The sequence below is a fragment of the Roseovarius sp. PS-C2 genome (assembly GCF_018862045.1).
GTDB lineage: Bacteria > Pseudomonadota > Alphaproteobacteria > Rhodobacterales > Rhodobacteraceae > Roseovarius.
Genome location: NZ_JAHKSQ010000004.1, coordinates 167,534 through 279,102, shown reverse-complemented (window position 1 = coordinate 279,102; position 111,569 = coordinate 167,534). Strand labels below are relative to the sequence as shown.

At 63.9% G+C, this 111,569-nt stretch carries 108 protein-coding genes, 1 tRNA gene and 1 other RNA gene (2 of these 110 running past the window's edge); 53 read left to right on the top strand and 57 right to left on the bottom strand.

Features of this window, described 5'->3' with window-relative positions:
• The 3 genes from KPG71_RS09600 to KPG71_RS09590 form a co-directional block, all read left to right on the top strand.
• Positions 1-260 carry the 3' end of a DctP family TRAP transporter solute-binding subunit gene (locus KPG71_RS09600; protein WP_216337862.1) on the top strand. The gene continues 742 nt to the left of window position 1, outside the view, so 260 of the gene's 1,002 nt are visible here — the last part of the coding sequence; the start codon falls outside the window, past its left edge; it ends in the stop codon at positions 258-260.
• Positions 261-347: 87 nt separating this feature from the next.
• A complete protein-coding gene (locus KPG71_RS09595) occupies positions 348-1,013 on the top strand; it encodes a TRAP transporter small permease (RefSeq protein ID WP_216337861.1) in 666 nt (221 codons plus the stop codon).
• A complete protein-coding gene (locus KPG71_RS09590) occupies positions 1,013-2,389 on the top strand; it encodes a TRAP transporter large permease (RefSeq protein ID WP_216337860.1) in 1,377 nt (458 codons plus the stop codon). The genes KPG71_RS09595 and KPG71_RS09590 overlap by 1 nt, the downstream gene beginning before the upstream one ends.
• A 327-nt stretch (positions 2,390-2,716) precedes the next feature.
• Here KPG71_RS09590 and KPG71_RS09585 read toward each other — a convergent pair whose 3' ends face one another.
• The 3 genes from KPG71_RS09585 to KPG71_RS09575 all read right to left on the bottom strand — a co-directional run bounded on the left by KPG71_RS09585 (position 2,717) and on the right by KPG71_RS09575 (position 5,660).
• Positions 2,717-4,123 carry a carnitine 3-dehydrogenase gene (locus KPG71_RS09585; protein ID WP_216337859.1) on the bottom strand — a complete coding sequence of 469 codons (1,407 nt, stop codon included), beginning with the start codon at positions 4,121-4,123 and terminating at the stop codon, positions 2,717-2,719.
• A gap of 13 nt (positions 4,124-4,136) precedes the next feature.
• A complete protein-coding gene (locus KPG71_RS09580) occupies positions 4,137-4,649 on the bottom strand; it encodes a lipocalin family protein (protein WP_216337858.1) in 513 nt (170 codons plus the stop codon).
• A 96-nt stretch (positions 4,650-4,745) separates the two neighbouring features.
• Complete coding sequence (locus tag KPG71_RS09575; RefSeq protein WP_216337857.1) at positions 4,746-5,660, bottom strand: 3-keto-5-aminohexanoate cleavage protein; 915 nt, start codon at positions 5,658-5,660, stop codon at positions 4,746-4,748.
• An 81-nt stretch (positions 5,661-5,741) separates the two neighbouring features.
• Between KPG71_RS09575 and KPG71_RS09570 the strand changes: the two genes are divergently transcribed.
• The 5 genes from KPG71_RS09570 (at position 5,742) to modC (ending at position 9,750) form a co-directional block, all read left to right on the top strand.
• Positions 5,742-6,692, top strand: coding sequence for a GlxA family transcriptional regulator (locus KPG71_RS09570; protein WP_216337856.1), 951 nt, complete (start codon positions 5,742-5,744; stop codon positions 6,690-6,692).
• Between the two features lie 43 nt (positions 6,693-6,735).
• Positions 6,736-7,107 (top strand): winged helix-turn-helix domain-containing protein, encoded by a 372-nt coding sequence (locus tag KPG71_RS09565; protein WP_216337855.1) that lies wholly within the window; start codon positions 6,736-6,738, stop codon positions 7,105-7,107.
• Positions 7,108-7,174: 67 nt separating this feature from the next.
• Complete coding sequence (gene modA / locus KPG71_RS09560; protein ID WP_216337854.1) at positions 7,175-7,954, top strand: molybdate ABC transporter substrate-binding protein; 780 nt, start codon at positions 7,175-7,177, stop codon at positions 7,952-7,954.
• A gap of 9 nt (positions 7,955-7,963) precedes the next feature.
• Positions 7,964-8,656, top strand: a complete 693-nt coding sequence (modB, locus tag KPG71_RS09555; protein ID WP_216337853.1) for a molybdate ABC transporter permease subunit — start codon at positions 7,964-7,966, stop codon at positions 8,654-8,656.
• Positions 8,653-9,750, top strand: coding sequence for a molybdenum ABC transporter ATP-binding protein (gene modC, locus KPG71_RS09550; RefSeq protein WP_216337989.1), 1,098 nt, complete (start codon positions 8,653-8,655; stop codon positions 9,748-9,750). Before modB ends, modC begins: the two co-directional genes overlap by 4 nt.
• A gap of 13 nt (positions 9,751-9,763) precedes the next feature.
• Here the strand turns inward: modC and KPG71_RS09545 are convergent, their stop codons facing one another.
• The 4 genes from KPG71_RS09545 to KPG71_RS09530 all read right to left on the bottom strand — a co-directional run bounded on the left by KPG71_RS09545 (position 9,764) and on the right by KPG71_RS09530 (position 12,238).
• Positions 9,764-10,306 (bottom strand): cytochrome c, encoded by a 543-nt coding sequence (locus tag KPG71_RS09545; RefSeq protein ID WP_216337852.1) that lies wholly within the window; start codon positions 10,304-10,306, stop codon positions 9,764-9,766.
• Between the two features lie 332 nt (positions 10,307-10,638).
• On the bottom strand, positions 10,639-11,436 hold the full coding sequence (locus tag KPG71_RS09540) for a hypothetical protein (protein WP_216337851.1): 798 nt from the start codon (positions 11,434-11,436) through the stop codon (positions 10,639-10,641).
• A gap of 103 nt (positions 11,437-11,539) precedes the next feature.
• Positions 11,540-11,616: transfer RNA gene (locus KPG71_RS09535), tRNA-Met, on the bottom strand.
• Positions 11,617-11,698: 82 nt separating this feature from the next.
• Positions 11,699-12,238 (bottom strand): glutathione peroxidase, encoded by a 540-nt coding sequence (locus KPG71_RS09530; RefSeq protein ID WP_216337988.1) that lies wholly within the window; start codon positions 12,236-12,238, stop codon positions 11,699-11,701.
• A gap of 113 nt (positions 12,239-12,351) precedes the next feature.
• On the opposite strand from KPG71_RS09530, the gene KPG71_RS09525 reads away from it, so the two are divergent.
• The gene (locus tag KPG71_RS09525) at positions 12,352-13,782 is read left to right on the top strand and encodes an FAD-binding oxidoreductase (protein ID WP_216337850.1); all 1,431 of its coding nucleotides are present in this window, start codon (positions 12,352-12,354) and stop codon (positions 13,780-13,782) included.
• 30 nt (positions 13,783-13,812) lie between these two features.
• On the opposite strand, the gene hemC is transcribed toward KPG71_RS09525, so the two are convergent.
• Positions 13,813-14,760, bottom strand: a complete 948-nt coding sequence (gene hemC / locus KPG71_RS09520) for a hydroxymethylbilane synthase (RefSeq protein WP_216337849.1) — start codon at positions 14,758-14,760, stop codon at positions 13,813-13,815.
• A gap of 95 nt (positions 14,761-14,855) precedes the next feature.
• Here hemC and hemE point away from each other — a divergent pair, with 95 nt between their 5' ends.
• Positions 14,856-15,890 (top strand): uroporphyrinogen decarboxylase, encoded by a 1,035-nt coding sequence (gene hemE, locus KPG71_RS09515; protein WP_216337848.1) that lies wholly within the window; start codon positions 14,856-14,858, stop codon positions 15,888-15,890.
• 132 nt (positions 15,891-16,022) lie between these two features.
• Positions 16,023-16,295, top strand: coding sequence for a type II toxin-antitoxin system Phd/YefM family antitoxin (locus tag KPG71_RS09510; protein ID WP_216337847.1), 273 nt, complete (start codon positions 16,023-16,025; stop codon positions 16,293-16,295).
• Between the two features lie 266 nt (positions 16,296-16,561).
• Here KPG71_RS09510 and KPG71_RS09505 read toward each other — a convergent pair whose 3' ends face one another.
• Positions 16,562-17,770 (bottom strand): glycerophosphodiester phosphodiesterase family protein, encoded by a 1,209-nt coding sequence (locus KPG71_RS09505; protein WP_216337987.1) that lies wholly within the window; start codon positions 17,768-17,770, stop codon positions 16,562-16,564.
• Between the two features lie 185 nt (positions 17,771-17,955).
• Between KPG71_RS09505 and dddP the strand changes: the two genes are divergently transcribed.
• A complete protein-coding gene (gene dddP, locus KPG71_RS09500; protein WP_216337986.1) occupies positions 17,956-19,299 on the top strand; it encodes a dimethylsulfonioproprionate lyase DddP in 1,344 nt (447 codons plus the stop codon).
• A 21-nt stretch (positions 19,300-19,320) separates the two neighbouring features.
• Here the strand turns inward: dddP and KPG71_RS09495 are convergent, their stop codons facing one another.
• Positions 19,321-19,527, bottom strand: a complete 207-nt coding sequence (locus KPG71_RS09495) for a hypothetical protein (protein ID WP_216337846.1) — start codon at positions 19,525-19,527, stop codon at positions 19,321-19,323.
• Positions 19,528-19,638: 111 nt separating this feature from the next.
• Complete coding sequence (locus KPG71_RS09490; protein WP_216337845.1) at positions 19,639-20,385, bottom strand: GGDEF domain-containing protein; 747 nt, start codon at positions 20,383-20,385, stop codon at positions 19,639-19,641.
• Between the two features lie 206 nt (positions 20,386-20,591).
• On the opposite strand from KPG71_RS09490, the gene KPG71_RS09485 reads away from it, so the two are divergent.
• Positions 20,592-21,803 (top strand): bifunctional alpha/beta hydrolase/OsmC family protein, encoded by a 1,212-nt coding sequence (locus KPG71_RS09485; RefSeq protein WP_216337844.1) that lies wholly within the window; start codon positions 20,592-20,594, stop codon positions 21,801-21,803.
• Positions 21,804-22,047: 244 nt separating this feature from the next.
• Here the strand turns inward: KPG71_RS09485 and ccoS are convergent, their stop codons facing one another.
• The 5 genes from ccoS to KPG71_RS09460 form a co-directional block, all read right to left on the bottom strand.
• Positions 22,048-22,206 carry a cbb3-type cytochrome oxidase assembly protein CcoS gene (gene ccoS, locus KPG71_RS09480; protein WP_073034589.1) on the bottom strand — a complete coding sequence of 53 codons (159 nt, stop codon included), beginning with the start codon at positions 22,204-22,206 and terminating at the stop codon, positions 22,048-22,050.
• Positions 22,207-22,210: 4 nt separating this feature from the next.
• Positions 22,211-24,400 carry a heavy metal translocating P-type ATPase gene (locus tag KPG71_RS09475; RefSeq protein ID WP_216337843.1) on the bottom strand — a complete coding sequence of 730 codons (2,190 nt, stop codon included), beginning with the start codon at positions 24,398-24,400 and terminating at the stop codon, positions 22,211-22,213.
• Positions 24,401-24,405: 5 nt separating this feature from the next.
• Positions 24,406-24,861 carry a FixH family protein gene (locus tag KPG71_RS09470; protein ID WP_216337842.1) on the bottom strand — a complete coding sequence of 152 codons (456 nt, stop codon included), beginning with the start codon at positions 24,859-24,861 and terminating at the stop codon, positions 24,406-24,408.
• On the bottom strand, positions 24,861-26,294 hold the full coding sequence (gene ccoG, locus KPG71_RS09465) for a cytochrome c oxidase accessory protein CcoG (protein ID WP_216337841.1): 1,434 nt from the start codon (positions 26,292-26,294) through the stop codon (positions 24,861-24,863). Before ccoG ends, KPG71_RS09470 begins: the two co-directional genes overlap by 1 nt.
• Before the next feature lie 99 nt (positions 26,295-26,393).
• Positions 26,394-27,281 (bottom strand): LysR family transcriptional regulator, encoded by an 888-nt coding sequence (locus tag KPG71_RS09460; RefSeq protein ID WP_216337985.1) that lies wholly within the window; start codon positions 27,279-27,281, stop codon positions 26,394-26,396.
• Positions 27,282-27,408: 127 nt separating this feature from the next.
• Between KPG71_RS09460 and KPG71_RS19765 the strand changes: the two genes are divergently transcribed.
• Complete coding sequence (locus KPG71_RS19765) at positions 27,409-27,537, top strand: hypothetical protein (protein WP_301182894.1); 129 nt, start codon at positions 27,409-27,411, stop codon at positions 27,535-27,537.
• 170 nt (positions 27,538-27,707) lie between these two features.
• Here the strand turns inward: KPG71_RS19765 and ccoP are convergent, their stop codons facing one another.
• From ccoP to ccoN, 4 genes are read right to left on the bottom strand one after another with little or no spacing between them, the layout of a single operon-like run.
• Positions 27,708-28,577, bottom strand: a complete 870-nt coding sequence (gene ccoP, locus KPG71_RS09455; protein ID WP_216337840.1) for a cytochrome-c oxidase, cbb3-type subunit III — start codon at positions 28,575-28,577, stop codon at positions 27,708-27,710.
• Between the two features lie 5 nt (positions 28,578-28,582).
• On the bottom strand, positions 28,583-28,777 hold the full coding sequence (locus KPG71_RS09450; RefSeq protein ID WP_073034582.1) for a CcoQ/FixQ family Cbb3-type cytochrome c oxidase assembly chaperone: 195 nt from the start codon (positions 28,775-28,777) through the stop codon (positions 28,583-28,585).
• A 12-nt stretch (positions 28,778-28,789) separates the two neighbouring features.
• Complete coding sequence (ccoO, locus tag KPG71_RS09445; RefSeq protein WP_216337839.1) at positions 28,790-29,518, bottom strand: cytochrome-c oxidase, cbb3-type subunit II; 729 nt, start codon at positions 29,516-29,518, stop codon at positions 28,790-28,792.
• Between the two features lie 15 nt (positions 29,519-29,533).
• Positions 29,534-31,138 (bottom strand): cytochrome-c oxidase, cbb3-type subunit I, encoded by a 1,605-nt coding sequence (gene ccoN / locus KPG71_RS09440; RefSeq protein WP_216337838.1) that lies wholly within the window; start codon positions 31,136-31,138, stop codon positions 29,534-29,536.
• Between the two features lie 202 nt (positions 31,139-31,340).
• Here ccoN and KPG71_RS09435 point away from each other — a divergent pair, with 202 nt between their 5' ends.
• Complete coding sequence (locus KPG71_RS09435; RefSeq protein ID WP_216337837.1) at positions 31,341-32,180, top strand: universal stress protein; 840 nt, start codon at positions 31,341-31,343, stop codon at positions 32,178-32,180.
• A 107-nt stretch (positions 32,181-32,287) separates the two neighbouring features.
• Here KPG71_RS09435 and fnrL read toward each other — a convergent pair whose 3' ends face one another.
• Complete coding sequence (fnrL, locus tag KPG71_RS09430; protein ID WP_216337836.1) at positions 32,288-33,034, bottom strand: transcriptional regulator FnrL; 747 nt, start codon at positions 33,032-33,034, stop codon at positions 32,288-32,290.
• Positions 33,035-33,107: 73 nt separating this feature from the next.
• On the opposite strand from fnrL, the gene hemN reads away from it, so the two are divergent.
• The 3 genes from hemN to KPG71_RS09415 are packed head-to-tail and all read left to right on the top strand — an operon-like array spanning position 33,108 to position 36,106.
• Positions 33,108-34,463 (top strand): oxygen-independent coproporphyrinogen III oxidase, encoded by a 1,356-nt coding sequence (hemN, locus tag KPG71_RS09425; protein WP_216337835.1) that lies wholly within the window; start codon positions 33,108-33,110, stop codon positions 34,461-34,463.
• A gap of 11 nt (positions 34,464-34,474) precedes the next feature.
• Positions 34,475-35,392 (top strand): endonuclease/exonuclease/phosphatase family protein, encoded by a 918-nt coding sequence (locus tag KPG71_RS09420; protein WP_216337834.1) that lies wholly within the window; start codon positions 34,475-34,477, stop codon positions 35,390-35,392.
• A gap of 36 nt (positions 35,393-35,428) precedes the next feature.
• Positions 35,429-36,106: a DUF6639 family protein gene (locus KPG71_RS09415; RefSeq protein WP_216337833.1), complete on the top strand. Its 678-nt coding sequence runs from the start codon at positions 35,429-35,431 to the stop codon at positions 36,104-36,106.
• Positions 36,107-36,116: 10 nt separating this feature from the next.
• On the opposite strand, the gene KPG71_RS09410 is transcribed toward KPG71_RS09415, so the two are convergent.
• The 5 genes from KPG71_RS09410 to KPG71_RS09390 all read right to left on the bottom strand — a co-directional run bounded on the left by KPG71_RS09410 (position 36,117) and on the right by KPG71_RS09390 (position 43,237).
• Positions 36,117-37,706: an ABC transporter ATP-binding protein gene (locus tag KPG71_RS09410; protein ID WP_216337832.1), complete on the bottom strand. Its 1,590-nt coding sequence runs from the start codon at positions 37,704-37,706 to the stop codon at positions 36,117-36,119.
• Complete coding sequence (locus tag KPG71_RS09405; RefSeq protein ID WP_216337831.1) at positions 37,703-38,809, bottom strand: ABC transporter permease; 1,107 nt, start codon at positions 38,807-38,809, stop codon at positions 37,703-37,705. Before KPG71_RS09405 ends, KPG71_RS09410 begins: the two co-directional genes overlap by 4 nt.
• Before the next feature lie 114 nt (positions 38,810-38,923).
• Positions 38,924-40,015 carry a microcin C ABC transporter permease YejB gene (locus KPG71_RS09400; RefSeq protein ID WP_216337830.1) on the bottom strand — a complete coding sequence of 364 codons (1,092 nt, stop codon included), beginning with the start codon at positions 40,013-40,015 and terminating at the stop codon, positions 38,924-38,926.
• A 7-nt stretch (positions 40,016-40,022) separates the two neighbouring features.
• Positions 40,023-41,969, bottom strand: a complete 1,947-nt coding sequence (locus KPG71_RS09395) for an extracellular solute-binding protein (RefSeq protein ID WP_216337829.1) — start codon at positions 41,967-41,969, stop codon at positions 40,023-40,025.
• Positions 41,970-42,151: 182 nt separating this feature from the next.
• On the bottom strand, positions 42,152-43,237 hold the full coding sequence (locus KPG71_RS09390; RefSeq protein ID WP_216337828.1) for a cytochrome c family protein: 1,086 nt from the start codon (positions 43,235-43,237) through the stop codon (positions 42,152-42,154).
• 120 nt (positions 43,238-43,357) lie between these two features.
• On the opposite strand from KPG71_RS09390, the gene KPG71_RS09385 reads away from it, so the two are divergent.
• Complete coding sequence (locus KPG71_RS09385; protein WP_216337827.1) at positions 43,358-44,191, top strand: prephenate dehydratase; 834 nt, start codon at positions 43,358-43,360, stop codon at positions 44,189-44,191.
• A 21-nt stretch (positions 44,192-44,212) separates the two neighbouring features.
• Here KPG71_RS09385 and KPG71_RS09380 read toward each other — a convergent pair whose 3' ends face one another.
• Positions 44,213-44,686 (bottom strand): SRPBCC family protein, encoded by a 474-nt coding sequence (locus tag KPG71_RS09380; protein ID WP_216337826.1) that lies wholly within the window; start codon positions 44,684-44,686, stop codon positions 44,213-44,215.
• Between the two features lie 36 nt (positions 44,687-44,722).
• The gene (gene nudC / locus KPG71_RS09375; RefSeq protein WP_216337825.1) at positions 44,723-45,691 is read right to left on the bottom strand and encodes an NAD(+) diphosphatase; all 969 of its coding nucleotides are present in this window, start codon (positions 45,689-45,691) and stop codon (positions 44,723-44,725) included.
• Positions 45,692-45,868: 177 nt separating this feature from the next.
• On the opposite strand from nudC, the gene KPG71_RS09370 reads away from it, so the two are divergent.
• Together KPG71_RS09370 and ffs are read left to right on the top strand one after the other, a co-directional pair.
• Entirely contained in the window at positions 45,869-47,827 is a 1,959-nt protein-coding gene (locus KPG71_RS09370) for a bifunctional 2',3'-cyclic-nucleotide 2'-phosphodiesterase/3'-nucleotidase (protein ID WP_216337824.1), read from the top strand.
• 48 nt (positions 47,828-47,875) lie between these two features.
• An RNA gene (gene ffs, locus KPG71_RS09365) (signal recognition particle sRNA small type) lies at positions 47,876-47,974 on the top strand.
• Positions 47,975-48,466: 492 nt separating this feature from the next.
• Here ffs and KPG71_RS09360 read toward each other — a convergent pair.
• Positions 48,467-48,949, bottom strand: coding sequence for a protein-tyrosine phosphatase family protein (locus KPG71_RS09360; protein WP_216337823.1), 483 nt, complete (start codon positions 48,947-48,949; stop codon positions 48,467-48,469).
• 12 nt (positions 48,950-48,961) lie between these two features.
• Positions 48,962-49,795, bottom strand: coding sequence for a neutral zinc metallopeptidase (locus KPG71_RS09355; RefSeq protein WP_216337822.1), 834 nt, complete (start codon positions 49,793-49,795; stop codon positions 48,962-48,964).
• Between the two features lie 125 nt (positions 49,796-49,920).
• Here KPG71_RS09355 and KPG71_RS09350 point away from each other — a divergent pair, with 125 nt between their 5' ends.
• From KPG71_RS09350 to recR, 3 genes are all read left to right on the top strand, one after another.
• Positions 49,921-51,702, top strand: coding sequence for a DNA polymerase III subunit gamma/tau (locus tag KPG71_RS09350; protein WP_216337821.1), 1,782 nt, complete (start codon positions 49,921-49,923; stop codon positions 51,700-51,702).
• 103 nt (positions 51,703-51,805) lie between these two features.
• Positions 51,806-52,150, top strand: coding sequence for a YbaB/EbfC family nucleoid-associated protein (locus tag KPG71_RS09345; protein WP_216337820.1), 345 nt, complete (start codon positions 51,806-51,808; stop codon positions 52,148-52,150).
• 44 nt (positions 52,151-52,194) lie between these two features.
• A complete protein-coding gene (recR, locus tag KPG71_RS09340; RefSeq protein ID WP_216337819.1) occupies positions 52,195-52,788 on the top strand; it encodes a recombination mediator RecR in 594 nt (197 codons plus the stop codon).
• 84 nt (positions 52,789-52,872) lie between these two features.
• On the opposite strand, the gene KPG71_RS09335 is transcribed toward recR, so the two are convergent.
• The gene (locus KPG71_RS09335; protein ID WP_216337818.1) at positions 52,873-53,619 is read right to left on the bottom strand and encodes a DUF1013 domain-containing protein; all 747 of its coding nucleotides are present in this window, start codon (positions 53,617-53,619) and stop codon (positions 52,873-52,875) included.
• Positions 53,620-53,752: 133 nt separating this feature from the next.
• Between KPG71_RS09335 and KPG71_RS09330 the strand changes: the two genes are divergently transcribed.
• Positions 53,753-54,382: a ribonuclease T2 gene (locus KPG71_RS09330; protein WP_216337817.1), complete on the top strand. Its 630-nt coding sequence runs from the start codon at positions 53,753-53,755 to the stop codon at positions 54,380-54,382.
• 54 nt (positions 54,383-54,436) lie between these two features.
• On the opposite strand, the gene KPG71_RS09325 is transcribed toward KPG71_RS09330, so the two are convergent.
• Genes KPG71_RS09325 through KPG71_RS09310 form a run of 4 tightly spaced genes read right to left on the bottom strand, consistent with a single transcriptional unit; the run spans position 54,437 to position 57,800 of the window.
• Positions 54,437-55,003: a hypothetical protein gene (locus KPG71_RS09325; RefSeq protein WP_216337816.1), complete on the bottom strand. Its 567-nt coding sequence runs from the start codon at positions 55,001-55,003 to the stop codon at positions 54,437-54,439.
• On the bottom strand, positions 54,985-56,109 hold the full coding sequence (locus KPG71_RS09320; RefSeq protein ID WP_216337815.1) for an exo-alpha-sialidase: 1,125 nt from the start codon (positions 56,107-56,109) through the stop codon (positions 54,985-54,987). Before KPG71_RS09320 ends, KPG71_RS09325 begins: the two co-directional genes overlap by 19 nt.
• Before the next feature lie 4 nt (positions 56,110-56,113).
• Positions 56,114-57,097: an NAD(P)H-quinone oxidoreductase gene (locus tag KPG71_RS09315; protein ID WP_216337814.1), complete on the bottom strand. Its 984-nt coding sequence runs from the start codon at positions 57,095-57,097 to the stop codon at positions 56,114-56,116.
• A 10-nt stretch (positions 57,098-57,107) separates the two neighbouring features.
• Entirely contained in the window at positions 57,108-57,800 is a 693-nt protein-coding gene (locus KPG71_RS09310; RefSeq protein WP_216337813.1) for a COQ9 family protein, read from the bottom strand.
• Positions 57,801-57,910: 110 nt separating this feature from the next.
• On the opposite strand from KPG71_RS09310, the gene rpsU reads away from it, so the two are divergent.
• Together rpsU and KPG71_RS09300 are read left to right on the top strand one after the other, a co-directional pair.
• A complete protein-coding gene (gene rpsU, locus KPG71_RS09305; protein WP_007818122.1) occupies positions 57,911-58,117 on the top strand; it encodes a 30S ribosomal protein S21 in 207 nt (68 codons plus the stop codon).
• A gap of 269 nt (positions 58,118-58,386) precedes the next feature.
• The gene (locus KPG71_RS09300; RefSeq protein ID WP_216337812.1) at positions 58,387-59,073 is read left to right on the top strand and encodes a hypothetical protein; all 687 of its coding nucleotides are present in this window, start codon (positions 58,387-58,389) and stop codon (positions 59,071-59,073) included.
• Positions 59,074-59,096: 23 nt separating this feature from the next.
• On the opposite strand, the gene KPG71_RS09295 is transcribed toward KPG71_RS09300, so the two are convergent.
• Positions 59,097-60,131 carry a succinylglutamate desuccinylase/aspartoacylase family protein gene (locus tag KPG71_RS09295; RefSeq protein WP_073034546.1) on the bottom strand — a complete coding sequence of 345 codons (1,035 nt, stop codon included), beginning with the start codon at positions 60,129-60,131 and terminating at the stop codon, positions 59,097-59,099.
• A 111-nt stretch (positions 60,132-60,242) separates the two neighbouring features.
• On the opposite strand from KPG71_RS09295, the gene KPG71_RS09290 reads away from it, so the two are divergent.
• The 5 genes from KPG71_RS09290 (at position 60,243) to KPG71_RS09270 (ending at position 66,611) form a co-directional block, all read left to right on the top strand.
• Positions 60,243-61,106, top strand: coding sequence for a glycosyltransferase family 2 protein (locus KPG71_RS09290; RefSeq protein ID WP_216337811.1), 864 nt, complete (start codon positions 60,243-60,245; stop codon positions 61,104-61,106).
• Positions 61,103-62,278, top strand: coding sequence for a rhamnan synthesis F family protein (locus KPG71_RS09285; protein ID WP_216337810.1), 1,176 nt, complete (start codon positions 61,103-61,105; stop codon positions 62,276-62,278). Before KPG71_RS09290 ends, KPG71_RS09285 begins: the two co-directional genes overlap by 4 nt.
• 229 nt (positions 62,279-62,507) lie before the next feature.
• Positions 62,508-63,173, top strand: a complete 666-nt coding sequence (locus KPG71_RS09280; RefSeq protein ID WP_216337809.1) for a sulfotransferase family 2 domain-containing protein — start codon at positions 62,508-62,510, stop codon at positions 63,171-63,173.
• A 202-nt stretch (positions 63,174-63,375) separates the two neighbouring features.
• Positions 63,376-65,565 (top strand): DegT/DnrJ/EryC1/StrS family aminotransferase, encoded by a 2,190-nt coding sequence (locus KPG71_RS09275; protein WP_216337808.1) that lies wholly within the window; start codon positions 63,376-63,378, stop codon positions 65,563-65,565.
• A complete protein-coding gene (locus KPG71_RS09270) occupies positions 65,565-66,611 on the top strand; it encodes a sulfotransferase (protein ID WP_216337807.1) in 1,047 nt (348 codons plus the stop codon). The genes KPG71_RS09275 and KPG71_RS09270 overlap by 1 nt, the downstream gene beginning before the upstream one ends.
• Before the next feature lie 168 nt (positions 66,612-66,779).
• Here the strand turns inward: KPG71_RS09270 and KPG71_RS09265 are convergent, their stop codons facing one another.
• The gene (locus KPG71_RS09265; protein ID WP_216337806.1) at positions 66,780-67,622 is read right to left on the bottom strand and encodes a sulfotransferase; all 843 of its coding nucleotides are present in this window, start codon (positions 67,620-67,622) and stop codon (positions 66,780-66,782) included.
• A complete protein-coding gene (locus tag KPG71_RS09260) occupies positions 67,619-68,602 on the bottom strand; it encodes a hypothetical protein (RefSeq protein ID WP_216337805.1) in 984 nt (327 codons plus the stop codon). Before KPG71_RS09260 ends, KPG71_RS09265 begins: the two co-directional genes overlap by 4 nt.
• 466 nt (positions 68,603-69,068) lie before the next feature.
• Here KPG71_RS09260 and KPG71_RS09255 point away from each other — a divergent pair, with 466 nt between their 5' ends.
• The gene (locus tag KPG71_RS09255; protein WP_216337804.1) at positions 69,069-69,776 is read left to right on the top strand and encodes a WbqC family protein; all 708 of its coding nucleotides are present in this window, start codon (positions 69,069-69,071) and stop codon (positions 69,774-69,776) included.
• Positions 69,777-69,791: 15 nt separating this feature from the next.
• Here the strand turns inward: KPG71_RS09255 and KPG71_RS09250 are convergent, their stop codons facing one another.
• From KPG71_RS09250 to KPG71_RS09240, 3 genes are all read right to left on the bottom strand, one after another.
• Positions 69,792-71,777, bottom strand: coding sequence for an acyltransferase family protein (locus KPG71_RS09250; RefSeq protein WP_216337803.1), 1,986 nt, complete (start codon positions 71,775-71,777; stop codon positions 69,792-69,794).
• Positions 71,778-71,887: 110 nt separating this feature from the next.
• The gene (locus KPG71_RS09245) at positions 71,888-72,607 is read right to left on the bottom strand and encodes a sulfotransferase (protein ID WP_216337802.1); all 720 of its coding nucleotides are present in this window, start codon (positions 72,605-72,607) and stop codon (positions 71,888-71,890) included.
• A 208-nt stretch (positions 72,608-72,815) separates the two neighbouring features.
• Positions 72,816-73,469, bottom strand: a complete 654-nt coding sequence (locus KPG71_RS09240) for a peroxiredoxin (protein WP_216337801.1) — start codon at positions 73,467-73,469, stop codon at positions 72,816-72,818.
• Between the two features lie 130 nt (positions 73,470-73,599).
• On the opposite strand from KPG71_RS09240, the gene KPG71_RS09235 reads away from it, so the two are divergent.
• The 3 genes from KPG71_RS09235 to KPG71_RS09225 are packed head-to-tail and all read left to right on the top strand — an operon-like array spanning position 73,600 to position 76,885.
• A complete protein-coding gene (locus KPG71_RS09235) occupies positions 73,600-75,042 on the top strand; it encodes an aldehyde dehydrogenase family protein (protein ID WP_216337800.1) in 1,443 nt (480 codons plus the stop codon).
• Between the two features lie 4 nt (positions 75,043-75,046).
• Complete coding sequence (locus KPG71_RS09230) at positions 75,047-75,793, top strand: glycosyl transferase family 25 (protein WP_216337799.1); 747 nt, start codon at positions 75,047-75,049, stop codon at positions 75,791-75,793.
• Positions 75,794-75,838: 45 nt separating this feature from the next.
• Positions 75,839-76,885: a serine/threonine protein kinase gene (locus tag KPG71_RS09225; protein WP_216337798.1), complete on the top strand. Its 1,047-nt coding sequence runs from the start codon at positions 75,839-75,841 to the stop codon at positions 76,883-76,885.
• A 9-nt stretch (positions 76,886-76,894) separates the two neighbouring features.
• On the opposite strand, the gene KPG71_RS09220 is transcribed toward KPG71_RS09225, so the two are convergent.
• Positions 76,895-77,905 carry a GlxA family transcriptional regulator gene (locus tag KPG71_RS09220; protein WP_216337797.1) on the bottom strand — a complete coding sequence of 337 codons (1,011 nt, stop codon included), beginning with the start codon at positions 77,903-77,905 and terminating at the stop codon, positions 76,895-76,897.
• A gap of 133 nt (positions 77,906-78,038) precedes the next feature.
• Here KPG71_RS09220 and KPG71_RS09215 point away from each other — a divergent pair, with 133 nt between their 5' ends.
• Positions 78,039-80,039, top strand: coding sequence for an FAD-dependent oxidoreductase (locus KPG71_RS09215; RefSeq protein ID WP_216337796.1), 2,001 nt, complete (start codon positions 78,039-78,041; stop codon positions 80,037-80,039).
• 62 nt (positions 80,040-80,101) lie between these two features.
• On the opposite strand, the gene KPG71_RS09210 is transcribed toward KPG71_RS09215, so the two are convergent.
• Positions 80,102-80,749 (bottom strand): RluA family pseudouridine synthase, encoded by a 648-nt coding sequence (locus tag KPG71_RS09210; RefSeq protein WP_216337795.1) that lies wholly within the window; start codon positions 80,747-80,749, stop codon positions 80,102-80,104.
• A gap of 79 nt (positions 80,750-80,828) precedes the next feature.
• Here KPG71_RS09210 and KPG71_RS09205 point away from each other — a divergent pair, with 79 nt between their 5' ends.
• Positions 80,829-81,284, top strand: a complete 456-nt coding sequence (locus tag KPG71_RS09205; RefSeq protein ID WP_216337794.1) for a GAF domain-containing protein — start codon at positions 80,829-80,831, stop codon at positions 81,282-81,284.
• A gap of 11 nt (positions 81,285-81,295) precedes the next feature.
• Here KPG71_RS09205 and KPG71_RS09200 read toward each other — a convergent pair whose 3' ends face one another.
• Positions 81,296-81,571, bottom strand: coding sequence for a DUF1294 domain-containing protein (locus KPG71_RS09200; protein WP_216337793.1), 276 nt, complete (start codon positions 81,569-81,571; stop codon positions 81,296-81,298).
• Between the two features lie 142 nt (positions 81,572-81,713).
• Between KPG71_RS09200 and KPG71_RS09195 the strand changes: the two genes are divergently transcribed.
• The 6 genes from KPG71_RS09195 to KPG71_RS09170 all read left to right on the top strand — a co-directional run bounded on the left by KPG71_RS09195 (position 81,714) and on the right by KPG71_RS09170 (position 89,233).
• Positions 81,714-82,283, top strand: coding sequence for a helix-turn-helix domain-containing protein (locus KPG71_RS09195; protein ID WP_216337792.1), 570 nt, complete (start codon positions 81,714-81,716; stop codon positions 82,281-82,283).
• Between the two features lie 8 nt (positions 82,284-82,291).
• Positions 82,292-82,915: a LysE family translocator gene (locus KPG71_RS09190; RefSeq protein ID WP_216337791.1), complete on the top strand. Its 624-nt coding sequence runs from the start codon at positions 82,292-82,294 to the stop codon at positions 82,913-82,915.
• Positions 82,916-82,918: 3 nt separating this feature from the next.
• On the top strand, positions 82,919-83,293 hold the full coding sequence (locus KPG71_RS09185; RefSeq protein WP_216337790.1) for a GFA family protein: 375 nt from the start codon (positions 82,919-82,921) through the stop codon (positions 83,291-83,293).
• Between the two features lie 18 nt (positions 83,294-83,311).
• On the top strand, positions 83,312-85,774 hold the full coding sequence (locus tag KPG71_RS09180; protein ID WP_216337789.1) for an FAD-dependent oxidoreductase: 2,463 nt from the start codon (positions 83,312-83,314) through the stop codon (positions 85,772-85,774).
• Entirely contained in the window at positions 85,771-86,670 is a 900-nt protein-coding gene (locus KPG71_RS09175; RefSeq protein WP_216337788.1) for a homocysteine S-methyltransferase family protein, read from the top strand. The genes KPG71_RS09180 and KPG71_RS09175 overlap by 4 nt, the downstream gene beginning before the upstream one ends.
• A 115-nt stretch (positions 86,671-86,785) precedes the next feature.
• Positions 86,786-89,233: an FAD-dependent oxidoreductase gene (locus tag KPG71_RS09170; RefSeq protein ID WP_216337787.1), complete on the top strand. Its 2,448-nt coding sequence runs from the start codon at positions 86,786-86,788 to the stop codon at positions 89,231-89,233.
• 51 nt (positions 89,234-89,284) lie between these two features.
• Here KPG71_RS09170 and KPG71_RS09165 read toward each other — a convergent pair whose 3' ends face one another.
• Positions 89,285-90,457: an acetyl-CoA C-acyltransferase gene (locus KPG71_RS09165; RefSeq protein ID WP_216337786.1), complete on the bottom strand. Its 1,173-nt coding sequence runs from the start codon at positions 90,455-90,457 to the stop codon at positions 89,285-89,287.
• A gap of 93 nt (positions 90,458-90,550) precedes the next feature.
• Here KPG71_RS09165 and KPG71_RS09160 point away from each other — a divergent pair, with 93 nt between their 5' ends.
• The 3 genes from KPG71_RS09160 (at position 90,551) to KPG71_RS09150 (ending at position 93,168) form a co-directional block, all read left to right on the top strand.
• The gene (locus tag KPG71_RS09160; protein WP_216337785.1) at positions 90,551-90,889 is read left to right on the top strand and encodes an STAS domain-containing protein; all 339 of its coding nucleotides are present in this window, start codon (positions 90,551-90,553) and stop codon (positions 90,887-90,889) included.
• Complete coding sequence (locus KPG71_RS09155) at positions 90,855-91,385, top strand: ATP-binding protein (RefSeq protein WP_216337784.1); 531 nt, start codon at positions 90,855-90,857, stop codon at positions 91,383-91,385. The genes KPG71_RS09160 and KPG71_RS09155 overlap by 35 nt, the downstream gene beginning before the upstream one ends.
• 205 nt (positions 91,386-91,590) lie before the next feature.
• Positions 91,591-93,168 carry a gamma-glutamyltransferase family protein gene (locus tag KPG71_RS09150; protein ID WP_216337783.1) on the top strand — a complete coding sequence of 526 codons (1,578 nt, stop codon included), beginning with the start codon at positions 91,591-91,593 and terminating at the stop codon, positions 93,166-93,168.
• Positions 93,169-93,199: 31 nt separating this feature from the next.
• On the opposite strand, the gene hspQ is transcribed toward KPG71_RS09150, so the two are convergent.
• Positions 93,200-93,526 (bottom strand): heat shock protein HspQ, encoded by a 327-nt coding sequence (gene hspQ / locus KPG71_RS09145; RefSeq protein WP_073034666.1) that lies wholly within the window; start codon positions 93,524-93,526, stop codon positions 93,200-93,202.
• A 218-nt stretch (positions 93,527-93,744) separates the two neighbouring features.
• On the opposite strand from hspQ, the gene KPG71_RS09140 reads away from it, so the two are divergent.
• On the top strand, positions 93,745-94,350 hold the full coding sequence (locus KPG71_RS09140; protein WP_216337782.1) for a lytic transglycosylase: 606 nt from the start codon (positions 93,745-93,747) through the stop codon (positions 94,348-94,350).
• A 61-nt stretch (positions 94,351-94,411) separates the two neighbouring features.
• Here KPG71_RS09140 and KPG71_RS09135 read toward each other — a convergent pair whose 3' ends face one another.
• The 4 genes from KPG71_RS09135 to KPG71_RS09120 all read right to left on the bottom strand — a co-directional run bounded on the left by KPG71_RS09135 (position 94,412) and on the right by KPG71_RS09120 (position 101,042).
• Positions 94,412-95,023 carry an outer membrane lipoprotein carrier protein LolA gene (locus KPG71_RS09135; protein ID WP_216337781.1) on the bottom strand — a complete coding sequence of 204 codons (612 nt, stop codon included), beginning with the start codon at positions 95,021-95,023 and terminating at the stop codon, positions 94,412-94,414.
• 190 nt (positions 95,024-95,213) lie between these two features.
• A complete protein-coding gene (locus KPG71_RS09130; RefSeq protein ID WP_216337780.1) occupies positions 95,214-98,111 on the bottom strand; it encodes a DNA translocase FtsK in 2,898 nt (965 codons plus the stop codon).
• A gap of 19 nt (positions 98,112-98,130) precedes the next feature.
• The gene (locus tag KPG71_RS09125; RefSeq protein WP_216337984.1) at positions 98,131-99,309 is read right to left on the bottom strand and encodes an aminotransferase class I/II-fold pyridoxal phosphate-dependent enzyme; all 1,179 of its coding nucleotides are present in this window, start codon (positions 99,307-99,309) and stop codon (positions 98,131-98,133) included.
• Positions 99,310-99,707: 398 nt separating this feature from the next.
• A complete protein-coding gene (locus KPG71_RS09120; RefSeq protein WP_216337779.1) occupies positions 99,708-101,042 on the bottom strand; it encodes an amidase in 1,335 nt (444 codons plus the stop codon).
• A 56-nt stretch (positions 101,043-101,098) separates the two neighbouring features.
• Here KPG71_RS09120 and KPG71_RS09115 point away from each other — a divergent pair, with 56 nt between their 5' ends.
• Positions 101,099-102,349: a UbiH/UbiF/VisC/COQ6 family ubiquinone biosynthesis hydroxylase gene (locus KPG71_RS09115; RefSeq protein ID WP_216337778.1), complete on the top strand. Its 1,251-nt coding sequence runs from the start codon at positions 101,099-101,101 to the stop codon at positions 102,347-102,349.
• A 143-nt stretch (positions 102,350-102,492) separates the two neighbouring features.
• Here KPG71_RS09115 and rsmD read toward each other — a convergent pair whose 3' ends face one another.
• Positions 102,493-103,050 carry a 16S rRNA (guanine(966)-N(2))-methyltransferase RsmD gene (rsmD, locus tag KPG71_RS09110; RefSeq protein ID WP_216337777.1) on the bottom strand — a complete coding sequence of 186 codons (558 nt, stop codon included), beginning with the start codon at positions 103,048-103,050 and terminating at the stop codon, positions 102,493-102,495.
• A complete protein-coding gene (locus KPG71_RS09105; RefSeq protein WP_216337776.1) occupies positions 103,047-104,258 on the bottom strand; it encodes an NAD(P)/FAD-dependent oxidoreductase in 1,212 nt (403 codons plus the stop codon). Before KPG71_RS09105 ends, rsmD begins: the two co-directional genes overlap by 4 nt.
• 90 nt (positions 104,259-104,348) lie before the next feature.
• On the opposite strand from KPG71_RS09105, the gene KPG71_RS09100 reads away from it, so the two are divergent.
• Positions 104,349-104,837, top strand: coding sequence for a peroxiredoxin (locus KPG71_RS09100; protein ID WP_216337775.1), 489 nt, complete (start codon positions 104,349-104,351; stop codon positions 104,835-104,837).
• Positions 104,838-104,980: 143 nt separating this feature from the next.
• Here KPG71_RS09100 and KPG71_RS09095 read toward each other — a convergent pair whose 3' ends face one another.
• Genes KPG71_RS09095 through KPG71_RS09080 form a run of 4 tightly spaced genes read right to left on the bottom strand, consistent with a single transcriptional unit; the run spans position 104,981 to position 107,743 of the window.
• Positions 104,981-105,283, bottom strand: a complete 303-nt coding sequence (locus KPG71_RS09095) for a 4a-hydroxytetrahydrobiopterin dehydratase (protein ID WP_216337774.1) — start codon at positions 105,281-105,283, stop codon at positions 104,981-104,983.
• Positions 105,280-106,467, bottom strand: coding sequence for a GNAT family N-acetyltransferase (locus tag KPG71_RS09090; protein WP_216337773.1), 1,188 nt, complete (start codon positions 106,465-106,467; stop codon positions 105,280-105,282). Before KPG71_RS09090 ends, KPG71_RS09095 begins: the two co-directional genes overlap by 4 nt.
• Positions 106,468-106,517: 50 nt before the next feature.
• Positions 106,518-107,285, bottom strand: a complete 768-nt coding sequence (locus tag KPG71_RS09085) for a glycerophosphodiester phosphodiesterase family protein (RefSeq protein WP_216337772.1) — start codon at positions 107,283-107,285, stop codon at positions 106,518-106,520.
• Positions 107,282-107,743 carry a RidA family protein gene (locus KPG71_RS09080; protein WP_216337771.1) on the bottom strand — a complete coding sequence of 154 codons (462 nt, stop codon included), beginning with the start codon at positions 107,741-107,743 and terminating at the stop codon, positions 107,282-107,284. The genes KPG71_RS09085 and KPG71_RS09080 overlap by 4 nt, the downstream gene beginning before the upstream one ends.
• Positions 107,744-108,097: 354 nt before the next feature.
• Between KPG71_RS09080 and KPG71_RS09075 the strand changes: the two genes are divergently transcribed.
• Together KPG71_RS09075 and KPG71_RS09070 are read left to right on the top strand one after the other, a co-directional pair.
• Positions 108,098-108,841 carry a VacJ family lipoprotein gene (locus tag KPG71_RS09075; RefSeq protein ID WP_216337770.1) on the top strand — a complete coding sequence of 248 codons (744 nt, stop codon included), beginning with the start codon at positions 108,098-108,100 and terminating at the stop codon, positions 108,839-108,841.
• Entirely contained in the window at positions 108,831-109,433 is a 603-nt protein-coding gene (locus tag KPG71_RS09070; RefSeq protein WP_216337769.1) for a phospholipid-binding protein MlaC, read from the top strand. Before KPG71_RS09075 ends, KPG71_RS09070 begins: the two co-directional genes overlap by 11 nt.
• Before the next feature lie 301 nt (positions 109,434-109,734).
• Here the strand turns inward: KPG71_RS09070 and KPG71_RS09065 are convergent, their stop codons facing one another.
• Positions 109,735-110,766, bottom strand: a complete 1,032-nt coding sequence (locus KPG71_RS09065; RefSeq protein WP_216337768.1) for a permease — start codon at positions 110,764-110,766, stop codon at positions 109,735-109,737.
• Positions 110,767-110,861: 95 nt separating this feature from the next.
• Between KPG71_RS09065 and KPG71_RS09060 the strand changes: the two genes are divergently transcribed.
• Positions 110,862-111,569, top strand: partial view of a LysR family transcriptional regulator gene (locus tag KPG71_RS09060; protein WP_216337767.1) — the 5' portion only. Its footprint extends 135 nt past the window's final position; the window shows 708 of its 843 coding nt (coding positions 1-708); the start codon lies at positions 110,862-110,864; its stop codon lies beyond the right edge, outside the window.

Genomic DNA, 111,569 nt, shown 5'->3' with positions numbered 1-111,569 from the left:
TGGAAGGGCTGGACGCCGAGGTGCGCGAGCAGTTCCTGACCATCCTCGGTGAAGTGACCGAGGCGCGCAACAGCGAGTCGGCCAAGGTGAACCAGGAGGCCAAGCAGGCGGTCATCGACGCCGGTGGCGAAGTGCGCCAGCTGACCGACGAACAGCGCACCATGTGGGTCGATGCGATGAAACCCGTCTGGGACCAGTTCAAGGACGACGTGGGCCAGGAAAACATCGACGCCGCCCAGGCCATCAACGCCAGCATGTAAGACCGGGCTGCGCGCAGTCGCAGCCACCGGGGCGGGCCATAACCGCATGGCCCGCCCTTTTTGCAACCACAGCCGGGAGGGGGAACAATGCAGATCGGGCACAGCCTGACGGACAGGATCGAGGAGACGGTGATCGCCGTGCTGCTTGGCCTGATGACGATGGTGACCTTCGCCAATGTCGTCGCCCGTTACCTGTTCAATTCAAACATTCTCTGGGCGCTCGAGGTCACCGTGTTCATGTTCGGCTGGCTGGTTCTGCTGGGCGCCTCCTATGCGGTGAAGAAACACGCCCATCTGGGGGTGGATGCGATCCTCAACATGGTGTCCGCGCCGATGCGGCGCAGTCTGGCGCTGATTTCGGTGGCGTGCTGCCTGGTGTTTTCGCTGCTGCTGCTCAAGGGCGCCTGGGATTACTGGTCGGTCTTTGCCGAACTGCCGCCCACCACGGGCCGCTGGTTCCCCACCGGGTTCGACTGGGAGGCGCGCGGACAGGGCTGGTACGAGGTGCAGGACATCCCGATGATCGCGCCGTTCCGGTTCCTGGAAGAACTGATCAATTACGGCGAAAGCTACGAGAAGATTCCCAAGGCCATTCCCTATGTGGTCCTGCCCGTGTCGATGCTGCTGCTGGTGATCCGCTTCGTGCAGGCGGCGGTGGGCATCCTGAAGGGCGACGTGGACCGTCTGGTCGCCAGTCACGAGGTCGAGGACGAACTGGACAACGTCCGCGCCCAACAGGGGGAGCATGACTGATGGAAGTGGTTCTTTTGTTCTTCATGGTGGTCGGGCTGCTGTTGATCGGCGTGCCCATCGCCGTTTCGCTGGGGCTGAGCTCCACCCTGTTCCTGCTGTGGTTCTCGGAAAGCTCGATGGCGTCCATCGCGCAGACGCTGTTCGAAGCCTTCGAGGGGCATTTCACCCTGCTGGCGATCCCGTTCTTCATCCTCGCCTCGTCCTTCATGACGACGGGCGGCGTGGCGCAGCGGATCATCCGGTTTTCCATAGCCTGCGTGGGGCACCTGCATGGCGGGCTGGCCATTGCCGGGGTCTTCGCCTGCATGCTGTTCGCCGCGCTGTCGGGCTCGAGCCCGGCCACGGTGGTGGCCATCGGGACGATCGTGATCGCGGGTATGCGCCAGGTGGGCTATACCCGTGACTTCGCCGCCGGCGTCATCGCCAATGCCGGGACACTGGGCATCCTGATCCCGCCGTCGATCGTGATGGTGGTCTATGCCGCCGCGGTCGAGGTATCGGTGGGCCGGATGTTCCTGGCCGGTGTGATTCCGGGGCTGATGGCGGGCTTCATGCTGATGACCGCGATCTATATCATGGCGCGGCTGCGCAACATGCCCAAGGGCGAGTGGCAGGGCTGGGGCGAGATCTTCGCCTCGGGGCGAGATGCGGCCTGGGGGCTGTTCCTGATCGTCATCATCCTGGGCGGCATCTATGGCGGCATCTTCACCCCGACCGAAGCGGCGGCGGTGGCGGCGGTCTATGCCTTCTTCATCGCCAGCTTCGTCTACAAGGACATGGGGCCGCTGGCGACCGAGGGCGAAGGGCGCAACCTGTCGCTGCTGCGTAAACCGCAGGCGCTGATCACCGCATTCTTCCACGCCGACACGCGCCACACGCTGTTCGAGGCGGGCAAGCTGACGGTGACGCTGCTGTTCGTGATCGCCAACGCGCTGATCCTGAAACACGTCCTGACCGACGAACAGATCCCGCAACAGATCGCCAGCGCCATGCTGAGCGCCGGGTTCGGGCCGGTGATGTTCCTGATCGTGGTCAACGTGATCCTGCTGATCGGCGGGCAGTTCATGGAGCCCTCGGGGCTTCTGGTGATCGTGGCACCGCTGGTGTTCCCGATCGCCATCGAACTGGGGATCGACCCGATCCACCTAGGCATCATCATGGTGGTGAACATGGAAATCGGCATGATCACCCCGCCTGTGGGCCTGAACCTGTTCGTGACCTCGGGCGTGGCGGGCATGCCGATGATGGGTGTGGTGCGCGCCGCCCTGCCCTTCCTCGCGGTGCTGTTCGTGTTCCTGATCATGGTGACCTACATCCCCGCGATCTCGACCTTCCTGCCCAACACCTTCATGGGGCCGGAAATCATAACGAAGTGACCCGCTCACGGACCTTCGGGACGAGGCCCCGGCGATTGCCGCTGGGGCCTCGTCTTTGCCTGGATATCCGGCTCTTGCAGACCGCTCCGGCTGTCCGGGGCTGATATGTCGGATGCCTCCGGCGGGGATATTTGGGGCAAGAAGAAAGCCCGCTAACCGCTTTTTAACCAACGCCCCGTAACGTGGTGGATGCGGTACAGGCGGGGACGCCGATGACCGTGCAAGGAGAAAGGTTCGACCTTTTTCGGAAGGGGGGAGGAATAGCCCCCCTTTTCTTCTTGCTGAAAATATCCCCGCCGGAGGCATGGAATCTTTTTGGGTGGACGGTCAGCCGCTGGCGTGAAGGGCGGCAAGGGAAGCGACGCGGTCGGCCACGGAGGGGTCCGGCGCGCAGCTGCGGCGGGTTTGCAGGCTGACATGGATCATCAGCTGGTCGCAACTGGCCAGAACCTCACCATCGCTGGCGCGGATCAGTTCGTGGGCGCAGCGCAGTTTCTTGCCCTGCCCCTCGGTGATGCGGGTCTGTACGCGCACCCGTTCCCCGGAATGGGTTTCGGCCAGGTATTTCGTCGTGGTCTCGACGGTGAAATAGCTGAGGCCCGAGGCGATGTAATCCTCGCCCGCACCGACATGCGCCAGGACCGCGTCGGCGGCGTCGGAGAATATCTGGCCGTAGCGGCCTTCGTTCATGTGGCCGTTCAGGTCGGTCCAGTCCACCGGGATCACGCGATCCTGGCTGATCAGCGGAGCGCTGTCGGACAGGGGCGCGCGCAGGGCCTGTTGGTGAGCATTGATCAGGCGGCCCGTGGCGTTGTCTTGCTGGCGCAGGGCGCGCATCATGGCGATGAGGTTGCCGTCACGTTTGCGTTCGAGCTGGCGGATCGACAGGTGGCCGGATTGCGCATCGGACTGCGCGGCGATCTTGTCGATCAGCGTATCGGACAGGTCGGGCACGTCGGTCAGTTTCGACCAGGGCCAGTGCAGGGTCGGGCCGAACTGGGCGATGAAATGGCGCATGCCGTCCTCGCCCCCGGCAATGCGGTAGGTTTCGAACAGCCCCATCTGCCCCCAGCGCAAGCCGAAGGCGTAGCGGATGGCGTTGTCGATTTCCTCGGTGGTGGCGATGTCGTCATTGACCAGCCAGAGAGCCTCGCGCCAGACGGATTCGAGCAGGCGGTCGGCGATATGGGCCTCGATTTCCTTGCGCACGAGCAGCGGGCACATCCCAAGCGAGGTGAGCATGGCCTTGCAGGTATCCACCGCCTCCGGGTCGGTGGCCGGTGAGGGCACGAGTTCGACCAGCGGCAGAAGGTAGACCGGGTTGAACGGGTGTGTGACCATGATGCGCGCGGGGTCTGCCGCGCCCTGTTGCAGTTCGGAGGGCATGAAGCCCGAAGTGGACGAGCCGATCAGTGCCGCCGGGTTGGCGGCCTGAACCTCGGCAAAGACCCGGTGTTTGAGGTCGAGCCGTTCGCTGACGCTTTCCTGCACCCAGTCGGCATCGTTCACCGCTTCGGCGATGGTCGCGTGAAAGGTCAGCGCGCCTTCGTCCGGCAGGGCGCAATCGTAGAGCATGGGCAGGGCGCGGCGGGCGTTATCCAGAACCTCGCCGATCTTGCGCCCGGCCTGCGGGTCGGGGTCGAACACCTGCACGTTCCAGCCGTTGAGCAGGAAGCGCGCCGCCCATCCGCCGCCGATGACGCCGCCGCCGATGATCGCTGCCGTTCTGGTCATTGTCCGTCTCCTGTCAGCGCGGGATGAGGGCGCCGGTCTGGTATCCGTTGAAGTCGAGTATCTCGCGGGCGGCGGTGATCCTGTCGTCACCGCCCGAGGTAGCGCGGTCCAGCACCCAGCCGAAGCGCCCGTCGGGCGTGCCGATGGCGGCGGTGCGGTAATCGGCATCGACCCAGACCACCCAGATCTGCCACTCGGCCCCGTCCGCGGCGCGCAGCGCCCAGCGGTTGGGCCCCAGCGGTCTGGCGGGGTAGGTGCTGCGCCGGGGTTCGCATGCGCCGGACTCGTTGCAGATGCGGCGGGTCAGGGCGAAGGCCTCTTGCCCGCCGGGGCGGTAGGTGACGGCGCTCAGGGAGGCATCACCGGGGGTTGCGGCGCGCACCCGCCATTCCCCGGCCAGACGCGCGGCATCGTGGCGGGTGGTGACCGAAAGCGGCTGATCGGTGTTGCGGTAGGACGGCGTGGGCGTCGTGGCGCAGGCCATCAGCAGGGTCAGCGCGGCAAGGGCGATGGCGGGGCGGATCATGGGGGAGCCTTCCTTTCAGGGTGTCACGCCAGACTGCGCGATGGCCCGGCCATGAGCAACGTCCAATCGGGCGAAGGCGGGTCGGGGCATCCGCACTCAGCCCCTGGGGGCCTGTTTGGTCAGGTTCAGTTTCTTACGCACCTCTTGCGGTCCGATGACCCGCGCGCCGAGGTTTTCGACGATCGCCGCCGCGCGTTCGACCAGTTGCCAGTTTTCGGCCAGAACGCCGCGATCCAGCATCAGGTTGTCTTCGAGCCCCACGCGCACATGCCCGCCCGCCAGCACCGAGGCCGCGACATAGGGCATCTGGTTGCGCCCCAGCGAAAAGGCCGAGAACGTCCAGTCGGGCGGCACGTTGTTGACCATCGCCATGAAGGTGTTCAGGTCGTCCGGCGCGCCCCAGGGCACGCCCATGCACAGTTGCACCAGCGCGTCGGGGGCGAGGATGCCGTCGGCCACCAGTTGCCTTGCATACCACAGGTGGCCGGTGTCGAAGGCCTCGATCTCGGGTTTGACGCCGAGGTCGGTCATCATGCGGCCCATCGCCTGCAACATGCCCGGCGTGTTGGTCATGACGTAATCGGATTCGGCGAAATTCATGGTGCCGCAATCGAGCGTGCAGATTTCCGGCAGGCATTCGGCGATATGGGCGACGCGTTCGGTGGCACCGGCCATGTCGGTGCCTGCGGGGTCGAGCGGCAGGGGCTGTTCCACCCCGCCGAATGTGATGTCGCCGCCCATGCCCGCCGTCAGGTTCAGCACCACGTCGGTATCTGAGGCGCGGATCAGGTCGGTGAGTTCTCGAAACAGGCGCGGATCGCGCGAGGGGGCGCCGGTATCGGGGTCGCGCACATGGCAATGCACGATGGCCGCCCCGGCCCTCGCGGCGGCGATGGCGCTGTCGGCGATCTGGCGCGGCGAGCGGGGGACGTGCGGGCTGCGGTCCTGCGTTGCGCCCGAGCCGGTGACGGCGCAGGTGATGAAAACCTCTCGGGTCATGGCTAGCGGCATCGGGGCCTCCCTGAAACGGTGTGTCCGGGGAAGCGTATCGCGATGGCGGGACTGCGCATTTTGCCGTAAAAGACAAATATCATGCAGAAATGGACCAAACCCGCGCAATCCCCGGTGCGTATCGCCCTGTTGGTGTTCGATGCGTTTTCCAACCTGTGCCTTGCCAATTGCCTTGAGCCTCTGCGCGCGGCCAACACCCTGGTGCGGCGGGAGGCGTTCGACTGGCAGATCGTGACGATGGAGGGTGCGCCTGCCCTGTCGTCGAGCGGGTTGCAGGTGCTGCCCGATGCGGCGCTGGCACAGATTGGGCGGGTAGACTACCTGTTCGTGCTGGCGGGCTACGATCATCGCCGCCATGACACCCCCGCCACGCGCCGCGCCTTGCGGGCGGCGGTGGCCGGGGCGGGCACGGTCGTGGGGCTGGATGCGGGGCCTTGGTTGCTGGCCTCGGCGGGGCTGTTGGCGGGGCGGCGGGCGACGCTGCACTGGGATCTTCTGGATGCGTTCACCGAGCGGTTTCTGGAGGTGGAGGCCGAACGCGCCCGTGTCATCCGCGACGGCCCGTGGTGGAGCTGCGCCGGGGCGATGTCGGCGATGGACATGACGATGGGGCTGATCGCGGATCATCTGGGCCTGTCGGTGCGGCTGGATGCCGAGGCGCTGTTCATTCAGGGCGATCCACCGCTGGACGCCGGGCGCGAGCGGCAGGCGGTCAGCGATCCGCTGGTGCAGCGGGCGCTGGCCCTGATGCGCGAGCATGTCGAAGCCCCCCTGCCCCTTGCCGCGCTGGCGCGGGCGCTGTCGTGCCAGCCGCGCACGCTGGACCGGCGGTTTCGCGCCCGGCTGGGTGCGCCGCCCGGCATGGTTTATCGCCATTTGCGGCTGGCGGCGGCGCGGCGGATGCTGGAGACGACCGGGCTGAGCGTGGCCGAGATCGCCCTGCGAAGCGGTTATGACAGCCCTGCCGCGCTGAGCCGTGCGGTACGGCAGGTATACGGGATAACGCCTTCGGACCTGCGGGGCGGCGGGTAGCCGTGGCTTGTCCTGTCCGGTGTTTCAGCGCAAGATCACGCGCATGACCGATCAGCCTTCTGCCCCCCGTTTCCGCCTGCGCCTGCATTTCGCCCCCGGCGGGATGCTGGGGCCCGGCAAGGCCGAATTGCTGGAACGGATCGCGCGGACCGGATCGATCGCCGCCGCCGGGCGCGAGATGGGCATGAGCTACAAGCGCGCGTGGCAGTTGGTGGAAACGATGAACGCCATGTTCCGCGAACCGCTGGTCGAAAGCACGCGGGGCGGCGCCAGGGGCGGCGGTGCGGAGGTGACCGAGACCGGACAGGCCGTTCTGGCCGAGTTTCGCGGGCTGGAGGATGCCGCCCGGAAGGCCGGGGCCGATCACATTGCAAGGTTGCAGGCGATGCTGCGCGATATTCCCGATGGGAAATAGCGCTTGCCTTATGATCCTCCAGACCGTTATTCCCGATGAGATATAACGAAACTGCGGAGAGAATCGCATGGGTCTGTTCACATCGGCGCGCCGCCTTGCGGGTTGGACGCTGGCCTTTTCGATCTGCACCCCGGTCACTGTTCTGGCCGAGGAAATCACGGTTTTCGCCGCCGCCAGCATGACCAACGCCATGGCCGAAATCGAAGAACGGTTCGAATCCGAGACCGGCCATGACATGTCGGTGTCGCTGGCCGGGTCCTCGGCGCTGGCGCGTCAGATTCAGCAGGGCGCCCCGGCGGATGTGTTCGTTTCGGCCAATCCCGGCTGGATGGATGCGCTTGAAGAGGACGGGTTGCTGGAGCCGGGCACGCGGTTCGACCTGCTGGCCAATTCCATCGTCCTGATCGCGCATGGCACGGATGCCGGCAAGGTCGAGATCGGCCCCGAGATGGACCTGCCCGCCCTTCTGGCGGGCGGCAAGTTGGCGATGGCGCTGGTCGATGCGGTACCGGCGGGGATTTACGGCAAGGCCGCGCTGGAACATCTGGGCCTGTGGCAGGGCATCGCGCCGCAAGTGGTGCAGGCCGACAATGTGCGCGCCGCGCTGGCGCTGGTGTCCCTGGGCGAAGCGCCCTACGGGATTGTCTATGCCACCGATGCCGTGGCCGATGACAAGGTGACCGTTGTCGCGACCTTTCCCAAGGACAGCCACCCGCCCATCGTCTATCCCGCAGCCGATATCGCGGGCCGCGATACCGGGGTCGAGGCGGAATTTCTGGACTACCTGCGCGGACCGGTTGCGCGCGCGGCCTTCGAGCGGCAGGGTTTTGTCGTCGTGACGGAATAAACGGAAACGATGGGCTGGCTGGGACCACAGGAATGGGAGGCTGTGGCGCTGTCGCTGCGCGTGTCGTTCTGGGCGACGCTGGCCGCGCTGCCGGTTGGAATTCTCGTGGCGCATGCGCTGGCGCGGTGGTCCTTTCCGGGCAAGCAGGTGTTGAACGGGCTCGTGCACCTGCCGCTGATCCTGCCGCCGGTGGTGACGGGCTACCTGCTGTTGCTGACCTTCGGCACCAAGGGGCCGGTGGGCGGGCTGTTGCAGGACTTCGGCATCGTCCTGGCCTTTCGCTGGACGGGGGCGGCGCTGGCGGCGGGGGTCATGGGCTTTCCGCTGATGGTGCGGGCGATCCGCCTGTCGATCGAGGCGGTGGACCCCAAGCTGGAACAGGCCGCCGCCACATTGGGCGCATCGCGCGCCTGGGTGTTCACGACCGTCACGCTGCCGCTGATCCTGCCGGGGATCATCGCGGGCAGTATTCTGGGCTTTGCCAAGGCCATGGGCGAATTCGGCGCGACGATCACCTTCGTGTCGAACATCCCCGGCGAAACGCGCACCGTTCCCTCGGCCATCTATGCCTTCTTGCAGGTGCCGGGCGGCGAGGGATCGGCCATGCGGCTGGTCATCGTGTCGGTGGTGGTGGCGATGGCGGCCTTGCTGATCTCCGAGTGGCTGGCGCGCCGCGCCGCGAACCGGGTGGCGGGCACATGACGCTGTCGGTGCGGATCAAACACGATCTGGGGCGGTTCGCACTCGATGTCGCGTTCGAGGCGCCGCCGGGGCTGACCGTGCTGTATGGGCGCTCGGGCTCGGGCAAGACGACGGTGATCAACGCGGTGGCCGGGCTGCTGACACCCGACGAGGGGCGGATCGCCGTGGACGGGCAAACCCTGCTGGACCGCGCGCAGGGCGTGAACCTGCCGCCGCATCGCCGGGGGCTTGGCTACGTGTTTCAGGAGGGGCGGCTGTTTCCGCATCTGAGCGTGCGGCAGAACCTGAAATACGGGCGGTGGTTTCGCAAGACGGGCCGCAGCAGTTTCGATCAGGTGGTCGATATGCTGGGCATCGGGGCGTTGCTGGAGCGCCGTCCCGGCGCGCTGTCGGGGGGCGAAAAGCAGCGCGTCGCCATTGGCCGGGCGCTGTTGAGCGATCCGTCGATCATTCTGGCGGACGAGCCGCTGGCGGCGCTGGACGAGGACCGCAAGGCCGAGATTCTGCCCTATTTCGAGCGGCTGCGCGACGAGGTGTCGGTGCCAATCCTTTATGTCAGCCATTCCGCCGCCGAGGTGGCCCGGCTGGCCACCACCGTCGTGGCCCTGCAGGACGGGCGCGTGGCCGGTCAGGGCCCCGCCGCCGAGGTTCTGGGCGATCCGATGCTGACCCCGCTTGGCGCGCGGGCCGCAGGTGCGGTGCTGGCCGCTACGGTGGCGGCGCATCACGAGGACGGGCTGTCGGAGCTGGATGCGGGGGGCGTGCCGCTGTTTTTGCCGCGCGTGCCCCATGCCATCGGCCAGCCGATCCGCATCCGCATCGCGGCGCAGGAGGTGGTGCTGTCCCGCAAGAGGCCCGAGGGCCTGTCGGCGCTGAACATCCTGCCCGGAACCATCGAACAGATCCGCCCCGGCGCGGGGCCGGGGGCCATCGTCTCGCTGGCCACACCGGCGGGCCGGGTTCTGGCGCGGGTGACGCAACGCTCGGCCAGGGCGATGGGGCTGGAGCCGGGCGTGACCTGCCACGCCATCGTCAAAACCGTCGCCATCGCCCCCGAAGACGTGGGCGGCACGGAGTTTTCGCGGCACCCGTAGGGGCCAACCCCGATCACTCCTCCTCGCGGAAATCCGCGTGACAGGCGTTGCATGTCGCCGCGACGTGCCACGCCGCGAACACCGCGCCGCTTTGGTTCATCATGCCGCCCCTGCCCATCAGACCGCCCTCTCGCATCATGCCGGGGCCCATTTCAGCCTGTTCCCAATCTTTCGGCAGCCTGCCTTGCGAGGACCTGCCGGCCTGCACCGCAAGTTCACCAGACCAGCGTTCGAGCATCCATGCATAATGTTCGAAAGTCTCGAAATCCTGCCAAATCCCGGCTTTGGCCTCGCTCGGCGGTCCATCCGAGCCGCGCGGGAACAGATCGGTCATATGCCTGCCCGCCCCAGCGCGTATTTCCTGCGCAGCGCTTTGGACGGAACGGGCGTCATAGGACAGTTCCCCGTGCATCATTGCGAACACGCGTTCGATCAACTCCTCGAAACGCTCCATTTGTTCCATGCGTTGTTTGACGACACCTGTCGCGCTTTCATGTGCGGCCGCAAGCGGCGCAAGGGCGACGGAAAACAGCGCAATCATTACCCGGACCTTCATGACGGTCTCCTTTCACTTCAGGTTTGCGCTATAGGAACAGTATATCATAAATCGCCCTGAAATGTAGTTGGGGCTGCCGCTTTCCGATGTGTCAGGAAAAGGACACCGATTGCGCCCGAAGGCTCGGGAGAATTGGCAATGCGTATGTGTCTTGACCAAAGCACATCGGCTTGACCGTTGAGAGTCATACGCAAATAAGGGATTGTTGGTAGCGGAGGAGACGGGGCCCCGGCGAACGAATGGGACACCGAACAATGGCCGGTTATGCGTGGCGCGCGCTTGGAACACACCGAATAGGAAGACGGTCGGGACCGCTCAGATTTCCGGATTGACTAGCTATTTACATCGCTTTCGCAGTTTGACGCGTGGTTTTCGAGCAGGTCGATAAACTCCTCGGCGTTTTCAGGCGGAAGATAAAATGAGAACGAATAATCGTCTAAAGGTTGATTGATTTCCACGCCGGAGCAGAATGTCGTGGTTTCCATGGATTTCGAATAATACTCAGGCTCAATCTCTTCTCGATATCTTTTGCTCAATGAACGCAGACGGGCGTCTACATCGGCAGGGTATCTTGCATATTCCTCTTCGAAGATTCGTGAACTGGTGTCGTTCGCTCTCTTCAGAAATTTTCCGTATAGCCATTTATATGAATAGCTCAGGCTTACTTCTGAAAGCGCGGTATACCCTTCGCCTACCTTCCTGACGCGGACGTCCTCGCTCCCGGAGTTTAGCATTCTGACATCGAGGATTTCTTCCCTCATTTCAAAACTGGCACCGCGTGAGCAAGCATCCAGCTTGTCCACTGTCAGGTGCAGGACGCAGCCTTCGAACGACGCAATCGTTTTGGATGCAAGGAGACCATCTGGGGAGAAATTGTCTCTTGTCAGGAGGTCCGCCAATCGTTTGGCGGACTCCGCCTTTGCTGGCCCACATGCCAAACACAACGAAGTTAGCGCCGCAGCGGCAGTCGAAAGTTTCATTGTCAGTTTTACTCCAGCACAAAGGAATACAGATAACAGGTTCTCCCAAAATGTCGTATCCGGTTCAAATAGTGCATTCTTGTGACTATCCCTTGGCATTAATCCGTCAGCACCTCCAACGTCGCGGCAAGCTGAGCGTCCAAGATTCAAACTTGGTGTGCCAAAGCTACTGCAAATCCGTCGCAAAGGTAGCGGCGCGCCACATCCAAAGACACTAAAGCCCTTGTTTTTCTTTTTCGCTGTTTGGGATTGTTGGTAGCGGAGGAGGGACTTGAACCCCCGACACGCGGATTATGATTCCGCTGCTCTAACCAACTGAGCTACTCCGCCAGAACGAGGCGCTAGGTATGACAGGCCGCGCCTTGCGTCAAGGCGAAAAAACCGGTTTTTCGGCGGGATGGCTCCTGTCGGGTCAGCTATCGGGCAAAAGGGCTTCGATTGCGCGGGTGAGTTGGGCCGATTGCGGGCGCACGACGGAGCCATAGGTTTTCACCACCGCGCCGTCGGGGCCGATCAGGATCTTGTTGAAGTTCCATCCCGGCGTGAACCCTTCGGTCCGGGCGACCCATTTGTAGAAGGGATGCGCGTCATCGCCGCGCACATGGGTGATGGTGGTCATCGGCAGGTCGAGATCGAAATTCACCTCGCAGAAGTCGGCGACCTCCTGATCCGTGGACAGTTCCTGCTTGAAGTCCTGCGACGGCACGGCCAGCACCACCAACCCGCGCTCGCGATACCGGTCATAGAGCGCCTGCAACCCGTCATATTGCGGGGTGTAGCCACAGCGCGAGGCGGTGTTCACCACCAGAACCGGCCTGCCCTGCCAATCCTCAAAGGACAACGTGCCGCCGTCGATCGAGTCAAAGCTCCACACCCCCGGCGCGGCCATGACCGGAGAGGCCAGGACACCGGCCAGCGCACAGATCGCGGCAGCAAGGTGAAGGCGGAACATGCGGATCATGAGGGCGTCCTTTCCCATAGGGGTGTCATACAAAGTTAGACCGCCCCATTGCATTGTCCAGTGACATCTTGCGTCCTCCGGGTGGCTGGCGCATCTTGGCGGGCATGACCGATACACATTCCGACGACACCCTGAATCTGCTGGCCGATATTGTCGGTTCGGCGCATGTGGCCACCGGCGCGGAGGCCGCCCGCTGGAGCGAGGACTGGACCAGACAGGCGCACTGGACCCCGCTGGCGGTTGTCCGCCCGGCGACGACCGAAGAGGTTTCAGAGGTGGTCAGGCTGGCCAACCGGCTGGGCACGCCCATCGTGCCGGTTTCGGGCAATACCGGGCTGGTCGAGGGGACGCGCGCGGATGGGGCGATCATGGTGTCGCTGGATCGGATGTCGGCCATCCGCGAGGTGCGCCCCGAGGCCCGCATCGCCATTGTCGAGGCGGGCGCGATCCTGTCGCGCATCCACGAGGCCGCCGAGGAACATGACCTGATTTTCCCGCTGTTCTTCGGTGCGCGCGGGTCGGCCATGATCGGCGGTGCGCTGTCGACGAATGCGGGCGGGTCGAACGTGCTGCGCTATGGCAGCACCCGGCATCTGTGCCTCGGGATCGAGGCGGTTCTGCCCACGGGCGAGATCGTCGACCTGATGAGCGAGTTGCACAAGGACAATTCGGGCTATGACCTGCGCGACCTGCTGATCGGGGCCGAGGGCACGCTTGGCATCATCACCGCCGCCGTTCTGAAGCTGTACCCCAAACCGCGGGCCTATGCCACGGCGATGGTCGCGGTGCCGTCGCTGGATCGGGCGTTGGTGCTTTTGAACCGGCTGCAACAGGAAACCGGCGGTGCGGTGGAGGCGTTCGAATTCATGCCCGGCGTGTTCATGGACGCCTATCTGGACCGCTTCCCCGAGGCCCGCGCGCCCTTCGATGACCGCCATGACATCAACATCCTTGTCGAGGTCGGCGCGCTTGCGCCGCGCGATGCGCAACCGGGGCCGGATGGCACGGTGCCTGTCGCCGCGCATCTGGAAGAGGTGCTGGGGCAGTTGTTCGAGGACGGAGCGATTCTGGATGCCGTCGTGGCCCAAAGCGACACGCAACGGCAGGAAATGTGGGCGCGGCGCGAAGCCTCGGCCGAAGTGGCGCGGCTGCGCGCGAACGTGATCGACAACGATATCTGCGTGCCCGTGGACAAGATGCAGGTTTTCCTAGACCGCATCATCGCCCGCGCCAGGGATCTGGACCCCGGCCTGATACCGCTCTGCGTGGCCCATCTGGGCGACGGGAACCTGCATTTCGCGGGCTGGCCCGAATCCCAGGACCCGGAGGTGCACAAGGCGGTCAAGCAGGCGGTGGACGATACCGCCATGGACCTTGGCGGCAGTTTCTCGGCAGAGCACGGCGTGGGCCTGTCGAAGAAACCGGCGATGCAGCGGCACAAGAACCCGGCGGCGATGCAGGCGATGCGCGCGATCAAGCGGGCGCTTGATCCGAACGGGATCATGAACCCCGGCAAGGTGTTGCCGGACGCTTGATCCAATCGGCCTGACAGTTCGCTGCGCGGATCACTCGCGCCAGTCGAAGAACCCTTCGCCGGCCTGCTCCAGCAGCTTCACCGCCATGGCGCGGCCCAGCTCGGCGCCGTCTTCGACCGGGGCGATCTGATCGTCGCTGATCGCCTCGCTGCCATCGGGGCGCAGCACCTCGCCGCGCAGGCGCAGCGTGCCACCATCGAGCTCGGCCAGACCGGCAATCGGCGTTTCGCAAGAGCCATCCAGCGCCGCAAGAAAGGCGCGTTCGGCGGCCAGCCGTTGCCCCGTGGGCGTGTCGTGAATGGCTGCCAGCATGTCCGCAGCACGGGTATCATCCACACGCCGTTCGATCCCGATGGCGCCCTGCGCGACGGCGGGCAGCATTTCCTCGGGGGCGATGGCGGCGGTGGCCACGTCCGAGCGGCCCAGACGGTTCAGCCCGGCCATCGCAAGGAAGGTGCAGGCGGCGACGCCATCGTCGAGCTTCTTCAGGCGGGTCTGCACATTGCCGCGGAATTCGACCACCTGCAGATGCGGATAGGCTACCAGCACCTGCGCCTTGCGCCGCAGGGACGAGGTGCCGACCTTCGCCCCCTCGGGCAGGTCCGACAACCCGCCCACATGGGGCGAAACGAACGCATCGCGCACATCCTCGCGCGGCAGGTAGGTGTCCAGCACCAGCCCCTCGGGCTGCAGGACCGGCATGTCCTTCATCGAGTGGATCGCGATGTCGATATCCCCCCGGAGCATCGCATCCTCGATCTCGCGGGTGAACAGACCCTTGCCGCCGATCTCTTTCAGCGGGCGGTCGATGATCCGGTCGCCGGTGGTCTTGATCACCACGATCTCGAACGCCTCTGGCGGCAGGTCGAAGGCGGCGGACAGCCTGTCGCGGGTCTCATGAGCCTGCGCCAGCGCCAGCGGCGAGCCGCGCGTGCCCAGCTTCATCGGGGTGTCGGGGGTTGGCAAATCGCGTGTCATGGCGCTGGTCTAGCCCCCCTGCCCGCGACTGACAAGCGCAGGGTGCTTGACATTGTGTCGCCGGGGGGTGACCACCGTGCCAAACGGAGGATGACATGGCCGCGCAAAAGACGATCCTGAGGGCCCTTGCGGGCGAAACCCTTGAGACCCCGCCGATCTGGATGATGCGGCAGGCCGGGCGCTATCTGCCGGAATACCGCGCCACCCGCGCCGAGGCGGGCGATTTCCTTTCCTTGTGCTATAACAGTGACTTGGCCACCGAAGTCACCCTGCAACCGATCCGCCGATACGGGTTCGACGCGGCGATCCTGTTTGCCGATATCCTGCTGGTGCCGCAGGCCCTGGGGGCCGATCTGTGGTTCGTCACCGGCGAGGGGCCGCGCCTGTCGACGATCACCGGGCAGGCCGGGTTCGACGCGCTGAAACCGGCCAGCGAGATCCACGAAACGCTGAACCCGATTTACCAGACCGTGCGCAATCTGTCGCAGGCCCTGCCAGCCGAAACCACGCTGATCGGATTCGCCGGGGCACCCTGGACGGTGGCCACCTACATGATCGCCGGGCGCGGCACCCCGGATCAGGGGCCCGCGCATGCGCTCAAGACTGAAAACAAGGCGCTTTTCGAGGCGCTGCTGGAGCGGCTGACCGAAGCGACCGTCGAGTACCTCTCGGCCCAGATCGAAGCCGGGGCGGAATGCGTCAAGCTGTTCGACAGCTGGGCGGGATCGCTGAAAGGTGAAGATTTCGACAAGTACGCGACCGCCCCCGCGAAACGCATCATTTCCGAGCTCAAGGCGCGTCATCCCGGCATTCCGGTCATCGCCTTTCCTCGGGAAGCGGGCGATAAATACATAGGATTCCACGAAAAAACCGGGGCGGATTGCGTCGCGCTGGATGATTCGGTGACGCCGGAATGGGGGGCCGAACATGTGCAGCCCTCGGGTTGCGTGCAGGGGAACCTGGCGTCGAAACACATGGTGAGCGGCGGCGAGGCACTGGTGCGCGAAACCCGCCGGATCGTCGATGCCTTCCGCAATGGGCCGCATATCTTCAACCTCGGCCACGGGATCACACCGGACGCGGACCCCGACAACGTGCAACTGATGATCGACACGGTGCGCGGCGGCTGAGTTTCGTACGAAACGTACAAAGCGTAGGCGGGTTTTGTACGAAAATCGGGGCCTGCGGGGAATTTTGCATCCATGATGGACGCAAAGGCGCCATCGCGCGCCCTGCTTGTCCTGAGTTAACCCTTGCATCACATGCTGGCCCTGTTTCCCGAACACGAGGCCCGCATGCCCATCGAACTCCCTGTCAGCCGGTTCCGCACCGGTTTCAGCACCTGCCTGACCCACCACCTTGTCACGGGTGAGCGCATCGTCCTCACCCGCCATGGGCACGAGGTGGCCGCATTGGTCAGCCTGAAGGATTTGCGCGCACTGGAAACCGTGGAGCGCGCCCGCGAAGACTTTCTCGAACAGCGCCATGCCGAGCGGATGCGCGAGTTCCGGATGTTGAAGGAGGGGTTGCTGTGATCGGGGCCGCGCGCACGGTCCGGCCCCGATGAGAGGGGGCTTTGCCCCCCGGCCTGCGGCCTCCCCCCAGGATATTTCCGGCAAGAAGAAATGACGGTTTGAACGTTTTTCCGGTCAAACTGGCTGCGCGGGACGGGCGGGCGCGGGGGTCTCATTCCTCTTCTTCTTGCTCAAAATATCCCGGGGGGTTGGGGGCAGAGCCCCCAATACAAACGCAAAGCGCGCGCCCAGAGGGCGCGCACCGTTTTCGGAAAACCCGTCGAGGGTCAGTCGAGGCCGACGCAGTTGGCGTAATAGGTCACGGTTGCGGGCCAGTCGCTGAACACGCCGGCGACGCCGGCCTCTTCGTGCAGGGCGCGCAGGATGTTGAAGTAATCCGCGTCGCTGTCGGTGACTTCGGCGACCGACTGGAAATACCAGCCCCCGCCCGAGGTCAGCGGGCCGGAGCGTTCCAGCGTCCAAGCGATCAGGGTCAGCCCGGCCTCGCGCGCGGCTTTGGCATAGGCGGAGGCGGCGTAATCGCCGTCTTTCGGTGTCACCAGCATGTTCAGCGACGGTGCGAGGTAATTCACGCCCTGCGCCTTGAGCGCGGCGAAATCCTGTTTCCATGTTTCGGGGTCCTGTTCGTCGAACCCGTCATGCCATTCGACGAGATAGACCGCCTGTTTGCCGAATTCGGGCTCGGCCTCGATCCAGTAGAGCACATCGTCGAGGTTGAAAGATTGCGCCCAGACGTCCGAGGCGGGGATTCCTGCGGCCTTGTAGTCGTCGATCAGTTTCTGGGCGTAGTCCTGTTGTGTGAACCCGTCATGGGGCATTTCTACCGCCGGGCTTTTCAGTTCCGGTGTGAATTTTGCGCCGAGCGATTTGAACAGGTCGATCGATTCCGCATGGGTCATCAGCGTGCCGCCCTGCGTGGCGTACAGATCGGTGCGCCAGTTTGCGGTGCCGTTCATGTAGTCATCGGCCGTGGTGGCGGTTTTGTCGGCGGCGTCCATCTTGCCCGTCAGGCTGCGGTATTCGGCCAGCGTGATTTCCGAGGTGCGGCATTCGGCCTGTGCCGGGGTATCGCCATTGGCGGGCGTGAAGGGAGTCACGCAGGTGTCGGCCAGCTCGCTGCCGAGGATGTCGGTGGTGGTGTGCAGGTCGTTCTGGGCGTGGCGGCAGACCAGTTCGTGATCCTTGGTGAAGGTCACGTCGCATTCCAGGATGCCCGCCCCCATCCGTGCGGCGGCGCGGTTGGATTCGACGGTATGTTCGGGGAACATCAGCGGCGCGCCGCGGTGGCCGATGGAAAAATCGCTGCGTTCGGGGGTTTGCCCGAGGCAGGCGGCCAGTCGGGTTTTCAGCGGGCCATCGGCCATGCGGTCGATCAGGTAAGCCGGGCGGGGGCCATAGCCCAGTTGTTCGGCGGCGGTGGCGGGGATCGCGGCGGCCAGCGTGAGGGCCAGCGCGGCGGGGGTCAGGATGCGCATATTGGTCTCCGGGTTGGATTGCATGCGCGCACGTAACCGGCGGGGCTCAAAACTCCTGTGACGGTTTTTCAAATCTTCTGTGACAGCGGCGGCGCGGCAGGAATGCGACATGCGGGCGGGTCGTTTTCCGCAAAGCCGCGGGCGTTCGGGCGGGGCAGCCTGAGCGGCAGGGGAGGACGTGCATGATGGACATGCGGTATCATGACATTCGCAAGATCGACCCGAGCCGCGGCGCGCGCCTTGGGGACAATACCCCCAACGATGCCGACCGGATCGAGATAGGCCCGACGCAACTGGCGTTTTCGGAGTGGGCGCAGGTGGGGCTGGACTTGCCCGACCTACAGGAGATGCGCCGGTATCGCTGGCAGCGGCTGACCGATCATGTGGTGGCGCGGGGCTATGGCGGGCTGTTGATGTTCGACCCGCTCAATATCCGCTATGCCACCGACAGCACCAACATGCAGTTGTGGAACTTGCACAACCCGTTTCGTGCGGTGTTGCTGTGTGCCGACGGGCATATGGTGATGTGGGATTACAGGAACGCGCCGTTCCTGAGCGGGTTCAATCCGCATGTGGCCGAGGTGCGCTCGGGCGCTGATCTGTTTTATTTCGACCGGGGCGACAAGGTGGATGTGGCCGCCGATGCGTTTGCCAATGCGGTGCGTATCCTGCTGGAAGAGCATGCTCCGGGGCATCGGCACTTGGCGGTGGACAAGGTGATGGTGCACGGGCTGCGCGCGCTGGAGGCGCAGGGGTTGGTGGTGATGGAGGGCGAGGAGGTCACCGAGAAGGCCCGCGCCGTCAAATGCGCCGACGAGATCCGCGCGATGCGCTGTGCGATGCATGCCTGCGAGAAATCGGTGGCCGAGATGGAACGGTTCGCCCGTGGGCGGGTGCCGGGGGGCGGCGTCAGCGAGGACGACATCTGGGCGGTGCTGCACGCCGAGAACATCCGGCGCGGCGGTGAGTGGATCGAAACCCGGCTTTTGGCCAGCGGGCCGCGCACTAACCCGTGGTTTCAGGAATGCGGGCCGCGCATCGTGCAGGATAACGAGATCGTGGCGTTCGATACCGATCTGGTGGGCAGTTACGGAATTTGCTGCGATATCAGCCGGACGTGGTGGATCGGCGATGCGGCCCCGCGCCCGGACATGGTGTATGCGATGCGCCACGCGCATGAGCATATCATGACCAACATGGAGATGTTGAAACCCGGCGTGAGCGTGCCGGAACTGACGGCGGGCACTCATGTTCTGGACGCGAAGTTCCAGGCCCTGAAATACGGCTGTCTGATGCATGGGGTCGGGTTGTGCGACGAGTGGCCCCTGGTGGCCTATCCCGATCAGGCGGTCGACGGGGCGTTCGAATATGTGCTGCAACCCGGCATGGTGCTGTGTGTCGAGGCCCTGGTGGGGGAAGAGGGGGGCGATTTCTCGATCAAGCTGGAGGATCAGGTGCTGATCACCGAGGACGGGTACGAGAACCTGACCAGCTATCCGTTCGATGCGCGGCTGATGGGCGAGGGCTGAGCCCCCGCCCCTTGCGATGCGTCATTGTCCGCCGCCCGAGCGGCGCACGTTGCCGTGCCAGTCTTCGAACGGGGGAGGTGTGGTGGACGGGTCCGCCCCGGTCTGCGCCGGCCCCTCTGCGAGGCTGACAAGCGCGACGATCACCAGAGCAGCGGTGGTCAGCATCCACCACAGGCCAGCCGGAATTCGGTGCAGATCGCTGCGCCGGGAAAAGGTTTCATGTGCCATGTCGCTCTCCATCTCTTGCGATAGGGGGAAGCTAGGCGTGACCGGTTAATAATGAAAACGAATTATTAACATGCAATACATCACAGATTTATATTGAACTTGAAACAGCCCTCATGACCGGGTCTCGGGCGGGTCCGCCCCCATATCCTTGTCCGCATCGAAGAGGCAGACACGATTGCGCCCCTCGGCCTTGGCGCGGTAGAGCGCGCGGTCGGCGGCGTGAATGGCGCGTTCGATCCCTGCCGGATCGCCGAGCCCGGCCACCCCGAAACTGGCGGTGACCTGCAATGGCGTCCCTTCGACCACGATGGGGCGTTCGCGCACCCGGTTGCACAGGCGGTTGGCCGCGATACGGCCATCGGCGGTTTTCGTGTCCGGCAGCAGGATCACGAATTCCTCGCCGCCGAAGCGGGCGACGATATCGCCGGTGCGGCAATTGTCCATCAGGGCCGCCACGAATTGTTGCAGGGCCGTATCGCCCGCCTGATGGCCGAACCTGTCATTGATCGCCTTGAAATGGTCGATATCGACGACGATCAGCGCCATCGGCCCGCGCAACAGCCGCGCGACGCGGGAATGGAAATTGCTGCGGGTATGGGCACCGGTGAGGGGATCGAAGCTGAGCGCGTGACGCAGGCGGCGATTGAGATCGTGCACGTCGCGCATGCGTGAGCCGACGAAATAGGCCACCGGCGCCGACAGCATCCCCGCGATGAGCGCGCTGGAAATCAGGGTTTCGCGCAGTATCCGCGTTGGCGTCACCATGTAATTCAACAGCACCGAACCGCACACCATCGCCACGACCACCACCGCAGTGAACAGCCTGACATCGTTGCGGGTTGCAAGGCGCAGTTGCATACCGGTTCCCATTGCTCCTGTCGGGAAAGGATTGCAGCGCTTCGTTAACAAAGCCTCTGGCCCGGCCTGCCTGTTTCCGTGCAATTCACCGCAAATTCGCGCGTTTCATGACCATCACCTTGGCGTTACGGCACCGTGTCTTCTCTGGAAAGCGCGGGCGCAGTTGCCTACCCTTTGAGGGTGACCCGGCTGCGAAAGGAAGTCCCATGCCCACCGAACGCTTTACCTTTACCGGCCATGATGGCGACACCCTGTCGGCGCGGCTGGATTTGCCGGAGGGGCCGCATCTGGCCACGGCGCTGTTTGCGCATTGTTTCACCTGTTCCAAGGACATCCCCGCCGCACGGCGCATCGCGGCACGGCTGGCGGGGGCGGGTATTGCCGTGCTGCGGTTCGATTTCACCGGGCTGGGCCATTCGGAAGGCGAGTTCGCCAACACCACCTTCGTGTCCAATGTGGACGATCTGGTGCTGGCCGCGCAGGCGCTGGAGACGCGCGACATGGCGCCGAAGCTGTTGATCGGGCATTCCCTGGGCGGGGCGGCGATGCTGGCGGCGGCGCGCAGGATCGAAAGCGCGCGTGCGGTGGTGACCATCGGCGCACCCTACGACCCCGAGCATGTGACGCATAATTTCGACGACGCGCTGAGCCGGATCAGGGACGAGGGGCGCGCCGAGGTCACTCTGGGCGGGCATACCGTGACCATCGGGCGGCGTTTCGTCGAAAGCGTGGCCGCCGAAAACCTGACGGACGAAATCAAATCCCTGCACCGGGCGCTGCTGATCCTGCATGCGCCGCGCGACTCCATCGTGGGCATCGACAACGCCGCCCAAATCTTTCGCGCGGCGAAACATCCCAAGAGCTTTGTCACGCTGGCCGATGCCGACCACCTGATCAGCAAACCCGGCGATGCGGAATATGCCGCCGGGGTCATCGCCGCATGGGCCACGCGGTATCTGGAACTGCGCCCCCCTGCCCCGCCGCCCGGCGCGCCCGAGGGTATCGTGCGCGTCAGCGAGGCCGATACCGAGGGGTTCCTGCAGGATATCAACGCGGGGCCGAAGCATCACATGCTGGCCGACGAGCCGCAGGCCTATGGCGGCACCGACAGGGGCATGTCGCCCTACGGGTTCCTGTCGGCAGGGCTGGGGGCCTGCACCTCGATGACGATCCGCATGTATGCCCGGCGCAAGGGCTGGCCTCTGGATCATGTCAGCGTAGATGTGAGCCATGACAAGGTGCACGCGCAGGACGCTGCCGCGCAGGGCAATGCCAAGGCCGACCGCTTCAGGCGGGTGATCCGGCTGGAGGGCGATCTGGATGACGATCAGCGCGCGAAGCTGCTGGAGATCGCCGACAAATGCCCGGTGCATCGCACGCTGGAGCGCAGCGCCGAGGTGGAGACGGAGCTGGAGTGACGTAGAGGGGCCGGCATTCAGCGGACCGCGACATTGACCATACTCCCCCGGATCGCCTGCGATCCGGTTCGCGCCCGACCCCGCCCCCCAGGGCGGGCGCGAATTGCTTCACCGTTTCAAAAGCATCTGACATTTGTCTTTTGACGCAACGCCAGCGAAGACGTCAGCGCGCCCACCCTCGGGGTCGGGCGCGAACCTGCCGTTGCCACTTTTGGCCTGGGTCGCAAATGTCGCGCGTGGGCGGTTACGGCTTGGGGTGGTCGTCGTATTCGTCGCTGAGGATGCGGCGGGCGTCGCCCTCGGGGTCGTCATACTGGTTGGATTTCACCGTATAGACGAAAAACACCAGCCCGATCCCCCCCAGAAACAGGGAAATCGGGATCAGGTAGGCAAGGATGGTCATGGGGTCACCTCAGGCGCAGGGCGTTGAGCGACACCGTAATCGAACTGGCCGACATGGCCAAGGCCGCGATCAGCGGCGTGGCCAGCCCCGCCACCGCCAGCGGCACGGCGATCACGTTGTAGATCGTGGCGATGCGGAAGTTTTCGCGGATGCGGCGGGTAGCGGCGCGCGCCGTGGTGCAGGCCGAGGCGATGGGCGTCAGATCGCCGCCCAGAAGAACGATATCCGAGGCCACCCGCGCCGCATCGAGCGCCGACGCGGGCGAGATCGAGACATGGGCCGCCGCCAGCGCGGCGGTGTCGTTGAGCCCGTCGCCCACCATCAGCACCTTTGCGCCATGTTCGGCGAGGGCCTGAATGCGGCTGGATTTATCCGCCGGCAGGGCCTCGGCCAGCCAGCGCTCGATCCCGAGCCGATCGGCCAGCGCCTCGACCGCCTGCGTCGTGTCGCCGGACATGAGGTAGACGGTTTTGCCCGCGTCCCTGAGCGCCTGAACGGCCTCGGCCGCGCCATCGCGGAGGCGGTCGGCAAAGGTGAAAGGCACGGGCACGCCAGTGCCCCGGCTGAGGAAGGTGGCGGTCTCGGTCCGGCCCTCCGCGCCGGTCCAGCTTGCGCGGCCAAGGCGCACCTCCTGCCCGTTGAGTGAGCCCCTGGTGCCGTATCCCGGCACCTCGGTCACGTCGCTGACATGGGCGGGGGCGAACCCGGCCTCGCGGGCGGCGCGGGTGATGGCCTGCGCCAGCGGGTGCGACGAGCCCTGCGCCAGCGCCAGCGCCAGTTCCACGTCGCGGCGCGGCAGGTCTGCAAGGTTGGTCAGTTCGGGCGTGCCTGCGGTCAGCGTGCCGGTCTTGTCGAAGACCACGGTATCGACCTGCGCCAGACGCTCCAGCGCGGTTTCGTGCTTGATCAGCATGCCCTTGCGGAACAGCCGCCCGCTGGCGGCCGTGGTCACGGCGGGCACGGCGAGGCCGAGCGCACAGGGGCAGGTGATAATCAGCACGGCGGCGGCGATATTAAGCGCGGTGCGCACGTCGAACGTGTAGAGATACCAGCCGACGAAGGCGAGCGCCGAGAGGATATGCACGCCGGGCGCATAGAGCTTCGCGGCCTTGTCGGCCAGCGAGGTATAGCGCGAGCGCCCGGATTCGGCGATGGCCACCAGATCGGCCATCCGGTGCAGCGAGGTATCGGCCCCGACGGCGGTAGCGCGGATGGTGAGGGGCCCAGTCAGGTTGACCTCGCCTGCTGAGACGCCCTGCCCTTCGCTGGCGAAAACCGGCAGGGTTTCACCCGTCAGCAGGGAGCGGTCGATTTCCGAGGTGCCCTGGGTGATTTCCCCGTCCACCGGCATGCGCCCGCCGGGGCGCACCAGGATCAGGTCGCCCACGGAGAGTTGCGCCACATTGACGGTTTCCTCCTCGCCCGTATCGGTCAGGCGGGTGGCGCGGGGCACTTCGAGCGCGGTCAGTTCCTCGGCGGCGGAGCGGGCAATGGCGCGCGTGCGGTGATCGAGGTAGCGGCCCGCCAGCAGGAAGAAGGTGAGCGCAAGTGCGGCGTCGAAATAGGCGTGTTCGCCCGAAAGCGAGGTTTCCCAGAGCGAGGTGACCACGGCCAGCAGGATGGCCAGCGTGATCGGCACGTCCATATTGAGTTGCCTGTTCGACAGCGCCGCCCAGGCGTTGCGGAAAAACGGCTGACCGGAAAAGGCGATGGTCGGCAGGGCGATGGCCGCCGAAATCCAGTGGAACAGGTCGCGCGTGGCGTCCGCCGCGCCGGACCAGACCGACACGGACAGCAGCATCACGTTCATGCTGGCGAACCCCGCAACCGCCAGACGCATCAGCAGGTCGCGCCCGGCGCGGTCGGTGGCGGTGGCGCTCAGGGTGCCGGGATCGAGCTCGTGCGCCTCGTATCCCAGACCTTCGACCAGCTCTTTCATCTCGCTCGCGGTGACCTCCGGCCCGGCCTCGATGCTGGCGCGTTTCAGGGTCAGGTTCACGCGGGCGGATTTGACCTGCGGGTGGGCCTCCAGCGCCTTTTCGATCTTGGTGATGCAGGCCGAGCAGTGGATCGTCGGCAGCGACAGGGCGATCTGGGCCGGGTCGTGGGGCTGCATGTCGGCCAGTTGCTCTGCCGCGGGGGCGGCGGCGCAGGCCGGGCAGGCCGAAGGGGTTGGGCGCATGGAGGCTGTCATTGGCCTTAATCCTTGATCAGTACGACCCGCTGCTGGAACTCGGTGCCGTCAAAGGCGATGGCGGTCATGCGGATGTTCCAGTTGCCGTCGCCAAGCGGCACATCGGCCACATAGGCCGATCCGTCGAACTGGAAATCGGGGGCCACGTCATCGGCCACATGGGTGGCACGCCCGACGGTGGCATCCAGCATCTTGACCGCGACCGGCTGTCCGGTGTCGTCGGTGATCGACAGGGTCAGGCGGCCATCGTGGTGATGCGCCTCGACCGTCCAGCCCAGCGATTCCTGCGCGGCCTTGCGCTCGTTGAAGGTCTGGCTGGCCACGTAGGAATTGGCCACTTCGAGTCCCGGAAAGGTCTTGATCGCCGAGTAGGCCAGCAGGAGATTGACCGCGATGATGATCCCGAAGGCCGCGGTAAAGCCGAACAGCACATGCTTGCCGGTGATCTTGCGTTCCGTCATCAGTTTTCCCTGCCGTTAAAGATCGTGTCCTGATAGGCGCGTTCGCCGTTCGATGTATCCTCGACCCACAGGCGCACCTCGGTACGTTCGGAATGGGCCGGTTCGGAACTGGGGGGCGCCATCAGGTAGACGCGTTGCAGCATGGTCGAGTCCGCAGGCACCGTCACGGCCCCGTAAGGCGTACCCTCAAGCTGAATGCGGATTGCGGGATCGCCGCTGACGGTCATGCGGAACGGGCGGTCTTCGCCATGTTTGTTGCGCAGGCGCACCTCATAGACGTTGCGGATGGTGCCATCCGACATCGTCACGAAGGTGGGGTTGCGCACCGGGGCCACCGTCATGTCGATGTCGGGCCGGATGAACAGGGCGAACAGCAGGCCGAAGCCCACCAGCGACCACAAAGCGGTATAGAGGATCGTGCGCGGGCGCAGGATGTGCCTGATGATCGGCTTGGGCGCGTTCCCGGCGCGTTCGTTCTGTTCGTCGGTCAGCGCCATGTAGTCGATCAGGCCACGCGGCTTGCCGATCTTTTCCATGATGTCGTCGCAGGCGTCGATGCACAGCGCGCAGGTGATGCATTCAAGCTGCTGACCGTCGCGGATGTCGATGCCCACGGGGCAGACGTTGACGCAGGCCATGCAGTCGATGCAGTCGCCCTGCGTTTCCCCGGCCTTGACCTCGTCGGAATTCTTGCGCGGCTCCCCGCGCCATTCGCGATAGCCGACAACCAAGGTGTCCTCGTCCATCATGGCGGCCTGAATCCGGGGCCACGGGCAGGCGTAGATGCAGATCTGTTCGCGGGCAAACCCGCCGAAAAAGAAGGTCGTGCCGGTCAGAACGGCGATGGTGGTATAGGCAACCGGGTGCGCATTGAGGGTGAAGAGATCGACCAGAAGCGTCGGCGCATCGGTAAAGTAGAACACCCAAGCCCCGCCGGTGGCCACCGCGATCAGCAGCCAGGCGATCCATTTGGTCATGCGCAGGCGGGCCTTGCGGAAATCCAGCTTCTTCTGGCGGTGCAGGCGCAGGCGCGCGTTGCGGTCGCCTTCGACCCAGCGTTCGACGAGGATGAACAGATCGGTCCAGACGGTTTGCGGGCAGGCATAGCCGCACCACACCCGGCCAAGCGCCGAGGTGAACAGGAACAGCCCCAGCCCCGCCATGACCAGCAACCCGGCAATGAAATAGAATTCATGCGGCCAGATCTCGATCCAGAAGAAGAAGAACCGGCGGTTCGCCAGATCGACCAGAACCGCCTGATCGGGCAGGTTCGGCCCCCTGTCCCAGCGAAGCCACGGCGTCAGGTAATAGACACCGAGGGTGAAGATCATGATCAGCCATTTCAGGTTGCGGAACTTGCCGTACACCTTCTTGGGAAAGACAGGTTCCCTGGCGGCGTACAGGCTGGGGGCGTCTGGTTGGGTGTCGGACAACGGAATCACTCCGGGATGCGCGTTATAGTACCAGTGTCTTGTTTCAGGTGGCGGGCGGTCCAGCCTTGACCTGCATCAAATTCTGATTCTCAAAGTGATCTATTTCATCCCGGTTGCAAGCGCGGCCTGCCGCCGCAGCCACGCGGCAAAGGCGCGCGCATTGGGCCGCAGGGGGCCGGGGCGGGTCACGATATAGTAGCCTGCCTCGCCTTCGTCGCGAAAAAGCTCCAGCAGGCGGCCCGCCGCGATATCCTGGCACACCCAGTCATGAACGGTCACAGCCACGCCATAGCCGTTGCGCAGCCCGTCCAGCAACAGGTTTCCGGGCACCTGCGTCAACCCGCCCTCGCGGTCCTTGCAGACACCGCGTTTGCGCAGCCAGTCGCTGGCTTCGTTGGTGCCGTATTCCTGAAGCCACGGCAGGCCGATCAGGTCCGCCGGTTCGCTGACCTGCCTGTCGCGCACCAGATCGGGCGCGGCGACGGCCACGATGGGAGAGCGGAACAGCAGGTGCGCGTCGAGCCCCGGCCAGTGGCCGGTGCCATAGCGGATCGCGATATCCAGACCGCCGGGTTCCAGTCGGGTGACCTGCGGCGTGGGGTCGATCATGATGTCGATGTCGGGATGCGCCTGTCGGAAGTCCGACAGGCGGGGCATCAGCCAATGGGCGGCGAAACTGGGGGTCGTGGTGATTTGCAGCGGGCGGTCGGCATCGGCCCCGGTGAGGGACTCAACGGTGCGGGCGATGCTGCCGAACCCGGCGCTGAGCGCGTCTGCCAGATCGCGCCCCTCGCGCGTGAGCGACAGTTCGCGGCCCGACCTGTCCACCAGCGCGACGCCCATATGTGCCTCCAGCGCCTTGATCTGCTGACTGATCGCGGCATGGCTGACATTGAGCGCCTCCCCCGCCGCGCTGGCCGATCCGGTGTCGGCCAGGGCCGCAAACGCCCGCAGGGCGGTCAGCGGTGGCATGGCGAGCCAGCTTATCATGTTAGGTCACCTTACAGGTTTGAATTGTTCCTGAGTCGCAGGACGGAGATCGTAACGGCATATTAAAGGCAGAAACAGCAATTGGAAAGGAAACGCCATGCTGAGTGTCTTTGCAAAATCTTTCATGACCGCCACCCGCACTGATGATCGTGACCGCTGGGATCCCCCGGCGCATTGGGCTCAAGGCGAGCGGTTCGACAACCGCCGCGATGCCGAGATCGAGGCCCATACCGTGGCCCGCCGCCGCGATTGAACACGACACGACGCTGCGCGGACTGCGGCACAGCGTTGACATGGGGTGCGATTTTCGGAAAAAAGAACGGCACCGGTCTTCCAGGAAACGCGCGAACAGGACGGAAGAGCCGGTGCCGAAACCCGCAGACGGCATGCCGCCTGCGGGTATTCTTTATGCGGGGCGGGCGATCATTCGCCACCACCCAGCTGGTGAACGTAAGTGGCCACGGCGCGAATCTCGGCCTCGGACAGATCGGCCCCGCCCATCGGGGGCATCACGCCGAAACGCGAGTTGGTCACCGTTTCCATGAGCGTTTCGTAATCCCCGCCATAGAGCCAGATCGCGTCGGTCAGGTTGGGCGCACCCTGATAGATGTCGCCGGTGCCGTCATCGCCGTGACAGGCCGCGCACTGATCGAGGAACACGGTCTCGCCCTCGGTCACCAGAGACGCATCCTGCGGCTCGTAGGTGGGCGACAGGGACATGACGTAGTTCACGACCTGCTCGATCTGCTCGGGCTCCAGCAATTCGCCGAAGGCGGGCATTTCCGAGTAGCGCGCGTCGGCGTCATCCTCGTTCCGGATGCCGTGGGACACGGTGTAATGGATGTCGTCCATCGTGCCGCCCCAAAGCCATGCGTCGTCCTGCAGGTTGGGATAGCCCTTGGCGCCGGCCGCCCCCGAGCCGTGGCACTGGGCGCAGAAGGTCTTGAACACGGCGGCCCCTGCCGAACGGGCATAGCCCGCCAGTTCGGGATCGTCCGCGATCGAGGCCAGCTCCACCGAGGCGAGCTTGTCGTTGATCTCGGCATTGGCGGCTTCGGCCTCGGCCAGTTCCTGCGCCACGTTGGCGCGGGTGGACCAGCCCTTGTAGCCTTCGGTCGCGCCCGAGATCATCGGCCACGCCGGATAGGCGATGGTGTACCAGATGGCCCAGACGATGGTGGCGTAGAACACCCACAGCCACCAGCGCGGAAGGGGATTGTTATACTCTTCGATCCCGTCCCATTCGTGGCCGGTCGTTTCGACCTCTTGTTTCTTCTTGGGTTGCTTAGCCATGTCGTTCACGCCTCCTTGGCGTTGCCCTCGCCCTTGCGGGCGGGTTTGTCTTCGTGCCGGAAGGGGATGCCCGAGGGATCTTCGTAGGTCTTGGTGGAGCCGGGCCGGAAGACCCAGATCACCACACCGACGAAGAACGCGAAGAGGAACAACAGCATCCAGCTATCGGCAAATTCGCGGAGAAGGGAATAGGTTTCCATGACAATCCTCCCTTACCGGCTGGCCACGGGCGTGAAGGTCGAGAAATCGACCAGCGTGCCCAGCATTTGCAGATAGGCAACCAGCGCATCCATCTCGGAAATCCCCGGCTGACGGTCGAAGTTGCGCACGTTGACGTTGTCGCCATAGCGCTCCATCAGGCCGTCGTAATCGCCGAACGGATCGGTCTGCACCAGGAAGTCGGCCTGTGCGTTCTCGATCATCTCGTCGGTATAGGGCACACCGACAAGCGCGTGGGTGCTGAGAAGATCGCCGACATGCTCCGGCTCGATCAGCCGGTCTTCGAGATAGCCGTATTTCGGCATCACCGATTCCGGCACCACGCTTTGCGGATCGCGCAGGTGATCGACATGCCACTCGTCCGAGTAGCGGCCGCCGACGCGGGCCAGGTCGGGCCCGGTCCGCTTGGAGCCCCACTGGAACGGATGGTCGTACTGCGATTCAGCCGCAAGGCTGTAATGGCCGTAGCGTTCGACCTCGTCCCGCATGGGGCGGATCATCTGGCTGTGGCAGACATAGCAGCCTTCGCGCACATAGATGTCCCGGCCCGTCAGTTCCAGCGGGGTGTAGGGGCGCATGCCCTCTACGTCCTCGATGGTGTTTTCCAGCCAGAACAGCGGTGCGATCTGTACGATGCCGCCGATGGTGACCACCAGGAAGGCAAAGATCGTGAGAAGCGTGATGTTCTTCTCGAGGATCTTGTGTTTGTCGAGAATTGCCATTGGTCGGTCCCTTTCTTATTCGGCCGGGACAACGGAGTTGGTGGCTTCGACAGCCGGGCTCCGTTTGACGGTCATGAACAGGTTGTAGCACATGATGATTGCGCCGGTGATATACAGGACCCCACCCAGACCACGCACCACATACATCGGGAACTTGGCGGCAACGGTATCGGCAAAGGCGTTGACGAGGAAGCCGTTGGCGTCCACTTCGCGCCACATCAGGCCCTCCATGATGCCGGTCACCCACATGGATGCGGCGTAGAGGATGATGCCGATGGTGGCGAGCCAGAAGTGCCAGCTGACCATCGAGAGCGAGTACAGGCGTTCACGGTTCCACAGGCGCGGCACCAGGAAGTAGAGCGCGCCGAAGGTGATCATGCCGTTCCAGCCCAAGGCGCCCGAGTGCACGTGGCCGATGGTCCAGTCGGTGTAGTGCGACAGCGAGTTCACCGCACGGATCGACATCATCGGACCCTCGAAGGTGGACATGCCGTAGAAGCCGACCGAGATCACCATCATACGGATGATCGGATCGGTGCGCAGCTTGTCCCATGCGCCCGACAGCGTCATCAGGCCGTTGATCATGCCGCCCCAGGAGGGCATCCACAGCACGATCGAGAACACCATGCCCAGCGTCGAGGCCCAGTCAGGCAGCGCCGTGTAGTGCAGGTGGTGCGGACCGGCCCAGATGTAGATGAAGATCAGCGCCCAGAAGTGGATGATCGACAGCTTGTAGGAATAGACCGGGCGTTCGGCCTGCTTGGGCACGAAGTAATACATCATGCCGAGGAACCCGGCGGTCAGGAAGAAGCCCACGGCGTTGTGGCCGTACCACCATTGCGTCATGGCGTCCTGCACCCCCGAGAAGACCTGAACCGATTTCGACCCGAAGATCGAGACCGGGATGCTCAGGTTGTTCACGATATGCAGCATCGCCACGGTGATGATGAAGGACAGGTAGAACCAGTTGGCGACGTAGATGTGACGCTCTTTGCGCTTGACGATGGTGCCGAGGAACACGGCCAGGTACGCCACCCAGACGATGGTCAGCCACCAGTCGACATACCATTCCGGTTCGGCGTATTCTTTCGACTGCGTCGCGCCCAGCACATAGCCGGTGGCGGCCAGAACGATCATGAGCTGATAGCCCCAGAAGACGAACCAGGCCAGGTTGCCGCCCCAGAGCCGCGCGGCGCTGGTGCGCTGCACGACGTAGAACGACGTGGCGATCAGGGCGTTGCCGCCAAAGGCGAAAATCACCGCCGAGGTGTGAAGGGGACGCAAGCGCCCGAAATTCATGTAACCCTGCGCCCAGTCGAAATTGAGCTGCGGAAAGGCGAGCTGAAAGGCGATGAACGTCCCGGCCAGAAAGCCGACGACGCCCCAAAGCGCGGTGGCGATCACGCCGGCGCGCACTACGCCGTCCATGTATTGCCCGGAAAGATCCACGTTCGGAACGGGTTCGTCGGTCTTGCGAAGCGTCCAGATGAAAAGGCCCATCGCAGCCAGCGCGACTGTCAGCGCGTTGACCAGATAGGCCAGATCGCGCGCGTAATTCGCAGCGATCAGCGCCAAAAGCGCGATCACTCCAAGCACGATCAGCTTGAAATAGTTCGTCATTTTGCGTCCCTTCGTCTTTATCCGCGCGATTCGAACTTGTCGCACGGGCGCGTTTAGACTGATGCGTTAATGATAAGATACAGCAGAAAACGCCTTGATCTGCATCAAGACCCGATGTCGCATTTGTTGATGCGTATCAAAGAACAACGATCAGTATCGCCCCTATTCTAACCAGAGACCTTAGCCTTGAGGAAACCGCGAAATGACTTACAACAGCCTGTTTTCCGTTATCACGGATGAAAACCTGGCCGAGGGCGTGTTGAATCACGCCATGGAAATGGCCAAAGCCCATGACGCCCATCTGGACGTGCTGTGCCTCGGTGTCGATCGCAGCCAGACGGGGTATTACTATGCCGGGGCAAGCGCGGTCGTGTTGCAGGAGACGATCACCCGCGCCCATGAAGAATCGGAGGCCATCGAAAAGCGCGTCGCCAAAATGCTGGACGGGTCCGGCCTGCGCTGGGCCTCGGAAACCGGGGTGGCGCAACTGGCCGACCTGGGCCGGCACGTGGCCTCGCGGGCGCGGTTCTCGGACCTCGTCGTTCTGGCACAGCCCTATGGCGACGGGCATGGCGCCGAATTGGAGCCGGTCACCGAATCAGCCCTGTTCGAAGCCCACACGCCTGCCCTGATCGTGCCCGACAACGCCAAACCGGCCCCAGCGCCCCAGCGTATCATGATCGGCTGGAACGAAAGCCCCGAGGCGCTGATCGCCGTGCGGGCCGCCTTGCCGATGCTCATACAGGCCGATGTCGCGCATGTGGTGGTGATCGACCCGCCGACACACGGGCCGAACCGGTCGGACCCCGGCGGGATGCTGTCGCAATATCTGGCGCGCCATGACGTCAAGGTCGAGATCGACGTGCTGTCCAAGACCCTGCCGCGCGTGTCGGACGTGATGATGCGCCATGCCGCGGACATGGATGCCGACATGGTGGTGATGGGGGCCTATGGGCACTCGCGCTTCCGCGAGGCGGTGTTCGGCGGCGCGACCCGTTACATGCTGGAACAGGCGAAACTGCCGGTGTTCATGGCGCATTGAGCCGCAGACCGGACCATTGCAAGGCGCGCCCCGATTCGGGCGCGCCTTTTTTATTCTGCTTGATTCCGTGAGGCCGCGATGACGACAGGGACGGCCAGGCGAAGGGCTCAGGCCAGCAAGCCGCCGTCGCTGTCGTCCCCCGCCTCGTCCAGCAGGCGGTTGAAATCGGGGATGGTGACGTGGCGCTTGCCTTCCAGAACGATCACGCCGTCCTTTTTCAGCGCCGAAATCTGGCGGCTGACCGTTTCCAGCGTCAGCCCCAGGTAATCGGCCATCGCTTCGCGCGTCAGGGGCAGGTCGAACACCATCGGCCCTTCCCGGCCCACCATGTGCAGCGCGGCGTCGCGCCGTCCGATGATCGACAGCAGGCTGGCGATCTTTTCCCGCGCGGTCTTGCGCCCCAGGACCAGCATCCATTCGCGCGCCGCGTCCAGTTCATCGAGGGTCATTTCCAGCAGCCGCTGCGCGATATGCGGCGTGCGGTTCATCATATCCTCGAACGGCTGCTTGCGGAAACAGCACATCACCAGATCGGTGGTCGCCACCACGTCATAGGCGGCGGTGCGCCGACCGGGACGGCCGACGAAATCGCTGGGCAGCAGAAGGCCGACCATCTGGGTGCGCCCGTCTTCCATCGTCTGGGTCAGGGTGGCGATCCCGGACACGACCGAGCCCACGAAATCCATCTTGTCCCCGGCCCATGTGACCGTCTGACCGGCCTCGAAATTGCGGTAATATTTGATCTGGTCCAGTTGTTCCAGTTCATCCGCCTCGCATCGCGCACAGACCGCGCGATGCCGAATCGGGCACTCGCCGCAATCGCGGGCTATGTCGTATGTATCTTCGTTGAGCATGGCAGGATCACTTTGGGGGGAGGATTGATCTGAATCAAGGCTTGCTGTCGGCGCGTACCTTAACGCAGTCGTCATGGTTACGAAAGCACAACTCGCCGCACTGGGGCTGTTTGACGCGAAGGTTCCGCGTTACACCAGCTATCCGACGGCCCCGCATTTCGGGCGCGACATCGGCGCCGGGGACTTCACCCGCTGGATCGAGGAGATCCCGCAGGGCGCGAAAGTCTCGCTCTATGTTCACGTCCCTTTCTGCCGTCGGCTGTGCTGGTTCTGCGCCTGCCGCACGCAAGGCACCCAAAGCGACGCGCCGGTGATCGCCTATCTGGAAACGCTCAAGTCCGAACTGGCGATGCTGGGGCAACACCTGCCCGAGGGCGTGCGCCTGTCGCGCCTGCACTGGGGCGGGGGAACGCCCACGCTGTTGCAGCCCGGCATGATGGAAGAACTGGCCGGAGCGATCAAGGACATCGCGCCGTTCACCGACGAAACCGAATTCTCGGTTGAAATCGACCCCAACGAGATCGACGCCGCACGGCTGGATGCGCTGGCGGCGGCGGGGATGAACCGCGCCTCGATCGGGGTGCAGGATTTCAACGAGGAAATCCAGCAGTCGATCGGGCGGCTGCAGGGCTATGACATCACCAAATGGGCCGCCGACGAGATTCGCGCCCGTGGCGTGGCCAGCCTGAACGCCGATATCCTCTATGGCCTGCCGCACCAGACCAGGGAGCGCATCACCGAAAGCGTGCAAAAGCTGTTGTCGCTCAATCCCGACCGGGTCGCGCTTTATGGGTATGCGCATGTTCCGTGGATGGCCAAGCGGCAGCAATTGCTGCCCTCCGATGCCCTGCCCACCCCCGAGGAACGGCTGGACCTGTTCGATACCGCGCGGCGACTGTTCATGTGGGACAATTACGCCGAGATCGGCATCGACCACTTCGCCACCCAGACCGACGGGCTGACCGTGGCGCAAAAATCCGGCCAGCTACGCCGCAATTTCCAGGGCTATACCGATGACACCGCCGAGGTGCTGATCGGTGTGGGCGCGTCCTCGATCTCGAAATTCCCGCAAGGCTATGCGCAGAACGCCCCGGCCACCGGAGCGCATACCGCCGCCATCCGCGACGGCCGGTTCTCCACCACGCGCGGCCATGCCTTCAGCGACGAAGACCGCCTGCGCAGCCGGATGATCGAGCAGTTGATGTGCGAATTCCGCATCGACAGCGCCGAGATGTGCGCGACCTTCGGCATCACGCCGCAGGCTGTGCGCAAGATGCTGGACGACAGCGCGGCGCAGTTCCCCGGCCTGTTGCAGGTGGACGAGGGCGGCATGTTCGTCCCGCACGAGGCCCGCCCGCTCACGCGCATGATCGCCCGCAGCTTTGACGCCTACGAACTCAGCACGGCGGGCCACAGCTCGGCCATCTAGGGCCGATGCAAATGCGCATCGCCAGTTTCAATGTTCAGAACCTGCGCCTGCGGGGCGGGCATCTGGGCGGCGCACGCGACGATGACACGCCCGAAGCCGACAATCCTGCACTGGACTGGCAGGACCGCGCCCTGACCGCGCAGGTGATCGCCGATTTGCGCGCCGATGTGGTGATCCTGCAAGAGGTCTTCGACCGCGCCACGCTGGATCATTTCCATGACCGTTTCCTGATCCCCGCCGGGGTGCCCCCCTATCCGCACCGCGCCTGCCTGCCGGGCAATGACGGGCGCGGTCTGGACCTGGCGCTGCTCAGCCGGATCGCGCCGCTGGAGGTGGCCAGCCATGCCAGCCTGAGGCCCGGCGATCTGGGCCTGCGCCCCCTGCCTGGACAGGGGGCCGATACGCCCGTGTTCCGCCGCGATTGCCTGCGCATCGACCTGCCGGGGCTGACCCTGTTCGCGGTGCATTTCAAGGCCCCCTACCCGGATGCCGACGCCGCCTTTCCCGTCCGCGCGCTCGAAGCACAAGCCACCCGCCGCCTGATCGACCGCCGCTTTGACGCGCCCGCGGGGGCGATGTGGTTGATCCTTGGCGATGTGAACGACCCGTGGCACCCGGCACAGCCCCCCGCCACGGCCCCCATCCTGCCGCCGTTCTCCGTCAACCTGATGGAACGCCTGCCGCGCGGCGAGCGCTGGTCCTATCACGATGCGTGGTCGGGCCAGTACGGACGCCCCGACAAGATGCTGGCCAGCCCGGCGCTGGCGCGCGCCTGCCCCGATGCGATCCCCGAGATCCACCGTCAGGGGATGGGGCTGGAGGCCGCGCGCCACACCGGCACGCACCTGCCGCAGACTGGCCACCACCGCCCCCATGCCAGCGACCACGCGGCGGTTGTCATCGACCTGAAAACTGGCGCGAACGGTTAGCGGCCTGCATACTGTCCCCATTCACGGGAGGACGGAATGCGCCTTTGGCTGGCTGTCACGCTGCTGTTCCTGTCGGTCGCGCCCGCGCGCCCCGACACGGTGCTGACCTGCGCCGGGGGCGACATCACCGTGACCGCCCCCACCGCAGACAGCGCGCAACATGTCTGCGACGTTGCGCGTATCGCCCGCCCGCAATTGCAGGCCTGCCACCTGCCGCAAACCGCCCCGCTGCGGATCACCGTAACCGACACCCTGCCGCCGCAGCATGATCGCTGTCTTGGCCTCTATGACTGCCGCGAGGATGTGATCGGGGTGCTGGACACCGACGCCCTGCGCCAGCGGGTTCCGCCCTCGTCCGCCTTTGCCCGCCTGCCCCCCGACATTCTGCATGACAGCCTGATCGTGCATGAAATGACCCATGCCCTGATCTTTCAGAAACTGGGACAGGACAGCGGCGGCCTGGCTGCGAATGAATACATGGCCTATGCCATGCAGGTCGAATTTCTTCCCGAAGCGATGCGCCAGCGGTTTCTGGCCACCCGGAGCCACACCCAACCCGTCACCGACGATTCCATCAATGACCTGATCCTGAAAATGGCGCCGGATTTCTTTGCCATCTTCGCTTGGCAGCATTTCCGGCAGCCCGATCATGGCTGCGCCCTGTTCGACCGCCTCCTGACCGGATCGGACCCGTTTCAGAAACCGGAGCCCTGACCACGCCCAGTCAGGCCGAAAGGTCCAGCGCAGCCTGTAACAACGTCCTTGCGTATTCGGTCTGCGGGCGTTCGAACACATCCCCGGCGCTGCCGTATTCGACGATATCGCCCTGTTTCATCACCGCCACCCGGTGGCTCATGGCGCGCACCACGGCCAGATCGTGGCTGATGAACAGATAGGCCAGCCCGTATTTCACCTGCAAGCGGCGCAACAGGTCCACGATCTGCACCTGCACCGTCATGTCCAGCGCGCTGGTGGGTTCGTCCAGCACCACCATCTTGGGCCGCAGGATCATGGCGCGGGCAATGGCGATGCGCTGACGCTGCCCGCCGGAAAACTCGTGCGGATAACGATCCATCGTCGCCGGGTTCAGATCGACCTCTTCCATCACCTCGGCGACCAGATCGCGCGCCTTGCGCCCGTCCGGGTTGCCATGCACGCCAAGGCCCTCGGCGATGATCTGTTCGCAGGTCATGCGCGGCGACAGGCTGCCGAACGGGTCCTGAAACACGATCTGCATGTCGGCCCGGCGACGGCGCAGCGCGCGGGTGGACCAGCCATGCACATCCTCACCGTCAAAGGCGATCCCGCCCTCGGACTGGATCAGCCGCATGATCGCCAGCGCCAGCGTCGTCTTGCCCGAGCCGCTTTCGCCCACGATGCCCAGCGTTTCCCCGGCGCGCACGGCGATACTGGCGTCGTTCACCGCCTTCACATGGCCCACGGTCCTGCGCATGAACCCTTTCTGGATCGGGAACCAGACGCGCAGGCCATCGGTTTTCACCAGTTCGCGCGCGCCCGACGGCACCGGCTCGGGCTGCCCCGAGGGGCGCGCGGCCAGAAGCTTGCGGGTATACTCGTGCTGCGGATCGGCGAAAATCCCGGCGGTCGGTCCGGCCTCGACAATGCGGCCATCCTTCATCACGCAGACCTTGTCGGCGATGCGCTGCACCACGTTCAGATCGTGGGTGATGAACAACAGGCCCATCCCCTCCTCGCGCTTCAGCTCGTCCAGAAGCTCGAGGATCTGCGCCTGAATGGTCACGTCCAGCGCCGTGGTGGGTTCGTCCGCGATCAGGATGTCGGGCTTGTTGGCCAATGCCATCGCGATCATCACCCGCTGGCGCTGCCCGCCCGACAACTGGTGCGGATAGGCCGTCAGCCGGCTTTCGGCCTCGCGGATGCCGACGCGCTCCAGCAATTCGACGATCCGCGCGCGCGCCTCTTCGCCGGTCAGGCCTTGATGCAGTTCCAGAGATTCGGTGATCTGCTTTTCCAGCGTGTGCAGCGGGTTGAGCGATGTCATCGGCTCCTGAAAGATGAAGCTGATGTCGTTGCCCCGCACCTGCCGCAGCCGCTTGTCCGGTGCGCCGATCATTTCCTGCCCGTCATAGGTGACGCTGCCCGCCACCTGCGCCGATGGCCCCAGCAGCGATACGGTGCTGAGCGCCGTCACCGACTTGCCCGAGCCGCTTTCCCCCACCAGCGCCACGGTCTCGCCCCGGTCCACGCTGAACGACACGCCATGCACCGCCTGCACGACCTGCCCGTCCTGCCGGAACCCCACCGTCAGGTCCTTGACCGTCAGCACACTCATTCGAAGGTCTTTCTTGGATCAAACGCGTCGCGCACGCCCTCGAAGATGAAGACGAGCAGCGACAGCATGATGGCAAAGGCGAAGAACGCGGTGAAGGCCAGCCACGGGGCCTGAAGGTTCTGCTTGGCCTGAAGCGTCAGTTCGCCAAGGCTGGGCGCGCTCGACGGCAGGCCGAAGCCCAGGAAATCCAGCCCCGCCAGCAGCGAAATCGTGCCGGTGATGACAAAGGGCAGCATGGTCAGCGTCGCCACCATGGCGTTGGGCAGCATGTGGCGGAACATGATCGTCAGATTGCTGACGCCCAGCGCCTTGGCCGCGCGCACATATTCCAGGTTGCGCGCGCGCAAGAACTCGGCGCGCACCACGCCCACCAGGGCCATCCAGCCGAACAGCACCGTGATCGCCACCAGCAACCAGAAACTGCGCGGCAGGATCGCGAACAGGATGATGATCACGTAGATCTGCGGGGTCGAGGCCCAGATCTCGATCACCCGCTGGAACACCAGATCCAGCCAGCCGCCGAAATAGCCCTGGATCGCGCCCGCGAATATCCCGATGAGGCTGGACAGGCCGGTCACGATCAGCGTGAACAGCACCGACAGGCGGAACCCGTAGATCACCCGCGCCAGCACGTCGCGCTTGGTGTCGTCGGTGCCCAGCCAGTTCTGTTCGTTGGGCGGCAGCGGGGCCGCGCCGGGGCGGTCCACCGTCGTGTCGTAGCTATAGGGAATCGGCGGCCAAATCATCCAGCCCGGCGACACCGCCTCGCCTTCGATCATCCCGTCCTCGGCATCCGCAATCACCCCTTCGGGATCGTCGAAACAGACATCCATCCCCCCCGAGGCGATCAGGCACTGCACCTCGATATCGCGATAGATCGCCTCGGTCGCGAAATCGCCGCCGAACTCCGTTTCGGGGTAGAAATTGAAGATCGGCGTGTAATACCCGCCCCGGTACTGCACGAGGATCGGCTTGTCATTGGCCACGAACTCGGCCAGCAGCGTGATCACGAAGATGATCGAAAAGATCACCAGCGACCAGAAGGCACGCCTGTTGCGCTTGAAATTGCGCCAGCGGCGCTGGTTGAGGGGCGACAGCGTCATGCCTTCTCTCCCCCGCTTTCATCTTTCCCGAAATACTCCGGGGGAGTCGCCGCCTGCGGCGACGGGGGCAGCGCCCCCTGCCTGCGCCTGCGGATCGGGACCACGCACATCGCCTCAGCCCTCCCGCTTCTCGAAGTCGATCCGCGGATCGACCAGCACATACATCAGGTCGCTCAGGATGTTCACCACCAGCCCGATCAGCCCGAACAGGAACAGCGTGCCGAACATCACCGGGTAATCGCGCCCCACGGCGGCCTCGAAGCCGAGCCGCCCCAGACCGTCGAGCGAAAAGATCGTCTCGATCAGGACCGAGCCGCCAAAGAACACCCCGATGAACACCGCCGGAAAGCCCGCGATCACGATCAGCATGGCATTGCGGAACACATGGCCATAGAGCACGCGCCGCTCGCTCAGGCCCTTTGCGCGGGCGGTCATGACATAGTGTTTCTTGATCTCGTCGAGGAACGAGTTCTTGGTCAGCAGCGTCAGCGTCGCAAAGGCCGAAATGGTCGAGGCCACCACCGGCAGCGTGATGTGCCAGAAATAGTCCACGATCTTGCCGAACAGGCTCAGTTGCTCCCAGTTGTCCGAGGTCAGCCCGCGCAGCGGGAAAAACTGCCAGTAACTGCCCCCGGCGAACAGGACCAGCAGCATGATCGCGAACAGGAAGGCGGGGATCGCATAGGCCACGATGATGACCCCGCTGGTCCAGGTGTCGAAGCCCGATCCGTCCTGCACCGCCTTGCGGATGCCCAGCGGGATCGAGATCAGATAGGCGATCACCGTGGACCACAGGCCAAGGCTGATACTGACCGGCATCTTTTCCAGCACCAGGTCGGTCACGTCGATCTTGCGGAAATAGCTTTCTCCGAAATCGAAGCGCATGTAATTCCACATCATGTTCAGGAACCGCTCCAGCGGCGGTTTGTCCAGCCCGAACTGGCGTTCCAGGTCCTCGATCAGTTCCGGCGGCAGGCCGCGGGCGCCAAGGTATTTCTCGTTGCCGCCGCCGCCCGTCATGTCCTGCCCGGCATCGCTGCCCGATCCGGCAAAGCTGTCGAACACGTCGCCCTGCCCCTGCATGTTGGCGATCACCTGCTCCACCGGGCCGCCCGGCACGAATTGCACCAGGGCGAAATTGATCACCATGATCCCCAGAAGCGTGGGAACGATCAGCAGCAGCCTGCGCAGGATATAGGCGCCCATCGACGGTTTACCTCAGCGCGCCCGAGGCTTTCAGCGCCTCGGCCTTGTCGGCGTTGAACCACCAGAAATCCAGCACGCCCAGCGCATAGGGCGGCAGGGTTTCGGGGTGCTCGTACATGTCCCAGTAGGCCACCCAGTAGCTGTCGTTATACCAGACCGGCACCATGAAGAATTCGTGCCGCAGCGCGCGGTCGAGCGCGATCAGCGCGGTATTTTCCTCTTCGCTGGTTTCGGCGTTCAGCGCCGCGTCGATGATCGCGTCCACCATCGGGCTGGCCAGCCCGGCGGGGTTGAACAGGCTGAACTCGGCCTCGGTCGAGCCGTAGCGCTGCATCAGGCCCGTGCCCGCCCCGAGGAAACTGGTATAGCCGTCGAACACCAGATCGTAATCGCGATCCCGGCTGCGCAGGGTGTATTGCGACGGGTCCACCTTTTCGAAACTCGCGTCGATGCCCATCAGTTTCAGGTTGCTGACGAAACTGTCCACCACCGCGCCCAGCGTGGCCGATCCCGAGGACGGGATCGGAAAGTCGATGCTCAGCAACTCGCCCTGTGCGTTGCGGCGTTTGCCGTCATCGCCCACGGTCCAGCCCGCCTCGTCCAGCAGCTTCATGGCGCGGCGCAGGTTGCGCCGGTCGTTCAGGCGGTCGGCCGCTGAGGAATGCGCCATCACCGCCGGTTCGCTCAGCATGTCGGGCGGCACCACGTCGCCAAGCGATTTCAGCAGCTCCAGTTCGGCCCCTTCGGGCACGCCTTTGGCCTCCAGCGGGGTGTCCTGCACGAAGGAATGGCGCTGTTTGAACAGCCCGTATTGCAGCGATTCGTTGGTCCATTCGAAATTGTAGGCCAGCGCGATCGCCTGGCGCACGCGTTTGTCCTGCAACACCTCGCGGCCAAGGTTGAAGACGATGCCGTTGGGTTCGGGCGGGGTGCCGTCAGGCAGTTCCTCCAGCCGGACCTGCCCCTTGTTGGCCGCCGGGAAGTCATAGCCCGTGGCCCATGTCTTGGAATTGCCTTCCCAGCGGAAGGTATATTCACCCGCCTTGAACGCCTCGAAGGCGGCGTTGTCGTCGGCGAAATACTCGATCCGGATGGTATCGAAATTGTGCCGTCCCTGATTGATCGGCAGATCCCGGCCCCAATAATCGGGGTTGCGCTTGTAAACGATGCGGCGGTTCACGTCGTAGCTGGCCACCTGATAGGGGCCCGATCCCGGCGCGGCCTCGAGCCGCGATTCGTCCAGCCGTGCGCCGGTGTCCTCGTACCACTTGCGCGGAAACACCGGCGTGCTGCCCACCTGGTCGATCAGCGAGCGGCGCGAAATGCCGGTGGCGAAGGTGAACTTGACCGTATGATCGTCCAGCGCCTCGGCCCCGGTCACCCGGCGGCTGACGGCCTGCGCATAGGAGGGCAAGCCCTGTTCCAGGAACAGGTTGTGCGAAAACACCACGTCATGGGCGGTGACCGGCGTACCGTCGGAAAACCGCGCCTCGGGGCGCATGTGGAAGATGACCCAGGTCTTGCCCTCGTCATATTCGAGGCTTTCGGCCAGCAGGCCGTACATCTCGCCATAGGCGTCTGCGGGCGAGGCCCCGCCGCCCGAGGGCATATCGCCCAGCAGGCTTTCGTAGACCATCCACGACAGCCGCCCGGCGCGGCCCTTGCGCGAATAGGGGTTCATCGAATCGAACGTGCCCGGCGCATAGATCGAAATCTCGCCGCCCTTGGGCGCGTCCGGGTTCACGTAGTTGAAATGCTCGTAATCGGCCGGATAGCTCAGATCGCCGTAATAGGAATACCCGTGCGAGCGGATCACCTCGCCTTCGCCCTCGCCGGCCAGCGCCGCATGGGCGATCACCGCCGCGATGGCCAACCCCATCAGGACCGCCATCGCCCGGCGCGGGATGCTCAGGGGGCTGGTCCGGGCCACGGCCCTGTTGCGCTGTCGGATCATCGCAGTCTCCTTTTCCCGCGCCATGCGGTCTGGCGCGTTTGCCGCCTGGGGCAAGCTAATGGAGGGGCCGACCCATGTTCAAGCGCCGAAACGGATCGGGCCGCGATTCGGACCTCACAAAAGCGTAAGGCCGCCCTCCGGTTGCCCGGAAAGCGGCCCTGACATTCGGGAACGGCGCGGATTTATTGCGCGGCCGCCTGCATGTAGGCGATCAGCGCGGCGCGGTCCTCTTCCTTGCGCAGGCCGGCATAGCTCATCTTGTTGCCGGGTGCGTAACCCTTGGGGTCTTCCAGCCACGCGTTCAGCTCATCGACGGTCCATGCGCCTTCCAGTTCTTCGAGCGCCTTGGAATAGCGGAAGCCTTCGACGCTGGCGACGTCACGCCCGACGATACCGTAGAGATGCGGGCCGACGCCATTCTTGCCTTCTTCCAGCTTGTGGCAGGCCTGGCAGCGGCGCCATGTGCTTGCGCCGTCCTCGGGGTTCGCGGCAGCGACCATCGCGGCAAAGCCCGATGCGTCGCCTTCGGCAGCGGCGGTGTCTTCCTCTGCGGGGGCGGCCTCTTCGGCGGCGGGCTCTTCAGCGGCCTCTTCCGGGGCAGCGGTGTCTTCCGCCGCCGGTTCCTCGGCAGCGGGCTCCTCGGCGGTTTCCTCGGCAGCAGCGGTTTCCGTTGCGGCCTCTTCTTCCGCCGCGGGCTCGGCTGCGGCTTCTTCCTCGGCGGCGGCCGGGGCTTCAACTTCGGTCATGCCGCCATCGGTCATGTCCAGATAGGCGATCACGTTCACGCGGTCCTCTTCCTTTTTCAGACCGGCAAAGCTCATCGCGGTGCCCGGCGCGAAACCACCGGGATTTTCCAGGAAGTGGAACAGTTCTTCGGGCGTCCAGACTTCGGCCACCTGTTCGAGCGCGCCGGAATATCCGAAACCGTCCACGCTATCGACTGCACGGCCAACCACCCCATGCAGGTGCGGGCCGGTGCCGTTGGCGCCGTCTTCGATCTTGTGGCAGGCCTTACACTTGTTGAAGACGCGTTCGCCATTACCCGCATCCGCCGAGGCATAGAGTTCGGCAAAGCTCGGGCCTTCCTCGACCGCCTCTTCGCCACCTTCGTCCTCGCCGGTGTCGATCACATAGGCCTGTTCGTGGCCGTCGCCGTGACCGCCGCCCGTGTGATAAAGCGACTCGGCAGCCCAGCCGCCCAGAAGAAAGACCAGAAGCGCGCCGCAAAAGCCGCCAAGGATCTTGGTGAATGTCATCGTATCGAACATTAGCCCGTTTCCCGTTAGTATCCGTCGCGCGGTATCTATCCGCTTCCCCTTGTTCGACGCAAGGTGTAGTTTGCGCGACCAAACGCCCGACCTGCGGACTTTTGACAGGAAATACCCCCTATGACCAAGCGCATTGCCTTCCAGGGTGAGCCCGGCGCCTATTCGCACCAGGCCTGCCACGAAACCTACCCCGAGATGGAGGCGCTGCCCTGCCGCACCTTCGAGGACGCCATCGAGGCCGTCCGCGACGGCGATGCGGAACTGGCCATGCTGCCGGTCGAGAACTCAACCTTTGGGCGCGTGGCCGATATTCACCACCTGTTGCCGGAATCGGGCCTGCACATCATCTCCGAGGCCTTCGTGCGGGTGCATATCAACCTGCTGGCCCTGCCCGGCACCCGGCTGGAGGATGTGGACCGCGCCATGAGCCACACCATGCTTCTGGGGCAGTGCCGTGATTTCCTTGCAAAACACGACATTCGCCGCGTCACCGGCGCGGATACCGCCGGTTCGGCCAAACACGTGGCCGAGGTGAATGAGCCCGGCCTTGCCGCGCTGGCCAGCGAACTGGCCGGGGAAATCTACGGCCTCGACGTTCTGGCCCGCCATATCGAGGATCAGGGCAACAACACCACGCGCTTTCTGGTCATGGCCCGCCAGCCCGACCTGTCACGCCGGGGCGATGACGGCATGATGACCAGCTTCGTCTTTCAGGTGCGCAACATTCCCGCCGCGCTCTACAAGGCGATGGGCGGGTTCGCCACCAATGGCGTGAACATGACCAAGCTGGAAAGCTACATGGTCGACGGATCGTTCACCGCAACGCAGTTCTACGCCGATATCGAAGGCCATCCCGACGATCCGGGGGTGAAACGCGCGCTGGACGAGCTGGATTATTTCACGTCCGACATCACCATGCTGGGCGTCTACCCCGCCGACCCGCGCCGCCACTGATCCGCGCGCGGGCTGGCCGGATCAGGCCAGGGTGGCCTTCTTGTGACGGTTTTCCAGTTCGGTCGCAAAGGCGGCCACCCGTTTGCGAAAACGGCGCGTCAGGGATTTGCGCGCCAGTTTCATCGACTGCACCAGCAGGCGCGCGGACAGGGTCTTGGGTTCGAGGCTCAGGGTGACGCTCAGCCGCGTGCGGCCGCGCGACAACGCCACGAGATCCACCTCGAACCGCCCCTCCATGCCCGGCGAGCGGGATTCGGCCAGCAGCCCGTTGGGCGGATCAAGCCGGGTCAGTTCGATCCTGACGTCGCGCCGCTTGCCGCGCAGATCGAACGCCGCGTCCCACATCATGCCGGGGCCCGGCTGTATCAGGTCATCGACCCGCTGCACCTCTGCGCCACGGCGCAGGGCCTGCCGCTCGAACGCCTGAAAATCCGTGACGTCGCCAAAAACCTCCTCGATCGGGGCTTCGATATCCTCGTGACTGCTGAACTTCATGGAACGCACCTGTACTGACCAGTCGGCACTTTCGCCTTAATCCAACGTATCCGCAAGCCAGTTGCGCAGCAAAAAATGTGCAATTGCACCTTTCCGGGCGGCGGCGAGAAACGGATGCTCCCCGGCGAAGGCCTGCATGATCTCTTCGCGCGTCAGCCACAGCGCATCTTCGATCTCCACCGGGTCGATGGTGATCTCGTCGCTCAGCGCCTCGCCACGGCAGCCGATCATCAGCGAGGCGGGGAAGGGCCAGGGCTGGCTGGCCAGATAGCCGACCTCGCCGACCTGCACGCCGGTTTCCTCGTCCACCTCGCGGCGCACCGCCGCCTCGATGGTTTCGCCGGGTTCGACGAACCCCGCCAGCAACGAATACATGCCCTCGGGCCAGCCATGCGAGCGGCCCATCAGCACCCGGTTGCCCCGCGTGATCAGCATGATCACCACCGGGTCGGTGCGCGGGAAATGCACCGCGCCGCAGGACGGGCACTGGCGCTGCCAGCCCTCGCGCTCCATCGCGCTTTCGGCCCCGCAACGGGCGCAATACCGGTGCGAGACATGCCAGCCCGCCATCGCCCGCGCCGTCGCCGCCAGTTCGGCATCGCGCGGCGCCAGGCGGGTCATGATGCGGCGCAGCTCGACAAAAGCGGCCTCTCCGGGCAGCTCCGGGTGGCGTTGTTCGCTGAGGTCCAGGAACCGGCCCAGTTCGTCCTCGTCCAGCCCCTCGGGCCGCCAGCCCGAGATATCGTGCACGAAAATCAGCCGCCCGTCTTCGCGGCCCAGCAGGATCGGCGGCAGATCGGATTGCGCCAGAACCGGATGGTCCATCGGCAGGCGCATCAGGCGATCCAGCGCATCGCCCTGCACCAGCGGTTTGCCGCGCCACAGAACCAGCGTGTCGGCCCGCCCTGCGGCGATGGCCGCGCCCAGCGCCGCGTCGTCGCCGCGCAGCTCATGCGCCCGATCCAGCGCCGAGCCTCCGAATGTCACCGTTTCCGCATGCCGCATCGCACCGTTCCCCCCTTTTTGCGCAACTGGTGCCATGCCGGGCCCGCGCGGGCAAGCACCCAGATCTCGGCGGCATCTTTCCGACGGACCCGCCCTCGCGCAATGAGTGATTGAACAACTTTCGGTATACCCTTAAAATTGAACGGGTTTACAAGTGTTTCTTTTTTATGCGCGCTCATGTCTCGGAGCGCGGCAGACGGTTCGCTTCAGGTCATGATCGGAGAACACTCGCCCGTGGAAGACACACGCCCCCACGTTTCCACCGCGGGACGTCCCGAAACCGGAAGCGTGCAGATCGACCTGCGGTTGCTGGAAACGACCGACATTCACGGCAATCTCCTCCCGTTCAATTACTACACCAACCAAAGCGACCAGCCCCACGGCCTCGCCCGCGTCGCCACCCTGATCGCGCGGGCCAGGCGCGAAACGCGCAACTGCCTGCTGTTCGACAACGGCGACTTCCTGCAGGGCACGCCGATGAGCGACCTGACGGCCATCCCCGCCAACGGATGGAAAGGCGACAACCCGGTGATCACCGCCATGAACCAGCTTGGCTACGATGTGGTAGGCCTGGGCAATCACGAGTTCAATTTCGGTCTGGAGACCCTGCGCCGCACGCTGGCTCAGGCCCGGTTTCCGGTGACCTGCGCCAATGTCACCGACCGCGCCTCGGGCAAACCGGCCTTTGCGAGATTCCAGATGCTGGAGCGCCGCCTCGAGGACAGAGCGGGCAACGCCCATGACCTTCGGATCGCGGTGATCGGGCTGGTGCCGCCGCAGATCACCATCTGGGACCGCACCCATCTTTGCGACCGGCTGGACAGCCAGGGAATCACCGACACCGCGCGCCGGATCGTGCCCATCGCGCGCGCCGCCGGGGCCGATCTGATCGTCGCGCTGGCCCATACGGGCATCGAAACCGGCCCCGACCGGCCCGATCAGGAAAATGCCGCCCTGTCGCTGGCCACCGTGCCGGGGATCGACGCCATACTGGCCGGCCACAGCCATCGGGTGTTTCCCGCCCCGCACGGCGCGCCGATACCGGGCAGCGATGCGCAAGCCGGCGCGCTTTATGGAACACCGGTCGTCATGGCGGGCTTTGGCGGGTCTCACCTGGGGGTTCTGGACCTGACCCTGGCGCGGGGCCCCGAGGGCTGGCGCGTCGCGGGCCACCGCGCCGAGGCCCGCCCCGTCGCCCCCGGCACCGCCGGGCCGCGCGTCCCGCCCGACCCGGCCCTGTGCTCCGTGCTGGACGACGCGCATCACCACACGCTGAAACTGGTCGCCCAGCCGCTCAACAGCACGAAGGCGCCCCTGCACAGCTACCTGGCGATGACCCGCACCGATCCCATGCTGCAACTGATCAACCGCGCCAAGACGCAGGCGCTGGAACAGGCCGTGCGCGGCACCGCGGACGAAGGGCTGCCGGTTCTGTCGGCCACCGCCCCGTTCAAGACCGGCGGACGCGCCGGGCCCCAATATTATACGGACGTGCCCGCCGGGCCGCTGCGCCTGCGCCATGCCGCCGATCTCTATTCCTTTCCCAATACGCTGGTTGGGGCGCGGATCGACGGGGCGCGCCTGCGCGACTGGCTGGAACGCGCCGCCAGTTGCTTTCGCCTGGTCGTTCCCGACCGCGCCGACCAGATGCTTTGCAACAGCCTGATGCCGGGCCATGCCTTCGACGTGATCGACGGTATCCGCTACCGGATCGACCTGACGCAACCGCCGCGCTATGCCCCCGACGGCAGCATCGCCAATCCCGGCGCATCGCGCATCGTCGATCTCGAACATGACGGGGCCCCCGTCACCGACAGTGACCGTTTCCTGATCGCCACCAACAGCTACCGCGCCTTCGGCGGCGGCTCCTACCCGGCCCTGCCCGAGCCGGATATCGTTCTGCAAGGCGAAACACCGGTGCGTGACATCCTGGCGGCCTTCATCCGCAAGGGCGCACCGGTGACGGGCCGCGTCACGCCCACATGGTCCTTTGCCCCGGTGCCCGGCGCCAGCGCCCTGCACCTGACCGGCCCCGGCCTGCGCGCCTATCCGCAGGAAATCGCCGATCTGGGGGCCACCGATCTGGGCGACACCGAAACCGGCTTCAAGCGCCTGCGCCTGCCGCTCGGGCGGTAACGTCCAGGCCCCCTTGCGAATCCGCCGCAACATCCCTAGGTAACAGGTTGAGAGGTTGGCGCGGGCAAGCACCTCGCCAACCCGGTCAGGTCCGGAAGGAAGCAGCCGTAACGAGCCCCGCTTGGGTCGTTGTCCAGCCTCTCACCACATCCCCACAGAAACACGGCGCCTCGGGCGCATGTTACCTCCGCCTCATGGCCTCTCTGACAAGATCGGACGGGTTTTGACGGGAGGGACAGGATGTGGACGGGCCCGATGTGACCCATTTGGCCGCAGGGAAAGCGGCCGTGAAAGCAAAATGCACACCAATGGCCACAGAAGACAACCACAGGTTCATGCCCGGTCCCGAGGGTGGGCGCAGTGACATTTGCACAGGCCTCGCGTCAAAGCGCCAGTGCCGCAACGCGTTTGAACGGTGGACCAATTAGCGCCCGCCCTGGTGGGCGGGGCCGGGCGCGAACCGGATCGCGGGCGATCCGGGGGAATGCCGTATTGGTTTTGTACAAAACCCGCGTCCATTTCGTATGTTTCGACCTGCGCACGCCCTGTTACCCCCGGCACGGCGGTGCGCCGCACCGACGCGATACCGACGTTTTACCGATGCGATGCCGAACGGGGTTTTCCTTGTAACACAGTGCCTTAACCCCGATTCGCCCAGTCGAGCTGTTCCGGCGTCTCCACCGCGCAGGGCCGCACCGCCCGCAGCCGCTCCAACGCCGCCCCCGGCGCCTCTCCGGCCTCGATCATCAACCGCAGCGCCGCCATGCCCGAACGCCCGCAGCCTCCCATGCAATGGATCAGCACCCGCCCCTTGCCCTGCAAGGCCGACAGCGCCGCATTGCTGGCCATGTGCCACGCCTCCTCGGCCTCGGGGCCCGGCACGCCCATGTCCGGCACCGGCACATGCATCCAGCGCGTGCCCATGTCCTGCAAATCGGCCCCGATATCCTGATGCCCCGTGGCGCGCAGTTCGGGATGCGACAGCATGGTCATCACCAGCGCGGGCCGCCAGTCATGCAGATGCGCCATGTCCTCGACATAGTGCCCGCCCCGCCCCGGCATCGGCGCGATGGCCAGGATGCCGTCCGAGACAGATAAGGCATGAATGACGAATCCCGACATAATTTCAGCGCCTTACAGGTTGCGCGCCTGGAAGGTATTGCAGCTGTTGATATCGCCGGTCTCATACCCGGCAGTGAACCAGCGGGCGCGCTGTTCGCTGGTGCCGTGGGTAAAGGTATGCGGTTGCGGCACCCGGCCCGCGCGGCGTTGCAGATGGTCGTCGCCGATCATCCGTGCCGCGTTTAGCGCCTCTTTCAAATCGCCCGGCTCCAGCAGCCCGTCCACCGCCCGTGCCCAGACCCCCGACAGGCAATCGGCCTGCAATTCCAGCCGCACGGTCAGGGCGTTGGCCTGTGCCTGGCCCACCGCCTGACGGCGCTCGTTGACCTGCCCCAGAATGCCCAACTCGTTCTGGACGTGATGGGCCACCTCATGCGCGATCACATAGGCCGCCGCGAAATCGCCGCGCGCGCCCAGTTCCCGCGACAGGGTGCTGAAAAACTCGGTGTCCAGATAGGCCTTGCGATCCGCCGGGCAGTAAAACGGCCCCGTCGCCCCGCTGGCCCCGCCACAGGGGCTCTGGGTCACGCCGGAATAGAGCACCATTACCGGCGGCGTATAATCCCGCCCCACTTGTCGCGGAAATATCTGGCCCCAGACTTCTTCTGTCGTTGCGAGGACTTGCGCGGAAAACTCGGCGGCGCGCTCTTCCTCGGGGCTCAACTCGCGCGGCGCGCTCTGCTGCTGCGGCATGCCCTGCAACAGTGGCGTCACGTCGATACCCGCGAAATAGCCCACCGCCAGCACGATCAACAGGCCGACCCCTCCGATCCCGGCCCCGGCCCTGCCGCCCATGCGGCGACGATCCTCGATATTCCGGCTGCGCCGGATTCCTCTCAACCGCATGTGATCCCCCTGCGCTGCGCTGCACCGGGCATATCCTTGCCCCATCGGCATTCAAAAGCAAGGTGGACGGCCCCCGCCCCCGGCTTTAGGTTGGCCACTGACCCGCGAATCCAACAAGGCCCGACATGAGCGACACCCCCGCCAAACCCTATCAGGTTCTTGCCCGGAAATACCGGCCCGAAACCTTTGCCGATCTGGTCGGGCAGGACGCCATGGTGCGCACGCTCAAGAACGCGTTCAAGGCCGACAGGATCGCGCAGGCCTTCATCATGACCGGCATCCGCGGCACCGGCAAAACCACCACCGCGCGGATCATCGCCAAGGGCATGAACTGCATCGGCCCGGATGGCACTGGCGGTCCCACGACCGAGCCTTGCGGCGTATGCGAACACTGTCAGGCCATCATGGAGGGCCGGCATGTCGATGTTCTGGAGATGGACGCCGCCAGCCGCACCGGTGTGGGCGATATCCGCGAAATCATTGAATCCGTTCACTATCGCGCCGCCTCGGCCCGCTACAAGATCTACATCATCGACGAGGTTCACATGCTCTCGACCAGCGCGTTCAACGCGCTGCTCAAGACGCTGGAAGAGCCGCCCGAGCATGTGAAATTCATCTTCGCCACCACCGAAATCCGCAAGGTGCCGGTGACGGTCCTGTCGCGCTGCCAGCGTTTCGACCTGCGCCGGATCGAACCCGAGGTGATGATCGCGCTGCTGCGCAGGATCGCCGATGCCGAAAGCGCACAGATCAGCGACGACGCGCTGGCGCTGATCACCCGCGCCGCCGAAGGCTCGGCCCGCGACGCCACGTCGCTGTTGGATCAGGCGATTTCGCACGGCGCCGGTGAAACCGGGGCCGAGCAGGTGCGCGCCATGCTGGGGCTGGCCGACCGGGGCCGCGTGCTGGACCTGTTCGACCTGATCATGAAGGGCGACGCGGCGGGCGCGCTGACCGAACTCAGCGGGCAATATGCCGAAGGGGCCGACCCGATGGCGGTGCTGCGCGATCTGGCCGAGGTCACACATTGGATTTCGGTGGTCAAGATCACGCCCGAAGCCGCCGAAGACCCCACCATCGGCCCGGACGAGCGCACCCGCGGCCAGCAGATGGCCGAGGCCCTGCCGATGCGGGTGCTGACGCGCATGTGGCAAATGCTGCTCAAGGCGCTGGACGAGGTGGCCGAGGCCCCCAACGCCATGATGGCCGCCGAAATGGCGGTGATCCGCCTGACCCACGTGGCCGACCTGCCGAGCCCCGAAGAACTGGTGCGCAAACTGCGCGACACCCCTGCGCCCCCTGCCCCCGGTCCGGGCGGCGGTGGCGGTGGCGGCGTGTCCGGCGGCGCGCAGGGCCATGGCACGCAGGCCCAGGGCGGTCCCACCGGCCCCGCGCCCACACATCCCGGCCCGTCGGGCCCCAGTGCCTCGGGCAACGGTCAGGCGCTGGCGCTGGCGCAAGACACAGCCCTGATGCACTATCCGACCTTCGAGCACGTGGTCGAACTGATCCGCACGCAACGCGATGTCAAACTGCTGGTCGAGGTCGAAACTCATGTGCGGCTGGCCTCCTACCGCCCCGGCCGGATCGAGTTCCAGCCCACCCCCAATGCCCCGCAGGACCTGTCACAGCGCCTCGGCGCGGCGCTTCAGCGCTGGACCGGCATTCGCTGGGGTGTCACCCTCGTGAACGAGGGCGGCGCCGACACGATTTCCGAAATCCGCGATGCTGCCGAAAACGCGCTCAGGGCCGAGGCCACGGAACACCCGCTGGTGCAGGCCGTGCTGACGGCCTTTCCCAAGGCCACCATCACTTCGATCCGCACCGAAGACGATATCGCCGCCGACGCCGGTGCCGAGGCCCTGCCCGAAGTCGAAGACGAATGGGACCCCTTCGAGGAAGAGTGACAGACACCGCGGTACGACCGGCTTGCCTTCCGCCCGTGCCGCCCCGATATGTAACGCAACACGACCGGCCCCTGAGGCCGCGCGACGCAAGGAGATAACCGAGATGTTCAAGGGATTGGGCCAGATGGGCGACATGGCCAAGATGATGAAGGCCGCCCAGGAAATGCAGCAGAAGATGGCCAGCCTGCAGGAAGAGATGCACCAGATGATCGTGCAGGGCGAATCCGGCGCCGGTCTGGTCAAGGCCACCTGCACCGCCAAGGGCGAGCTCAAGGGGCTGGACATCGACCCGTCGATCTTCAACTCCGACGACAAGGAGGTGGTCGAGGACCTGATCCTTGCCGCGATCAAGGACGCCCAGACCAAGGCCAGCGAGAAAGCCAAAGAAGAAATGGGCAAGATCACCGAAGGCATGGGCCTGCCCAAAGACATGGACCTGCCGTTCTGATCCCCTCGCTCCTGCCCTGACCACCCTGCGCAACGGCTGATTCAATGTCCTCGAACCGCGATATCGATTCCCTGATCGAGTTGATGGCCAAGCTGCCCGGCCTCGGGCCGCGCTCGGCACGGCGCACGGTGCTGCATCTGATCGCCAAGCGCGATCTGCAACTGATCCCGCTGGCCGACCTGATGCAGAAGGTCGCCGCGACGGCGCGCGAATGCCTCAACTGTGGCAATGTGGGCACAACGGATATCTGCGATATCTGCACGGCCGAAAAACGCGCCAACGGTCAGCTTTGCGTGGTCGAGGACGTGGCCGACCTCTGGGCGATGGAGCGCGGGCAGGCGTTCAAGGGGCGCTATCACGTTCTGGGCGGCACGCTTAGCGCGCTGGATCAGGTCGGCCCCGAAGACCTGCGCATTCCGCAACTGGTGAACCGGGTCGAGGCCGAAGGGATTTCCGAGGTCATCCTTGCCCTGAACGCCACCGTGGACGGCCTGACCACCGCGCATTATATCGCCGATCAGCTCGAGGGTCGCGTGACCCTGACGTCGCTGGCGCAGGGCGTGCCCATCGGCGGCGAACTGGACTATCTCGACGATGGCACGATCAGCGCCGCGCTCAACGCCCGCAAGACGCTCTGATCGACGCGCCACCGCGTTCCACCCCACGAAAAAACCCGGCCACCAGGAGCGACCGGGTTTCGTATTTCTGCCGAACGGCCAGTATCAGGGCTGTTCGTCCTCGTCGTCCTCATCACTGTCCGAAGGCAGGTTGAAGAAGCTGTCGGCGTCGATTTCCGGCTCTTTTTCTTCGCTGTCCCCGCCGAGGCTGAAGGTTTCAAGCCCCTCGATGGCGGTCGGGATGCGCGGCTCGGTATCGCCGCCAAGGCTCTGCTCGGTGCTCAGCAGCCTGCGGCGATCGTCATCGCTCATCGCTTCGCCTTCCTTGGCTTTCTTGGAGGCGGCTTTCTGCACGGCGGCGTCCAGTTCGGACTGTTTGCACAGGCCAAGCGCCACCGGATCGACGGGCTGCATGTTGGCGATGTTCCAATGGGTGCGCTCGCGGATCGTCTGGATCGTCGGCTTGGTGGTGCCCACCAGCTTGGCGATCTGGCTGTCGGCCAATTCCGGGTGGAACTTGACCAGCCACAGGATCGCGTTCGGGCGGTCCTGACGCTTGGACAGCGGCGTATAGCGCGGGCCGCGGCGCTTTTCCTCGCCCACGGCGGCGGGGTTGAACTTCAGCGTCAGCTTGTGCAGCGGGTCTTTCTCGGCGGCGTCGATCTCATCCTGCGTCAACTGGTTGTTGGCGATCGGATCGAACCCTTTCACACCGGCGGCCACATCGCCATCGGCGATCCCCTGAATCTCCAGCTCGTGCAGACCGCAGAAATCGGCAATCTGCTTGAAACTGAGCGTCGTGTTGTCCACCAGCCAGACGGCGGTGGCCTTTGCCATAAGCGGTTTTGCCATGTCCCACGGACCTCCTTCACGCATATCTTCCCCGTCGCCGGAATTCGGCGGCACCTTTGCGGGTGCGGGTTTCCGTTGTCGGGGAACTTGGCGGCTATATAGTAGGCGCGGCGAGAAATTGAAAGACCAAAGAATGCGTGCGCTGTTTGTGTTCCTGCTTCTGGCCGGCATGGCCCGCGCCGAGGGTGGCCGCCCCGGTGCGTTCGACTACTACGTTCTGTCGCTCAGTTGGTCGCCCACATGGTGCGCGCTCGAAGGCGATGCGCGCGGATCGCCGCAATGCGATGCCTCTGCCGCTCATGGCTGGGTATTGCACGGGCTCTGGCCGCAATATCATCGCGGCTGGCCCTCGCATTGCCAAACCGCCGAACGCCCGCCGTCACGCGCCATGACCGCCGGGATGGCCGACATCATGGGCACGTCCGGGCTGGCCTGGTATCAGTGGAAAAAGCACGGCAGTTGCTCGGGCCTGTCGGCGCCGGCCTATTACGCCCTGTCACGCAGGGCCTATGAGGCCGTCAACCGCCCGGAGGTCTTTCGCAAGCTCAAGGACCCGGTCAAACTGCCTGCCAGCGTGGTCGAAGAGGCCTTCCTCAAGGCCAATCCGGAGTGGGAGCGCGACATGCTGACCATCACCTGCCGCGAGGGCCGCATTCAGGAGGCCCGCCTGTGCCTGTCGAAAGACCTGAAGCCCGTTCCCTGCGGTCGCGATACGGTGCGCGATTGCACGATGAAAGACGCCCTGTTCGCGCCGATCCGCTAACCCCCGCACCTTCACTTTTCCTCAAATACTCAATGGCGCAGCGCCTTCCACGACTCAAAACAGCCGCAGCATCAGTGCCACGGCCGCCACCGGCACCAGCAGCACATGGGTGACGTAATCGAACCAGTTGCTGCTGCCCCAACCCGCGATCCACAGGGCCTGCCCCAACACCACCACCAGTGGCAGAAACCAGTTTCCGGTGATCAGCCCATAAGCACATACCGCGAGCACCATCATCGCCACCGGAAACGGGGCGTAACCCAGCCGATAGATATCCACCGGCAGCGCGCCCATGGCGCTGGCCAGAAAGACGATATAAGCCACAAGGAACACCAGCAGGTCCACCGTCCCAAAAGGCATCACGGGCAGGCCCAGCCTGGCCGCCATATGCCGCAGCGCCAATGCGGGCAGCATCACGCCGAAGGGCGCCAGCAACGCCACCAGGCCACGCATGGGCAGAGTGTCCCGCAGCAGCAACACCGCCAGAGCGCCGACAACCCCGCCCAGCCAGACCGACAACGGCGCGGCCACGAACCACCCGGCCAGCGCGAACACCACCCAGGCCACCAGAACGCCCAATCCGCCTGCAGCCAGAACACCGCTCATTGCGCTGCCACCCATGATTCGTTCATCACCACGGCCCGCAGGCCAGTTTTCGTGCCCTGCGAATAGGCCAGCAGGATGTCCCCGTCCGGCAGGCGGCGCAGCATCGGATAGCGCGCCTCGCCGGGTGTCTTTTCAAGCGTGTGGATCATCCGCCAGCTTTCGCCCTCGTCTTCGGACAGGGCAAGGTGCAACTGATTGGCATCGTCTCCGGTGCCGTTCATCGCCATCAGGATACGACCCCCCGCCACCGGCAGCGCCGCCACAGGTGCGTTAGGATGGGCGATGTCGGTGGCCCCGGCCTTGCTCCAGCTTCGCCCGCCATCTTCCGTTCGGCTGACATAGAGCCGCCCACTGTCGTTGAAATCGCGCAGGAACGCCACCGCGCGGCTGGCATCCAGCGGCACGATCATCGGCTGGATCGGCTTGATGCCCTGCCCGGTCATCCGGCGTTGATCGCGCACACGCCCCTCTGCATCGAACCGCACCAGCGCGCCATAGGTGCTGCCCATCTCGAAATAGGCGGGCAGCGCAAAGGACCCGTCGGCATATTCGACCATCGGCGATTTCACCAGAAAGGACCGGTTCAGAAAGGGCGACAGACTCAGCTTGCGGGCCCTCACCGGGCGACCGTCCTGCATACGCACATCCGCAATCGACGCCATTGCCCAACCGCCCACCGACACGACCGTCGCGTAAAGCGACTGTTCCGCGCCCTCGTTCTCTATGGTGTTGCCAAGCGTCACGACCAGTTGGCGGGGCACGAAACCATCCCCAAGGGCGCCGCTGGTGATGTAAGGTTCCGGCGGTCCTGCCCGCCATTGCCCGGCATCATCGCGTGTCAGCCCAACGCGATGGATCGCAACATCGGGCTGCGCCTCGGACGACCCCTGAAACCAGACAATCTCGGGCCCTTCGTCCTGCACCACGATGGCCGGGGAATGGGCAATGCCCTGATCGACGGAATATTCGAACACCGTTTCGAAACGCGGTGCACCTTCGGGCGCGGGCGGTTCGGGCATGGCAAAGGACCATTCCAGCCCGGAATCACGCCAGATCGCGTATCCGCTCAGCCCGACGCTCAACAGCGTCAGGGCCAACACCACCAGATGCACCGCCCCCACGGGATCAGGCCACTTTCAGGACGATTTTCCCGATATGCGCGCTCTCTTCCATATGGGCATGGGCCAGCGCGGCATTGGGCAGTTCGTATTCGGAATCCATCACCGGGGCGATCTTGCCCACCTCCAGCAAGGGCCAGACATGCGTGCGCAACTCCTCGGCGATTGCGGCCTTGGCCTGATCGCTTTGCGGCCGCAGGGTAGAGCCGGTGATCGTCAGCCGCCGCATCATCACCTGCGCAAAGTTCAATTCGACCTTGGGCCCTTGCAGAAAGGCGATCTGCACCAGCCGCCCGTCATCGGCCAGGGATTTGACATTGCGCGGCAGGTAATCGCCGCCCACCATGTCGAGGATCAGGTCGGCCCCGCCCTCGGCGCGGATCACCTCGACGAAATCCTCGTCGCGGTAGTTGATCGCGCGTTCGGCCCCCAACTCAAGGCATTTGGCGCATTTTTCATCCGATCCGGCGGTGGTGAACACCCGCGCGCCGAACGCATGGGCCAGTTGGATCGCGGTGGTGCCGATGCCGGACGACCCGCCATGCACCAGGAATCGCTCGCCCCCTTTAAGCGCGCCGCGCTGAAAGACGTTGGACCAGACGGTATAGAATGTCTCGGGCAGGCAGGCGGCCTCGCGCAGGCCCATACCCTTGGGCACGGGCAGGCAATGCGCGGCGGGCGTGGCGACATATTCGGCATACCCCCCGCCGGGCAGTAACGCACAGACCTGATCGCCCACCGACCAGCCGCTGACGCCTTCGCCCACAGCGGCGAGTTCTCCGGCAGCTTCCAGCCCCGGCAAATCGCTGGCGGTGGGGGGCGGTGCGTAAAGCCCCGCGCGCTGCAGGGCATCCGGGCGATTGACCCCGGCATACGCCACCTTGATCACGACCTCGCCGACACGCGGCGTCGGCACGGGGCGGGTTCTCAGCCTCAGCACTTCGGGGCCGCCGGGCTGAGTGATTTCCACGGCGTTCATTGTCTGGCTCATGCCTGTCTCCTCAGATTTGTCCGGTCCAGCGGCCCGGCATGTCGGGCCGCGATCCGGGGTGTTGCGGGGCGCGGATGTTATCCAGAACCTTCAAAGGCCCGGCCATAAGGCCGCTCAGCAGCTTGTTGTCGCGCACCTGCGCCTTGAACTTCTCGAACGACATCACGTCGTCGATGCGGCGATCCAGAAAGTCCCACGTCGCCTGATGATCCGGGCTGTCATCGCCCAGCCAATAGAGAAGCGTCGCGCTGTATACCCCTGAAAGCGTAGCCCGCTTGGTGTACCAGTTCACGTCGTCCGAACTGTCGCCCAAAGCCGTCCAGATACGATCGCAGGTGCCCCAAACCGCCCTGGCCCCATCGGCGGCATGGGTCGGCAGCGCGAACAGCGTCATGCCACGGCGCACCAGTTCCTTGTCCTCCACGGCCTCCAGCCGGAACCGCACGGCGGCGGCGATCCTGTCGCGAAAGCGCATGTCGCCAAGATCGGTGGCGCTCAGACGCTCCAGCATCACCTGATCGCCCTCGTCGTGATAGGCCAGCGCCAAATCGACAGCCCCGCGCGGACACACGGCCCGCGCCACGCCTTCCGCGACCCCGGTGTCGGCCATCGCGGCCTGAAACGCGACCTCGGTCCAGCCGTCAAAAGGGACGTGCATCTTGGCCGCATCCAGCAACCGGGCCTTGATATCTGGCTCTGTCATCGCTTGCCTCCGTTCGTTGCGCCCCACCCTAGACAAAAGAATGGGGCTTTGCTATATGCCGGTTTCCTGCACTCTAATGCAACTTCAACTTGGAAAGGTGGTGACACCACATGCAGGTTAGTGTTCGCGACAACAACGTCGATCAGGCGCTTCGTGCCCTGAAGAAAAAGCTGCAACGCGAAGGCGTTTTCCGCGAAATGAAGCTTCGGCAGCATTTCGAGAAACCGTCGGAAAAGAAAGCCCGCGAAAAGGCCGAGGCGATTCGCCGCGCCCGCAAGCTGGCGCGCAAGAAAGCCCAACGCGAAGGTCTTCTCTGAAGCCCGCGTCGCAGCGTAGCGCGACACGCAAACGCGCCGGGCGGTGATATCATCCCACTGGCGCTACACGACAAAGACGACCCCCGGGCAGCTGCTTCGGGGGTTTGTCATTTGGGCCGGCGGCCTGCACAATTTGACGCCCGAACAATGCGCCACGTGCAAGATGACGTGCCGTTTCCTGCCAAATCTCATCACTGTGTCTTGTCTCACCGCGCGCGCTGGGATACGGCAACGCACAGATTGTGACATGAACATGACAGGCATCTACCATGAGCAGATTCAGTCTCGCTGATCAGGTGATCTTCGGCTTCTTGAATGCCACATTGGTATTCACCCTGGCATACGCGGTTCTGGGCTTCGGGACGCAGTTCGGTACGGGCTTTGCAATCGAGGACGGGCCGATCGAATACGGCACGGCCGTGGCCTTGTTCATGGCAAGCCTCGTGCTGTTCTGGCGTGCGATCCGGCTGGGCCGCGCGGCACGGATCGGCGCGGGCCTGTTGGTAGCCTTCTACGCGCTGATCTTCGTTTTCGGCGCGGGCGAGGAAATTTCCTGGGGTCAGCGGATTTTCGGCTGGGAGACCACGGAGTATTTCCTTGAAAACAACCGCCAGATGGAAACCAACCTACACAATCTGGCCTTTGGCGAAGAACAACTGGCCAAAACCCTGTTCGGCAGTGTCCTGACGACTGTCCTGCTGCTCTATCTGGTGGTCCTGCCGCCGCTTTACCCGCGTGTGCGCTGGATCGCGAAACTGGCTGATGCGCTGATGGTTCCGGTTCCGGGGCTGCGCCATACGATCATCGCGGTCGTGGCCAGCCTGCTGGTCGCGGTGGTGGACCTGCCCCGCAAATGGGAAGTCTACGAATTCATCTTCGGACTGCTCAGCCTGTCGATCTTTATCGGACCGGCCAATTCCGCCCGCTTCGACACCTCCGGCGCACCCGAAAATTAAACCGCTTCGCCCTGGCGCAGCTATCAGATGATCTCGTCCTCGTCGAACATCGGCGCGGTTTTCAGATGCAGGCCGATATCCGGCATCACGTCCTCGGCGCTGGCCGGTTCGGCGATGTGGAACAACGCGTCACCCTCGTAAACCACGGGCATGTTGGTGCGGCCGATGACGATGCCCGCCTGATCGCAAACAACCTCGGCCTCGAATTCTCCGAACGGATCGGAAATCGCGCCCAGAACGGTGTCCGGCTCGACCATTTCGCCAATGCCCGTATAGCCGCGAAACAGCCCGCCCGCTGGGGCGCGATACCATGTTGAATCGCTGCAATAGAGTGGCTCGGCCCGCTTTTTCGGCACCCCCTTCTTGGCGATCATGCCGAGGTGGTTCATTACCCTCAGGATACCGGCCACCCCCGCCTGTGCGGGCAACTCATCAAATCGCAGCCCCTCGCCGCCCTCGTAGAGCAGAACGTCCACACCCGCCTCTTCGGCCGCCATGCGCAGCGATCCGTCGCGCAGGTTCGATGTCATCACCACCGGCGCGGCGAACACATCGGCCAGATCCCGCAGCCGGGAATTGCCCGCCGTCAGGCGCAACTGGGGCAGGTTCGTGCGCCGGATCGCCGCCGAATGCAGGTCGATCCCCAGATCGGAGCGCCGCACCACCTCGGTCATGAAGATATGCGCCAGCCGCGACGCCATCGAGCCCGTTGCATGTCCGGGAAAACACCTGTTCAGATCCCGCCGGTCCGGCAGATAGCGCGAGTGATTGAGAAACCCGAACGTGTTGACGATCGGCACCGCCAGCAACGTCCCCGACATCGGCGTCAGCGCCTTGGCGTTCAGCAACCGGCGCACGATCTCGGCACCAATCACCTCGTCGCCATGCACGGCGGCGGAAACGAACATCACCGGCCCCGGCTTGCGCCCATGAACCACATGCACCGACAAATGCACCGGCGTATGATCCGACAGGTAACTGACCGGCACATCCACCGTGCGCCGCGTTCCGGGCGGCACGGTGACGCCCGCGATCTCGAACGGTTTTCGCTTGGCCATGTGCTGTCCTTCCGCGTTTCGGCGCTTTGTCCGGGCTTCCCCTGATGCGTGGCAGTTGCTATGGGTTTCCCCGAATTCCGGTTTTCGCCAAAAGGCTGTTTTCAGGTCCAGATGTCAATCGCCCCCGCATCAGAACGCGTTACCGTTGTAACCGTGGCGCATAACAGCCTCGCGGTGTTGCCCGGCATGCTGACGTCGCTGCCGCCCGGCACGTTTTGCGTGATCGTCGACAACGCCTCGACCGATCAGGATGCTTTGGCCAAACTTGCCGAACAGCATGGCGCAGAGCTGATCCGCAATGACGACAATCGCGGGTTCGGCACTGCCTGCAACATCGGGGCGGCCAGGGCCGGCACCGAATTCCTGCTGTTTCTCAACCCCGATGCCCGGCTTGAGGACGGCGCGCTAGAGGCGCTGGTTGCCGCGGCGGAGACCTATCCCGACGCCGTCGCCTTCAACCCCGCGATCAGCGAGGCGAACGGACGGCCCTATTTCAAACGCGGCAGCGTGTTGCTGCCCAAATCCGAAAAGCTCCTCTCGGGCTGGCCCGAGGCCGACCGCGTAGTGCCCGTACTGACCGGCGCGGCCTTTTTCGTGCGCCGCGCGGCCTTTGAAGCCGTGGGCGGGTTCGACCCCGCGATCTTCCTCTATCACGAAGACGATGACCTGGCCCTGCGCCTGCGCGCGCAGTGCGGGACACTGATGTTCCTGCGCGATGCCCGGGTGATGCACGATGCGGGCAATTCAACCGTACGCTCCCCACAATCCGCTGCGTTCAAGGCGTTTCACATGGGCCGCTCGCGGGTCTATGCCACACGCAAACACCACCTGCCCGGCGCGGGGCGCAAGGCCCTGCTATCGGCGGTGGCGCAACTGATTTCACCTCTGACGCTGCTATCGGCCCGCAAACGGGCCAAACAGGCGGCATTTCTGCGCGGCGTCTGGCAGGCCCTGCGACACAAGGCGACCTCATGAAGAAAATTCCACTCTGGAAAGTGAAACGCGAACTGAAGCGGGCAGGTCGGCAACTGGCTGCCCTTCCCGGCGTGATCTGGGAATACCTGTTTCTGCGCCCGGTTTACGATCGCATGATATCTCGCCAGAAGGTCGTACACCAGGGGGCCAAACCGATCGCCGGTGAGGTGGCGGTGTACCTTGTCTACGCGCCCGACGGTTTGCTGGGGTCGCACCACGACATGCTGGCGCAGATCGCGAAACACGGGATCACCCCCGTCGTCGTTTCGAACCTGCCGCTGTCCGAAACGGATCGCGCAACGTTGCTGGATCAATGTGCACTGGTGATCGAACGGCCTAATGTGGGCTACGATTTCGGCGGCTACCGGGACGCGGTTCTGCAAATGGCCAGCCAACTGCCCACGCTCGAGCGGCTTTACATCCTCAACGACTCGACATGGATGGTCGAAGCCCCGCGCAGCTGGTTCGACGACGTCCGCGCGGCGGGATGCGATTTTGTCGGAGCGACTTCGAATTACGGGATCAGGCGTGACGATGTCGAACAGTTTCGCGATCTGGTGTGGGAATACACCATCGACCACCCAAACTACCATTACGCCTCATACGCTCTGGCGATGGGGCCCCGTATCCTGCGCGACCCTGCATTTCTTCGCTACTGGCGCCGTTTCCGCCTGTCGAACCACAAGAAGCGCACCGTCAGGCGCGGCGAAATCGGCCTGACCCAATGGGTTATCTCTCATGGCTACGACCACACGGCAACTTGCGACGTGTTTGACCTCGACCATGAAATCGAAAAGCTCGACAATACCGCCCTGGATGAGGTGGCGCGCAACCTGGTAATCCCCGAGGACCCCAAGCTCGAACGGAAACGAAATGAAGTCATGCAAAGCGACCGGGACACCGAGCAAGGCCGCCGGGAGCGTATCCAGATCGTCTTGATGACCGTCGCCCGTCAGGCGATGGGATACTCCATGCCCTTCTACACGCTGCGATACCGGGGCTTCCAGTTTCTCAAGAAATCGCCGCTTTGGTTGTCACGCAAAAGCTCTGACACCATGTTGGAAATAATGTCTGCCCTGGAGGGCCCTATGGGCAGGCGCGCCGCGGCAGAGGCCCACAGGCTTCGCGAGACGAAGGGCCAGTACCTGGACCGGATCGGCGACGACGCGTAACAGACCTGCGCGTGACCGGCGCACGCATCTCCCAACCAAGTTTTCGAAAGGTTTCTGTCTCGTCTCAAACGCCATGGGCGAAAACAGGACCGATAGCTTGCCTCGCCAAACCTACGTGATCCCGGCGCAGTTCCACCCGCCCCTTAGATACGATTGCCGCTCTGTAAAACTGTTTTAAATCTTGCTACGTCGTCCCTCACGACAAGAAAACAATAAATGCGAATCATCCATGCCGGCGTTTCGAACAGAAGACTCCATCTACTACTTTGCGCATGTTCCGAAATGCGGGGGCACCAGCATCGAACGCGGTCTTGAAGAGACCGGCATCACACTCTCGTTGCACGACCCGGACTGGTGGGGGCATCAGGGCACGCATTGGAACAGATCGTCGCCTCAACACATGCCGAAAGACGCGCTCGCCCGACTCTTCGCACCCGACTTTTTCGACTACAGCTTTGGCTTTGTACGCGATCCGGTCGAACGTTTTCTCAGCGCCTTCAACTTCAACCGTGGCCTGGGCCGGCTTCCGCGCCGCCAAAGCCTGAAGCGCTTTCTGACACAGCTCGAAAAATCGGGCGATTACTTCGAAAACTCCTTTGACAACCATTTCCTGCCCGCCGACAGGTTCATCTCCGAAGACTGCATGGTCTTCAGACTCGAAGATGGAATGGATGCTGTCACAGAATGGCTCGACAAAACTTCAGGAGGTCGCATCAAGGCGTCTTTCGGACATCACCAGAAATCTTATCCCGAAGGCAATCGCCCAATGGATTTCATGGAAAAAATCCGGGGTAAGTCCATCGAACCCGAACGCATCACGACCAAGGCCCTGGACACCACAACCCGCAGCCGTATCGAAATGCTTTATCGTCTTGACTATGACCGTTTCTATTGATCGCTGGACGCGACAGCGTCGGAATGCGCATAAATGCCGAACCTGGGGTCCAAGTTGACTGCCCCCGCATTGCACGTTAGCAGCAATAAAACGGGTTCGGCCATTGGTCTGGTTCAGGCGCTGCATCCGATAGTTTCATGGGCAGCAACGTGCCTGGTTGTGCAGTATTCAATCCGGAGCGCAGTGTAGCGGAATGAACAGGTTGGATCTTAAACGTTTGCTACGCCGCTTCAGTGGCGCGGCTCCGGCGACCGTCCCCACATCGTTCGCGGGCACGGCCACAACGCCACAACGCGACCAGACCGATCAGGGTTTTCGCGCGGCCCCCGTCATCGAGGACGATCAACCCGGCTTTCTGCGCATTCTCGACCTTCTCAAAAACGACGCCTCGTTCGCCTTTTGCAAAATCAACCATGGCTTCTGGGAGCGGCTGGCGCAACTCGAAGCAAGCGGGATCGACCGCGAGTCGTTCACGACGCATCCCGGCGACGACATCGACACGCGCCTCGGAGTCAAGGGAAGCAAGTTCGCCGAAGGTGGAATGCTGGCCGATCTTCTGACGCGCATGCGCGACCTGCCGTCCCCCGAACAGGGGATGCATTTCGTGGCCTCGCTGTCCCCGTGGCCCGGATCGGCCCGGATCGAGGGCACACCTTATGAGAACCGGCAGTCGTGCGAAGACCTGATCGCGCATTTCGTTCCGCAGGCGCATCGTGACAACGTGGCCGAAAACGGTTTTACCGGGCACGAGTTCAAGGTCGCAGCGATCACCGGCGGCCTCGGGCGTTTTCTCGACGCGCTGCACGACCGACAGGTGATCTTTGTCGGCAACGCCAGCAACCGGGCCTTGTTCGACAGCATCGGCCTGTCCTCGCTCACGGTGATCGAGGTGGACGCGACCGAGGCCAGGCTGAAGCGCGACAAAATTCGCGCGCGTCTGTTCAAGGCACTCAAGACCCATCAGGCGGATGCCCGCCCGCCCGTGGTGATCGGTGCCGCAGGCGGATCGCTCACGAGTTGGCTGGGCTTTCAGGTTCTGGACACATTCGAGCGGTTTCATTTCGTCGATCTGGGTGGCACGCTGGCCGCCTACAGCCCCGACGACTCGATGGTCGTCCGCTGGACCCAAACCTATCGGCGGCAACTTGCTGCCGCTATCCCGGCGATGGGCCTCAGCATGCCTGCGGTCACGTCCAGATATTCAGGAAAGTTCGGCCTGCGCGATCGGCGCCTCGTGGAACTGGCCTGTGCGGCCGGTGTCCCGGTCCCGGCGTCCTGCGATGAATTGCCCGCGCCCACACCGACCGCGCCGATCCCCTTTATCGAAAACAAGATCTATGACCACCGGCGACTGGCCGAACTTCTTTCCCTGTCGGTAAAGGCCAATCATCACGCCAATGGCGGGCCGGTCGCGGCGCTCCTCGAACGCATGGTCGCCCTCCTGGCCGATCTGCCCGAACACAGGCGCGTCGTGGCCGTCTGCAACGGCACCGCGGCCCTGCACATCGCCTGTGGGCTGCATGCGCTCGAAGCGGGCACTCCGGGATTTCGTTGGGTCACCAGCGCCTTCAATTTCTTCTCGGCCCATGTCGGCCCCCTGTCCGGCAGCACCGTGATCGACTGCAATGCGCAAGGCCGGTTCGATCTCGACGCCCTTCGTGCCCTGTCGCTCGACAGCTACGACGGTGTGGTCTACACGAACATCTTCGCCCAACAATCCGACTGGGACGATATCGCGGTCTTTTGCGCGCAAAACGGCAAGCGGCTTGTGGTGGATAACGCTACGGGCCTGCTGGATCGTCCGGACAGCGCCCGCAAACCCGATGCCCCGATCGAAATCATCTCGGCGCATCACACCAAGCCCTGGGGCGTGGGCGAAGGCGGTTTCGTGATTTGCGATGCCGAGCAGGAAACCGCAATCCGAAAACTCGCCAATTTCGCCGCTGCCCTGCCCAACGGGGCGCAGTTCGCCGCGTCGAACTACAAACTCAGCGATCTCTCAGCCGCCGCCATCATCGACCGGCTCGAACGCAAGCCGTGGTGGGGCCGCTTCTACAAATGGCAGGAGCGCCGGATGCACTCGCTCGTGATCGACGCGGATGTCGGCATCCTGCCCTTTCCCGGCACCACGACACCGCATTCGCCGCGCGCACACACCCCGTTCCTGTGCCCGAGCCCGGTGATGATCGGCCCGGAACCCGGCCAGATGACCTTGCGCAAGTACTATCTCCCGCTACCGTCCGACCGGCCCACTCCGAATGCCGATGACCTTTACGCGCGTGTCTTCAGCCTGTCGAACGCGCCCGAAATGCGGCTTGTCCCGAACGAAGACATCGTCGCCCAGGTCCGCCGGATGTCCGAATCTGTCGCTCGCCCGGAAGGAGCCCCCTGATGCCCCGTCTGAAAGCGCCTGTCATCCTGTTCTGCTCCGAACGCTCGGGCAGCAACATGATCGCCAAGATATTCGATGCGCACCCGCAGGTCTGCGCGCCGGGCGCCAGCCACCTGTTCAGGATCATGAGCGAATGCGCCTGCCGCTACGCCCCCGGATCGGACGATCTGCGTCAGGCCGTTCTTGCCCTTTTCGATGCCAAGGTCAGCCAGTGGGCGATCGACGCCTGGCCGTCCGATGAACGCGCGGCACTCCTTACCCGGCTCAGCCACGCGGGTGACATGGTTGCGGCACTCTACGCGGCCGAAGCGGACACCATCGACAAACCGCACGTCATGACCAAGGAAAACTCGACCTTTCGCTACCTGCCGATGATAATTGCCCAAAGCACCCGGTCGCGCATCCTGTTCATGGTCCGTGACCCGCGCGACATGGCGGTGTCCTGGATGAACGGCCCGGTGATGCGCGGCGGCGTGTTGCGCGCCGCCGAACGCTGGTGTCAGGATCAGATGGGATATCTCGAAACGCTGGCCCAGCTGGGGCCGGAAACCCCGGTCGCGTTCCTGCGCTACGAGGACATTCTGTCAGATCCCGAAGGCCAATTGCGCCGTGTCTGCACCATGCTGGACCTGCCGTTTTCCGAAGAAATGCTGCGCTTTTCCGAACGCAGTTCAAGCGCACGCTCGGACGCGCAACGCACGTCCATGTGGTCCAATCTCGACAAACCGCTGATGTCGGACAACACGCAGAAATTCCGGCGTGAACTCGACGACGACCAGATCGCCTATATCGAGGCCGTGGCTGGCCCGATGATGACCGCCATGGGCTATGAAACCGCCCGGTCTGGCCAACCCGCATTCGGCCGGTTCGATACGCTCGAAGACCTTCGCGCCCACCTTGCCCTGAGCGAACCGCACGACAAACCCGCCTATCAGGAACTGCCCGCCGAAGAACGCGCGCGTTTCGAGGCTTGGTCGCGCCTCTATGCCGACATGAAGGCGCGCCCGCGCCTGTCACCGGATCAATTCATCACAGGTCGTGAATGACAGCCTCAAGGCTTCTGTTCCCCCCTCCCGGCGGATCTTGCAAAATCTTCATTACCACCACCGCGGCAAGCGACAAAGCTTTTCCAACGTATCGCTGGCTGTTGGCCCCATGAAGTCGGACGGCTGTAATATTCAATAAAACGGACCGCATGAAAGGGCCCCACCACATCAATCCAGAAAACGTGAAAGCGGAGTATTATCGATATCCGCACAGATTTCATCGCTAATGACCGCCGGTAAAGATGTGCGCCACTTATCGTCAGCCGCAACACGTTTCCGAAACACCGTATAATCGCCTTTCGAATTACCTTCGATACGACCCGCTAAAAAGTCACGTGTCTGTGTGTCAAACTTTAATCCGCAGAACTTGAAAAGCTCCCGCACAGTATCTTCAGTCGACCGCAGAAGGTCAGCATAATGTACCAACATGACACGGCTCGGATGCTGCTCTTTCACAGTGTTGAAAATGTTTGCGGCTTCTTTCCATTTTTCGAAGCCGAAAAACTCTTCAGGCCGGTTTTGGTTCTTCTTTGGTGCCGTGCGCCACTCCTCCTCGATCTTCCAACCAAGATCGCTTCGAAATTCCCGAGGGGCCTCCAGAAATGAGGAGACAACCGCGCGCGGGTCGCGCACGAGAAGTACTGCCTTAACTTCAGTATTCTGATCTAACAAGTTGGGCAGAATGTGGTGATACCGAACCTCTTTATAGATTAGGTGTGTTGGCGCAGTTTTGGAGAAATCGGGAACGATCCCCTGCTCACGTTCCTCTACTTGCATGACGTATCTATCTTGAGTTTTACTCAATGCCCGGAAGAAACAAGCAACTTCAGTTTGCCCACTGCAGTCCGATAAAAAACCTTTAAACGCGTAGGAAAATAATGGCTGATGACAATACTTGACGTTTAGTACACTATTGAAAATCTCCGCAAGCCATGTCGTCCCTGATCGGGGCGCGCCATGAAGAGCAATGTTTTGCAATGCCCGTGGCATGACTGTCGACGATGTGTTCATTGCGACGCTCTCGGTGTATCGATATCGAGATAAGCAAGACACAGTTCAGCGACTCGCTTCATATCAGAGAGGTTGTATCTTTGATCAATGGGCAAGGGGACCATATCGCAGGTGATCTCTGTCTCTAAAGTGGAGGCTTCCGTATTCTCCAATACTTCTGGCCAGTACGACGCAACATAAACACGGTTTTCGATCAACATCTGACGCAATCCTTTCCGTGATGGCCAGAAAGGATAGACCATCGGAACGGAAGTATCTGTCAGTGGCAGTTTGATCCGATTGCAAAATCCCAACTGAGTATCAAGTGCGTGAAAATTTTCGCACCGTTTTACCGCAAACCGATTGGTATCCAAATGATCTAGCAATTGATCGGTCAACGCAGATATCCGCATCGCAGGTTCACAGGCTATTTCTGCCTCGGCGCGCTGATAATCTTCGAAATAGGCTTCCGCTCGCGTTTCTGCCCGGCCCAGTAAGTGACGCGCCCGGTCCAAAGACCTAGCTCGCTTCTGAGGAAGTTCGATCAGGGCATCGCACGCCAGAATACCCCCATCTGGAACCGGCAGAAACTTGCGAGGACTATAAATACAATCCGCACTGGGGACAGGTTGACTGTAGTAGGCTTGTGAGTTGTCGAGAATGACACCTTCTGGATTTCCCGCAACAAGGGTTGCCGAATATTCGTCCTTCAAACCGAAGTAGTTGACGTAAATGACCGGTGTTTCCGGGGATATGTCGGGCACGTCCACTATCTCAAATTTTTCGTCAACGTTGTACCAGCGGATTTCAACATTGTTCGGAATTGCATCAACAATAGCCGAGCAGCAATATGAGGGAACGTAAACACACGATGGTTGGCGCGCCCTTAAAAGTACTGCCAAAGCGTTTCTTGCTGAATTCAAGCCGATCCCATCAGGGCGCCAATTGGTCACTGGAGAGACGTCAAGACCGAAATATCCACCGATTGCGTCATATTCCATGTAGTCATTCCAATTCCCTGTACATTTCTGGTTGTCAGGTATGGTCGCATTTGTGTCAACCGCATCGCCGTGCCGTATCTAAAACGTGAAATCTACTGCTATTTACTTTGGCGACGATACGATCTCGCGACCACGGCAAACCCTAAGAGACCCCTAGCTCTGGTTGACTACCCCTGCATTGCGCGATAGCAGCGATCAAGCGGAGCTAGTCCTTGGGTTTTCTGGCACTACATCCGATAGCCTCACTGCAAGAATATGCCTGTGTGGAATGTACGGCTTGATCCGGAGCACAACGCGGCAAAATGAATAAGTTGACTCTTAAGCGATTGTTTTGCGGAAATAGGGACGCAGTCCCGGCGGCGGCCCCCAGTGCACATACAAGTCCGCCCCTGCCGCCCGGCCAACTTCTCGAAGGCCACGAATGACCGGCGCGGACACGGCGCAATCCCCCCGAAGGGTCGCTATCATGCAGCCCTACCTGTTTCCCTACATCGGCTACTTCCAGCTTGCCGCCGCCGTCGACGAATTCTGGCTGCTCGACACGGTGCAGTTCATCCAACAAGGCTGGATGAACCGGAACAACCTGCTGATCAACGGGCGCAAGACCATGTTTTCCATCCCGGTCAACAAGCGCCCGCGCATCGACCTGATTTCCAATAAAGCCTACGGGCCGACTGCCGCGCGTGACTGCGAAAAACTTGCCAGGACTGTTCGGCAAGCCTACGCAAAGGCCCCCTACACCGAAGATGCCCTGCGTCTTGTCGAGGATTTCGCTCGACACCTTGCACACTCCGCCCAACCCGCGGACTTCACCGAAGCGACCGAATTCGCCCTGCATCTCTGCTTTGACGCGCTCGGGCTGACCACCCCGATCCGGCGTATCTCGTCCCTCGGTCTCGACGATACCCTCACCGGACAAGAGCGGATCATCGCCGCCTGCCGTGCCATCGGCGCGCAGGATTATGTCAACATGATCGGCGGGCGCGATCTCTATGACGCCGACAGCTTCGCCGCCGCCGGACTCTCGCTCCACTTTCTCGAACCGGCCCTTCCACCCTACGACCAAGGTCATACAGGCTTCGAACCCGGCCTCAGCATTCTTGACGTAATCGCCAATGTGGCCCCCGAAGGCATCCGCGACATGCTGAACGCCGCCCGGATCGTGCGGGCCTGATGTCAGGACGCAGCCTTACTGCGATGTGCTGGCAACATCCGGAGACCCAAGCAAATCCTCTAGCACCGGCGTACCCGTAACGATCCGCGAAATGGCCAGTCGCGCACCTGTCGGACTCCAATGCGCGTAATCGGTAATCGCCGGCTCGCCCCCATCTATCAGCAGCGGGCATTCCGGGGTGCAAAGCGGAACGAAGCTTGAAAAGTAGGTAACCGGACTGTCCGCAAAACGCGCGGCAAGAGTGTCGTCAAGCTGCCGATAAGGCGTCATGTCAGCCTCGCCATAAATGGCAAGAATCGCTTCGAGCGTTGGAAACGTACCGGTGGCCACATCCAGCGAGGGGTGAAATTCAGGGCGCGGCCCCCAGAACAAGACCGGCACGCCCTGCGCGGCCACACGGCTCAGGCCCGCTTCCAAAGCGTCCAGACGCTGCAGGTCGGGCGCAAGGCTGGCACTGTCCGTCACCGGATCTCCCAGCATCATCGACGCGGCACGCTGCGAATAGATAACAGCCGCCACGTCCGCCTTGTTGTCGGATATCCAGCGCGCCGATATCTCCTGCACGCTGTCGCAATGTGCGCGATCGATCAGGCCCGCTTCGTCGGGATCACGCCCACGATCACACCCCGCGCCGGTGAACTGCACCACGGCGCGATCCGGATAGGCGCGGGACAATCCCGCCCAGATATCGGCCGCGTGGCTGTCGCCCAGAACGACAATGGCGTTTTCAGCCCGATCGGGCAGACAACCCGATAAATCCCCTGCCAACCGTTCAGCGGTGTCCGGGGTGAAATGACAGGTCGTCATACGGATCGCCTCTTGACGGCCATTTCCGGCGGCCTCGATACGCTCCTGCAATGCCCGCATCTCGCCCGAAAGGCGGTCGGGATATCCATGTTTTTCGTCAATCTTGCCGCCCGTCAGGGTGATCGCCAAAGCCCCGACAAATGCCGATACGCCCAGTTGCTTGCCGGAAATTCGGAACCCTGCCGGGGTTTTCCGCCGGAACGGGGTTTCGACGAAATGGTAGAACAGAGCGCCAAGGGCCACAGCCGCCAGGCTGAGCATCGCAATTTCGGTCGGGCGGTCCGGAATGCCATTATAATAGGCAAAATATACCAGCATCGGCCAATGCACGAGATACAGCGAATAGCTGATAAGCCCGATATACCGGATCGGTCGCAGGGTAAGAACACGGTTCAGGATCGCCTGCGGCCCGGCATAGATCAAAAGCGCCGCACCAAGGCATGGCATCAACGCCGCAAGACCGGGAAACCGCTGATGCTCGGTAAATATCAGGCTTCCACCCAGGATCAGCACCAGCCCGGCCAGCGAGGAGACATGCGCACCCGCTCCGGGGCGGGCGATCCTCCCTGTCAGGGCAAGCGCCGCCCCGAATCCGAACTCATACACGCGAAACACCGGCAGAAAGAACGCACCGGACGGATCTCGACCCAGCATGTATTCCGCCGCGGCCAGACTGATCACACTCACCACGGCGAGGATCGCCAATGTCCGCGCAAGGCTCGTCACCTTCAGAAGCAGCACAAGCACGAGCGGCCAGACAAAATAGAACTGCTCCTCGACCGCAAGCGACCAGGTGTGAAGCAGCGGTTTGTAGATCGCTTCGGTGTCGAAATAGCCCGACTGGGTCCAGAACAGGATATTCGACAGCGACAGCACCGCCGCCTGCGTCGCAAGGCCCAGGTCTTCGTAATGGGCGGGGGACAGGATGAAATAGCCCGCCAGAAGCGTCAGCGCGAGAGTCGCCAGAAGGCTTGGCCCGATCCGCCGCAGACGGCGCATGTAGAAGGCGCCGAAACTGAACCGACCGCGCTTGATGTCTTCATGAATCAGCCTGGTGATCAGAAATCCGCTGATCACGAAGAATACATCGACGCCAATATAACCGCCCGAGAGGGACGAGACGCCGAAATGGAAAAGTACGATGACCGAAACGGCCACGGCGCGCAGGCCGTCGATGTCCTTGCGGTATTGCATCCAAAAGCCCCGACCGGTTCGGCGGTCGGTCTAGGACGGTCCAGAAGGTTTGTCTACCGTATTGACCGCGCCAGACGGCTGACGGGATGAAACACCGCACCAGCGCCACCTCATTTCGAAGCGATGACGTTTGATCTGACCTCATCATAGCTCCGGTCCTCGAAGCCCAGAAAACATGCCATCTTCCTGAATTTTTCAGGATCGTTCAGATCGGTGTGGAAAAACCTGTCTGGGGCCCTCCTGGCAAAGAACTCCGCAGCATCTTCATTATGCTGTCTGTAAATGCCTATGTAGTGCTCTTTCTTGTCTTCGAGCGAAAAACCGTTGATGGTCGGCACATTTCCAGGATTGCCATCACTCAGTTCGCGCAACTCGTCTTCGCGTCGGTAAATTCTCGCATGTATATCGGTGAATCCCGGAGAACGGCCACCGGAATGGGCAACCATCGAGCGAAACCAGGCTTCCGGGTCTCTGTCGAACATGACGAATTTTGCCTGCGGGAACCTCTCGTAGAGAACCTCGTACAGTTTGGGAAACCACCACGGCCCGTCATCGAACATCTGGCCGGTCCGGAATACGGGATCCGCAAAAATACGCTCCAGTTCTCCCTGATACCAGCATCGCGACCATTTGCGCCGCTGTGCAATACGATAGCCACGGCGCGCCATTCCCAGTTGCCGTTCGCAAAAATCGCCCGTCGACGTCGTGCCGTTGCGTTGGAAACCTATACAGAACACCTTCTGTTCGACTTCGGGAATCAGCCCAAGCCGGAAACCTGCGGAAAGCCGCCAGTCGGCGTAATTTCTGGTTGGACGGAGGTTCATGATCATCACTTTGGGTCAGGGGTTACGTCGGCTCACGAAGGACATCTCAGGAACTTGCAACAAAAAGCGGCCTCGATAAACCCGCCTTCGACCAGACACCGCTGACACGCTGTGGTTCAGAAATTCCGCTTCCCCATCGAAGACCCGCCCCGATCGACAAAAGGCGCCACTTCGACAGTGGCGCCTCCGGTATCTTGTCATGTGTCTGAAACTCTCACCCCGGCAGCTTGGTCATGCGCAGATAGGGCAGCTTGGTTTCGAACGCGCCGTATTTGGCCTTGGCGTCCTCGTCGCTGACAGCGGTGGGGATCACCACATCGTCACCCACGTTCCAGTTCGCGGGCGTCGCCACGTTTTCGCGGGCGGCGGTCTGCAAGCCGTCCAGTGCGCGCAGCACCTCGGCAAAGTTGCGCCCCACGTTCATCGGGTAGGTCATGCTGAGTTTCAGCTTCTTGTCCGGCCCGATGATGAACACCGAGCGCACGGTCTGGCTGTCGGCGGGTGTGCGGCCTTCGGGAAGGTAGGCCTCGGCGGGCAGCATGTCGAACGCCTTGGACAGTTCCAGCCCCTCGTCGGCCACGATCGGGAAACCGGGGGTCGCACCGCCCACCGTCTCGATATCGCCTTTCCATTTCTTGTGGTCCTCGACGCCGTCCACCGATACGCCCAGCACCTTGCAGTTGCGCTTGTCCCATTCAGCGGCCAGTTGCGCCACCGCTCCGAACTCGGTGGTGCAAACCGGGGTGAAATCCTTGGGATGCGAGAAGATGATCGCCCAATTGTCGCCGACCCAGTCATGCAGGTTGATGGTGCCCTGATCGGTCTCGACCGTCAGATTCGGGATCGTGTCATTGATACGCAGTGACATAATCGTGTCCTTTTCGCTTGAAGTCCGTTGCAATACGGAATTTGATCAAATTCCGGAAGCCAGAGAATCCCTGCCCTTGCGGGCCGGGAACCAGGCTGCCAAGGTGCCAGCAAATCCACGGAGGTCAACCATGATCGAGAAACGCCAGTTCTACATCAACGGCGAATGGGTCAATCCCGCCGCCTCACAGGATCACAATGTGATCGACCCGTCCACAGAAGAGCCCTGCGCGGTGATCTCGCTTGGTAGACAGGCCGATACCGATGCCGCCGTCGCCGCCGCCAAGGCCGCCTTCCCCGCATGGAAACGCACATCCAAGGACGAGCGCCTGGCGCTGGTCGAAAAGCTGTATGACATCTACAAATCCCGTGCCGAAGACATGGCGCAGGCTATCAGCCTGGAAATGGGGGCGCCCATCGACATGGCCCGTCAATCGCAGGTCGGCGCGGGCATGGGCCATATCAAGGCGTTTCTGACCGTCGCCCGCGATTTCGAATTCATCGAACCGCTCGGCGATCACGCGCCCAATGATCGCATCATTCACGACCCCATCGGCGTGGTGGCGATGATCACGCCGTGGAACTGGCCGATGAACCAGGTCACGCTCAAGGTGATCGCCGGGCTGATCGCGGGTTGCACCATGGTGCTGAAACCCTCCGAGGAATCGCCGCTGTCCTCGCTCCTGTTCGCCGAAATGATGGACGAGGCCGGGTTCCCCAAGGGCGTGTTCAACCTGGTGAACGGGGATGGTGCGGGCGTCGGCACGCAGCTTTCGACCCACCCGGATGTCGACATGGTCAGCTTCACCGGCTCGTCGCGCGCGGGCAAGCTCATTTCCAAGGCCGCCGCCGACACGCTGAAGCGCGTCAGCCTCGAACTGGGCGGCAAGGGCGCGAACCTGATCTTCGCCGATGCCGATGACAAGGCGGTCAAGCGTGGCGTGCTGCACTGCATGAACAACTCGGGACAGTCCTGCAACGCCCCCACCCGAATGCTGGTGCAGCGCGAGGTCTACGACCAGGCCGTCGAAACCGCCGCCGAGGTGGCCAAATCGGTCAAGGTCGGCCCGGCCAGCGAGGCAGGCCAGCATATCGGCCCCGTGGTGAACGAGGTTCAGTTCAACAAGATTCAGGACCTGATCCAGAAGGGCATCGACGAAGGCGCGCGGCTGGTCGCGGGCGGCACCGGGCGGCCCGACGGGCTGAACCGGGGCTTTTACGTGAAACCCACGGTGTTTGCCGATGTGAACAACGACATGACCATCGCGCGCGAGGAAATCTTCGGCCCGGTCCTGTCGATCATCCCCTTCGACACCGAAGAGGACGGGCTCGCGATTGCCAACGACACCCCCTATGGCCTGACCAATTATGTGCAGACACAGGATGGCGCGCGCGCCAACCGCTGCGCGGTCGAACTGCGCTCGGGCATGGTGGAAATGAACGGCCAGAGCCGCGGCATGGGCTCGCCCTTCGGCGGGATGAAGCAATCCGGCAACGGGCGCGAAGGCGGCAAATGGGGCATCGAGGACTTCCTCGAAGTCAAGGCCGTCTCGGGCTGGACACCGGGCGCATAAGCCAATGGACCTGCGCGCCTTCGCCCTGCATCCCGACCGTGATCGCGATGCCAGGGCGCGGGCGCGCGACGCCCTCGATAATTGCGGAATCGAAGGCGACCTTTGGCCGTTGGTGGACGGGGCCGCCCTGTCCTCGCAGGATCTGGCAGGGACGGTCGGCGCGCGGTTGTTCGACCCTGCCTATCCCCTGTCGCTGAGCACCGGAGAAATCGCTCATTTCCTGACCCATCGACAAATCTGGGCGGAACTGCAACGCAGCGGGCTGGACGCCGCGCTGATCCTCGACGGCCCCGGCCCGATCACGCCCGAGACCTTCGACGATGCGCTCGACCTCGCGCTGACGCACCTGCCTGCCCTTGGCCTGATCGAACTGCGCACCGTCCCGGCGCCTGGCCCTGCAGTCCTGATCGACACTCTTGGTGCGGCCACGCTCACCATTCCGCAACAGCCCGAGGGACGAGCGCCCGCCCTGCTGATCACGCACGAGGCCGCCGGTCACCTGCTGGCCCTGTCCGACCGGATCGACCGCCCCGTGGAAACCTTTCTGCACAGCCATTGGCATACCGGGCTGCGCTGCGCCTCGGTCTGTCCCTCCGGCATTGGCGACGGTTCCGGCGCAGGCCATATCGCCCCGCCCACCGGCGCATGGCCACGTCTGCGCTACGATCTGGCGCAACGCAAATACCTGCGCGCCGTGGCCCGCCTGTCGCAAAACAGTGCCGCGCCCTCATCCGGCGGGCTGATCGCTTAGCCCCACCTCTTCCCACGTCCTGCGAAAGCCACTAAGACAGGCGCGATGACACCACCTGCCGATCTCTCTCGGGCCGATTTCCTGCCCGAAACCGTGCACAAGCGCGATATCTTCTCTGAAACCGTTTCAGGGCAGCTTGCGGGTGTGGCCGATTTCCCGGTGGTGCTGCGCAAGCTCGACACCGTGCCGCTTTATGCCAAGCCCATCGCCTGGGGTCTTGCCCGGCGCGAAATCAAGGCGCTGCGCGCCGTGCAGGGGATCGAAGGCTGCCCGGTTCTGGTGCGCGTCGACAAGACCGGCCTGTTGCGAAGCTGGACCAAAGGCACGCCCCTGCAACTGGCCAAACCCACCGATCCGGCATGGTATCGCGACGCCAAACGTCTGTTGCGCCAGATGCGCCGTGCAGGCGTGACCCATAACGACATCGCCAAGCCGCAGAACTGGCTGATGACCCCCGAAGGCCGCGCCGCCGTGATCGACTTCCAACTGGCCAGCGTCCACCGCCGCCGGGGCAAGCTGTTTCGCATCATGGCACGCGAAGACCTGCGCCACTTGCTGAAACAGAAACGCGCCTATGCGCCGCATCTGCTCACGCCGTCCGAACAGCGGATGCTGAACCAAAAGGCCCTTCCGGCCCGGATCTGGATGGCCACGGGCAAGAAGCTCTATAATTTCGTCACCCGCCGGGTGATGAACTGGTCCGACGGCGAAGGCACCGAAGACCGGATGGAGCGCGACGGCCCCGCCCTGCGCGCCGCCCTGCTGGAGCACGCACAGGTGCGCGACGTGGCGCTGTGCACCTATGCCCTGCCCGCCAAGGGCGTGGGGCTCTATGCCTTCGTGGAAACCGACCTGCCCGCCGCCGATCTGGCCGGCCTCGCGCCCGATCCCAAGCCGGACCTGATCCAGCCTGTCCCGGCCCTGCCTCGCGATCCACAGGGCGCGCCGCGCATGGACGCGCTGCAACTGGTGGCCACCAACCGGCTGGACGAACTGGCGCAGATACAGGCGGATGATCCGGCACTTGCCGCCACGCTGAAACCGATCATTGCCGCCCGGCTCAACCTGACCGACCGCGTTTTGCGCAGCTAGAAGCGGGCTTCAGCGCGCGCCGTCCCTCCGGTCCTGATGCAGCTTGCGGAACTGGCCCGGCGTCCGGTCGAACCGGCGCCGGAACTGCCGGCAGAAATGCGCGGTATCCGAAAAGCCCAGCTCATACCCGATCTCGGTCACCGACAGGGACCGCTCCACCAACAGGCGGCTCGCGATATCAAGGCGCATGTTCAGCCAGAACGCGGCCGGGTTTTCCCCCATATCGCGCTGAAACACGCGGGTCAGGCGGGTCCGGGTTGTGGCCAGCCTCCGCGCCAGAGAGGTAACGGATAACGGCGTTTCGATATTGGCCTCCATCAGCCCCACCGCATCGCGCGTCAGGGTCGCGGCGCGCTCCAGCCGTTCCTGATAGGGGCGTTTGGGAAAATATGTGCGGGGGTTTTCATAGTTGAACAGAAGATAATCCAGCGCCTTGAACGTCCGGCTCATGTTGCCCCATGTGCGGATCAGATGCGCGGCGACATCCAGCGACAACACCCCGCCGGGGCAGGTGATGACCCGGCCTTCCTCCCAATAGGTCTTGCGCGTCAGCGGCGTGGTGCCCGGAAACCTTTCGCTGAACGCATGCAGCACATTGGGATGCACCGCACAGCTTTTGCCCTCCAGCAGCCCCGCCTCGCCCAGCACGAAAGACCCGGTGCACAGCCCGACCACCAGCGCGCCCCCTTCATGCGCCTGCCGCAGAAGATCGTAGAGGTCAGGCCGAATCTGCCCCATATCCCGCAGCAAACCACCGCACACCACGATACAGTCGAACCCCATGATCTCGTCCAGCGCGATGGTCGGGCGCACCTCCAGCCCCGAACTCGACACCGCCCCGCCCTCGCCCGCCACGGCATACTCCCATTGGAACAACACCTTGCGGCTGTTGTCCCCCTGATCCGCCGCCAGCCGCAACACATCCGAAAAACACGACATCGGCGTCAGGGTGAAACCGGGACACAGGACAATCGCCGCGCTCAGGTAGGGCCGGGCCTCGGGCCGGGATGGGGGCATCATGAAACCTTGTGATCAATTATTCCGCAAAATAGGACAATTATACAATTCATGCGCCCCGGTTTGGCTAGAGTTTTCTGCGGCCCACCCCAATCGAGCGCCAGAAATCAAGCGCACCCCCGTCCGGAGACCCCACATGCAACAGACCGGCACCCCTTCCACCCGCATCCTGACCCAGCCGCTTGTGCTGCGCGGCAAGACCCTGCGCAACCGGGTGGTGTTCGGCGCGCATACCGCCAACATGTCCGAAAACGGGCTGCCCGGCACACAGCACCTGCATTACTACCTCGAACGGGCGCGCGGCGGGGCCGGGATGATCGTGGTCGAACCGCAGCCCGTGCATGACACCGCCGTTCTGACCCGTGGGAATTTCCGCCCCGGCGACGACGCCGTCATCCCCGGTTTCCGCCGGATCACCGAGGCGTGCAAGGCCGAAGGCGCGGTGATGGTGCAGCAGCTTTACCATGTCGGCCAGCATGGCGATGCCGATCTGTCCTACCGCCCCAACTGGTCGCCCTCGGGCATGCCCTCCTATCACGACAGCGATGGAAGCCACGCCCTGCGCGCCAGCGAGATCGAAGACCTGATACAGGGCTATATCCGCGCCGCCGAACGCTGTCGCGAGGCGGGGTTCGACGGGGTCGAAGTCTGGGCCGCCTATCATTCGCTCATCGAACAATTCTGGCGCCCCTGGTCGAACCGGCGCACGGATGAATGGGGCGGCAGTCTGGAGAACCGAATGCGCTTTGGCCGCCGCATCGTCGACGGCATCCGGCAGGCCTGCGGCGAGGGTTTCATCATCGGCCTATCCGCCAGCCACGCCGAGAAAGACCCCGTCGCCCTGTCGCTGGACGACATGACGGAAATCCTGTGCGGCTATGACGCCACCGGCCAAGTCGATTACATCTCCTGCGGGTCGGGCAGCTATATCGACTACGATCGCGTCATGCCCACCTTCGTGCATGGCGAAAAACTCAGCGCCGATCTGACCCGGCGGCTCAAGGCGCAGGTGTCGCACGCGGTCGTCACCGCCGAAAGCCAGATCAGAACACCGGACAACGCCGAATCCATGCTGCGCGCTCAAGAGGCCGACCTTGTGTCGGTCGTGCGCGGCCAGATCGCCGATCCGTTCTGGGGCCGCAAAGTCACCGAAAACCGCGATGACGACATCCGCGGCTGTATCTCCTGCAATCAGATGTGCTGGGGCCGCCGGTCGCGCGACTACTGGATTTCCTGCCTGGTCAACCCCTCCGCAGGGCGCGAACACGACTGGGGCAGCGAGGGCAGCATCGCCCCTGCGGACACCTCCCGCAAACTGCTGGTGATCGGCGCGGGTCCTGCGGGGCTGGAGGCCGCCCGCGTTGCGGCAGCGCGCGGTCACAGCGTCACGATCTGCGAGGCCGGCGCACAGATCGGCGGACAATTCCGGCTGGCCGGGGAACAGCCCCGGCGCGGGCAGGTGCTTGAACTGCTCGACTGGTACGAACGGCAGTTCGACGCGCTCGGGGTCGATCTGCGCCTGAACACTTTCGTCGATGTCGAGGACGTGGCTGGATACGGCGCGGACGAGGTGATCGTCGCCACCGGCTCTCTCCCGCCGGAAACCGGTTTCCAGCGCTGGCTGCCCGAACGCGACAGGCTCGACGGGATCGGGGCGGGCAATGTCTGCTCGGTCGAGGACATCATGCGCCGCGCGGTGGTGCCCGGCAAACGCGTCGTCCTTCTGGACGAGGGCGGGCACTGGCGCGGCTCTGGCACGGCATGGTTCCTTGCCGAGCGCGGCCATGAAGTGTCCATCGTCACGCCCGATGCCCATATCGCCGCCGAACTGGGCCGCACCACCTCGGACGTGCCGCTGCGCCAGACACTGGCCCGCGCCGGGGTGCGTTTTCACACCGAATCCGTCATCGACAAATGGACGGGTCAACAGGCCGTCGTGCTTTCGATTCTGACCGGCGAAACCACCATGATCGACGCCGACACGCTGGTTCTGGCCACGACCAACACCGCCTTCGACATGCTGGCGCAGGATCTGGACGCCGCCGGGATCGCCTGTCACCAGATCGGCGACTGCGTCGCGCCCCGGCTGGCGCCCTATGCCTTCTACGAGGGGCGCAAGCTGGCGCTGCACCTCTGACACCGACACGATACCGACGGAATACCGATGCGAAACCGAACCGGATTTTCGTCAGCCACCCCTCAGAACGGCGCCTTCGCCCTGAACCGCATCCCGGCTCCGCCATCCGGGTGGCGCAGGCGCAATTCTTCGGAATGCAGCATCAGCCGCGGAAACGCCACCGCCGCGCCTGTCGCATAGAGCGGATCGCCCAGAATCGGATGCCCGAGCGCCAGCATATGCACCCTCAACTGATGGCTGCGCCCGGTCTTCGGCATCAGCCGCACCCGCGTTTCCTCCTGCCCATGCCGCAACACGCGCCAGTCAGTCACCGCCTCCTTGCCGGTCTCATGGCACACCATCTGGCGCGGGCGGTTGGGCCAGTCCACGATCAACGGCAGGTCCACCGTGCCGGATTTCGGCTCCAGATGACCCCAAACCCTTGCGACATATGTCTTTTTCGTCTGCCGCTTCTCGAATTGCAGCCCCAGGTGGCGTTGCGCGTGCGGAGTCTGTGCAAAGACCATCACGCCCGATGTATCGCGATCCAGCCGATGCACCAGCAGCGCCGTGGGAAACGCCTCCTGCACCCGCGCCAACAGGCAATCGGCCAGATGCGCGCCCTTGCCGGGCACGCTCAGCAATCCGGCGGGCTTGTCCACCACGACGATCTCGTGATCCTCGTGCAGCACCTTCAGCGGGTCTTGCGGCGGGTCGTAAACGCTGTCCATAGGCGGCCCTCTACACCAGCCCCGCCGCCGGGGCCACACCCTCTGGCGCGCGGCGGCACAGTATGGCAAGGCTATCCCCATGCGCATCGACTATGACACCGTCTCGAAATCCATCGCCGCCCTGACCGAAGGCGAAACCGACCCGGTCGCCCTGATGGCCACCCTCGCCTGCGAACTGCACCATGCCGACGACAGGTTCGACTGGACGGGATTCTACCGCGTGACCGACCCCGGCCTGTTGAAAATAGGCCCCTATCAGGGCGGGCACGGATGTCTTGTCATCCCCTTCGATCGTGGTGTTTGCGGCGCGGCGGCCCGCACGGGGCAAACGCAGATCGTCGACGATGTCGAAGCTTTCACCGATCACATCGCCTGTTCCAGTTCCACCCGCTCCGAAATCGTGCTGCCCGTCTGGAACGGTGCGGGTAGCCTGCTCGGGGTTCTGGACATTGACAGCGACCGGCCCGCCGCCTTTGACAGCCACGATGCCGAGCAACTGGCCCTGATCCTGCGCGCCACCTTCAGCCGCCTCTGACCGCGCCCGGATCACATCGCCAGCAGCAGGCCCAACCCCACGATCTGCCCCCCGAGGATCAGGAACAGCCTCCGGCGGAACGGCTGTTTGCGGGTCTTGTGCGAAAACAGGTGGATCGCCGCGAATACCCCCGGCGTCCCGCCAAGCGCGGCCAGCCACAGCAAGCGCCGCTCCGGCACCCGGCGGCGGCGTTTTTTCGCAGCGTGCTTATCCTTGGCCAGTGCCAGAAACGTCAACAGGTTGACCAGGGCCAGCCAGCCCAGAAGGATTTGCAAGGGGTCGATCATTGACGGGCCTCCGGTGCCAGACCCTTGCACATATCCGGCCCGTCTCCGCCCTGCAACGCAACCGGCGTGAAATTTCATTTGATTTTTTCACGGAATCACCGCAGCGTGAAATTCGACGCAATAATTTCACGCCCGGCCACAGATGCAACAAACCGACATCACCCGCCCCCGCACCCTTGGTGCCGACCTGCGCGCCCTGCGCAAGGCGCGGGGGCTGACGCTCAACGCAATGGCCGAGCGGCTGAACCGTTCCGTCGGCTGGCTCAGCCAGGTCGAGCGCGACATGTCCGACCCCTCGATCACCGACCTTCGCCATATGGCCGCCCTGTTGGACGTGCCCGTTTCCATGCTGTTCGGACAACCCTCCGGCCCGGTGGACGAGGCCGGTCATGTGGTCCGGCAAGGCGCACGGCGGCGCATCGGAGGCGAGGCCGGCCTGATCGAAGAACTCCTCTCCCCTGACCTCACCGACGATTTCGAAATGGTCCACTGCACCTTCGAACCCCACAGTCGCATCGGCGAGGTCGTCACCCGCCCCACGCAAGAGGTGGGCTATCTGATCTCGGGCAAGCTGGACCTGATCATCGCCGAGCGCCGGTTCACCCTGCACCCCGGCGACAGCTTTCGCGTCCGGGCCGAACCGTTCGAGTGGATCAACCCCTATGACACCCCCGCCGTGGCGATCTGGGTGATCGCCCCACCGGTCTATTGAGGCAAGACATGACTTTCGACGCCTGGACGGTTTTCGCAGTATTCTGGGTGGTCTTCGTGACCACGCCGGGGCCCAATCACCTGAATTGCATCCGCAACGGCATGAGTCACGGCTTTCGCCGCGGGCTGTGGGGCGTCGCAGCAATCCTGACACAGGCCACCCTGTTCCTGACACTCTCCGCCGCCGGGATCACCGCGCTGATCGCGGCCTCGCCCACGGCCTTCACCGCCGCCAAGCTGATCGGCGCGGGAGTGCTGATCTGGCTCGGCATACGCGGCTGGATCATGGCACGGCGGCCCGTCCGGGCCGACCCTCCCGCCCCCGGCTCGATCTACTGGCGCGCCTTCGCCATCGCCACCATCAACCCCAAAAGCGTCGCCGGATACCTTGCCGCCTTCAGCCAGTTCGTCCAGCCCGACGTGCCGATCTGGGATCAGATGTGGGTGATCTTCCCCACCGCCCTGACCATCACCGCACTCAGCTACACAGGCTTCACCGCGCTTGGTGCGGGGCTGGGCCGCGCCGCGCTCGGGGCGGTGTTCAACATCTGGCTGCGCCGCGTCATGGCCGCGTGCTTCGTCGTCTACGGCATCGCGCTCGGCACGGCCGCCACCCCTACAGGAAAGGTCTGACACATGCACACCGGACACTGCCTTTGCGGCTGTATCGGCTTTACCGTGGACGCCCCGTTGCAAGGGGCCAGCGTCTGCCATTGCGGCCAGTGCCGCAAGATGTCGGGCCATCTCTGGGCCTCGGCCTATGCGCCCAAGGAAAACATCACGATCACCGGCCCCGTCTCATGGTTCGAGGCCACGCCAGCCGCCAAACGCGGCTTCTGCCCGCGCTGCGGCTCGTTCCTGTTCTGGGCCGCCCATGACGAAACCACCATGAGCGTGGCACTAGGCGCACTGGACGAACCCACCGGCCTCAAAATCGAAAAGCACATCTTCGTGGCCGACAAGGGCGACTATTACGACATCGCGGACGGATTGCCGCAACGAGATCAGTAAAAAGAGAAGGAGGGTAACATGGCGGATTTTCCATCCACCGCACGGGTAGTCATCATCGGCGGCGGCGTGGTCGGGGCGTCATGCCTTTACCACCTGGCCAAGGCAGGCTGGACCGATTGCGTCCTGCTGGAAAAGAACGAACTCACCGCAGGCTCCACATGGCACGCGGCGGGCAACGTGCCCACCTTCTCGACCTCGTGGTCGGTGATGAACATGCAACGCTATTCGACCGAGCTTTACGCCCGTCTCGGGGCCGAGGTCGACTATCCGATGAACTACCACCAGACGGGCTCGATCCGGCTGGCCCATTCCCACGAACGCATGCAGGAATTCGAACGCGCGCGCGGCATGGGCCGCTATCAGGGCATGGATCTTGAAATCCTGTCCACGGACGAGATCAAGGCCCGCTATCCCTTCATCGAAACCCACGACCTGCAAGGCGCGCTTTATGATCCCAACGATGGCGACATCGACCCGGCGCAGGTTACGCAGGCGCTTGCCAAAGGCGCGCGCGACATGGGCGCGACAATCCTGCGTTTCTGCCCCGCCACCGGCATCGACCGGCGGAACGGCGAATGGATCGTAAAGACCGACAAGGGCGACATCCGCTGCGATTACGTGGTCAACGCCGCAGGCTACTACGCACAGCGCGTGGGCGAATGGTTCAAACCCTTCGGCGGGCGCACCGTACCGATGATGGTGATGAGCCACCAATACCTGCTGACCGATGAAATCCCCGAACTCGAGGACTGGAGCCGCCAGCAAGGCCACAAACTGCCGCTGCTGCGCGATGTGGACAGTTCCTATTACCTGCGGCAGGAAAAATACGGCCTGAACCTCGGCCCGTATGAACGCAACTGCCGCGCCCACTGGGTGCAACCCGACGACCCCATGCCCGAGGATTTCAGCTTTCAGCTTTACCCCGACGATCTGGAACGGCTGGAATGGCATATCGAAGACGCCGTCGCGCGTGTGCCGATCCTTGGCACCGGCGGGGTCAACAAGGTGATCAACGGCCCCATCCCCTATGCCCCCGACGGGCTGCCGCTGATCGGGCCGATGCCCGGCGTGCCCAATGCGTTCGAGGCCTGTGTCTTTACCTTCGGCATCGCGCAGGGCGGCGGCGCGGGGAAGGTGCTGGCCGAATGGGTGACCGAGGGCGCGACCGAATGGGACATGTGGGCCACCGATCCGCGCCGCTATACCGACTACACCGACCGCGACTATTGCATCGCCAAGGGGATGGAGGTCTACGGCCACGAATACGCCATGCATTTCCCCTGGCATTCATGGCCCGCCGGTCGTGATCTGAAACTCAGCCCCGTGCATGACCGCATCAGGGATCTGGGCGGCGTGATGGGGGCCTATAACGGCTGGGAACGCGCCAACTGGTTCGCCCAACCCGGCGACGACACCTCCGAAGAAAGCACCCAGACCTGGAACCGCGCCGGCCCGTGGGAGCCGCGGATTCGCGAGGAATGCGAGGCCGTGCGCGATGCCTGCGGCATCCTCGATCTGCCGGGCTTTTCGCGCTTCAACATCGAAGGCCCGAACGCCGCCGACTGGCTGGCCGGACAGATTACCGGCGCCGTGCCCCGCGTGGGGCGCATCGGGCTGGTCTATTTCGCGGATGCGCGCGGACGAGTCGTGACCGAAATGTCCGTCGTCCGCCACCGCGACGACCTGATGACGCTGATCACCGCCGCCGCCGCGCAATGGCACGATCGCGATCTGCTCTCGAACGCGCTGCACGGGGTCGAGGGCGTCACCCTCACCGACCGCACCGCCGAATATGCGACACAAATCCTGGCCGGCCCCAAATCGCGCGACCTGCTGGCCGGGATATGCGACGCCGACCTGCACCAGCCCTGGCTGACCCATCAGGCCACCGAAATCGCGGGCCGGTGGGCGCGCCTGGTTCGCGTGTCTTTCGCGGGCGAACTGGGGTGGGAAATCCACACCAGAACCCCGGACACCGCCGCCGTGTTCGATACCGTCTGGCAGACCGGGCAGACGCATGGGCTGAAACCCTTCGGCATGTACGCGCTCAACTCCCTGCGCATCGAAAAGGGCTACCGCGCGTGGAAGGGCGACCTCTCCACCGACTACACCCTGTTCGAATCCGGTCTGGACCGCTTCGTAAACCTCGACAAGCCACAGGATTTCCCCGGCAAACAGGCGCTTCTGGCCGAGCGGCAAACAGGCCCCGCCAAACGCTTCGTCACCCTGATCGTCGAGGCGGACAAGGCCGATGCGCCCTATATGTCCACCCTCTGGCATGACGGGCAGATCGTGGGCGAAACCACCTCTGGCGCATGGGGCTATCGCGTCAATGCCTCGGTGGCGCTTGCCATGCTGCGCGCCGATCTCGCCGCCCCCGGCACGGTGATCGAGGTCGAGATCTACGGCCAGCGCCACCGTGCCACCGTGCAGCCCGACGGCCCCCTTTGGGACCCGAAAAACGAAAGGCTGCGCGCATGAGTGGCATCACCCTTCTCGACGGTGCCGTGGGGCAGGAACTGGTCAACCGTGCAGGCGATCCGCCCACGCCGCTCTGGTCCACGCAAACCATGATCGACCACCCCGACCTGCTGCGCGAGGTGCATGACGCCTATTTCGCCGCCGGGGCCACGGTCGCCACCACCAACAGCTACACCATCCTGCAAAACCGCCTGCAACATGCCGGGCTTCAGGGACAGATGGCGCCTCTGATGGAGATGGCCGTGACCGCCGCCCGCACCGCGCGCGATGTTGCGGGGCATGGCCGCATCGCCGGGGCCATCGGCCCGCTTCTGGCCTCCTACAGGCCCGATATCTGCCCGCCCCCGGACAAGGCCGAAAACCTCTATGAACGCCCCATGCGCCTGTTGGGCGAACACGGCGTCGATCTTCTACTGCTCGAAACCATGGCCTCGACCCCGCAGGCCGAAGGCGCGCTGCGCGCCGCCTCGCGCACTGGCCTGACGGTCTGGCTGGCCGTCACCGTGCAGGACGAAGACGGCACCCGCCTGCGCTCGGGCGAAGCCCTCAACGGGCTCGCCCCTCTGATCGAACGCTTTCGGCCCGACGCCGTGCTGATCAACTGCACCCGTCCCGAGGCCGTCGCCCCGGCGCTCGATATCCTGAAAACCTTCGACCGTCCCTTCGGGGCCTACGCCAATGGCTTCACCGCCATCACCCAGGCTTTCCTGCAAGACGGCGCAACCGTCGATGCGCTCTCCGCCCGGACGGACCTCACCCCGGCCGCCTATGCCGATTTCGCCCTGGAATGGGTGGCACAAGGGGCCAGCATCGTCGGCGGCTGCTGCGAAATCGGGCCGGATCATATCGCCGAACTCGCCAGCCGCCTGCACGCCGCCGGGCACACACTCACATGACTCCCGCCGTCTTCTGTTTCCAGATAACCCGGCGGGTCCGGGGGGCAACACCCCCCGGCCGGTCGGACGCGGCAGCATCCGAAACCAACCGCCAATCGCACCCAGAGGCCCGCTCATGACCCAGCTTCCCACACACGCCCGCGCCGTCATCATCGGCGGCGGCATCATCGGCTGTTCCGTCGCCTACCACCTCACCCGCCTCGGCTGGCGCGATGTCGTCCTGCTGGAGCGCAAACAGCTCACCTCCGGCACCACATGGCACGCCGCGGGCCTCATCGCGCAACTGCGCGCCACGGCGAACATGACCAAGCTCGCCAAGTACAGCCAGGAACTCTATGGCAATCTCGAAGAGGAAACCGGCGTCGCCACGGGGTTCCGGCGCACCGGCTCGATCACCGTCGCCCTCACCGACGAGCGACGCGAGGAAATCTATCGTCAGGCGGCAATGGCCCGCGCCTTCGGCGTCGATGTCGAAGAAATCTCGCCCACCGAGGTGCAGGCAAAATATCCCCACCTGAATATCGACGGCGTCACCGGCGCGGTCTATCTCGACAAGGACGGTCAGGGCGATCCGGCCAATATCGCGCTTGCCCTCGCCAAGGGCGCGCGTCAGCACGGCGCAACCTTGGCCGAGCGCACCCTTGCCACCGGCGTCACCCGTCAGGGCCGCCGCATCACCGGCGTGGACTGGCGAGGCGAAGACGGCACATCGGGCCATATCGAGGCCGAGCATGTGGTGAACTGCGCGGGCATGTGGGGGCGGCAGGTGGGCAGGATGCTCGGCGTGAATGTCCCGCTTCAGGCCTGCGAGCATTTCTATATCGTGTCCGAACCCATCACCGGCCTCACCCCCCTGCCGGTGCTGCGCGTGCCCGACGAATGCGCCTATTACAAGGAAGACGCGGGCAAGATGATGCTCGGCGCGTTCGAACCCGTGTCGAAACCCTGGGCGCTCTCGGGCATCCCCGAGGATTTCGAATTCGACCAGCTCCCCGAAGATTTCGACCATTTCGAACCGATCCTGGAATGGGCCGTCAACCGCATGCCCATGCTGGGCGAGGCGGGCATTCACACCTTCTTCAACGGGCCCGAATCCTTCACCCCCGACGATGCCTATCACCTTGGCCTCGCGCCCGAGATGGACAATGTCTGGGTCGCCGCCGGGTTCAACTCCATCGGCATCCAGTCGGCGGGCGGCGCGGGCATGGCGCTGGCGCAATGGATGGAGGACGGCGAAAAGCCCTTCGACCTGGGCGATGTTGACATCTCGCGCATGCACCCGTTTCAGGGCAACCGCACCTATCTGGCGCACCGCTCCACCGAAACGCTGGGGCTGCTTTACGCCGATCACTTCCCCTACCGGCAGAAAGCCACCGCGCGCGGGGTGCGGCGCAGCCCGTTTCACGCCCACCTGCTCGATCAGGGCGCGGTGATGGGCGAAATGGCCGGGTGGGAGCGCGCCAACTGGTTCGCCGATCCGGGGCAGGACCGTGACTATGCCTATTCCTGGGGCCGTCAGAACTGGTTCGCCAACGCCGCCGCCGAACATGGCGCGATCCGCAACGGGGTGGGCCTGTACGACATGTCCTCCTTCGGCAAGCTGCGCGTCGAAGGCCCGGACGCCGAAGGCTTTCTCAATCAGGTCTGCGGCGCGGATATCTCCGTTCCGGTGGGCAGGATCGTCTATACCCAGTTCCTCAACCCGAAGGGCGGGATCGAGGCCGACGTGACCGTCACCCGCCTGTCGGAAACCGCCTATCTGGTCGTCACCCCCGCCGCCACGCGGCTGGCCGATGAAACATGGCTGCGCCGTCACCTTGGCGGCTACTTGGCCGTGATCACCGATGTCACCACCGCTGAGGGCGTTCTGGCCGTCATGGGCCCGAAATCGCGCGACCTTCTGCGCGCGGTGTCACCCGATGATTTCTCCAACACCGCCCACCCGTTCGGCACCGCCCGCCAGATCGAGATCGGCATGGGCCTCGCCCGTGCGCACCGCGTGTCCTATGTGGGCGAACTCGGCTGGGAGCTCTACGTCGGCACCGACATGGCCGCGCATGTGCTTGAGACCCTGATCGAGGCCGGGGCCGATCATGGCCTGAAGCTCTGTGGCCTGCACGCGATGGATTCATGCCGCATTGAAAAGGGCTTCCGTCATTTCGGCCATGACATCACCTGCGAGGACCATGTGCTTGAGGCCGGTCTCGGCTTTGCCGTGTCGAAATCCAAACCCGATTTCATCGGTCGTGACGCGGTCGAGCGCAAGCGCGAAGAAGGGCTGCAAACCCGCATGGTGCAATTCCGCCTGACCGATCCCGAACCGCTGCTATATCACAACGAACCCGTGCTGCGCGACGGGCAGATCGTGGGCTTCCTGTCATCGGGCAGTTACGGCCACCATCTGGGCGGGGCCATCGGCATGGGCTATGTCCCCTGTGCCGGTGAAACGGCGCAGCAGCTTTTGGCGTCCACCTATGAAATCGACGTGGCCGGGGCGCGTGTGCGGGCCGAGGCCAGCCTCAAACCGCTTTACGACCCGATCGGCGCACACATGAAGGCATAAGAAACGGCCCGGCAGCGCACAATACACCGCGACGCCGGGCCGGATCAGAAATCAAACGCGCTCGATCGCGATCGCCGTGCCCTCGCCGCCGCCGATGCAGATCGCCGCGACACCGCGCTTCAGCCCGCGCTTTTCAAGCGCGTTCAGCAGCGTCACCATGATCCGCGCACCGCTGGCCCCGATAGGATGGCCCAGCGCACAGGCCCCGCCGTTCACGTTCACCTTGTCGCGCGGCAGGCCCATTTCGTGCATGAAGGCCATCGGCACCACGGCAAAGGCCTCGTTCACCTCCCAAAGGTCCACCTCGTCCTTGCTCCAGCCGATCCGCTCGAGCAGCTTTTGCGCGGCGGGCACCGGCGCGGTGGTGAACCATCCCGGTGCCTGCGCGTGGCTGGCATGGCCGACGATCCGCGCACGGATGTTCAGCCCGCCCGCCTCGGCCGCCTCGCGCGAGGCCAGCACCATCGCCGCAGCCCCGTCGCTGATCGAACTGGAATTCGCCGCCGTCACCGTGCCGTCCTTGCGAAACGCCGGTTTCAGTTGCGGGATCTTGTCGGGCCGCGCCTTGGCGGGCTGCTCATCGGCGTCAATCGTGACCTCGCCCTTGCGGGTGGCAATCGTCACCGGGGCAATCTCGCCCTCGAACGCCCCGGATTTCTGCGCCGCCAGCGCCCCTTCCAGTGACCCGATGGCATAGTCGTCCTGCGCTTCACGGGTGAACTGGAACTTTTCGGCACAGTCCTCGGCAAAGGTGCCCATCAGGCGGCCCTTGTCATAGGCATCCTCCAGCCCATCGAGAAACATGTGGTCGATCACCTGCGAATGCCCCAGCCGCGCGCCGCCGCGCATCTTGGGCAACAGGTAGGGCGCATTCGACATGCTCTCCATCCCGCCCACGATCATCGTGTCGGCATGGCCAAGCCCGATCTGGTCGAACCCCATCATCGCCGCCTTCATCCCCGAGCCGCACATCTTGTTCAGCGTGGTCGCGGGCACCTCTTCGCCCAGCCCCCCGGCAAATCCGGCCTGCCGCGCGGGTGCCTGCCCCTGTCCGGCTGGCAGCACACAGCCCATCAATACCTCGTCCACGCTTTGTGTTCCGGCATCGGCCAGCGCCGCGCGAATGGCCGCACCCCCCAGAACCGGGGCCTCGACCCCGTCGAAATCCCCCTGGAATCCGCCCATCGGCGTGCGGGCCGCGCCCGCGATCACAACCTCTTTCATACTCCGTCCTCCTGTTTTCCCGTGGATGAATACCGAATGGTAAGGAATGGGGTCTAGCCTCGCCCGTATTACTACCTACGGCCGGAGAACATCATGCCCCTTCAGGAAACCCAAAACAACGATCTCAAGATCATCACCGTCACTATCCCGCGAATCGATGCCGCCGTGGCCATCCGGTTCAAGGATGCCATGCGCGCCGCCACCGAAACGGGCCCGAACCACATCGTACTGGACCTGTCCAACGTCTGTTTCGTGGATTCCAGCGGGCTTGGGGCCATCGTGGCCTCGAAAAAGCAGCTGGCAAATGGCCAACAACTGGATCTTGCCGGGCTGACGCCCGATGTGGCCAAGGTTTTTCGCCTGACCCGGATGGACTCGGTTTTCGAAATTCACGCCCATGTCGCTGATCTGGCCCCCCGCGCCGCTGGCTGAACGGCCCCCGGCCCCGGACAAGGCAGATCGCGTCATGCCGCCCATCCCCCCCGATCACGATTTCACCCTGCGTTTTGCCGGGTGCGAAACCGAGGTTCGCCCGGTATTGCGACAGATGCGCGATACCCTGGCGCGTCACGGCCTGAACCGGGATCGGCTGGGAACGGCGGAACTGGTCCTTGCCGAGGCGCTGAACAACATCGCCGAACATGCCTATGCCGGGCAGATGCCCGGCCCGGTCATCCTGCGCGCCTCTCTGCGGGATGGCCGGCTGCGCATCGTTCTTGTGGACCGGGGCCACCCCATGCCCGCAGGAGCACCGCCGCCCGGTATCCTGCCCGATCTGAACGTCCCCCGTTCGGACCTGCCCGAAGGCGGATTCGGCTGGTTCCTGATTCGCGATCTCACCGAATCGGCGGTTTACACGAGAACCGGCGGGGAAAATCGTCTGGAGCTTGATTTCGGCCCGGTCCCGGACCCGAACACAAGCACATAAACCCAAGATCACGAATTTGCCCAAATCTGCACGAAAATCCGCCTGAATGCCGGGGCAAAACTGATCACGTAGCTGCAAAAGGCTTCCCTCGGCGTCGCGTTCAACAGCCCCCACCCAGTGCGCGGCGCCGAGGTACTACTTTCGAAACATTGGCAAATCGCGCGCAGCGCCCTAGGTTGCTCTGGTTATCAACCAGAGGCTCCCGATGCGCGATTTTCACCTTCCCGGACGGTCCGCCACCTTCGCCACCAACGGCATGTGCGCCACCTCGCACCCGCTGGCGGCAAAAACCGCAATCGACATTCTGGAACGTGGCGGCAACGCCATGGACGCGGCCATCGCGGGCGCGGTCCTGTTGGGCATTTGCGAACCGCAAATGACAGGGATCGGCGGCGATTGCTTCGTGCTGTTCACCCCGCCGGGCAGCGACGACATTCAGGCGCTGAACGGCTCGGGCCGCGCCCCCGCCGCGGCCAGCGCCGCCGAACTGCGCGCACGTGGCCATGCCACCGTCCCCCTGAATACCCCCGACGCGGTGACGATCCCCTGCGCCATCGACGCCTTCTGCCGCCTCAGCGCCGATCACGGCAAACTCGGCCTCGATGCCCTGCTGGCCCCGGCCATCCACTATGCCGATCAGGGCGTGCCGGTCGCCCCGCGCGTCGCGCTGGACTGGCCGGAGGCAGGAAAAACCCTGCAGGGTCATGCGCTTGACCATTATTCCAACAACGGCTCGCCCTACACCACCGGGCAAATCTTCCGCTCCCCCGGTCAGGCCGAGGTGCTGCGCCGCATCGCCCGCGACGGGCGCGATGCGTTCTACAGCGGCGAAGTCGCCGACGATATGCTGGCCGCGCTCAACGCGCTTGGCGGCGTTCACACAGCGGACGATTTCACCGCCGCCGCCAGCAATTATACCACGCCGGTTTCCGGCCCGTATCAGGGCGTCGATCTGGTGGAACATCCGCCCAACGGGCAAGGGGCCACCGCGATCCTGATGCTCAATATCCTGTCGCATTTCGACATCGCGCGCATGGACCCCACCGGCAGCCAGCGCGCCCATATCGAGGCCGAGGCCGCCAAGCTGGCCTATGATACCCGCAACCGCATCATCGCCGATCCCGATCACACCGCGCGGCTGGACCACATGCTGTCGCCCGACACCGCCGCGAAACTCGCCGCGCTGATCGACCCGCAAAACGCCATGCCCGATCCTGCCCCGGTGGCCGAGGCCGTGCATCGCGACACGATCTATATCACCGTCGTTGATCGCGATCGCATGGCGGTCTCGCTGATCTACTCGATCTTCCACGGCTTCGGCTCGGGCATCGCATCGGAAAAATTCGGCATCCTGCTGCAAAATCGCGGTGCGGGGTTCAGCCTGACACCGGGCCACCCCAACGAAATGGCGGGCGGCAAACGCCCCATGCACACGATCATCCCCGGCATGCTGCGCGAAAACGGGCGCGTCACGATGCCCTTCGGCGTGATGGGCGGCGCCTATCAGCCCAACGGGCACGCGCGATTCGTCTCGAACCTGCGCGATTTCGGGATGGACCCGCAATCGGCCATCGACGCCCCGCGCGCCTTCACCGATTCGGGCACTATGAAGGTCGAGCGCGGCTATAGCGACGCGGTGCGCGCCGAGCTGGCCGAAATGGGCCACCGAATCACCATCCCCGAACAGCCCATCGGCGGCGCACAGGCCATCCTGATCCGCCCCGACGGCGTGCTGGAAGGGGCCAGCGATCCGCGCAAGGACGGCTGCGCCCTGGGATACTAGGAATTGCCGGGCAAAACGCCCCTGCGCGCCTTCAGTTCAACTGAAAATGCAGCGGGTAATGCCCATCCTCGAACGGGCCGAACAAATCGGGAATATCCGGGTGATCCACCGGCTCGCCGGAATAGTCGGCGATCAGGTTTTGTTCCGATACATACGCCACGTAGTAGCTTTGTTCGTTTTCGGCCAGAAGGTGGTAATAGGGCTGCTCACGCGACGGGCGGCTGTCCTCGGGAATCGAGTGATACCATTCTTCCGTATTGGAAAATTCAGGATCCACATCGAACACGACGCCGCGAAACGGATGTTTGCGGTGACGGACAACCTGTCCCAAATGATACTTTGCGCGTGTCTTCAACATCATAATGCAGCCCCTAACTGCGCAGCCTACCGGTTTCAAGGGCGGTTTGTCCAACCTCTGAGCGGAAAAACGCGGGAAACAGTCTGTGAACCTTGTAGTGACAGTCCGTTAGACCGCCCTCCTCGTGGCCCTGCCACAAACACCCCGATTTCAGGATTCCCCCGCACCGCCAATTGCGTTAGACTTGGCAAAAAAGACATAACGAAAGCGAGAGGCAGATGAGCAGAACTCTTCGCGCAGTCATGATCCTGTTTCTGGTCGCGTCCTGCGGCATGGGCGGGCGCAGCGGCTCGCCGCCCGGAAACCTGGACAATGCCTGCGCCATTCTGGCCGAACGGCCACAGTACAAACGCGCCTTCCGCGCGACCGAGCGCCGTTGGGGCATCCCCGTGCATGTGCAGATGGCCACCATCCATCAGGAAAGCAAATTCGACGGCAACGCCCGCACGCCGTTCCGCTATGTTCTGGGGGTCATCCCGATGGGCCGGCAAAGTTCGGCCTATGGCTACAGCCAGGCGCTCGATGGCACATGGGACGAATACAAGCGCGACACGCGGCGGTTTTCGGCGCGGCGCAACGATATCGACGACGCCACCGATTTCATGGGCTGGTACATGGCCAAATCCTACGAACGGCTGGGCATCCCGCTTCATGACGCGCGCAACCAGTACCTTGCCTACCACGAAGGCCGCACCGGGTTTTCGCGGGGCAGCTACAATGCCAAGCCGTGGCTCCTGCGGGTGTCGGCCAATGTCGAGGAACGCTCGCGCCTCTATCAGGCACAACTCATGTCCTGCAACGGGCGTGGTTACGGCGTCTTCTGAAAACGCGACGGGCGGGGCCACATGCCCGCCCGTTCATTCACCCTCGCAGGCGGCCCCGCGATCAGCGCTCGTTGCGCTTGGGGCCGGTTCCGATGCCGGGGATGACAAACCGGTCATTGGCCAGTTGCATCCCGGTTTTCATGTCCCCCAGAACCACCGTCGTCTTGCTGCCGCTGTCATCGTTCACGATCCACTGGCGCAACTGCACCGGATCGGCGGTGAACACCAGGTCGATACTGCCGTATTCGGGATGCGCGGGGTCCTGCGCGCGCACCGTGGTGGTCTTGCCGTCGCTGTCATGGCCGGTCACCATCCGCTCGCGGGTCAGGTCCACCTTGTTGGCCAGAATGATCTTCAGCGGCGTGCGATGCAGCGGATAGCCCTCGGGGCCGGTATTCGACTTGGGATCGACCACGCCCACCGTATCACCATCGGCCACCACCAGCGTGCGCTCGGGTGGATCGTATTCGAACCGCACCCGACCGGGGCGCTTGATATACAGCCGCCCGGTGCTGATCGTGCCATCGTCGTTGATCTGGGTGAATTCGCCCTGCGCAGTGCGGAACCCGTTGAAATAAGACGAAATCTGGCTCAGAGACAGCTTTTCCGCCGCTGCAGGCAAGGCCGTGGCGACACTCAGCGCGCCAGCGGTCAGAACAGGGATCAGTTTCATGCCGTCGGGCTCCTTTCGTGACAGGTCACACGCCAATCTGGCCCGCACCCCGCCGGATATTCAATAACAACAGCGTTCGATCTGATATCAGGACCCCGGACAGGGATATCAAGCCCGCGCCGATCCGCCACCGCCTTCCGGCGGACCGCTGCGCACGACCGCGCCGGTCAACTCACCGGCGCGCACCGCCTCATTGTTCGGGAACCAGAATCTCGCGCTTGCCGACATGGTTGGCCGAACTGACAACACCCTGATCTTCCATCTGCTCCACCAGACGCGCGGCCTTGTTATAGCCGATCGCCAGCTTGCGCTGAATGTAGGAGGTGCTGCATTTGCGATCCTTGATGACAATCGCCACCGCCTGATCGTATAGCGCGTCCTCGCCATCGGTGTTGCCGCCCGTGGACAGGCCCAGAACCGCATCGATGCTGTCGGCCTTGTCGTCGTCCGGGCCATCCTGCACACCGCCCACATATTCCGGCGGACCATAGGCCTTGAGGTGATTCACCACTTCCTCGACCTCTTCGTCGCTGACGAACGGCCCGTGACAGCGCGTGATCTTGCCGCCGCCCGCCATATACAGCATGTCACCCATGCCCAGCAGCTGCTCGGCGCCCATCTCGCCCAGAATGGTGCGGCTGTCGATCTTCGATGTCACCTGGAAACTGATCCGCGTGGGGAAGTTCGCCTTGATCGTGCCGGTGATCACATCCACCGACGGGCGCTGCGTGGCCATGATCAGGTGAATGCCGCTGGCTCGCGCCATCTGCGCAAGGCGCTGAATGCAGGCCTCGATCTCCTTGCCCGCCACCATCATCAGGTCGGCCATCTCGTCGACGATGACCACAATATAGGGCATCTTTTCGGGCGCGAACTCTTCGGTCTCGAACACCGGTTCGCCGGTCTCGTCGTCAAACCCGGTCTGCACCGTGCGGCTGAACATCTCGCCCTTGCCCAGCGCATCCGCGACCCGGCCATTGTAGCCGTCGATATTGCGCACGCCCATCTTGGACATCTTGCGATAGCGCTCTTCCATCTCGGCCACGACCCATTTCAGGGCGACCACGGCCTTTTTCGGATCGGTCACGACCGGCGACAACAGATGCGGGATGCCATCGTAAACCGACAGTTCCAGCATCTTGGGGTCGATCATGATCAGGCGGCACTCGTCCGGGGTCAGCTTGTAGAGCAGGCTCAGGATCATGGTGTTGATCGCCACCGATTTCCCCGAGCCGGTCGTCCCCGCAATCAGCAGGTGAGGCATCTTCGCCAGGTTCTGCACCACCGGATCGCCGCCGATATCCTTGCCCAGCGCCAGCGGCAGTTTCTGATTACCGTCGCCATAATCGCGGCTCGACAGGATTTCGCGGAAGCTGACCATCTCGCGATTGTCATTGGGCAGTTCGATCCCGATCACGCTGCGCCCCGGCACGGTGCTCACGCGCGCCGACAAGGCGCTCATCGACCGCGCGATATCGTCCGCCAGCCCGATCACCCGGCTGGCCTTTAGGCCCGGCGCGGGCTCCAGCTCGTACATGGTGACAACGGGGCCGGGACGCACGCTGACGATCTCGCCCTTGACGCCGTAATCGTCCAGCACGCTTTCCAGCATGCGCGCATTTTCCTCCAGCGCCTCGTCGCTCAGATGATGGCGCACGATATTGGCCGGATTGTTCAGCAGGCTCAGCGGCGGCAGGTCGTATTCCACCTGCGCGGACTCTTCGAATTGCAGTTTCGGCTGCGCCTCGGCCATGGCCCGCGCCGAGGGCTGCGGCGCTTTGCGCGGCGTGTGCTGCACAACTTTTTTCGGCTCGGCCACCGGGATACGCTGCTGCGCGGCCTCGGGCTGCGGCTGCATGGGCATTTCCGGCTGGACCGGCTCAGGCTGCCAGGCCTGCTCCGGCGCGGCCGTCAGGTGCGGCTCCTGCGGCATCGGCTGGACATGCGCGGCGGTCAGCGGCGGCTCGGGCGGCAACCCGCCCGTGCGCGCGGTATTCAGGATCAGCGGATCGGGCCCCCGCCCGCGCCCCTTGGTCAGCGGCGCGACCGATTCCACCCGAAGCGCCGGATTCTGGCGCACGCGATTCTTGATGACCTCGGTGATCTTGGCGCGGATGCGATCGTCCCCCGGCGCTTCGACATCCGTATCCGGGCCGAAGGATTCCACCAGTTCCGGCTCGGGCTCCGGCTCGGCGCGGCGCATCAGCGACGGCATGATCATCCGCAAGCCGCCGGGCCTGTCGGCCTCCTCCGGGGCCGGGGCCGTAACCCGCGGTTCGGCGGGCATCGCGGCACCGCGGCGCACCACCGGCTGCACCGGCACGGCGGCCTCGGCGCGGGCCAGTTCCTCGGCCTCGGCGCGATCCGCATCGCGCCGCGCGCGGGCCTGTGCCGCCTTCGCCTGCACGCCCTGCGCGGCGATCACCGCGCCCTTCGCGCCACGGCCCATCAGCGTCATGGTCCAGGCATAGGTCATGATGATGCCCACCAGCAAAAACCGCCCGATGCGCGCCAGTTCGGGCCGGGTAAAGCCCAGGACGAACGCCCCGAGCGCCAGCACCGCCAGCCCCATCACCAGCGACAACAGTTTCAACCCAAGGCTCGCCCCGAACGGCAGAATGCCCAGCAACGTGCCCAGCACCGTATCGCCGAACAGCCCGCCAAGGCCGAAACTATGCGTCGCGGCCCAGGCCTCGCCGGGGGCAAGGGACGAAGCGTAAAGCGACAACAGCGCCACCCAGATCGGCGCGAAAATCAGACGGCCCACCGCGCGCTCCTCGCCGCGATGCAGGGCAAACCGCAGCCCCCAGGCGCCCAGAACGATGGCCAGCCCCCAGGCCCCCCAGCCCACGATCATGAACAGCGGCGCGGCAATCGAGGCCCCGATCCGCCCCATCCAGTTCTGCACCGGGGCATCGGTGGCCGACATCCAGCTCGGATCGTCCGGGTGGTAAGAGACAATCATCGCCGCCGCCATCGCCCCCAGCAACAGCAGGGCCAGGCCCATCAACTCCTTGCCGCGCTTCTCGATCGCCTCGGCCATGGTGCTGTCAAGCAGCGGATCGCGCCCGCGTGTCTGATATGCCATCTTGTCCCTCGTCCTCAATTCAACCGTACAGACAGTCGCGCAGCCGGGTCAGGCCCCGCGCCATCTCTTCTTTTGGGGCCACCATCGCGACCCGGATATATCCCTTGCCGGGGCTGTGCCCGCCAACTTCGCGGCTCAGATAGGCACCGGGCAACACCCGCACGCCTGTCTCCTGCCACAGCTTCAGCGCCGCAGCCTCGCCATCCTCGACGGGCAGCCACAGGAAAAACCCCGCCTGCGGGCTGTCATAGCCCGGCACATCGCCCATGATCTCGTCAGCCAGCGCGTATTTTTCCGCGTAAAGGCGGCGGTTCTCCACCACATGCAGCTCATCGGCCCAGACCTTCTCTGCGGCGTGCTGCAACGGCATCGGCAACGGCGCACCGGCATAGCTGCGCAACAGCTTCAGCCGCGCGATGCACTCCGGGCCACCGGCCACGAACCCGCTGCGCAACCCCGGCAGGTTCGACCGCTTCGACAGGCTGTGAAAGATCACCACACGCTCGGGGTCCGCCCCCATGCCATGCGCCACTTCCAGCGCCCCGGCGGGGGCCGCACCGCGATAGATCTCGGAATAGCACTCATCGGCGAAAATGCGGAAATCGTGCCGCTCGGCCAGCGCGATCAGATCACGCCAGTAGTCATAGCTCGCCACCGCACCCTGCGGGTTGGACGGCGAACACAGATACACCACCGCCGTGCGCGCCAGAACCTCGTCGGGCACGGCGCTGAAATCGGGCAAATGGCCGGTCTCGCGCGTGGCCGGCAGAAACACGGGTTCGGCCCCCACACTCAGCGCGGCAACCATGTAAACCTGGTAAAACGGGTTCGGCAGCAGCACCACGGGCCGCTTGCCGTTCTTCTGCTCGGGGCACAGCGCCATCATGGCGTTATACAACCCCTCGCGCGTCCCGTTCAGCGCCATCACGTTGCGCTCGGATTCCAGCCTGACGCCATAGCGCCGCGCGATCCAGTCACAGATCGACTGCCGCAGCCCGATGGTGCCCTCATTGACCGGATACCGCCCGAATTCGGCGGCATGTTCGGCCACCACATCGGCCACCCACGCCGGAAAGGCGTGTTTGGGCTCGCCTATGGTCATGTGCAGCACCTCGCCGCCGGGCGCATGGGCGTCCAGCAAGCTCCGCAGGCGCGGAAACGCATAGGCCGGTAGGTTCGAAAACCGCTCGGGAAACATCAATACTGCCTCAAGGTTCGGGGTCATTGCGCCCCGTTTCCCCTGAATCTACCCAAGCCCCCGCTCTGCGTCCAGCAAAACCAATGGCTTGACAGTCAGATTGTGACATTTTGGCAGAGCGGGAAAAATGTGCCCGGCAGATGCGAACCTCGAACGAGCCACCCGCAAGCGCACCATCGCGAATTCCTGACGCAACCGGGCAAGTTCTACATTACGCTCCCGGCCCCCCGCTCTCACAAGTCAGAAATGCGGCCTCTGCGCGCCCCACCTTTCTTCTTGCCGAAAAATATCCGGGGGTGAGGGGCGTCCCGAAAACGATCCGGGGGATCGTTTCAGCCCCGAACGGGCGGAGCCCCGGACAGGCCCAACGGGCGACGGGGGCAGAGCCCCCATTCCCGCTATCCGCCCAGAACATCCTCCGCCGCCTTGCTCAACCGCAACAGGCGTTCTTCGCCCATCGGCTGCCCGCAGAGCATGATCCCGCAACTCGGCACGCCCGTCGGCAGGGTCACGGCGGGCAAGCCCATCAGGTTGCCGACTCGGGTGTTGCGCAGGGTCAGCAGGTTTTCGGTGACGTAATACTCATCGTCGCTCATCAGCTTTTCGGCATCGGGCGGCAGGTTGGGGGCTGTCGGCATGATCACCGCGTCATAGCCCGCCACGCGCGCGTTCCAGCCCTGCCGCAGCGCCTCCAGCCTGCGCCACGCATCCACGTAATCAGCGGCGCTGATGTCCTTGCCGCCCCGGAACCGTTCAAGGATCGGCGCAAACATCTTGTCAGGGGCCGCCTCGATCACGTCGCGCCACAACCCATAGGCCTCGCCGGTATAAAGAACCCCCGACATCGGCATCGCCTCGGCCACTTCCGGCGCGTCGATCTTCTCGATGATCGCGCCCGCGTCCTCCAGCGCGACCACGGCCTGTCGATACCCCGCCAGCGGCGCATCGCGGACATCGTCCAGCACGACGGTTTGCAGCGCCGCCAGCCGAACGCCTTTCAGGCTGACACCCCGCAGATCGGCGGCGCGGGGCCGCCCCTCCAGCACTGCCAGCATCAGCGCCGCATCTTCCACGCTGCGCGCCAGCGGGCCAATCGTGTCGAACTTCGCCGCCAGCGGCACCGTGCCCTCCAGCGACACGCGCCCGGCGGTGGTTTTCAGCCCCACCAGATCGTTCCACGCCGCCGGAATCCGCACCGACCCCCCGGTATCGCTGCCGATCCCGCAGGCAGCCAGCCCAAAGGCCACGCTGGCCGCCGCGCCCGAACTCGACCCGCCGGGAACAGCTTTGGGGTCGTTCACACAGGGCGGCGTCGCCGTCATCGGGTTCAGCCCCAACCCGGAAAAGGCCAGCTCGCTCATATGCGTCTTGCCCAGACACACCGTGCCCGCCATCGTCGCGTTGCGCAGCACCCAGGCATCGCGTTCGGGCACCCGCCCCTCCAACAGCCTGCTGCCCGCCTCGGTCGCCACGCCGGCGCTGTCGAACAGGTCTTTCCAACTGATCGGCACCCCGTCCAGCGGGCCAAAGCGTTGCCCGGCCTTTGCACGCTCTGCGGCGGCGGCGGCCTCGGCACGGGCACGATCCCCCGTCACCACCGAATAGATGCGATCACGTGCCGGGTCGCTCTCGATCGCGCTCAGGAAGGTTTCGGTCAGTTCCACCGGGTCGATCTCGCCCGTGCCGATCCCGCGCCCCAGTTCCGCCGCGCTCATGCTCCGCCAATCGCTCATCCTGTCCTGCCTTTCGTGAAACCTTGTCGCAGGTGACGGTAACGGCAGCGCGGCGCATGGACAATCCCGCACGATGCGCCATAGTGCGGGGCATGGAACATGACAGCGATATCGTGATCGTCGGCGGCGGCCTGAACGGGCCCGCGCTGGCGCTGGCCCTGGCGCAATCGGGCTTTACCGTAACGGTGATCGACGCCCTGTCCGAAACCGTCCGCAAGAACGCCGCCTTCGACGGTCGCGCCTATGCGCTGGCGCTGTCCTCGATGCGCCTGCTGCGCGCCATCGGCATCTGGGACCGGGTGGCGGACCACACCCAGCCCATGCTGGAGATCAAGGTCAGCGACGGGCGCGCGGGCGAAGGCCCCTCGCCGTTCTTCATGCATTTCGACCATGCCGAGATCGAAGAAGGCCCGATGGGCTACATGCTGGAAGACCGCTACCTGCGCCGCGCCTTTCTCGAAGCGATGAAAGCCGAACCGCGCATCACGCAACTGCGCGATACCGTCACCGCGCAACAGGTGGACGCCCACGGCGCAACCGTCACACTGGCCTCGGGCAAGACCCTTTCGGCCCGCCTTCTGGTGGGCAGCGACGGGCGCGCCTCGGGAACGGCGCAGCGCGCGGGCATCCGGCGCACCGGCTGGGGCTATGGGCAAACCGCCCTCGTCGCCGCCATCGAACACGAGCTGCCCCATGACGGAACGGCGCATCAGTTCTTCATGCCCCCCGGCCCGCTGGCCATCCTGCCCCTGCCCGGCAATGTCAGCTCCATCGTCTGGAGCGAAACCGACGAGACCGCCGCGCGCTTCTCGGCCCTGTCGGACGAGGATTTCATGCAGGTGCTGCGCCCCCGGTTCGGCGATTTCCTCGGAGAGATCAGGCTGAAGGGCAAACGCTTCAGCTACCCGCTGACCCTGACGCTGGCCAACAGCTTCGTGGCCGAGCGGCTGGCGCTGATCGGCGATGCCGCGCACGGGATGCATCCCATCGCGGGGCAGGGCCTCAATGCCGGGCTGCGCGACGTGGCCGCGCTGGCGCAGGTGCTGGACGAGGCCCGCCACCGTGGCGAAGACATCGCCGCGCCGGATGTCCTCGCCCGCTACCAGCAATGGCGCCGCTTCGACACGGCGACGCTGGCGATGGTCACCGACATGACCAACAAACTGTTTTCAAACGACAATCCCCTGCTCCGGCTGGGGCGTGATCTGGGCATGGGCGCGCTCAACGCCATCCCGAAACTGCGCCGCGGCTTCATCCGCGAGGCGGCGGGCCTGACAGGCGACCTGCCGGATCTGATGAAGGGATAGGTAGGGGGCGCTGCCCCCGTCGCCCGTCGGGCCTGTCCGGGGCTCCGCCCGTTCGGGGCTGAAACGATCCCCCGGATCGTTTCCGGGACGCCCCTCACCCCCGGATATTTTTCGGCAAGAAGAAAAGGCAGGATTGCCCGGACTCAGCCGTTTTCGAAAATCCGCATGACCGTATCGCCATAGCGCCGCTCGTCCAGCAGGGTCAGCCCATCGGGCGCGCTCACCCCGGCGCTTTCTTCCCAGACGATCAGCGCGCCTTCGGCGATCCAGCCCCCTGATAGAGCGGCTGCCAGCGCCGCCTCGCCCATCTGCTTGCCATAGGGCGGGTCCAGGAACACCAGCGTCGCGGCATCGCCGGGGCACTCCCCCAGCTTTCGCGCATCCCGCTGTATAACGCGGGTGCGATCCTGCACCCGGCAAATCCCGATATTTTCCCGCAGCAAACGCAGCGCCACGCGCCCGTTTTCCACGAATGTCGCGCGCCCGGCCCCGCGCGACAGCGCCTCCAGCCCCAGCGCGCCGGTGCCCGCGAACAGATCGAGCACCACCGCGCCCCGGCACGGATCGCCGAATCCCCCGGCCAGCATGTTGAACAGGCTTTCGCGCACCCGGTCTGCGGTGGGGCGCAGATGCGCGCCCGCATCCCCCTTGCCGACACTGGCCAGCCTGCGGCCCCGGCACTCTCCGCCGATGATCCTCACGCGCGCAAAAGCGCCTTGAGGTCGCTTTCGGGGTCGGCCACCACATCCGGGTCGGCACTTTTGCCGGCATCGATCAGGCGCTTGCCCACCATATAGGCGCGCGGCTCGTTCATGGCGTCCACGGCCAGCAACCGATCGCCCTTGTAATACCAGAACGAGACATGCCCCTCATCGTCACCCGGCCGGGTGACGATCCGGTCATAGCCCGCATTCAGCCCGGCGATTTGCAGCTTCACGTCATACTGGTCCGACCAGAACCACGGCTGCGGCACATAGGTCTTGCCTGCGCCCATGATGTTTTCGGCCACGCATTCGGCCATGTCGATGGCATTGGGCACGCTTTCCAGCCTTATCCGCTGCCCATCCACCGGGAACGAGGCGCAATCGCCCGCCGCCCAGATATGGCTGTCGCTGCTGCGCCCCTGGTCGTCCACCTTGATGCCGTTCTCGATCTCCAGCCCCGCCGCCTCGGCCAGCGCCGTCGCGGGGGTGATCCCGACCCCGACGATCACGAAATCCACGTCCAGCGCGCTGCCATCGCTCAGCCGCGCACCGCTGACCCGGCCCTCGCCCGTGAGCGTCTCAAGGCCCACACCCTCGCGAATATCGACCCCATGCTTGCCATGCAGTGCCCTGAAATAATCCGAGGTTTCCTTCGCCGCGACCCGTTGCAGGATACGCCCGGCCATTTCCACCAGCGTCACCTTGAGCCCTTTCGAGGCCGCAACCGCCGCCGCCTCCAGACCGATATAACCGCCGCCGACGATCAGAACATGCCGCCCCTCTTCGAATTCGGGCGCCATGCTGTCCACGTCCTTGAGGTCGCGCACCACGTAAACGCCCTGCAATTCGCCGCCAATCGCCCCCGGCAGGCGGCGCGGCACCGATCCCGTGGTCAGCACCAGATCGTCATAGGCAATCTGCCTGCCCCCCGCGATCACCACCTTGTCGGCGCGGTCGATGGCCGTGACGGTCTCGTTCAGATGCAGATCGATCCCGTTTTCGCCATAGAAACTTTCGGGGCGCAGAAACAGGCGTTCAAGCTCCATCTCGCCCAGCAGGTATTTCTTGGACAGCGGCGGGCGCTGATAGGGCGGCACCGGCTCTTCCCCGATCAGGGTAATCGCGCCCTCGTATCCAAGGCTGCGCAGCTTCGCCACACAGGACGCCCCGGCCTGCCCGGCCCCGATCACGACAATACCGGCCATGTGAATTCTCCTGCTGTCAGAGTGGTCGCGCGACGCGCCGACCCTATATCTACAACCGCCTGTAACGCAACGAGTAGACAAGGACCGACCATGACCATTTCCAAAGGCGACAAACTTCCCGATGTCACACTGTTTTCGATGGGCGCCAACGGCCCCGAAGAGGTACGGATTTCCGACAGGACCACGGGGCGCAAGGTGGTGATCTTCGCCGTGCCCGGCGCCTATACGCCCACCTGCCATTCTGCCCACCTGCCCAGCTTCATCCGCACGAAGGATCAGTTCAGGGCCAAGGGTATCGATGAAATCATCTGTGTGTCCGTCAACGATCCTTTCGTCATGGGGGCCTGGGCCGTGGCAACCGGCGCGGCAAACGCTGGGATCACCATGCTCGGTGATCCTGAATCAAGTTTTACCAAGGCGATCGGTATGGATTTCACCGCGTCGCCTGTCGGCCTCATGGCCCGGTCCAGACGCTATGCCATGCTGGTCGAGGATGGCACCGTCAGCCTTCTCCACGCCGAGGAAAGCCCCGGCACATGCGAAATCTCGGCAGGCGAATCCCTGCTGGCTGCGATCTGATCTGATGGGGTGCGCCCCGGTGGCCCGTCGGGTCTTCGGGGCGTATTTCGGGGCGGGTTTGCGCCCATCATGGACGCAAATTTCCCAATACCCCCCGATTTTCGTACAAAACCCGCGTACACTTCGTACAAAACGTACGAAACTCAGCCGGCCCCGGACAGCCCGTCCATCTTGCGGGCCAGCTTGACATCCAGCGCGCTCAACCCGTCTACGTCATGGGTGGTCAGGGTCACCTCTACCGTGTTGTAAACATTGGACCATTCCGGGTGATGGTTCCATTTCTCCGCCCATAGCGCCGCCCGCGCCATGAACCCGAACGCCTCGGTGAAGTCTTTGAATTTATAGGATTTTTTAATCGCATCACGCGACTCGTCCAAGACCCACCCCGCATCGAGCAAAGGTCCGAGCGTGGTGTCGCGCGCAGTATCGCTGAGTTTCTCGGTCACTGGTGATCCTCCACTTGTGTTTTCCGAAACGGGCCAAAACTCGTAAGGATTTCAATATCTTCGTCCACCGCAACCTGCTCTGCCTCAAGGTATCGGGCAACCGCCTCCCTGAATCCCGGATCGGCAATCCAGTGCAGCGAATGGGTCAGCGTCGGCATATACCCCCGCGCCAGCTTGTGTTCCCCCTGCGCCCCGGCCTCGACCCGGCTCAGGCCGTGCTCAATCGAAAAATCCATTGCCTGATAATAACATAGCTCGAAATGCAGGCAGGGATGATGCTCGATGCAGCCCCAGTATCGGCCATAAAGTGCCGACCGTCCGATCAGGTTCATCGCCCCGGCAACCGGGCGCCCGTCCTGCTCGGCCAACACCAACAGCACATCATCGCGTAACTCATTGTGAACACTATCGAAAAACGCCCGCGTCAGATAGGGCGATCCCCATTTCCGCGCGCCCGTGTCCTGATAGAAGGTCCATATCGCGTCCCAGTGATGCGGTTGGATCTGGTCTCCGGTCAACTGTTTGATTTCACCCCCGAATTCCTGCGCGACACGCCGTTCCTTGCGGATGGATTTGCGCTTGCGCGAACTCAGCGAGGCAAGAAAATCGTCAAAATGGCGATAGCCATGATTGATCCAGTGATATTGCTGCGTCTTGCGCGACAGCAGACCCATCGCCTCTCCCGCCTGCCATTCCCCTGCGGTGCAAAACGTGGCGTGCAGCGATGAAATTCCATTGTTTTCAGCAACTTGAATGGCCCCTTGCAACAATGCCGCGCGGCCCGTTTCCTCATATCCCGGCCGTGTCAGAAACCGCCGCCCCGTCACCGGGGTAAAGGGTACGGCAATCTGAAGCTTGGGATAATAGTGCCCTCCGGCCCGCTCATAGGCATGTGCCCAGTTGTGGTCGAAAATATACTCGCCCTGACTATGCGACTTCAGGAAAAGTGGCGCAAAAGCAATGACTTGCCCATCCGCTTCGGCCCGCATGTAGTAGGGATGCCAACCCGTTCCCTCCCCGACTGAACCGCTATCCTCCAGCGCTTTCAGAAACCGGTAGGTCGTGAAAGGATCGTTCGGACGCCCCCCGTCAGCCGACTCGGGGCAGGCGCAGGCATCCCACTCCGCCGCATCGATCTGCGACAGGCTGTCGTGAATACTGATCGTAACGTCCTGCGCCGCCATTCTTTTCGCCCCCGTGGCCTATCCCCTATCTGTGGCCAAGACCACGTGGATCAAGACGGCGCGTCCGGTAGATACCCCTCGAACGTGATATTGTCGGCCCGCGACCGCGCATCTCTTTCGGCCTGGCGCGACCGGATCGTCCAGCACAGGATCGCCGCCCCTTCAGCGCGTAAATCGGCGACCCGCGGGTTGTCCAAGTCCTTGGAATCATGGCTGATAAATCCGGCTCCGGCACGGTCGAAATCGGGTATCGCGCGCAGGTGCTCCCGCACGCCGGACTTCAGCAAGGGCCAGTTCACACGCCGATATCCGCATGTCGTCAGACCGCGCGGCACGGCAGGCGCCAACTCGCGCAGGGCCGCCACCGAATGCGGATTGAACGACATCAGCGCCAGCGGCCCGCCATACCCTGCGACATCGCGCGCCACGGCAGTTTCCAACCGGCCATCGCCCTGCCCCATCTGGCCATGCTGATCCTTGAGTTCGACCAAAAGCGGCACCCGCCCGCCAACGATCTCCAGCACCTCGGCGAATGTCGGAATGCCTTCATCCCCGCCCTTCAGGCCGATCTGGCTCAGATCGGACGCGCTACGCTGTTGAACCGGGCCTTTCACCCCCGTCAGACGGCCAAGGTCATAGTCATGGAACACCATCGCCCGCCCGTCCGAAGAGAGTTGCAAATCAATCTCGATTCCATAGCCCGCCTTCATCGCGGCACGGATCGCGGCGCGGGAATTTTCCGGTCGGCCATCCTCGATGTCATGCAGCGCACGATGGGCCAGGGGCAAGCGTCGGAACGCATCGGGCAGTGGGATCATTTGATCTGGAAAGCCCCATCTATTTCAACGGCAACGCCAAAAGGCAGGGACGCTGCAGACACTGCCGAACGCGAATGTTTCCCCGTTTCTCCAAGCGCTTCGCCCAGAAAATCAGAGGCCCCGTTGATGACCTGCGGTTGTTCAACGAAATCGGCGGTCGAATTGACGAAACCGGTCAGCTTGACCACCCGTTGCAGCCGGTCCAGATCACCGCCGCAGGCCGCCTTGACCTGAGCCAGAAGGGCAATCGCGCAAACCCTGGCAGCCTCCGCCCCGGCGGGGGTGTCCATGTCATCGCCCAGTTTGCCGGTGATAAGCCCATCATCCCTTTTTGAAATCTGGCCCGACACATACAGCATATCCCCCACCTGGACATACGGCACGTAATTCGCCGCCGGGGCCGGTGCCTCGGGCAGGCTGACTCCCAGTTCGGCAAGTCTGGTTTCGAATTGTCCCATGTCACGTCTCCTCGACCTTCGGAAATTGCCGGGACGCTAGCGGCTGCCGCATCCGAATGAAATCAAAAAGACGCCGTTGCGCATCCCGTTTGCGTCGGCTGGCCGGCAGGGCACTGGCGAACCCGCCGATGTGCCATCGCCATCGACATGGCAGGTCAGCGCGTTTCTGCCAATTCGCATGTCTGAGATTGTCGCCATTCTGCCACAACAAAAAGAACTCTCACCTCTCCTTCTGGGCAGTCTGCTGTGATAGTCTATTTAACGCCTTGCGAACTATTCAACCTGGTTAGTCATTTGTCTGCTGCGCTGCGTAAACTCCTATTTCCGCTATCCCGTCCCATCGCCGCTCTGGTAATGGTCACCATTGTCGGTGCCTGTGCCACGCCCGGACCGGGGCACCCACCCACCGAGCCTTTCGATCCCTATGAAAGACAGAACCGCAAGGTTCACGAGTTCAACCGCTCGCTGGACAGGGCCATCATTCGCCCTGCGGGGAAAGGGTACAGTAACTTCCTGCCCGACGACATCGAAACCCTGATCGGGCGGTTTGCGTTCAACCTGTCTCTGCCCGCGTCCGTCGTGAACAACATCCTGCAAGGCAACGGAAAAGGCGCGACGGAAGACACCTATCGCTTCCTCGTCAACTCCACCGTGGGCCTGGGCGGTTTCTTTGATCCTGCCACCGAAATGGGCATGCCCGAGCCGACGGATACCGACTTTGGTGAGACGCTTTATGTCTGGGGCGTTCCCGAGGGCGGCTATCTGGAATTGCCGGTGCTGGGCCCTGCAACCGAGCGCTCCACCTGGGGCAAGGTGGTGGATCTGTTTACCAACCCGCTGAGCTACGCATTGGACTCGCCCGAGAACTACCTCGGGACCGTCGCTTCGGTATCGGCGAAACTCAGCGACCGCGGGCGGTATGCCGACACGATCGATTCGATCCTGTACGAAAGCGCCGACAGTTACGCGCAGGCGCGGTCGCTATACCTGCAAAACCGCCGATTTGAACTGGGTGGTGACAGCGCGGGTGGCGGTGCATATCTCGATCCGTATGATGATCCCTACAGCGATCCATATGAGGACCCCTATGATGAGTGATTTTTCGAGACGTCTTTTTCTGAAAACCGGGGTGGCCGTTGCGGGAGTGGCGGTGGCCCGGCCGGTGCTGGCTTTGACGGATGCGGGGGCGAAGGCCCTTGTCGACAAGGTTGTCGGGGACATCAACAGAGTCATCGGCTCGGGCAAGTCACTGAGTTCGATGATCAGCGACTTCGAGCGGATTTTCAGCCGGTACGCGGATGTGAACATCATCGCACGTTCGACCCTCGGAGCGGATTCGCGGCGGGCCAGCACGGCGCAGATGCGAGCGTTCGTCGATGCCTTTCAGGGCTATATCGCCCGGAAATATGGCAAGCGTTTCAATGAGTTCGTCGGTGGGCGGATCGAAGTGCAGGGCGTGCGCCAGGTCAAATCCTGGCATGAGGTGAAATCCATCGTGCACCTGCGCGGTCAGGCGCCGTTCGACGTGCTTTTCCTGGTTTCGGACCGGTCGGGGCGCGATCTGTTTTTCGACATGGTGATCGAAGGTGTCAGCCTGCGCCTGTCGGAGCGCACCGAGATTGGCGCGATGCTGGATCGCCGCCAGGGCAATATCGACGCGCTGATTCAGGACCTGCGCCAAGCGGGCTGAGTTTCGTACGTTTTGTACGAAGTGTACGCGGGTTTTGTACGAAACTCCGCGTGCATTTCATGTTTGGCATCCATGATGGACACAAACGAAACAGCGCGCCCGCGATTAAGCCGAAGTTAACCTGCTGACGGCAGGGTGTTGGCATTCCCCCGAAAGGAGCGCCCATGTCACCCGGCCCAACACCCAAGAACAGCGCAACGGACACCCCGGAACGAGGGCAGGAGTGCGGTCCCGGCCCATGACGGCGGGGAGTTCGCCTTGATACGTTTGAGTGGCACAGGACACACGCTGTTTCCCGAGGTCAGTGGAATGCTCCGAACGCCCATCCCGAGGCCATCGACCCCACCGCGGCCAGTCCGAGGTACAGGAGGAACGGCTTGATCCTCAGCACCGGGAAAATCGCCATTGCGCCCCAGATACTGACGACGCCGCCAGAGACCAGAAAGGCCATCGCCGCGCCAGTTGACATGCCATGGTCCAGCAGAGCGCGCGTCAACGGGAGCGCCGCATATCCGTCGATATAGGCAGGCCCGCCGACGATGACCGCCAAAGGAACCGCAAAGGCGCTGTCGCGGCCTACATATGCCGCGACGGCATTCGGTTCGAGCCATGCGTTCAGGAGGTATTCGGCCGCGAATGCGGGCGTGAGAACCAGCAAGATCAGGCGGGTGATCGACCAGCTTTCCCGGACAAACCGCATACGGCGGGCCGGGTCGCGCCAGATGCGCGGGTCGAATCCCCGCGTGTCCTGACAGCCGTCGCCGCATGGCCCGCCAAGCGATCCGACGATCGGGTTCGAGCGCAAGGGGGATTGGGCCCACTCGCGCGTGGCGATCAGCGCGGTCATGCCACCGCCGAACAAACCCAGCCCGATGGCCGCCAATGCCTTGCCCATGGCAAATTCCCTTCCCAGGGTCGCGACCGTCGCCGACAACATTGCCGGTCCCGTGATCGGCGAGGCCAGCCAGAACGCCATGACGGAGGCCAGCGGAACCCTTGCTGCAAGAAGCCCGGCCATGAGCGGCAAGACCGTCACGCCGCAAACCGGAAGCAAGGCGCCGAGGAGTGTGGCTCCGACGACCGTCTGCAAGGTCCGCCCATGAAACACCGCGGCCACCTGATTGCTTGCGCCGCTGGCGGTGATCCAGGCGGCGAGGACGATGCCCGGAATGACGATGGGCGTGACGTGGATCATGCCGAGCACGACGAACTGCACGGTCTCCAGCACGAAACCGGGCCACCATAAGATCAGCCCGACGAGCAGCGCACCCAGCAATACATAAACATGCCTGGCATCTGGCCTGGTCTTCCGAATGATTTCCGAAACCGACATGACGGCCTCCTGTTCTTGGAGAACAAGAGATAGCGCCTCGACAGGTATTTGAGAAACGAGTAGTTTTAAATTCAGGCATCGGAAATGCAAATATCATGGCACATATCAACAGCGACCACCTGCGCACGTTTCTGGCCATCCATGACGCCGGGAGCGTGACCGGCGGGGCCGCGCGCATCGGCCGGTCGCAATCTGCGGCCAGTCTTCAGATCAGGCAGTTGGAAGACGTGATCGGACAGCCGCTGTTTCGTCGTCATGGCCGGGGCGTTTCCCTGACCCCGGCGGGAGAAAAGCTGCGCCCGGTGGCGAGGCATGTGATCCAGTCTCTCGACACGACGCTTTCGGAGCTTCGCGGCGGGGGGCTGAAAGGCAAGCTGCGGATCGGAATGCCCGACGATCACGACCGATCCGATCTGGCCAATATCATATCGTCCTTTGCGGCCCTGCATCCCGATGTCGAACTGGAGGTTCATTGTGCCCTGGGATCGGGATTTGCGGCTGCGCTCAAGTCCGGTGCGCTCGACCTCGCGGTTTACGAAGTGCCCGAGCCGGGGAAGGACGATATAGTTCTCAGGCAGGATCATCTTGTCTGGATGTGCGGGAGGGATCACGATGTCTCGGCCTTGGACATTCTTCCGGTCGCCGTTTTCGATCACGACTGTTGGTGGCGCGACCTTGCCTTGTCCGGGCTGGATGAGGCGGGCAGGCCATATCAGGTCGTCTTCACGAGCGAGAGCGCGACCGGCGTTCGCGCCGCCGTACAAGCCGGGATCGCGGCGGGCCTGCTGAGCGTGTCAGAAGAC

Bases quoted from the DNA above. Each gene is read 5' to 3' on its own strand.
- KPG71_RS09595 (WP_216337861.1), top strand. From the start codon at position 348: ATGCAGATCGGGCACAGCCTGACGGACAGGATCGAGGAGACGGTGATC.
- KPG71_RS09590 (WP_216337860.1), top strand. From the start codon at position 1,013: ATGGAAGTGGTTCTTTTGTTCTTCATGGTGGTCGGGCTGCTGTTGATC.
- KPG71_RS09585 (WP_216337859.1), bottom strand. From the start codon at position 4,123: ATGACCAGAACGGCAGCGATCATCGGCGGCGGCGTCATCGGCGGCGGA.
- KPG71_RS09580 (WP_216337858.1), bottom strand. From the start codon at position 4,649: ATGATCCGCCCCGCCATCGCCCTTGCCGCGCTGACCCTGCTGATGGCC.
- KPG71_RS09575 (WP_216337857.1), bottom strand. From the start codon at position 5,660: ATGCCGCTAGCCATGACCCGAGAGGTTTTCATCACCTGCGCCGTCACC.
- KPG71_RS09570 (WP_216337856.1), top strand. From the start codon at position 5,742: ATGCAGAAATGGACCAAACCCGCGCAATCCCCGGTGCGTATCGCCCTG.
- KPG71_RS09565 (WP_216337855.1), top strand. From the start codon at position 6,736: ATGACCGATCAGCCTTCTGCCCCCCGTTTCCGCCTGCGCCTGCATTTC.
- modA (WP_216337854.1), top strand. From the start codon at position 7,175: ATGGGTCTGTTCACATCGGCGCGCCGCCTTGCGGGTTGGACGCTGGCC.
- modB (WP_216337853.1), top strand. From the start codon at position 7,964: ATGGGCTGGCTGGGACCACAGGAATGGGAGGCTGTGGCGCTGTCGCTG.
- modC (WP_216337989.1), top strand. From the start codon at position 8,653: ATGACGCTGTCGGTGCGGATCAAACACGATCTGGGGCGGTTCGCACTC.
- KPG71_RS09545 (WP_216337852.1), bottom strand. From the start codon at position 10,306: ATGAAGGTCCGGGTAATGATTGCGCTGTTTTCCGTCGCCCTTGCGCCG.
- KPG71_RS09530 (WP_216337988.1), bottom strand. From the start codon at position 12,238: ATGTTCCGCCTTCACCTTGCTGCCGCGATCTGTGCGCTGGCCGGTGTC.
- KPG71_RS09525 (WP_216337850.1), top strand. From the start codon at position 12,352: ATGACCGATACACATTCCGACGACACCCTGAATCTGCTGGCCGATATT.
- hemC (WP_216337849.1), bottom strand. From the start codon at position 14,760: ATGACACGCGATTTGCCAACCCCCGACACCCCGATGAAGCTGGGCACG.
- hemE (WP_216337848.1), top strand. From the start codon at position 14,856: ATGGCCGCGCAAAAGACGATCCTGAGGGCCCTTGCGGGCGAAACCCTT.
- KPG71_RS09510 (WP_216337847.1), top strand. From the start codon at position 16,023: ATGCTGGCCCTGTTTCCCGAACACGAGGCCCGCATGCCCATCGAACTC.
- KPG71_RS09505 (WP_216337987.1), bottom strand. From the start codon at position 17,770: ATGCGCATCCTGACCCCCGCCGCGCTGGCCCTCACGCTGGCCGCCGCG.
- dddP (WP_216337986.1), top strand. From the start codon at position 17,956: ATGGACATGCGGTATCATGACATTCGCAAGATCGACCCGAGCCGCGGC.
- KPG71_RS09495 (WP_216337846.1), bottom strand. From the start codon at position 19,527: ATGGCACATGAAACCTTTTCCCGGCGCAGCGATCTGCACCGAATTCCG.
- KPG71_RS09490 (WP_216337845.1), bottom strand. From the start codon at position 20,385: ATGCAACTGCGCCTTGCAACCCGCAACGATGTCAGGCTGTTCACTGCG.
- KPG71_RS09485 (WP_216337844.1), top strand. From the start codon at position 20,592: ATGCCCACCGAACGCTTTACCTTTACCGGCCATGATGGCGACACCCTG.
- ccoS (WP_073034589.1), bottom strand. From the start codon at position 22,206: ATGACCATCCTTGCCTACCTGATCCCGATTTCCCTGTTTCTGGGGGGG.
- KPG71_RS09475 (WP_216337843.1), bottom strand. From the start codon at position 24,400: ATGACAGCCTCCATGCGCCCAACCCCTTCGGCCTGCCCGGCCTGCGCC.
- KPG71_RS09470 (WP_216337842.1), bottom strand. From the start codon at position 24,861: ATGACGGAACGCAAGATCACCGGCAAGCATGTGCTGTTCGGCTTTACC.
- KPG71_RS19765 (WP_301182894.1), top strand. From the start codon at position 27,409: ATGACCGCCACCCGCACTGATGATCGTGACCGCTGGGATCCCCCGGCG.
- ccoP (WP_216337840.1), bottom strand. From the start codon at position 28,577: ATGGCTAAGCAACCCAAGAAGAAACAAGAGGTCGAAACGACCGGCCAC.
- KPG71_RS09450 (WP_073034582.1), bottom strand. From the start codon at position 28,777: ATGGAAACCTATTCCCTTCTCCGCGAATTTGCCGATAGCTGGATGCTG.
- ccoO (WP_216337839.1), bottom strand. From the start codon at position 29,518: ATGGCAATTCTCGACAAACACAAGATCCTCGAGAAGAACATCACGCTT.
- ccoN (WP_216337838.1), bottom strand. From the start codon at position 31,138: ATGACGAACTATTTCAAGCTGATCGTGCTTGGAGTGATCGCGCTTTTG.
- KPG71_RS09435 (WP_216337837.1), top strand. From the start codon at position 31,341: ATGACTTACAACAGCCTGTTTTCCGTTATCACGGATGAAAACCTGGCC.
- fnrL (WP_216337836.1), bottom strand. From the start codon at position 33,034: ATGCTCAACGAAGATACATACGACATAGCCCGCGATTGCGGCGAGTGC.
- hemN (WP_216337835.1), top strand. From the start codon at position 33,108: ATGGTTACGAAAGCACAACTCGCCGCACTGGGGCTGTTTGACGCGAAG.
- KPG71_RS09420 (WP_216337834.1), top strand. From the start codon at position 34,475: ATGCGCATCGCCAGTTTCAATGTTCAGAACCTGCGCCTGCGGGGCGGG.
- KPG71_RS09415 (WP_216337833.1), top strand. From the start codon at position 35,429: ATGCGCCTTTGGCTGGCTGTCACGCTGCTGTTCCTGTCGGTCGCGCCC.
- KPG71_RS09410 (WP_216337832.1), bottom strand. From the start codon at position 37,706: ATGAGTGTGCTGACGGTCAAGGACCTGACGGTGGGGTTCCGGCAGGAC.
- KPG71_RS09405 (WP_216337831.1), bottom strand. From the start codon at position 38,809: ATGACGCTGTCGCCCCTCAACCAGCGCCGCTGGCGCAATTTCAAGCGC.
- KPG71_RS09400 (WP_216337830.1), bottom strand. From the start codon at position 40,015: ATGGGCGCCTATATCCTGCGCAGGCTGCTGCTGATCGTTCCCACGCTT.
- KPG71_RS09395 (WP_216337829.1), bottom strand. From the start codon at position 41,969: ATGATCCGACAGCGCAACAGGGCCGTGGCCCGGACCAGCCCCCTGAGC.
- KPG71_RS09390 (WP_216337828.1), bottom strand. From the start codon at position 43,237: ATGTTCGATACGATGACATTCACCAAGATCCTTGGCGGCTTTTGCGGC.
- KPG71_RS09385 (WP_216337827.1), top strand. From the start codon at position 43,358: ATGACCAAGCGCATTGCCTTCCAGGGTGAGCCCGGCGCCTATTCGCAC.
- KPG71_RS09380 (WP_216337826.1), bottom strand. From the start codon at position 44,686: ATGAAGTTCAGCAGTCACGAGGATATCGAAGCCCCGATCGAGGAGGTT.
- nudC (WP_216337825.1), bottom strand. From the start codon at position 45,691: ATGCGGCATGCGGAAACGGTGACATTCGGAGGCTCGGCGCTGGATCGG.
- KPG71_RS09370 (WP_216337824.1), top strand. From the start codon at position 45,869: ATGTCTCGGAGCGCGGCAGACGGTTCGCTTCAGGTCATGATCGGAGAA.
- KPG71_RS09360 (WP_216337823.1), bottom strand. From the start codon at position 48,949: ATGTCGGGATTCGTCATTCATGCCTTATCTGTCTCGGACGGCATCCTG.
- KPG71_RS09355 (WP_216337822.1), bottom strand. From the start codon at position 49,795: ATGCGGTTGAGAGGAATCCGGCGCAGCCGGAATATCGAGGATCGTCGC.
- KPG71_RS09350 (WP_216337821.1), top strand. From the start codon at position 49,921: ATGAGCGACACCCCCGCCAAACCCTATCAGGTTCTTGCCCGGAAATAC.
- KPG71_RS09345 (WP_216337820.1), top strand. From the start codon at position 51,806: ATGTTCAAGGGATTGGGCCAGATGGGCGACATGGCCAAGATGATGAAG.
- recR (WP_216337819.1), top strand. From the start codon at position 52,195: ATGTCCTCGAACCGCGATATCGATTCCCTGATCGAGTTGATGGCCAAG.
- KPG71_RS09335 (WP_216337818.1), bottom strand. From the start codon at position 53,619: ATGGCAAAACCGCTTATGGCAAAGGCCACCGCCGTCTGGCTGGTGGAC.
- KPG71_RS09330 (WP_216337817.1), top strand. From the start codon at position 53,753: ATGCGTGCGCTGTTTGTGTTCCTGCTTCTGGCCGGCATGGCCCGCGCC.
- KPG71_RS09325 (WP_216337816.1), bottom strand. From the start codon at position 55,003: ATGGGTGGCAGCGCAATGAGCGGTGTTCTGGCTGCAGGCGGATTGGGC.
- KPG71_RS09315 (WP_216337814.1), bottom strand. From the start codon at position 57,097: ATGAGCCAGACAATGAACGCCGTGGAAATCACTCAGCCCGGCGGCCCC.
- KPG71_RS09310 (WP_216337813.1), bottom strand. From the start codon at position 57,800: ATGACAGAGCCAGATATCAAGGCCCGGTTGCTGGATGCGGCCAAGATG.
- rpsU (WP_007818122.1), top strand. From the start codon at position 57,911: ATGCAGGTTAGTGTTCGCGACAACAACGTCGATCAGGCGCTTCGTGCC.
- KPG71_RS09300 (WP_216337812.1), top strand. From the start codon at position 58,387: ATGAGCAGATTCAGTCTCGCTGATCAGGTGATCTTCGGCTTCTTGAAT.
- KPG71_RS09295 (WP_073034546.1), bottom strand. From the start codon at position 60,131: ATGGCCAAGCGAAAACCGTTCGAGATCGCGGGCGTCACCGTGCCGCCC.
- KPG71_RS09290 (WP_216337811.1), top strand. From the start codon at position 60,243: ATGTCAATCGCCCCCGCATCAGAACGCGTTACCGTTGTAACCGTGGCG.
- KPG71_RS09285 (WP_216337810.1), top strand. From the start codon at position 61,103: ATGAAGAAAATTCCACTCTGGAAAGTGAAACGCGAACTGAAGCGGGCA.
- KPG71_RS09280 (WP_216337809.1), top strand. From the start codon at position 62,508: ATGCCGGCGTTTCGAACAGAAGACTCCATCTACTACTTTGCGCATGTT.
- KPG71_RS09270 (WP_216337807.1), top strand. From the start codon at position 65,565: ATGCCCCGTCTGAAAGCGCCTGTCATCCTGTTCTGCTCCGAACGCTCG.
- KPG71_RS09265 (WP_216337806.1), bottom strand. From the start codon at position 67,622: ATGAACACATCGTCGACAGTCATGCCACGGGCATTGCAAAACATTGCT.
- KPG71_RS09260 (WP_216337805.1), bottom strand. From the start codon at position 68,602: ATGGAATATGACGCAATCGGTGGATATTTCGGTCTTGACGTCTCTCCA.
- KPG71_RS09255 (WP_216337804.1), top strand. From the start codon at position 69,069: ATGCAGCCCTACCTGTTTCCCTACATCGGCTACTTCCAGCTTGCCGCC.
- KPG71_RS09250 (WP_216337803.1), bottom strand. From the start codon at position 71,777: ATGCAATACCGCAAGGACATCGACGGCCTGCGCGCCGTGGCCGTTTCG.
- KPG71_RS09245 (WP_216337802.1), bottom strand. From the start codon at position 72,607: ATGATCATGAACCTCCGTCCAACCAGAAATTACGCCGACTGGCGGCTT.
- KPG71_RS09240 (WP_216337801.1), bottom strand. From the start codon at position 73,469: ATGTCACTGCGTATCAATGACACGATCCCGAATCTGACGGTCGAGACC.
- KPG71_RS09235 (WP_216337800.1), top strand. From the start codon at position 73,600: ATGATCGAGAAACGCCAGTTCTACATCAACGGCGAATGGGTCAATCCC.
- KPG71_RS09230 (WP_216337799.1), top strand. From the start codon at position 75,047: ATGGACCTGCGCGCCTTCGCCCTGCATCCCGACCGTGATCGCGATGCC.
- KPG71_RS09225 (WP_216337798.1), top strand. From the start codon at position 75,839: ATGACACCACCTGCCGATCTCTCTCGGGCCGATTTCCTGCCCGAAACC.
- KPG71_RS09220 (WP_216337797.1), bottom strand. From the start codon at position 77,905: ATGATGCCCCCATCCCGGCCCGAGGCCCGGCCCTACCTGAGCGCGGCG.
- KPG71_RS09215 (WP_216337796.1), top strand. From the start codon at position 78,039: ATGCAACAGACCGGCACCCCTTCCACCCGCATCCTGACCCAGCCGCTT.
- KPG71_RS09210 (WP_216337795.1), bottom strand. From the start codon at position 80,749: ATGGACAGCGTTTACGACCCGCCGCAAGACCCGCTGAAGGTGCTGCAC.
- KPG71_RS09205 (WP_216337794.1), top strand. From the start codon at position 80,829: ATGCGCATCGACTATGACACCGTCTCGAAATCCATCGCCGCCCTGACC.
- KPG71_RS09200 (WP_216337793.1), bottom strand. From the start codon at position 81,571: ATGATCGACCCCTTGCAAATCCTTCTGGGCTGGCTGGCCCTGGTCAAC.
- KPG71_RS09195 (WP_216337792.1), top strand. From the start codon at position 81,714: ATGCAACAAACCGACATCACCCGCCCCCGCACCCTTGGTGCCGACCTG.
- KPG71_RS09190 (WP_216337791.1), top strand. From the start codon at position 82,292: ATGACTTTCGACGCCTGGACGGTTTTCGCAGTATTCTGGGTGGTCTTC.
- KPG71_RS09185 (WP_216337790.1), top strand. From the start codon at position 82,919: ATGCACACCGGACACTGCCTTTGCGGCTGTATCGGCTTTACCGTGGAC.
- KPG71_RS09180 (WP_216337789.1), top strand. From the start codon at position 83,312: ATGGCGGATTTTCCATCCACCGCACGGGTAGTCATCATCGGCGGCGGC.
- KPG71_RS09175 (WP_216337788.1), top strand. From the start codon at position 85,771: ATGAGTGGCATCACCCTTCTCGACGGTGCCGTGGGGCAGGAACTGGTC.
- KPG71_RS09170 (WP_216337787.1), top strand. From the start codon at position 86,786: ATGACCCAGCTTCCCACACACGCCCGCGCCGTCATCATCGGCGGCGGC.
- KPG71_RS09165 (WP_216337786.1), bottom strand. From the start codon at position 90,457: ATGAAAGAGGTTGTGATCGCGGGCGCGGCCCGCACGCCGATGGGCGGA.
- KPG71_RS09160 (WP_216337785.1), top strand. From the start codon at position 90,551: ATGCCCCTTCAGGAAACCCAAAACAACGATCTCAAGATCATCACCGTC.
- KPG71_RS09155 (WP_216337784.1), top strand. From the start codon at position 90,855: ATGTCGCTGATCTGGCCCCCCGCGCCGCTGGCTGAACGGCCCCCGGCC.
- KPG71_RS09150 (WP_216337783.1), top strand. From the start codon at position 91,591: ATGCGCGATTTTCACCTTCCCGGACGGTCCGCCACCTTCGCCACCAAC.
- hspQ (WP_073034666.1), bottom strand. From the start codon at position 93,526: ATGTTGAAGACACGCGCAAAGTATCATTTGGGACAGGTTGTCCGTCAC.
- KPG71_RS09140 (WP_216337782.1), top strand. From the start codon at position 93,745: ATGAGCAGAACTCTTCGCGCAGTCATGATCCTGTTTCTGGTCGCGTCC.
- KPG71_RS09135 (WP_216337781.1), bottom strand. From the start codon at position 95,023: ATGAAACTGATCCCTGTTCTGACCGCTGGCGCGCTGAGTGTCGCCACG.
- KPG71_RS09130 (WP_216337780.1), bottom strand. From the start codon at position 98,111: ATGGCATATCAGACACGCGGGCGCGATCCGCTGCTTGACAGCACCATG.
- KPG71_RS09125 (WP_216337984.1), bottom strand. From the start codon at position 99,309: ATGTTTCCCGAGCGGTTTTCGAACCTACCGGCCTATGCGTTTCCGCGC.
- KPG71_RS09120 (WP_216337779.1), bottom strand. From the start codon at position 101,042: ATGAGCGATTGGCGGAGCATGAGCGCGGCGGAACTGGGGCGCGGGATC.
- KPG71_RS09115 (WP_216337778.1), top strand. From the start codon at position 101,099: ATGGACAATCCCGCACGATGCGCCATAGTGCGGGGCATGGAACATGAC.
- KPG71_RS09105 (WP_216337776.1), bottom strand. From the start codon at position 104,258: ATGGCCGGTATTGTCGTGATCGGGGCCGGGCAGGCCGGGGCGTCCTGT.
- KPG71_RS09100 (WP_216337775.1), top strand. From the start codon at position 104,349: ATGACCATTTCCAAAGGCGACAAACTTCCCGATGTCACACTGTTTTCG.
- KPG71_RS09090 (WP_216337773.1), bottom strand. From the start codon at position 106,467: ATGGCGGCGCAGGACGTTACGATCAGTATTCACGACAGCCTGTCGCAG.
- KPG71_RS09085 (WP_216337772.1), bottom strand. From the start codon at position 107,285: ATGATCCCACTGCCCGATGCGTTCCGACGCTTGCCCCTGGCCCATCGT.
- KPG71_RS09080 (WP_216337771.1), bottom strand. From the start codon at position 107,743: ATGGGACAATTCGAAACCAGACTTGCCGAACTGGGAGTCAGCCTGCCC.
- KPG71_RS09075 (WP_216337770.1), top strand. From the start codon at position 108,098: ATGGTCACCATTGTCGGTGCCTGTGCCACGCCCGGACCGGGGCACCCA.
- KPG71_RS09070 (WP_216337769.1), top strand. From the start codon at position 108,831: ATGATGAGTGATTTTTCGAGACGTCTTTTTCTGAAAACCGGGGTGGCC.
- KPG71_RS09065 (WP_216337768.1), bottom strand. From the start codon at position 110,766: ATGTCGGTTTCGGAAATCATTCGGAAGACCAGGCCAGATGCCAGGCAT.